Genomic DNA, 90,109 nt, shown 5'->3' with positions numbered 1-90,109 from the left:
GCGCCCCCGCCGAGCCCGCGTCCGGCCCCGCGCCCCCGGCGTCCTCCGCCTCCCGGAGCGCCCCCGGCGCCCGCGCCGCCGCCCGGCTCAGCGCCACCACGCCGCGCCCCGCGACCAGCGCCCCGGCCAGCGCGGGCAGCACCCCCGCTGCTCCGCCCTGGAGCCGTTCGCCGAGCAGGGTCAGGCCGACGACCGAGGCGGCCACCGGGTTGGCCAGCGTGACGACGGCCAGGGGTGCGCCGAGCCCGGACCGGTACGCGCTCTGCGCCAGCAGCAGCCCGGCCGTGGCGAAGGCGGCGACCAGCAGGGCGACCAGGCCGGTCTGGGCGAGGGGTGGCGTCGCCCGCCCCGGTTCGGCCAGGGCGACGGTGACCGTCTGGGTGAGCGCCGAGGCGATGCCGGAGGCGATCCCCGACGCCGTGGCGTGGCGCAGTCCCGGACCCCGGCCCGGCCTGCCGAGCGCGCCGATCAGCAGCAGGCTCGTGGCACCGACCGCCAGCGCCTCGCCCAGGGTGAGGCTGTCCTCGGGGGCGGGCCCGGAGGCGGCGAACATCAGCAGGGCGAGTCCGCCGAGGGTGAGCAGCGCGCCGCGCCATTCGAGCCGGGCCACCCGGCGGCCCGCGTACCGCGCGCCCAGCGGGACCGCAGCCACCAGGGTGAGCGCGCCGAGCGGCTGCACCAGGGTGAGCGGCCCGAACCGCAGGGCGACGACGTGCAGCAGCGCTCCGGTGGCGTTGAGGCCGACCGCGCCCCACCAGGTCCCGGTGGCCAGCAGGCGCGGCAGCCGCCGGACGCCGTCCGGCACGGTGCGCGCGGCGAGGCGTTCCTGGGCGACCGCGGCGGCGGCGTAGGCCAGCGCGGAGACCAGGGAGACGGCGACCGCGACGGCCACATCGACGGTCATCGGGGGCCGCCCGGCAGGGGGGCGCGCCCGAGCAGGTGCCCCCGCGAGGCGGCCGTCTCTGACAGCCGGACGCCGCCGAGGGCGGCGGCGAGCAGGCCGGTGGCGGCCAGGGCGTCGAGCCAGTAGTGGTTGGCGGTGCCGACCACGACGAGCAGGGTGAGGGCGGGGTGGAGCAGCCACAGGTACCGCCATCGGGAGCGGGTGGCGGCGATCAGGCCGACGGCGACCATCAGCGCCCAGCCGAAGTGCAGGGAGGGCATCGCCGCGAACTGGTTGGCCAGCGGATCGGCCTCCGGTGCCGCGCCGTACACCGTGGGGCCGTAGACCTGGCCGGTGTCGACCAGCCCGGCCGCGTCGAGCATGCGGGGTGGGGCCAGGGGCACCAGCAGGTGCAGGACGAGGGCGGCGCCGGTCACGACCGCCAGGACGCGCCGGGACCACAGGTAGTGGCGGGGCCTGCGCCAGTACAGCCAGGCGAGGAAGAGCGCGGTCGCCGGGAAGTGGACCGTGGCGTAGTACGTGTTGGCGATCCGCACCAGGGTGTCGCTGTGCAGCAGGAGGGCTTGGACGGTGCCCTCGTCGGGGAGGCCCAGGGCGCGCTCGGCGTGCCAGACGCCGTCGGCGTGGTGGAAGGCCGTGGCGGTCTCGCCGGCGGCGAGCAGGCGGCCGCACTTGTAGACGAGGAAGAGTCCGGCGACGAGGAGGAGCTCGCGGACGAGCGGTGGCCGGGACGCGAGGTCCGGCCGGTCCTCCGCGGCAGGCGCGGAACGGGCTGTCATGCCCCGGCCCCTTTGCTGAAGGTGTGGATGTGGTGCGGTCGGCGGATGCGGTCGGGTCGGCGGCCGGATCGATACGCCAGTGTACCGATACGCGAACGTATCGGTACACTGGCGTATCGATGGGTTGTGTGGCGGGAAAGGGGCCTTCTCGGTCCGTCCGGCAGCGGCCCGCCATCGCGAGGCGAGAGGGTTGGCGTATGACGTCGCAGAGTGAAGAGCGCAGCGGGCTCTCCTCCCCCCGCTCCAAGATCACCCCCGAGCGCGAGCGCGAGCTGTACGAGGCCACTCTCGACCTGCTCCGCGAGAGCGGTTACGAAGCCCTGACCATGGAGGGCGTCGCGGCCCGCACCCGCTGCGGCAAGTCCACCCTCTACCGCCAGTGGGGCAGCAAGCCCCAGCTCGTCGCCGCCGCCCTGCGCGCCCAGCGCTGCGTCCGCTTCTCCGGGATCGACACCGGCTCGCTCGCCGGGGATCTCCGCGAGGCCGCGCGCGCCGGGGCGGAGCGCGGCGACCGCGACAGCCTCCTGGTGCAGGCGCTCGCCCACGCCGTGCTCCAGGACGAGGACCTCCAGCAGGCGCTGCGCGAAGCGCTGATCCACCCCGAGGTCGGCATGATCGACACCATGCTGGACCGGGCCGAGGAGCGCGGGGAGATCCCCGCCGGTCATCCCGCCCGGGAGTTCGTCGCCGCACAGGTCTTCGGCGTCCTGCGGGTCCGGCCGGTCCTGGAGGGCCGCAGGCCCCACGCCGCCGAGGACACCGCATACCTTCAGCGCTTTGTCGACATCTGTATCCTGCCCGCGCTGGGCGTCACCGCGCCCGCCCGGGTCTCCCCCGGCGGCGCGGGAGCCGACGGGGGATGAGAGACGGGGCCGCCGTCCTCGCGGATGAGGGACGACGGCCCGAGGCGCCGCTCCGTGGGGACGGGCGCGGCGCGCCGCAGGACCGGGCGGGGACTCCTCTGAGCGGAGGGAGCCCCGCCCGGCCTCCTGCCCACCGGGCGGGGCCGGACCCGGCCGGGTGCGGAACCCCGGTCCGGGGGGCGTGGACGACCCTCACGCGGGCCGTCGTTCCGAGGGCGCCTGCCCTGCCCCTCCGGGCTCGCGTCGGCCCAGGACCAGGCGCGGCCCCGACCCGCGTCCGGAGCTGCGCCAGGCCCCCGGGGCCCTGGAGGCGAGCCCTTTCTCCCCAGCCCCTCGGGGGTGTCTTCAGAGCCCCGCACGGCGCCCACGGTGTCCGGCACGTACTCTCGCCGCACCGGGCCGAAGCCCGAGTATGTCCAGTACGAGGACTTCCGCCCGGCGCGCCGAGCGCACGCACCGGACACCGCGGACACCGCACAGGACTGTGAAGACACCCCCGAGACCCAACCCCGGGACCAGGTGGCTCAGACCTCCCGGCCGGGCCCCGACCCCAGCTCGGCCTTCTGTATCGCCCGGGGTATCTGGTCCAGCACGGTCGGCCTGGGGGCCTTCGGGTGGTCGTCCAGGCCGAAACGGACCAGCACCATCAGCTGCGGGGAGGCGGGGGAGGGGAACGCGAGGGACTGCACGTACCCGTCGACGCCCGCCTCCGTCTCCACCTTCCAGCGGACCAGGTACCCGCGTTCCCCGGCCACCGTCACCGCCTTGGCGGCCACCTCCTCGTGCGAGGTGATCTTCCCGTACGTCCGGCCGCCGTACGCCTCCTCGGCGTTGGCCTCGATGTCTGCCTCCGCCGTGGCGCGCGCCGTCCTCTCCTTCACCCCGGCCGCCTGCGCGGGCATCGAGAAGGCCCCGCTGCGCACGCAGGTCTGCTCCGGCGTCCCCGGGCACGGGTACGGAGTCGTCGTCACGCTCGCCCCCGCCTCCCCGGACGTCCCGGTCCACCCTTCCAGCACCGGCAGGCTTATCCCGCTCACCCCGTCGGTCGCCGCGTCGGCCGCGCCGTCACCGGGCCCCTTCCGCTCCTGCGGCGCGTCGTCGCGCGGCCCCTGGGAGGCCCGGTCGCCCGAGCCGCCCTGGGTCAACGCGTACACGCCGCCGCCGATCCCGGCGAGCACCACCAGGCCGACCACCGCCGCGACCGCCGTCCGCGCCGTCCGCCGGCCCTTCGGCGGCGGACCGTACGGCTGCCCGGGTCCGGGCCCGCCGGGGCCCCAGGGGGCCGGACCGCCCCAGCCGGGAGCGGTCGGCGCGCCGGCCGGCGCAGCCGGGGCCCCCGCCGGGCGGAGGCTCTCCGTCCACCGTCCGCCGTCCCACCAGCGTTCCTGGCGGGGGCCGTCACCTGCGTGGCCGGGATCGGGGTACCAGCCGGGGGGAGTCACCTGTGTCATGGGCGCCACAGTATGAGCCCGGAGTGAGGGAGTCATGAGAGGGGGCGGGGCGAAATGCGGGCACGGCCACGCCACTTCGCGGGTCAGACGCCGACCGTCCGTCCCGAATGCCGCCAATGCCCCTGATTGCCGCCCGATGCTTCACCCCCCGCACCAGTGAACGCACGGAGTGTGCACCAGGGGCGCGTGCCGTTGGCTACGCTCGGAGCCGCAGCGCAGCCAGGTCCGGGCGCCGGACCGCGATCTGACGGGGGAGGAGCGGCATGGCACGGGAGCACGCGGAGGCCGTACCGTCCGGACCGCTCTGGGAGCGGGACGCGGAACTCGCCGCCGTCACCGCCGCGGTCGACGGGCTCTGCGAGGGGCGGAGCACCGGTGGCCTCCTGGTCTTCACCGGCGAGGCGGGCATCGGCAAGACAGCCGTGCTCGGCGAGGTCCGGCGGATCGCCGCCGGCCGCTGCACGGTCTGGACGGCGCGCGCAGGCGAGACCGTCACCTCCGTCCCCTTCCACGTGGTGCGCCAGCTCCTCCAGCCGGCCCTGGTCTCCCTCGGACCCGTCGAGGCCCGCGAGTACCTCGGCGACTGGTACGACATCGTGGGCCCCGCCCTCGGCATCGCCCAGCCCGGCGGCCGCCAGGCCGACCCGCAGGGCGTGGTCGACGGGCTGGTCGCCGCCGTCAGCCGCCTCGTCACGCTCCACTGGCCGCTCATCCTCGTCATCGACGACGCCCACTGGGCCGACCAGGAGTCCCTGCGCTGGCTCGCCGCGTTCACCCAGCGCCTGGACGAGCTGCCCGTGCTGCTCGTCGTCGCCCACCGGGACGACGAGGCGACCGGCGAGAGCGCCCGCCACCTGGAGACCGTGGGCCGGGCGGCGCGCCCCGGCACCAGCCTCGCCACCCTCACCGCCTTCACCCCCGACGCCACCGCCGGGCTCACCCGCGCCACGCTCGGCCCCCGCGCGGACGACCCGTTCTGCCGCGAGGTCTGGGCCGTCACCGGCGGAAACCCGTACGAGACCGTCGAACTCCTCGCCAAGGTCCGGGGCGCCGGGATGGAACCGGTCGAGTCGACCGCCGCCGCCCTGCGCGAACTCAACGCCAAGGCGCGCGGTGACGGCCTGGTCGCCACCCTCGAAGCGCTCGGCACCGACGCCACCCGCCTCGCCTGGTCCGCCGCCGTCCTCGGCACCAGCATCACCCTGCGGCTGGCCGCCGAACTCACCGGCCTCGGCAAGGACGACGCCGCCCACTGCGCCCGCCTGCTGCGCGAGGCCCGGATCCTCACCGGCGGCGACGACGCCCTCGAATTCGTCCACCCGCTGATCGCCACCGCCGTCTACCAGTCCGTACCCCCGGCCTCCCGCACCGCCCTGCACGGCCAGGCCGCCTGGGCCGTCAGCCGCTCCGGGCGCAGCGCCGCCGAAGCCTCCCGCCACCTGCTGGAGGTGCACCCCGACGACGACCCGGAGATCGTCGACCAACTGCGCCGCGCCGCCCGCGAACACCTCGCCGTCGGTGCCCCCGAGGCCGCCTACCGCTGCCTGGAGCGGGCGCTGGCCGAGCCCCCGCTGCCCGAGACGCACGCCACCGTGCTCTACGAACTCGGCTGCGCCGCCCTGCTCACCTCGCCCCACGGAACCGTCGCCCACCTGCGCGCCGCCCTCGCCATGGACGGCCTCGCGCCGAGCACCCGCATCGACGCCGTCTGCCGCCTCTCGCAGGCGCTGGTCCACCTCGGCCACGTCAGCGACGCCGTGCACACCATCGAACGGGAGGCCGCCCGGCTGGAGCCCGGCCCCGACCGGATGCGCCTCCAGGCCGTCCACTACATGTGGGAGGGCATCCACACCGGCGAGGCCGACGCCCTCGAACGCTCCCGCGTCCTGCGCGAGATCGCCCAGCCGCTGACCGGGCGCGACAACTCCGAGCGCGCCCTGCTCATCCTCCGCGCCTTCGACGCCATGACGCGCGGCGAGAACGCCGAACTCGTCGTGGAACTCTGCGACCGCGCCCTCGTCAACGGCCGCCTCGCCCCCGGCCTCGGCTGGACCGACACCGAGTGGAGCTTCGAACTCCTCATCATGCTCGGCGGCAGCTACCTCTTCGCCGACCGCCTCGACCGCGCCGAGGCCCTCTTCGGCGAAGCCCTGCGGATCTACGAGATCTCCGGCTGGAGCGGCGGCCACCTCGCCATCGCCCACGCCTTCGTCGGCTACGTCCACCGCCGGCGCGGCCGGCTGGTCGAGGCCGAGGGCTTCCTGCGGGAGAGCCTCAGGCTCGCCGACCGGGTCGGCGAGGAGCTGCCCATGCACTGGGACGCCGCCTGCATGCTCATCGACACGCTGCTCTGCCGCGGCCACCTCGGCAAGGCCCAGGAGATCGCCGACCGCTACCACTTCGGCCCGCCCTATCCGTCGACACTGATCCTGCCCGACGCCCAGTCGGTCCGCGGCCGGCTGCTCCTCGCGCAGGGCCGCACCAAGGAGGCGATCGAGGAGCTGGAGGCGGCCTCGCACGCGGCCGCCGAGACCGACCGCTACAACACCGTCCTCGCGCCCTGGCAGCTCCACCTCGCCCAGGCGGTCGCCGCCCGCGACCCGCGCCGCGCGGCCGAACTGGCCGCCGACGCCCGCCGCCAGGCCGAGCGGTTCGGCACCGACACCGCCATAGGGGAGGCGCTGCGGTGCGCCGCCGCGCTGGAGAGCGGCCAGCGCGCCGCCAGCCTGCTGGCCCGCTCCGTGGCCTACCTGGAATCCTCCCCGTCCGCCTACGAGCACGCCCAGGCGCGGGTCGCCTACGGCATCGCCGCCCGCGACGCGACGGAGCTGACCCGCGGCCTGACCCTCGCCCGCGCCTGCGGCGCCGACACCCTCGCCGCCCGCGCCCGGGACCTCCTCCGCGAGGGGCGCGGCCTGCGCTGAGCGGGGCCGGACCGCGACGTGCCCGGGCCCGCCCGCTCGCGTGGAAACCGCCCCTCCCCAGAGCACGCACCGGACGACCCAGGACCTCCTCGGCCCCCTCGCCGAGGACGAACGGACCCCCTTCCTCGACCTGTTGCGCCGGGTCTCCGGCGCCACCGGCACCCGCCAGGGCCCCGGCCCCCGCCTCTGACCGGCACTTCTGCCGGACCGCCCCACCGCCTAGGGTGGGGTGATCATTGGTGGGAACGGGAGAGGGGACGGCGATGACGGAGGAAGCGGTTCGCGTACGCGTGGAGGGGCGGGTCGGCCGGATCACCCTGAACCGGCCCCGCGCGCTCAACGCCCTCGACCACGCCATGGTGCTCCGGATCGCGGAGGCCCTGGACGCCTGGGAGCACGACCGGGCCGTCACCACCGTCGTCATCGACGGCGCCGGGGAGCGCGGCCTGTGCGCGGGCGGCGACGTCCGGGCCATCCGGGAGGACGCCCTGCGCGGCGAAGTGGAGGCCCCCCTCGCCTTCTGGCGCGACGAGTACCGCCTCAACGCCCGCATCGCCCGCTACCCGAAGCCCTACGTCGCCCTCATGGACGGCATCGTCATGGGCGGCGGCGTCGGTGTCTCGGCCCACGGCAGCCTCCGCGTCGTCACCGAGCGCTCCCTGGTGGCCATGCCCGAGACCGGGATCGGCTTCGTCCCGGACGTCGGCGGCACCTACCTGCTCTCCCGTGCCCCCGGCGAACTCGGCACCCACCTCGCCCTCACGGGCCGGGGCGTCGGCGCGGGCGACGCCCTGCACTGCGGCCTCGCCGACCACTACCTCCCCTCCGACGGACTCCCCGCCCTGATCGAGGCGTTGTCCGACGCCCCGCCCGCCGAGGACGCCGCGGCGACCGTCGCCCGCCTGGCCCGCCCCGCCCCGGACGGCGAACTCGCCGCCCAGCGCGGCTGGATCGACGCCTGCTGGTCGGCGCCGACCGTCGAGGAGGGGCTCGAACGGCTCCTGGAGTCGGGCGAACCCGCCGCCAAGGAGACCGCCGAGGCGGTCCGCGGCCGCTCCCCGCTCGCCCTGAAGACCACCCTCGCCGCACTCCGCAGGGCCCGCGCGCTGCCCGGCCTCAAGGAGGTCCTCGACCAGGAGTACCGCGTCTCCGCGCACGCGCTGACCTGGCCCGACCTCGCCGAGGGCGTCCGCGCCCAGGTGGTCGACAAGGACCGCGCCCCCCGGTGGGTGCCCGCCACCCTGGACGCCGTCACCGACGAGGCGGTGGCCGCCGCCTTCGTCCCCCTCGGCGAGGGGGCGGAACTGGGCCTGGCCTGACGGGCCGGGTCAGCCGCGCTCGCCCAGTACGGCCGTCAGGTTGTACCGGACCGGCTCCGCGAGCTGCGCGTACGTGCAGCTCTCCGGGGTGCGGTCCGGGCGCCACCGCTTGAACTGCGTGGTGTGCCGGAACCGCGTCCCCTCCATGTGGTCGTACCCCACCTCGCAGACCCGCTCCGGGCGCAGCGGCACCCAGGACAGGTCCTTCGTCCCCGACCAGCGGCTCGGCGCCCCCGGCAGCCGCGCCTCCTCGTGGGCGGCCGCCTCGCCCCACGCCGCCCACGGATGGTCGGCCGCCGACTCCAGCCGCAGCGGCTCCAGCTCGCCGACCAGCTGGGTGCGGCGCCGCGCCGTGAACGCGGCGCAGACGCCGACGTGCTGGAGGGTGCCCGCACCGTCGTAGAGGCCGAGCAGCAGTGAGCCGACGCCGGTCCCGCCCCGGTGCGTGCGGTACCCGGCCACCACGCAGTCGGCGGTGCGCTCGTGCTTGATCTTGTACATGACCCGCTCGTTCGGCCGGTACCCGAGGTTGAGCGGTTTGGCCACCACTCCGTCCAGCCCCGCCCCCTCGAACTGCTCGAACCAGCGCTCCGCCAGCTCCGGGTCGCGGGTCGCGGGAGCGATGTGCAGCGGCGGCTCCGCCTCGCCGAGCCGTTCCTCCAGCTGTGCCCGCCGCTCGGCCAGCGGGCGCGCGGTCAGTGCCTCGTCGTCGAGGGCGAGCAGGTCGAAGGCGACGAAGGAGGCCGGGTTCCGCTCCGCCAGCATCCGCACCCGGGAGGCGGCCGGGTGGATGCGCTCGGAGAGCAGCTCGAAGTCGAGCCGCCCGCCCCGTGCCATCACGATCTCGCCGTCCACCACGCACCGCTGAGGCAGCCGTTCCAGCAGCGCCGCCACCAGCTCGGGGAAGTACCGGGTGAGCGTCTTGCCGGTCCTGCTGCCGAGCTCCAGCTCCGCCCCGTCGCGGAAGACCAGGGCCCGGAAGCCGTCCCACTTCGCCTCGTACTGCATCCCCGGCGGAATCCGCGCCACGGACTTGGCGAGCATCGGCTTCACAGGGGGCATCACCGGCAGGTCCATACCCCGAGTCTGCCCGATATGCGGCATATCTGCTGGCGGCCTACGGTGTCCGCATGGGATCGGATGCGGTGCAACTGGAGGTCGACGGCCACACCGTGCGGCTCTCCCACCCGGACAAGGTGTGGTTCCCCGAACGCGGCTTCACCAAGCTCGACGTCGCCCACTACTTCCTCGCCGTCCAAGGCGGCGTCACCCGCGCCCTGCGCCGCCGGCCCACCACCCTCCAGCGCTTCCCCGACGGCGTGGACGGCGAGTTCTTCTACCAGAAGCGCGCGCCGAAGAACAAGCCCGACTGGCTCGACACCGCCCGCATCTCCTTCCCCAGCGGCCGCCACGCCGACGAGATCTGCCCCGAGTCCCCGGCCGCCGTTCTGTGGGCCGTCAACCTGGGCTGCCTCACCTTCCATCCCTGGCCCGTCCGCGCCCCCGACACCGAGCACCCCGACGAGCTCCGCGTCGACCTCGACCCGCAACCCGGCACGGACTTCCGCGACGCCGTCGCCGCCGCGCAGACGCTGCGCGAGGTCCTGGACGAGTACGGCCTGCGCGGCTGGCCCAAGACCTCCGGCGGCCGCGGCTTGCACGTCTTCGTCCCGATCGAGCCGGTCGAGCCCTTCGTGGAGGTGCGCAGGGCCGCCATCGCGCTGGGCCGCGAGGTCGAGCGCCGCATGCCCGGCAAGGTCACCACGGCCTGGTGGAAGGAGGAGCGCGGCGAGCGGATCTTCGTCGACTACAACCAGACCGCACGGGACCGGACCATCGCCGGGGCCTACTCCGTCCGCGGGAAACCGCACGCCCCGGTCTCCGCGCCGCTGCGCTGGGACGAGCTGGACGACGCCGACCCCCGCGACTTCGACCTGCTCACCATGCAGGACCGCTACGCGGCCCTCGGCGACGTCCACGCCGACATCGACGACCACGCCTACCGCCTCGACACCCTCCTGGAACTGGCCGCCCGCGACGCCCGCGAACACGGCCTGGAGGACCTGCCCTACCCGCCCGACCACCCCAAGATGCCCGGCGAACCCCGCCGCGTGCAGCCCAGCCGCGCCCGCCACGACGACGAGGACTGACCCGGGGAACGGTGCACCTCCCCGGGCGCCGGGCGGAGCGTCGCGGAACCGGGGTCCCGTCGGGTCAGGGCGAGGACTGCGGCGCTTGCAGGACGGACAGCGGCTCCGCCGCCCGGACCAGGTACTTCGCCAGGTACGCGGGCCGGCCCGCGTGCGTGGCCGTCTGGGTGAGGACCAGCAACGGCTCGCCGATCTCCACCTCCAGCAGTTCGGCCCGGGCGGTGTCGGCCGTGCCGACCGTGATCCGGCACTCGCCGGAGTTGAAGACCGGGCCGAGTTTCCGCGTCACGGCGCCCAGCACGGTCCGCTCGGGGTCCGCGGGGGTGCGCAGCAGCTCCGCCAGCGCGGGGCTGACGGCGCGCAGGCGCCCGTCTGCCGGCAGGTGCTCATGGACGAGTGCGACGGGCTCTCCGGCGCGGGTGAGACGGCTCTCCCAGAAGAAGGAGTCGGCGTCCGTCTCCAGGCGCAGACCTTGGGCGACGAAGTCCGAGGCGCGCTGCACCTTCGCCTGGAGCCGCTCCACCTGGACCGGCAGGCCCTGCGCCGCGATGGCGTCCTCGAGGGGGCGCAGCCGCTCCAGTCCGGCGCGGGGGAGCTGAGCCGCGACGAACCGGCCGACGCCGCGCCGGGTGTGGATCAGCCCGTCCTCCTCCAGCAGCATCAGCGCCTCGCGGACGACCGTGCGGCTCACGCCCAGCCGGACACCGAGCTCGCTCTCCTTGGGCAGCGGCGAACCCAGCGGGAAGACCTGGGAGCGGATGCCGGCGGCGAGCCGCGTGTAGACGGCGACCCGCAAGGGCTGGCCGACAGGCGCCGTCATCGGCTCGGCGAAGAACTCCTCCACACTGACGGTCACGCGCCACCCCGCTGCTCTGTCATCCGCCTCCGCGGCGGTGCCCGGGCGTCCCGCCCCGGCACCGCGCCTTTTGAGGCCCCATCCAACCAGAGAGTGGACAGCTCTGGACGCATGGCAGAGCCAGAGGTATAACATCATACATCGTCTTGAACGCACGGTGATGTGGAGGGGCTTCATGGCTACACAGGGTGCCGACCTACAAGGCCACGGCGACCGAGGCCCAGCCGCCTCCCCGGCCCCGCTGCGCGGTGCGGCGGCCTTCGCGCTGGTCGCCACCCTGGTGCTCGGGGTGATCTCGTACCAGCTCAATGCCAGCATGGTCACCCCCGCGCTGCCGGACATGGCCGGCCGGCTCGGCGGGGGCATGGGCGAGATCTCCCGGGTCTCCTCCCTCTTCTTCCTCGCCGGTTCGGTCGCCGGTGTCGTCTTCACCCGCTACAGCGACTTCATCGGCCGCCGCAGGACCCTGCTGCTGGTGCTGGGGGCCGCCTGCGCGGGAACGCTGATCTGCGTCCTCGCCCCGAACATGCCGGTCCTGCTGCTGGGCCGGGTGCTCCAGGGTGCCGCGAGCGCGGCGTTCCAGATGGCGTACGTCATCCTCCACGAACGGCTCGACGCCAAGGGCTTCGCCACCTCCCTCGGGGCGGTGACCGCGATCAACGGCGGTGTCGCCGGAGTCGACGGCTACGTCGGCGGGATGCTCTCGGACGCCTTCGGGTTCCGCGCCATCTTCGGCGTCACCCTGCTGACCGGGGTGGTCGCGGCGGTCTGCGTGGCGCGCTTCGTCCCCGACAGCGACAGGGCCCCGGCGGCGGGCCGGATGGACTGGTGGGGCGCGGCGGCGCTCGCGGCCGTTCTGATCGGGGTCACCAACTTCATCTCCAACGGCTCGTCCGAGGGCTGGGGCAGCCCCGTGTCCCTCGCCTACCTGGTCGCCACCGCCGTCGCCTGCTACGGCTTCCACCGGATCGAGAGCAGGCGCGAGAGCCCCCTGATCGCCGTGCGCCACCTGAAGTCCCGCCAGGTGTGGCCGGTCGTCGCCACCACCGTCGTCACGCTGAGCGCGGTCTTCGCCGTCATGAACTTCACGATCGTGGTCATCAGCCAGGACGACGCCCTGGGGTTCGGCCTCTCGGCGGCCGACTCGGCGCTGCTCTTCCTGGTGCCGGCCGCCCTGATCGGACTGATCTCGGCACCGCTGGCGGGCTGGCTCGCGGCCAGTCAGGGATGGTTCAGGATCCTGCACGCGGGAATGGTGCTCACCCTCGGCAGCCTGGTCGTGCTCGCGGTCTTCCCCCTCGACCAATGGGTCGCCTTCGCGGCCGTCGCCATGCTCGGGGTCTCCTACAACGGCCTGTTCATGGCCGGCATCCACGGTCTGTCCGTGCTCCTCTCCCCCGAGGAGGCCCCCGCCGCCCTGCCGGGCATCAACGGCGCGGCGTACGGCATCGGGGCGAGCGTGGGCACCACCATCGTCGCCCCGTTCGTGGCGCAGGAGACGGCCGGCGGCTACGCCACGGCCCTGTGGATCGCGGTCGCGGTCGCCGCGCTGGCCCTGGCGACCAGCCTGTTCATCGCCCCGCCGCGCGGCAGGACCACCACCATGTGACGGGCCTCCGCCACCGCCCTACACAGCAGACCGGGCGACGCCCCCCGAGCGACGCCCCGTAAAAGACTGAGAAGGAACAGCCATGCGGCCCACCGAACTGCTCTACCTGGACTGCGACACCGGCATCGACGACGCGATGGCCCTGGCCTATCTGCTCGCCTCACCCGGCGTCACGCTCGCCGGAGTCGGCACGGTCAGCGGGAACGTCGACTCGGCCCAGGCCGCCCGCAACACCCTCGACCTGCTGGAGCTCGCGGGCCGTACGGACATCCCGGTCGCGGTCGGCGCCGCCGTGCCGCTCGCCGGCGCCTACCGCGGAGCGGTGCCGCACATCCACGGCACCAACGGTCTCGGCGGTGCCGAACTGGCCCGCACGGAGCGGGAGACGGCGGACGAGACCGCCGCCGAGATGATCGTCCGGCTCGCCCGCGCGCACCCGGGACGGCTGCGCCTGCTGGCCACCGGCCCGCTCACCAACCTCGCGACCGCGCTCCGGCTGGAGCCCGGCCTGCCCGCGCTGGTCGCGGACGTCACCGTGATGGGCGGCGCCGCCCGGGTGTCCGGGAACGTCACCCCCGTCGCCGAGGCGAACATCCACGGCGACCCCGAAGCCGCCGCGGCCGTGCTCGCCGCCCCCTGGGACCTCACCCTCGTCCCGCTGGACGTGACGCTCACCCACACTCTGGAGGAGGACCACCGTCAGGGCCTCCTCGACTCCGAGCGCCCGGTGGCCCGCGCCCTCGGCGAGATGCTGGACCTCTACTACGGCTTCTACACCGACACCTACGGCCGCCGTTGCTGCGCCGCCCACGACCCGCTGGCCGCCGCCGTCGCCGTCGGCGGCATCACCCCCGCGTTGGCCCCCACCGTGCACGTCACCGTCGACGCCACCGACGGCCCCGGCCGCGGCCAGACCATCTGCGACCTGCGCGGGGTCCACCGCGGCTTCCCCGCCCAGCCCGGCGCCCGCTGCCGGGTGGTGCTCAGCGCGGAGGGAGACGTGGCCGGACACCTGATGGAGCGGATATCCGCGCTGTGACCCGACGGCCGGGGCACCCGCCCCGGCCCGCTGTCACCTGCTGCCTACGCCCCCGGCCCCTGCGGCGCCGACCCGTCGGCCTGGCCGTAGCGCCGCTCGAACTGGGCGACCCGGCCCTCGCTGTCCACGGTGCGCGCCTTGCCGGTGTAGAAGGGGTGGCTCTCGGAGGAGATCTCCACGTCGATCACCGGATAGGTGTTGCCGTCGTCCCAGTCGATCGTCCGGTCGCTGGTCGCCGTCGACCGGGTCAGGAACGCGTACCCGGCCGACTTGTCACGGAAGACGACAGGACCGTACGCGGGATCGTTCTGCTTCATGCCGGCGCTCCTCGGGATTCGGCCGTACGGGCACCGGGACCCCGGCGCCCACCTCCCCAGCCTGACCGCCCGGCCCCGCCCCCGCCAGCCCACGCCGTCCTCCGGGCGAGCGGCCCACACGGCGGAGGGGGCCGTCGGCGCGAACGCCGACGGCCCCCGGTTTTCCGTGGGAGACGGGGTCACAGCTCCTTGATGCGGATGTCGCGGTACGAGATGACGTCGGTGACGCCGTGGACCTGGAGGCCGATGTAGCCGGAGGCGTAGCGCCGGCCGTCGGTGCCCGGGTCGTCGTCACGCGGCGGGTTGAAGGACTGGCCGCCGGTGTTGTCGAACTCGTTGATCAGGGTGCCGTTGCGGTAGATCTCGTAGTGCTGCCCGGTCACCTTGATCTCGTAGTCGTTCCAGGTGCCCTTCGGGGTCACCCCGGCGCCGCCGAGGCCGACCCGGTCGAAGCCGTAGACCGAACCCGACTTGTACATGTCGCCGTCGGGGCGGTCCAGGATCTGGAGCTCATGGCCGTAATTGATGGCCACCCACTCCGGACGGGACTCCTCCGGGTGGTCGTAGGGGTGCGGGAAGCGGGCGAAGACGCCCGCGTTGGCGTTGCCGCCCTCCGGCGCGTCGTCCCGCCACTGGAGCTTCAGCGAGAAGTCGTCGTACCTGCGCTCCGGGAACCACAGCATGCCCATGCCCTCGACCTCGGTGGAGCTGGTCATGGACCCGTCCTCGTTCAGGACGAAGGCACCGCCGCCCGCCTGCTCCCACTGGCCGAAGGACTTCTGGGTGCCGTCGAAGAGCTTGCGGTACCCCTCGGTCTGGCCGGGCTTGCCGATGCCGGAGGCCTTGGCGGCCTGCCGGATCTGGCGGGTCTCCCGGTTGTCGAGGACGCCTTCCTTGCCGAGCGCGGTCAGCACCGTCTCGACGTGCTTGAGGAAGAGCGCGTTCGAGGACCACTCACGCTCGTCCTCGATCCGCTCGTTGATCCGGCAGCGGTTGTTGGTGATCCGGTTGGGAACGCCGCTGTCCTGATCGCCGACGAAGACGGACTCCCGCTCGTCGAACTCCGCGCACGGCGGGGCGGGCACGTCGCCGCCGATCACCGAGAACGACACCTGCCGCGCCTCGGAGGTGTTGCCCGCCTTGTCGCTGGCCCGGTAGGCGACGGTGTGCCGCCCCACCCGGTCGACGACGACCGGGTCCTCGTAGGCGAGGTAGGGACCGCCGTCGAGCGAGTACTCGGTCTTGTCGACGCCCGACTCCTCGTCGGTCGCCTTCACCGTCACCTCGGCGCTGCCCAGGTAGGCGCCGGCGGAGTTGCGGTCACCGCTCAGGGTGGCCGACACCTCCGGCGCCGTGGTGTCCTCGGCGGGCTGCTCCACCACGGTGAACTCGGTGGTCTGCGCCTCGGAGCGGTTGCCCGCCTTGTCGGTGGCGCGGTAGCGGAACTGGTGCTCGCCGACGTCGTGCACCATCACCGGCGCGGTGTACGGCTGCCAGGCGCCGTCCGCCCCGAGCGCGTACTCGATGGTGTTGACGCCCGACCCGGTGTCGGAGGCGGTCACGGTGACCGTCGCCATGCCCACGTACGCGCCGTCCGCGTCCTGGTCCCCGGCGACGGTCGCCGAGGTCTCGGGCGGGTCGGTGTCGTCGGTCGGCGGGTTGGCCACCGTGAACTCGGCGGTCTGCTCCGCCGACTGGTTCCCGGCCTTGTCGGTGGCGCGGTAGCGGATCACGTGGTCGCCGACCTCGTTCACCACGATCGGCTCCCCGTACGGCTCCCAGGCGCCGTCGGCGCCCCGGGCGAACTCGACCGAGTCGACGCCGGAGCCCTCGTCGGTGGCGGCCAGCGCGAGGGTGGCGCTGCCGATGTAGTCGCCGTCGGCGTTCTGCTGGCCGTCGACGGAGGCGGTGACCTCGGGGGCGGTGGTGTCGTCCTCGCCGCCGCCGTCCTCGCTCACCACGAGGGTGCCCTGCATCTGCCCGTGGCCCGGGATGGTGCAGTGGTAGCGGTAGGTGCCCGGGGTGAGCACCACCTCGGCGGTGTGCTTGCCGCCGTTGGCGTCGGAGGGGTTGGCGAGGATGTTGAGCTGGACGTCGCTGTTGTAGTCGGGGTTGCCGGTGTCGAACGTCAGGGTGTGCGGCATCGACGTGGTGTTGCCGGTCGCCTCGCTGTTCTCGAAGACGATCGTGGTCGGCCCGGGGGCCGCGGTGGTGGGCGCCGACAGGTACTTGTCGATGTCGTTGCCCGCGGTCCAGGTGAGCGTCTGCTCAGCTGCCGCCTTCGGGTCGCCGCCGCCGATCTCACCGGCGGCGGCGGGGGCGGTCAGCCCCAGCAGCATCAGCAGTGCCGCGATCAGCGCGGTGCCCACGCGCGGGGGTCCGCCCCGCCGTGTCCTTCTCATCACTTCCCCTTCCCGGCCAGGTCACCGGCGGCCGGGGTGGGCCCGCCGCCGGTGTAGGTCACGCGCCACAGCGCCGACTTGTCGTCCGAGGTGAAGAAGCCGCGTCCGTAGTCGAGGACGTACAGGGCGCCGTCCGGACCGAACTTCCAGTCCATGAGGTTCCTGATGCCCTCTTCGCCGATGGGCACGATCTTCTTCAACGACTCAGCGTGCACCGGCAGTCCGCCCTTGCCGACCGTCTTCGGGTCGGTGAGCACGGCATGCCGCGGCTGGTCGGCGTCGTAGAGGTCGCCGACGAACCACTTGCCGTCCCAGTAGGCCGGCCACTTGACGTCGCTGTCGCTGTCGGCGTCGAAGCGGTAGACGGGGCCGTTCATCGCGGCCTGTCCGCCGCCCTTGAGCCACGGAAGCCGGAAGAACTGCTCGGCCTCGTCGTAGGAGGGCACCCCGTTCTCGTCGCGCGGGAAGTCGGGGCCGCCGCCGTCGGGCGAGTACCAGATGGTGTTGCCCGTCACCGGCGGCAGGTTGACCAGGCCGTCGTTGTTGGGCGACTCGTTCTTCGGGGCGTCGCAGTCGTACCAGTCGAGCGGCTTGGTCGGGTCGGGCAGGTTGCGGTCCCGGTAGGGCTGCTTGTTGCCCATGCAGTACGGCCACCCGTGGTTGCCGGGCTCGGTGATGGCGGCGAAGGTGTCGTACTTGGCCGGGCCCCAGGTGGTGGAGGGCGAACCGGCGTCCGGGCCGACCCAGCCCGCGTAGAGGGTGTCGGTCTTCTTGTCGATCGCGATCCGGGACGGATTGCGCACGCCCATCACGTAGATCTCGCCGCGCGTCTTGCCGCCGCCCTCGTCCGGCTCGTCACCGGTGAAGAGGTTGCCCTTCGGCAGGGTGTACGTGCCGTCCGGCTCGGGGTGGATGCGCAGGATCTTGCCGTTGAGGTTGTTGGTGTTGCCCGAGGTGCGGCGGGCGTCGGCGAAGGAGAGGCCCTTGTAGTTGGGCTCCGGGTTGTTGCCCGAGTAACCGTCGGTGAACTGGCTGGAGTTGGTGTCGCCGGTGGCGATGTACAGGTTGTCGTCCGAGTCCCAGGCCATGCCGCCACCCGCGTGGCAGCAGCTGTGGATCTGGACCGGCCAGTCCAGCAGCACCTTCTCGGAGGCGAGGTCCAGCTCGCCGGAGGCCTCGTCGAAGGTGAAGCGGGAGACCCGGCGCTCACCGATCTGCTTGTCCCGGTCGATCTCCGAGTGCGGGGTGTAGTGCAGGTAGACCCAGCCGTTGTCCTCGAACGCCGGGTCCAGCTCGATGCCGAGCAGTCCCTCCTCGTTCTTGACCAGTTCGTCGCCGCCACCCTTGTTGCCGAAGACGGTCAGCGAGGCGGCGAGGCTCACCTCGTTCGTCTTCGGGTCCCAGACGTGGACCTGACCCTGGCCCTTGCCGACCTCGGGGTCCTCCCAGTCGGTGACGACCGGCTGCGAGGCGTCTGCGCCGCCGCGGCCGATGTAGAAGACCCGGCCGTCCTTGGCGGTGACCAGGCCGTGCGGCTCGCCGATCTGGTCGTTCTGCCCCGGCTGGTTGGGCTTGGTGAGCCGCTCCGCCTTGTAGTTGGCGTCGATCGACGCCTTGCAGTCGGCCTGGGTGAGGCGCGCCGTCCACATCAGGGCGCCGCGCAGGTGGTCGCGGAAGTCGGCCTCGGCGAAGCTCTCCGCGGTGCCGCCCATCGCGGTGTAGAAGGAGCGGCCGCCGTCGTAGTCCCGGCACCAGGAGACGGGGTGGTCGGCACCGTTGGCACCCTCGCCCGGGGTGTAGGTGGCCTCCCGCACCCGGGCGATCGTGTGGACCTTGCCGGCCGGGTTCTCCTTCCAGTTCAGCCACTTGTCGGGGCGCTTCCACTCCAGCGGCAGGCTCTTGGTCGCCGGGTGGACGCGGTCGCCGACCTCGACGGTCGCCCGCTGCGCCTTGTCGCCGCTGCCCGCGGTGGGCCGGGCGCCGATCAGCTCGCCGAACCACGAGGAGTACGGCTCGGTGCGGGCCGCGTCGTGGATGCCGAGGAAGCCGCCGCCCGCCTCGACGTACGCCTCCAGGCCGGCCTCCTGCTCGGCGTCGAGGATGTCGCCGCCGCCGGTGAGGAAGACGATGGCGTGGTAGCGGCCGAGCTTGCGCTCGTTGGTGAAGACGGAGGCGTTGGAGCTGGCCTCGGTGGTGAAACGCTCCTCGGCGGGGCCGGAGTTGCCGATCTTCTCGATCGCCTCGATGCCCGCCTCCACGTTGGGCGCCTCGGCGCCGGTCGAGCCGTGGAAGACCAGGACCCGGGTCTCGGCGCCGCCCGGCGGGGACGGCAGAGACATCGTTGTCCTGCCCGGCTCGTCGGGGAACGGCCGCGCGCTGGCCGTCCCGCCGGAGAGCATGCCGGTCAGCAGCGCGCCCGAGACCACGGCCACGGCCGCCGTACGGCCGGCGGCGGCTCTGCCGGCTCGTGCTCCGGAGCCCCGTGGCCCCGGTGTCCCGCCTGGTGTGCCGGGTCGCCGATGCGGTAGCAACCGCATGTGTTCACCCACCCCTCGTCGGTCACAGTAAACAGCGCGGATGAAGCTAGACCTCTTTTCGCGAGCCGCCAAGGCCTATGACCGCAATCGCTCGAACTTTGTCCTGAGTGTGGATAAACGAAGGGTGCGCCGATACCGTATGGCCGTCGTCGGAGCCCCAGGAGCACCGTCGGCCCGCCCAACACCCCCACGTTTCCCTAGGAGTTCAGGCGATGAGCGAGGCGAACGGGTCCATCGGCAGGCGGGGCTTCCACCGCGGCCTCCTGGCGGGAGGAGCGGTTCTCGCCACCGGCGGTCTGACATCGATGTCGGGCTCCTCGGCGGCGGCCGACACCCCGCCCAAGACGGCCCCGGCCGGGGGCGAGGTCAAGCACCTCACCATGTACTGCGAGAAGATGGGCGACGGCCAGACCGGCTACGGCCTGGAGAAGGGCAAGCCCTCCATTCCCGGCCCGCTGATCGAACTCAACGAGGGCGACACCCTCCACATCGAGTTCCACAACCTCCTCGACGTGGACGCCAGCCTGCACGCGCACGGCGTCGACTACGAGATCAGCAGCGACGGCACCCGCGCCAGCAACAGCCACGTGGAACCGGGCGGCACCCGCACCTACACCTGGCGCACCCACACCCCCGGCCGCCGCAAGGACGGCACCTGGCGGCCCGGCAGCGCCGGTTACTGGAACTACCACGACCACGTCGTCGGCACCGACCACGGCACAGGGGGCCTCAGGCAGGGGCTCTACGGCGGGCTCATCGTCCGCCGCGAGGGCGACATCCTGCCCGACAAGACCTGCCAGATCGTCTTCAACGACATGACGGTCAACAACAAGCCCGGCCACGAGAGCCCCAACTTCGAGGCCACGGTGGGCGACCGGATCGAGGTCCTGTCGATCACGCACGGCGAGTACTACCACACCTTCCACATGCACGGGCACCGCTGGGCCGACAACCGCACCGGCCTGCTCACCGGCCCCGACGACCCCAGCCCGGTCATCGACAACAAGATCACCGGCCCCGCCGACTCCTTCGGGTTCCAGTTCATCGCCGGCGAGGGCGTCGGCGCGGGAGCCTGGATGTACCACTGCCACGTCCAGAGTCACTCCGACATGGGCATGGCCGGACTCTTCCTCATCGCCAAGGCGGACGGCACCATCCCCGGCTACGACCCGGACGCGCCCCACCACGCGGCGCCGAAGAAGTCCCCCAAGGACGCGGCCAAGGAGAAGAAGGCCGCCGAGGAGAAGGGCGAGGCCCAGTCCGGCAAGGGGAGCCAGGCGGACTCCGCGGACCACGCGCACCACTGACCCGGCCCCCCGTCGGGGCACCCGGCGTACGCTGACCGGCGAACCACGCCCGTCCGCCGTCCCGCAGGAGTGCCCGCCGTGCCCGTACCGCCCGCCACCCCCCGCCCGACGCTGGAGGCCGTCGCGGCCCGGGCGGGGGTCTCCCGGGCGACCGTCTCCCGCGTGGTCAACGGCGGGGCGGGCGTCACCGAGCAGCTCGCCGCGCGCGTCCGCCGGGCCGTGGACGAACTGGGGTACGTCCCCAACCGTGCCGCCCGCGCCCTGGTGACCCGGCGCCACGACGCCGTCGCCGTCGTCATAGCCGAGCCGGAGACGCGGGTCTTCACCGACCCGTTCTTCGCCCTCCAGCTGCGCGGCATCAGCGACGAACTGACCGCGCGCGACGCCCAGTTGGTCCTGATGCTGACCCGGGGCGACGAGGACTGCGAGCGCGTCGGCCGCTACCTGGCCGGCGGCCACGTGGACGGTGCCCTGGTCTTCTCCCTCCACCTGGACGACCCGCTGCCCGGCCTGGTCCGGCGCGCGGGGTTGCCCGCCGTCTTCGGCGGCCGTCCCGGCGACCCCGCCGCCACGCCGTACGTGGACTGCGACAACCGGGGCGGCGCGCGCACCGCCGTCCGTCACCTGGCCTCGCTCGGGCGGCGCCGGATCGCCCACATCAGCGGGCCGCTCGACCAGACCTCGGCGGTCGACCGGCTCGACGGCTGGCGGGATGTCACCGAGGCCGCCGGGTCCGGTCTGGACGCCGCCCCCGATCTGCTGGCCCCCGGCGACTTCACCCCCGAGGGCGGTGCCCGGGCGATGAGCGCTCTGCTGGAGCGCCGCCCCGACCTCGACGCCGTCTTCGCCGCCTCCGACCTGACCGCCTCCGGGGCGCTGTGGACCCTGCGCGGCGCCGGGCGCCGGGTGCCCGAGGACGTCGCCGTGGTCGGCTTCGACGACCTGCGCACCGTCGCCCGGCACACCGAGCCGCCGCTCACCACCGTCCGCCAGGACATCGAGGAGATGGGCCGCCTGATGGCCCGCAGCCTGCTGGACGGTGACGGCAACGGCGACCGTACCGTCCGCCCCGGCGACGCGGAGGAGCCGGACGGGATCGTCCTGCCCACCACCCTGGTCCGGCGCGCCAGCGCGTGAACGCCCGGACGCGGCAGCCCTGAGGAGGGCTGCCGCGTCCGGGCGCGGAAGGCCGGCAGGGTCAGGCGCCGACCCGCACGGTGAAGCGCACCGGGTTGTCGTCGTGCGCCGCACCGGAGACGTCGGGCTCTCCGTCCGGGCGCACGTCGTCGTAGGGGAAGGCGTACCCGATGGGGGAGTTGGCGTGGACCACGCGCGACCAGTGGTTGGTGACCGGGTCGAGGTAGTAGTCGTCCGCGCCGCCGCCCGGCTGGTCCGGGTGGGTCAGCAGGGTGCTGCGGTTGAAGCCGGCCGCGAGCCGCGCCAGCAGCCCCTTCTTCTCGTCCGAGTCGGAGGGGTTGTTGGTGAACGGGCCGTGGTCGCAGGTGAAGATGTCCCGCGAGACGGGGCGGGGGAACTCGTGGCCGCCGTTGAAGGTCAGCACGTCGCCCTGGACCCGGCCGGTGAACACGCCCCGGCCGCCCTGGAGGTCGATCCGCAGGTCCTCGTTGCTGTACTTCTCCCAGACCTGGTCGATGTAGGGCTCCCAGACGTCCTTGAACGGCATCCGGTCCGGCTCTCCGAACCACGGCGCCATGATGGACTGCGGCGAGACCACCCGGAGCACGTTGCCGTCGTCGCCGCGGATGACCAGCTGGTCCCAGGGCTGCCCGTCGCTCTGGGCCTGCGCCTCCAGGTCGGCGGCGATGCGGTCCACGGCGCCGTCGGGCATCGGCGCGACGTCGTGCGTGCCGTCGCCCTCCAGGGTGATGCCGATCGGAAGCGCGGTGACCAGGTCGACGTAGCTGATGTTCGAGTAGAGCTGCGTGGTGTTGAAGGTGAACTCGCAGAACGACCAGACGCGCCCGTAGTTGGGGTCGTCGGGCGAGGCGAAGGCGGGCTCCACCAGTGACGGCCCCGGGTTGAGGTAGAAGTCCAGGGTGTCGTCCCGGACGAAGTAGACCCGGGAGCCGTACATCTGGGGGAGCGTCAGCACGAGCGGGTCGGAGCCCGCGGAAGGCAGCGGGATCGCGCAGTCGTCTGGCAGCGGGGTGTTGGGCTCGGCGGGGGAGTCGGGGCGGAAGACGCTGCCGTCGGCGCGGAGGATGATCCACTGGTCCGTGGACAGTTCGCGCCCGGTCACATAGGCGTTGACCTGGCCTGACAGCGAGGTGTTCTCCAGCGCCAGCTCGCAGGTGTCGGGCGCCGCCGCCCGGGACCGGGTGGTGGCGGCGGAGAGCTGCGGAACGCCGAAAACGGTGGCGGCTCCGGCCGCGCCCGCGACACCGGTGAGGAACACTCTGCGTGAGATCACGGAAGCCTCCTGGCTCTGTACGTGTGGGGGTGGGCCGCGGGCCGTGGGGGAGTGGGGGGTGGCCGCTGCGGCTGGCCCCCACTGTTGCGGGGTGGAATGAACGCGTCAAGGGATCGGGTTGAGAGCGCTCTCAAAAACTTTCAAACGGCTGAAAACAGGGGGTGGCTGCGCCGGCTGGGCTGTCGGTTGGCTCAGCGCGGCTCAGCGCGGCTCAGCGCGGCTTGGCCGCGCCGGTCCGGGTGGTGGTGGCCTCAAGCGCCGGCCGGGCTGGGTTTGGGTGCGGCCTGGCTTGCCCGCGCCGGTCACTGATTGGCCTCAAGTGCCGGCCGGGCTGGGATTTTTTCGGTCGGCGTTGGCTTTGAGTGGCGGCCTTGCCGGGGGTTCGCGGTTGCTCCGGTGGGTGGGTGGGGTGGGGCCGCGCCGGGGTACCTCCTCACAAACTGACAGCTCAAGGGTCAGTTGGAGCATGGCGGCCGAGGTTGTCAGTTTGCTGCGGGGGCACCCCGGCACGACCCCACCCCACGGTCTCGTACGCGGCCAACCGCCGGTGGGCGGGCAGACCGTCTCCTATTGCTCGGTCCGCCACCGTGGCGGTGATGAGTGGGAGGACCACCGCACCGCTCCACGACAGTGACCACAGACGGCCGCACCTGTCGGACGAGAGATTGCTCGGTGACGGCCCCACCCGCCACCGGCGGCTGGCCGCCGACGAGACGGGAGGGCGGGGACGGGCCGGGGTGCCCCCGCAGCAGACTGACGTGAGGAGCCCGCATAACGCGACAGGCTCCCACCTCGTCAGTCTGTGAGGAGGTACACCGGTGCGGCCCCGCCCGCACCACCCCACGGACAAACCGCGAACCCCACGACAAGGCCGCACTCACGGCCAACGGCAACCGACAAAACCCCAGCCCGGCCGGCGTTTGAGGCCAATCAGTGACCGGCACGGCCGAGACGGACAGACGGCCAAACAACAGCCCGGCCGGCGCTTGAGGCCATCTTGGACCGGCACAGCCGAGCGGCGCTCAGCCAGCCCCAGCCCGGCCGGCGCTTGAGGCCATCGTGGACCGGCACAGCCGAGCGGCGCTCAGCCAACCCCAGCCCGGCCGGCGCTTGAGGCCATCGTGGACCGGCAGGGTCGGGGCGGACAGAACGCCAAAGAACAGCCCGGCCGGCGCTTGAGGCCGACAGGGGGGGGCGAGGCAGCGCCCGTAACGCCCAGCCACACCATGATGTGTCGTCATATCATGGGGAACCCAGCCCTAGTGGGTTCCCCCAGCCCTCAGGCCCCAGGCGCAGCCCACTCCCCGCGTGAGGGACAATGAAGGCTCTGTCGGGGCGGGTTGCAGAGGGGACGCATGACGGACGCGGAGCAGTCGCAGAAGGCCCGTCGGGACGACGGGTCGCAGGACGGCGGCCGGCTGCTCGCCGGGCGTTACCGGCTGGGCGGCGTACTGGGCCGGGGCGGCATGGGCACGGTGTGGCGCGCCGAGGACGAGACCCTGGGCCGGACGGTCGCGGTCAAGGAACTCCGGTTCCCCTCCTCGATCGACGAGGAGGAGAAGCGCCGCCTGATCACCCGGACCCTGCGGGAGGCCAAGGCCATCGCCCGTATCCGCAGCAGCGGAGCGGTCACGGTCTACGACGTCGTGGACGAGGACGACCGGCCGTGGATCGTGATGGAGCTGATCGAGGGCAAGTCCCTCGCCGAGGTGATCCGCGAGGACGGCACCCTCACCCCGAGGCGCGCCGCCGAGGTCGGCCTCGCCATCCTCGGCGTGCTCCGCGCGGCGCACCGCGAGGGCATCCTGCACCGTGACGTGAAGCCGTCCAACGTCCTCATCGAGGGTGACGACGGCCGCGTCGTCCTCACCGACTTCGGCATCGCCCAGGTCGAGGGCGATCCCTCGATCACCTCCACCGGCATGCTGGTCGGCGCCCCCTCGTACATCTCCCCGGAGCGCGCCCGCGGCCACAAGCCGGGACCGGCCGCCGACCTCTGGTCGCTGGGCGGGCTGCTGTACGCCTCCGTCGAGGGCATCCCGCCGTACGACAAGGGCTCGGCCATCGCGACGCTCACCGCTGTCATGACCGAGCCGCTCGACCCGCCGAAGAACGCCGGGCCGCTCTCCGAGGTCATCTACGGGCTCCTCGCCAAGGACCCCGAGCAGCGCCTCGACGAGGCCGGGGCGCGCGCTCTGCTGCGCGAGGTGATCGCCACTGAGGAGGCGGGCGCGGGCCAGGCGGCCGAGGCCACCAAGGTCGTCCCGCTGCCGAAGCCCGCCGACGGCTCCGCCCGCGAGAGCAGGCCCCGGCTGGAGAAGACGCCGAAGGCGGCCAAGGCCCCGAAGGCGGCGTCCGCCGCGGCCGCCCCCGCCAAGTCGCCCGCGCTCTGGCCGAAGATGCAGGCCTCCGACGACGCGCCCGCCGTGCCCCCGGCGGCCGTGTCACCGGCCGCCGCGCCCACCACGGCGACTGCCGCCGGGGGGCCGGGCGGGCGGGTGCCGGTCGCGCGGGCCTCGCTCACCGACGTGGTGTCGCGCCGTTCGCTGGTGGTGGCGCTGGTCGTCGCGGTCCTGCTGGTCGCGGCCGTGCTCGGTTTCGTCCTCACCCGGGGCGGCGACGACTCCGGTGGCGGAGGCGGTCCGGCCGGTGGCGGCGACAAGAACGCCTCCGCCGGGGCCACCGGCGGGGAGGGCGGCGAGAAGGCCGACGGCGGCAAGGGCGCCGCGCAGGACGGAGGCAAGGACGGTGCCGGGTCCGGCGACTCCGGCAAGGGCGAGAAGGACGACGGCGCCGGGGACGGCAAGGGCGGCGACGACGCCGGCACCGGCGAGGGCAGTGGCCATGACCCGGGCGAGCCCGGCGACGACACCCTCGCCCACACCACGTACCGCCACGCCCAGGGCTTCAAGATCGGCCTGCCCGAGGGGTGGAAGTACACCACCACCGGTGCCGCCGGGGCCCGCTTCACCGGCCCGGACGGGCAGAAGCTGCTGGTCGGCTGGACGGGGACGCCCAAGGACGACCCGGTCGCCGACTGGAAGGCGCAGGAGAGGTACATGCGCCGCGCGCAGTACGAGCGCATCCACATAGAGGCGGTCGACTACCGGGGCTGGAACACCGCCGACTGGGAGTTCACCTACGTCGACGGGGGCGTGAAGTACCGCTCCATCGACCGGGGTCTGGTCGTCGACAAGAGCCTCGGGTACGGGCTGATGTACACCGCCAAGGACGCCGAGTGGCACTCCGAGCTGCGCGAGGGCACCTGGCGGACCTTCACGGAGACGTTCCAGCCGAAGAAGTAGCGCGCGGGGCATCGGGGCGGCCCCCGCCCCGGTGCCCCGCCGGGCCCGGGTCGGGCCCGCCCGGCCGCCAGATCGCCCATCCCCTCATCTCCGCCGCCGTCGGCACGTATCGTGAGTGCTTGCGCACCGGGGTGGGGTACAACGGGCCCGAGTGCGAACGGATTTGACCACCGTGCGGCAGGGCAGAAGGCCCGGGCCAGGGCCGGGCCGCCGGGGAAGGGGGACGGGATGGACGAGTACGCGGGACGGGTCCTCGCCGACCGGTACCGCCTGCCGCTTCCCCCGGCGGGCGCCTTCGAACTCTCCGAGACCCCCGCCTTCGACTCCTACAGCGGCCAGGAGGTCCTGGTCCGGCAGGTGCTGCTGCCGGAGGTGGTCGAGGCCGAGGTCCTCGACGGGCAGGGCGGCACCCACGACTACGCGCAGGCCGCGCCGCCCGGCGCCCGTGCCACCCGCAGGCCCGCCGACCCGGCCGTCCGCCGCGCCATGGAGGCCGCCCAGGCCGCCGCCCGCATCCCCGACCATCCCCGGCTCGACCAGGTCTTCGACGTCTTCGCCGAGGACGGCTCGCTCTGGATCGTCAGCGAGGCGGTGCCCGCCCGTCCGCTCGCGGCCCTGCTCGCCGAGCGGCCGCTGACGCCGTACCGCGCGGCCGAGGTCGCCGCCGACGTGCTGACCGCACTGCGCGTGCTGCACGCCCACGGCTGGGTCCACCGCAACATCACCTCCCGCACCGTGCTGGTCTGCGACGACGGCAGGGTCATGCTCACCGGCCTGGCCGCCGGAGCCGCCGAGGAGGCGCTCTGCGGTTACGACCCGGTCCCGGCCCCCGAGCCGGAGGAGGGGCCCGGCACCGCCCCCCAACCCGAGGCGGCGCCCGCCCCGGGCCCGGGCCCCGCCGCCCCGCCGCAGCCCGAACTCCCCGCCCCCGCATCCCCGGACGCCCCCGCGCCCCGACCGCCCGGCCGCGGCGGACCGCCCCCCGGCGCCGGAGCCCGCGCCGCCCGCGCCGGAGCCATAGCGGCATACCGCGCCGGCACATCCCGCGCCGCCGCCCGCCTCAGCGAGGAGCAGCGCCGCCGCCTCGGCGAGCAGCACCCCGGGCAGGAGCCCGCCTCCGCCGAGGCCGAGGCCGGGCCCGAGGAGCGGGCGCCCGGCCGGATAGCCGACCCGTACGGGGTCGGGGCCCGCGAGGCGGCCGGTTCCTGGCACGGCGCCACCCCGCGCCCCCGCGACCCGGCGGCCGACGGGCCCGGCCGCGACGCGGACCGCCCCCGCCTGCCCTACCAGGAGCACCCCGAGCCGTACGGCGCCCCCCGCCCCGCGCCCGAGGAGCGCCCCGGCGACCCGTACGCCCTGCCGCCCGGCCTGCACCCCGAGGCGCTCGCCCCCGGCGACGCCGCGCCCTCGCCGTACGCGGACCACGTCGTGCTGCCGAGCCCGGGCAATCTGCCGATCGCCGCCGTCCCGCACGCCCCCGAGCAGCCGGCGGTGGAGCTGGAGAAGCCCGCACCGGCCAGCTGGGACGAGGTCATGGCGGCGCCGCGCGGCGCGGGCGGCGGGCCGGACACCCCGTTGGAGGCCGAGCGCGCGCGGCAGGCGCGGATGACCGTGGTCGGTGCCGTCACCGAGCGGTGGGCGCCCGAGCAGGCGGGTCCGGTGCACGACCGGTGGCAGCTGGCCGCGCCGGTCGGGCCCGCCGCCGACCTGTGGGCGCTGGGCGCGCTGCTCTTCCGTACCGTGCAGGGCCACGCCCCCTACCCGGAGGAGAGCGTCGCCGAGCTGGTCCAGATGGTCTGCGCCGAACCGCCCGCCTTCGCCGAGGAGTGCGGCCCGCTGCGGCCGGTCGTGGAGTCGCTGCTGCGCCAGGACCCCACCGAGCGGCCCGACTTCGAGGAGCTGAGCGGCTGGCTGCGCTCCATGGTCCGCTCCGCGCCCGAGCCCGACGCCGGGCGCGACATCGTCGCCGCCCCGCCGTACGAGCCGCGCAGGCTGCCCGAGAAGCGCCGCCGGGGCGAGATGGTCCGCCGCCGGGGCAGGCGCCGCCGCGCCGCCGCGCCCCGCCCGCCCGCCCGCGAGCAGCGGCCCGCGCCGCCCGCCCCGGCCCCGGCCCGGGCGGAGTTCGCCGACGGCGCCGACCTCGACAGCGCGTACAGCACGCCCCGGGTCCGGCGGCAACCCCGGCAGGGGCGGCCGCCGAAGGAGCGCGGCGAACCGAAGGCGCTCGGCCGGACCCTGCTGCTGAGCATCCTCGGCGGGGTGGCCGTGGTGGTCGTGGCGGCCGTGCTGTTCCTGCCCAAGGAGGGGGAGGGCGGGAACGGCGCGCCGGCCGCGCCCGCTCCCACCGACACCCGGCAGGCCCCGCCCGCCGCCTCCCCGCCCCCCGAGGCGGGCACCTCGCCCGACGGGGAGCAGTCCGAGCCCTCCGGCGGCGGGGAGGACGAGGAGCCGCCCGCCGACGGGAACGGCGCCGAGGTCGCCCAGGGCTTCACCCTGCGCAAGGACACCGAGGGCTTCCGGGTCGCCGTGGCCAAGGGCTGGCAGCGGCAGCCGAAGAACGGCGGGGGCCAGGTCGTGTACTCCGACGGCACCTTCGACCTGCTGGTCGTCCCGGGCCGCGACACCACCGGCCGCTACGGCGACGATCCCCTCGACTACCAGCTCCAGCACGAGCGCGAACTCGCCCCGTACCGCGCCTCCTCCTGGACCACCTCGCAGAATCTGCGGCGGATCGACGTCGGCGGCCGGGCCATGGCCGAGGGCACCTTCACCTGGGAGTCGGAGAACGGCACCGAGCTGTACGTCCGCAACCTCGCGATCCTTCTCGGCGAGCGCTACCACGTCGTCCAGGTGCGCGGCCCCGACGCCGAACGCGACGAGGTGGACCGCCTGTTCGAGCAGGCGTCCGGAAGCTACGCCGCCAAGTAAGGCGAGGAGCGCGGTCCTTGGACCTTATGGCCGCGCCTCCGGGCGCCCACCGTGGCAGAGTGGCCGCCATCACGGTGGGGGCGGCGCCCGTGTCACGGTGCTGACACCGAGTCCCCGCCACGGTGGATCCGGGCCGGTCGCTTCAAACAGGATGTGAGCATGACGAACAACGGGGGACAGCAGAACGACCCCACCAGCTACGACCTGCGCCCGCCGCAGCAGCCGCCCCCGCCCCGCCAGGGCGAGCCCTCCCCGGCCGGCCGGTACGGCTACCCGCCGGCCCCGCGCCCGCCCGAGCCCGGCGGCCCCAACCCGTACGCCACCCCGGCGGCCGACCCGGCCGACCCGGCCGGTGCGGCCGCGCCGCCTCCGCCGCCCGCGCCGCAGCCCGGCGGCCCGAACCCGGCGGTGCCCGGGGCCGGACGGGTGATCGGCGGGCGGTACCGGCTGGACGACCGACTCGGGCACGGCGGCATGGGGACCGTCTGGCGCGGGTTCGACCTGGTGGTGCACCGGGCCGTGGCGGTCAAGGAGCCCCGGCTGCCGGACCACCTGAGCGAGGCCGAGCGGGAGAACGCGTACCAGCGGATGCACCGGGAGGCGCGGGCCGCCGCCCGGATCGAGCACCCGGCCGTCGTCACCGTCCATGACGTGGTGGTGGAGGAGGGCAAGCCCTGGGTGGTCATGGAGCTGGTCACCGGCGGCTCGCTCGGCGACCGCCTCCAGGACGGCACCCTCGACCCGCGCGAGGCGGCCCGGATCGGCCTCGCCGTCCTCGGCGCGCTGGAGGCGGCCCACGAGGCCGGCGTCCTGCACCGGGACGTCAAGCCGGACAACGTGCTGCTCGGCAAGGGCGACCGCGTCGTCCTCACCGACTTCGGCATCGCCCAGGTCGAGGGGGAGCAGGGGCTCACGGAGACCGGCGCGTTCGTCGGCTCCCCGGAGTTCATCGCGCCCGAGCGGGTCCTCGGCCAGCACCCGGGCCCCGCCTCCGACCTCTGGTCGCTCGGCGTCGTGCTGTACGCGGCCGTGGAGGGCGTCTCGCCGTTCCGCCGCTCGCACACCCCCGCGACCCTCCAGGCCGTCCTGTCGGCCGAGCCGTCCACGCCCTCCCGGGCGCCCGGGCCGCTCGGCCAGGTCGTCATGCAACTCCTGCGCAAGGACCCGGCGTTCCGCCCCGGCCCGGCCGAGGTCCGCCAGGCGCTCGCCGCCGTCGCGCGGCCCGCCTCCGCCGCTCCCGGCGTGACCCGGCTGGTCGGCCAGGGCGCGAGCCAGTGGATGCCGCCGGTCATGCGGCGGAGCCCGAAGGCCCGGTACGGGGTGCTCGGCGGTGTCCTCGCGGTCGTCCTCGTGCTGGTCCTCATCGCCGTCAACCCGTTCGGCGGCGGCGGGCTGCCCGACGGCTGGGTCTCCCGGCCGGAGGCGGAGACGGTCTCGGCCGACATCGCGGTGCCCAAGGAGTACAAGCGGACCACCACCGACAGCGACGACCACAGCGTCCGCTTCAACGACCCGAGCGGCGTCTTCTTCGTCTACGTCGAGAAGGTCGACCGTAAGGAGGAGACCTCCTCCCCGGAGGAGAAGCCCCTCGCGCCGAACGCCTCCGCCTGGAAGCGCTACTACGAGCGGGGCGGCTCCGACGAGACCGAGCTGGAGGAGGCCAAGGTCGCCACCACCACCGTCGACCACCAGGGCCGCGGCAACGCCTTCGAGACGGTCGTCGACCACTACCGTTACGGCGAGTCCGATGACGAGGACGCGCTGCGCCGTCGCTACCACGAGCTGGTCGTCCCCGGCGAGAACCAGGTCTACTGGCGGCTGCGCGTCGGCATGCCGGGCGCCGGCAAGGCCCTGGACGACGGCGAGGAACTGTTCCGCACGATCGCGGACCACTTCACGGTGCAGATGTAGGACGCGGTACGGGAGCGGCGCGCGGCCTCGCGGGGCTCCGGGGGTAGCTCCGGCGCCCGGTGAGGCGGCCGGCGCCTTCGCGGCCCGGTTCGGCTGGGACCCGCGTAGCGAGGAGGCGCCGTACGTGTACGTGCGGGTGGTGCCCACTGCTGTCCGGGCCTGGCGCGGGGAGGGGGAGCCGCGGGGGCGGCTGATCCTGCGCGACGGGGTGTGGCGGGGGTGACGCGGGGCTCTCGGGGGTGCGCGAACGGCGCCTGCGGAGGCCCCCGCGCGGCCCCGCGCCGTCGCATCCCGCACACTCCCGTGATCGAGTTCGCGAGTCGTCGTGACGGTGTCGAGGCCCTGATCAGCGCATATGTGCCAGTGACCGCTGGCGCGATGTGAGGGCGGGGTGAAACGTACTTACCGGCGGGTACCCAAAAGCGCTGGGTGGCCGTACGCTCACGCTCATGACGGAGACGCAGGCCACCGGTGCGCGCACCGGCACCAACCCCCTCGCCCCGGCCCCCCAGGGGACCCGCACCGCGGCCGACGTGGTGACTCCCCAGGTGGTCGCGCAGCTCACCCGCGACGTGGTGGGCTCCGGGCGGACCGCCAACCACGCGCCGTTCACCGGTGAGAAGCTGGCCGACCTGCCGGAGTCGACGCCCGAGGAGGTCGCGGACGCCTTCGCCCGGGCGCGCGCCGCGCAGGAGGCCTGGGCCGCCACCCCGGTCGCCCGCCGCGCCGCCGTGCTGCTGCGCTTCCACGACCTGGTGCTGGCCCGCCAGGCCGAGGTGCTGGACCTCATCCAGGTCGAGACCGGCAAGGCCCGCACCCACGCCCACGAGGAGGTGCAGGCCGTCGCGATGGCCGCCCGCCACTACGGCCGCAAGGCCTCCTCGTACCTGCGCCCCAAGCGGCACACCGGTGCCGTCCCCGGCCTCACCAAGGTCACCGAACTGCGCCAGCCGCGCGGGGTCGTCGGCCAGATCGTGCCGTGGAACTACCCCTTCGAACTCTCGGCCGGCGACGCCCTGCCCGCCTTCGTCTCCGGCAACGCCGTCGTGATGAAGCCCGACACCGAGACCGCGCTCACCGCCCTGTGGGGCCGCGACCTGCTCATCGAGGCGGGACTGCCCGCCGAGGTGTTCCAGGTGGTCATCGGCGAGGGCCAGGTGGTCGGCACCGAGGTCGTGCGGCACGCCGACTACGTCTCGTTCACCGGCTCCACCACCACCGGCAAGATCGTCGCCCAGCGCGCGGCCTCCCGGCTGATCGGCTGCTCCCTGGAGCTCGGCGGCAAGAACGCCATGCTGGTCCTGGCCGACGCCGACCTCGACAAGGCCGCCGCCGGAGCCGTCCGCGCCTGCTTCTCCTCCGCCGGGCAGCTCTGCATCTCCATCGAGCGGCTGCTGGTCCACGAGTCGGTCGCCGACGCCTTCCTGGAGCGGTTCACCGCCCTCACCAAGGCGATGCGGCTCGGCAACTCCCTCGCCTACGGCGCCGACATGGGCTCGCTCGCCGGGCAGCGGCAGTTCGAGGCGGTCCGCGGCCACGTCGAGGAGGCCGTCGCCAAGGGCGCCAAGGTCCTGGCGGGCGGGCAGCCCCGGCCGGACATCGGTCCGTACTTCTTCGAGCCGACCGTCCTGGACGGCGTCGAGGAGGCCATGGCGGTCTGCAACGACGAGACCTTCGGCCCGGTCGTCTCCGTCTACCGCTTCCGCGACGAGGAGGAGGCGATCACCCGCGCCAACGCCACCTCGTTCGGCCTCAACTCCAGCGTCTGGACCAAGGACGGCCGCCGCGGCCGGGCCCTCGCCGCCCGCCTGCGCACCGGCACCGTCAACCTCAACGAGGCGTACGCCTCCGCCTACGGCTCCGTGCAGGCGCCGATGGGCGGCATGAAGGAGTCCGGGATCGGGCGCAGGCACGGCGCCGAGGGCATCCTCAAGTACACCGAGCCGCAGACCGTCGCCCACCAGCGGCTCCTCCCGATGGCCCCGTCCTTCGGCATGGACGACGCCCAGTACGCCGCGTTCATGACCCGCAGCCTCCGCGCCATGAAGGCCTTCCGCCTGCGCTGACACCCCGGCGCCGGGCCGGCCACCCCGCCGCCCGGCGCCCCGCACCACCCGCCTCGCGCGGGCGCCCGCCACCCGGCACGGGACGGCCGGACGGGCCCCCGCCGACGGCCGGCCGCACCCGTACGAACCGAGGAGTGCCCATGTCACAGGAGAGCTCTGCCCAGAGCCGGGAGACCACCCGCGAGCCCGCCGCCGCGGTGCCCCCGACCGCCGAGGACGGGTACGACTACGACGTGCTGATCGTCGGCTCCGGCTTCGGCGGGGCCGTCTCCGCGCTCCGGCTGACCGAGAAGGGGTACCGCGTCGGTGTCCTGGAGGCCGGGCGCCGCTTCACCCGCGAGACCCTGCCGCGCAACTCCTGGGACCTGAAGAACTACCTGTGGGCCCCGGCCCTCGGCCTCTTCGGCATCCAGCGCATCCACCTGCTCGGCAACGTCATGGTGCTGGCCGGGGCGGGCGTCGGCGGCGGCTCCCTCAACTACGCCAACACCCTCTACGTCCCGCCGAAGCCCTTCTTCACCGACCCCCAGTGGGGCGCCATCACCGACTGGCAGGACGAACTGAAGCCGTACTACGACCAGGCGAGCAAGATGCTCGGCGTGCGGCTCAACCCGACCACCACCCCCTCCGACGTCCACCTCAAGGCGGCCGCCGAGAAGATGGGCGTCGGGGACACCTTCCACATGGCGCCCGTCGGGGTCTTCTTCGGCGACGGCAAGGACGCGGCGGGGGAGACCCGCGCCAAGCCCGGCGAGGAGGTCCCCGACCCGTACTTCGGCGGCGCCGGGCCCTCGCGGCGGGCGTGCAGCGAGTGCGGCGAGTGCATGACGGGGTGCCGCCACGGCGCCAAGAACACCCTCAACGAGAACTACCTCCACCTCGCCGAGAAGGCCGGCGCGGTCATCCACCCGATGACCTCCGTCGTCGCCCTCACCGAGGACTCGCGCGGCGGCTTCGCCGTCCGCACCCTGCCGACCGGCGCCAGGCGCAAGGGCCGCGGCCGCACCTTCACCGCCCGCCGCGTCGTGCTGGCCGCCGGGACGTACGGCACGCAGACGCTGCTGCACCGGATGAAGGACACCGGGCTGCTCCCGCACCTCTCCGAGAAGCTCGGCACCCTCACCCGCACCAACTCCGAGGGCCTGGTGGGCGCGCAGACCACCGACCGCCGCTACCGCAAGGCGCACGGCGTCAAGAAGGTCGACTTCACCAAGGGCGTCGCCATCACCTCCTCGGTCCACCCCAACGACTCCACCCACATCGAGCCGGTCCGCTACGGCAAGAAGTCCAACGCCATGGGCGGCCTCACCGTCCTCCAGGTGCCGTACGCGGAGAACTCCTCCCGCGTCGCCGGCTTCCTCGCCAACTGCGCCAAGCACCCGCTGCTGGTGCTCCGTTCGCTCTCCAACCGCCGCTGGTCGGAGCGGACCATCATCGGCCTGGTCATGCAGACCCTCGACAACTCCCTGACCACGTACCGGAAGCCGAAGGGGCTCGGCAAGGGCCTGCTCACGGCCCGCCAGGGCCACGGCGCGCCCAACCCGACGCAGATCAAGGAGGCCGGGGAGGCCGCCACCGCGATCGCGCGGGAGATCAACGGCTTCGCCGGGTCCAACATCGGCGAGCTGATGGGCACCCCGCTCACCGCCCACTTCCTCGGCGGCTGCCCGATCGGCGCCACCGCCGACGACGGCGTCATCGACCCGTACCACCGCCTCTACGGCCACCCCGGCATCTCGGTGGTCGACGGTTCCGCGGTCTCCGCCAACCTCGGCGTCAACCCGTCGCTGACCATCACTGCGCAGGCCGAACGCGCCGCCTCCCTCTGGCCCAACAAGGGCGAGGCCGACCCGCGCCCCGCCCAGGGCCTCCCGTACGAGCGGATCGCGCCGGTCGCGCCGCTCCGCCCGGCGGTCCCGGCCAAGGCGTTCGCCGCGCTCGACCTGCCGTTCCTGGGGATGCCCGCGATGCCCCCCAAGCAGCGGGACGGGGCCGAGGTGACCGGGGCGGCCGAGGGCGCGTAGCCCCGCCGGTCCGTTCGCGGGCCCCGTCAACGGAGAAGGACCTGCACCCCCCTCCGAGTGCAGGTCCTTCTCCGTGCTCGCGCCGCTCCCGGCGGGCCCCCGGCGCCGTCTGCGGCGGCCGGGGTCCGCTCAGGGGTGGATCAGGCGGCGGTGCCGACACCGCCGCGGCGGCGGACGGCGAAGACGACGCCGGTGCCCGCGAGGACGGTCACGCCGCCGACGAGGCCGATGACCGGCAGCATCGAACCGGCGCCGGTCTCGGCCAGCTGGCCGGTCGGCTCCAGGGTCTTCTTCTCCTCGACGGGCTTGTAGCCGCCCTGCGGCTTCTTGCCCTCGTTCTCCTTGGCGTCACCCGGCTTCGGGGTGGCGCCGGAGCCGATCACGGTGAAGCCGTACTCGGCGTAGGCCGAGCTGAAGCAGTTGGCCTCCTCGTTCAGGTAGCCGGAGAAGCCGAAGGCGTAACCGGTGCCCAGCGGAGCGGACTCGGACAGGGTCATCCGGAGCTTGATGTCGAGGGTCTGACGCGGTGCGAGCGTGGTCTCACCGAAGGCGTAGCCGAAGTCGGTGAGCGACACCCACGCCTTGTCCTCCGGGTCGTAGAAGGACAGCTCGACGTTGTCGAGAAGGCTCTTCCCGCTGTCGAGATCCATGTCGGCATCGTTCAGGACGATGGCTTCCCACGAGACCTCGTTGAGCGTCTGCTCGCCGGTGTTGGCGGCGCTCAGGGTGAACTCGTGCGTGGATCCGGCGCGCACCTCACCAGGCAGTCCGGCGACGGCGAGGGTCAGATCGGTGAGCTCGTTGCCTTCCTCGTCAAGGCAGATCCCCGGGCCCTCCTCCTCCGGGTCCTCCTCGTCCTCGTCCTCGTCCTCGGACTCGGACGGCGACGGCTCGGGGTCCTCGCTCGGCTCCTCGGCGCCCTTGGTCGGCTCGCCGCTGGGGTCCTCGGTGCCGGGGGTCTCCTCCTCGGGCGCCGAGTCGGTGGCGGTCGGGGCCGGCTCGGTCTCCTCCGGGGCGGTGGTCGGCTCGGCCGACTCCTCGGGAGCCGTCGTCTCGCTCTCCGACGCGGTGGGCGCCGGGGTGGTCTCGGTGGTCCGGCCGTCCTGCTGTCCGTCCGTCGCGAAGGCGGCGGGGGCCGCGAGCAGCGCGACGGGGCTGATGACGGCGGTCGCGGCGGCGACGGCCATGGCACGGCGAAGCTTCATTCAGGCCTCTGGTGTAGGCGTACCGCCCTCGGGCGGTACGGAGGTGAAGGCGGCCGCCCGCCGCAAGGAGCACGGAAGTGGCCGGTGTTTCGCATGCATGACCGTGCGCCCACGCGAATGGTTGTACGGAACTTCACAGAATTCTTACGTCGACGGGCACATGCCCCCGGGCAGTGACCGGGTTGGGGTCTCTTGATCCCGTGATGCGCCCCGAACGGGGGCGTGAGCTTCCGGGTGCGCGAAGGGCCCCGCGGCGTCGTCTCGGACGCGGCGGGGCCCTTCGGTGCGGCACGGCGTCGTCGGGCGCCAGGGTGCCGGGCAGCGGCGCCGGGGAGGGGGCGGCGCCGTAAGTCGTGCGGAGGTTCGTGGGGCCCGCGCGGGGAGACGGGGGCCCGAGACGGCCGGTTCCGGGCGTCCCCGGAGCCGGCCGTTCAGGGAGTGACCGGACCGCTGTCCCCTGCCGTCCGGTCACGCTGGAGCGAGGTCCCACGACGTGCGGACAGGCGCCGCACGTCTCATCGCTCCAGTGAAAGCCACGCGTGGTTCTTGCAGGCCCGCCCCTGGCTGGCACGGACACCGGGACCAACGAGGCCCGGCGCCCGGCGGTCACGCGCCGTACGGGTGAGAAGCGATGCGAACTCAGGTGCGGGGGGCGATCGTAGGCCGGCCGGGTCCGCCGCGGGACCGCGGATACGCCGGTCAGACCCGGCCCCGGGACAGCTCCAGCAGCGTCATGGCCAGGGAGGTGCCGGGCGCGCCGAGGGCGTCCCGGTAGTGGCTGAGGATCTCCATCTCGCGGGAGAGGTTGACGCGGCGGCCGCCCGAGGAGATCCGCGCCTCCTGGATGACGGCGGAGACCGCGATCCGCTCCTGGACGAGCCCGATGATCCGGTCGTCCAGCGCGTCGATCCGCTCCCGCGCGCCGCCGATCAGCTCGGCCGCCCCGGGGGTGCGGGCACCGGTGCGTTCGGAAGGGGCGGCGGGTGACTGAGGGGCGGGAGTGGGCTGGGAGGGGGCGGTGGGGGTCGCGGTGGTGGTCGTCATGAGGGGCTCCTGCTCCGTCGTCGGCCGGTCCGTGGTGGGCCGGTGCCGTGGGTGGCGCGGTCGGGGGAGCCCCGGGTGCGAAGGGTCCGGGGAGAACGGAAGGCGCCCCGGGCCGTTCGGCCCGGGGCGCCTTCGCACGCTTGTCAGTGGATCAAGCAGCACGACCGTGGCAGCCGGCGGGCCGGGTGCCATAGGTAAAGAGGAAGCTCAGGTGCTGGATCACGGGGCCAGTATGCACCCGCCGGGCGAGAGGGGCGCAAACCGCTTCCGGATCGTGAGACGCCCCACACGGCGCCCGCCATACCCGCCCGGGCTTCCCGGCGCCGCCTCCGCGAGCGGGCGCGGTGCCGGGACGGAGCGGGTTCATCCGTGGGACGAGACGGAATGAAGCGGACCCGGGCCCCGTTAGAATCGATGGACACACACCTCTGTGATCAGCCCATGAATCACCCGCTCACCCGCCGGAAGGCCGCCGCAGTGCCCTCAGCGTCCCCCGCGTCGCCCGCCACCGCCGAGACCGTCCTGGTCGTCGACTTCGGCGCGCAGTACGCCCAGCTCATCGCCCGCCGCGTCCGTGAGGCCCGCGTCTACAGCGAGGTCGTGCCCAGCACGATGCCCGTCGCGGAGATTCTCGCCAAGAACCCGGCGGCCATCATCCTCTCCGGCGGCCCGTCCTCGGTGTACGCGGAGCACGCCCCCACCCTCGACCGCGCGCTCTTCGAGGCCGGCGTCCCGGTCTTCGGCATGTGCTACGGCTTCCAGCTCATGGCGCAGACCCTCGGCGGCACCGTCGACAACAGCGGCGCCCGCGAGTACGGCCGTACCGAGCTGACCGTCTCCAAGTCCGGCTCGACCCTCTTCGAGGGCACCCCCGACGAGCAGCCGGTGTGGATGTCGCACGGCGACGCCTGCTCGGCGGCGCCCGAGGGCTTCACCGTCACCGCCTCCACCGCCGTGGTGCCGGTCGCCGCCTTCGAGAACGACGAGAAGAAGCTCTACGGCGTGCAGTACCACCCCGAGGTGATGCACTCCACCCACGGCCAGCAGGTGCTGGAGCACTTCCTGTACCGCGGCGCGGGCCTCTCCCCGACCTGGACCATGGGCAACGTCATCGAGGAGCAGGTCGCCGAGATCCGCGAGCGGGTCGGCACCAAGCGCGCCATCTGCGGCCTCTCCGGCGGCGTGGACTCCGCGGTTGCAGCGGCCCTCGTCCAGAAGGCCATCGGCACCCAGCTGACCTGCGTCTACGTCGACCACGGCCTGATGCGCAAGGGTGAGACCGAGCAGGTCGAGAAGGACTTCGTCGCCGCCACCGGCGTGCAGCTCAAGGTGGTCGACGCCGAGGAGCGCTTCCTCAGCGCCCTCGCCGGGGTCAGCGACCCCGAGGAGAAGCGCAAGATCATCGGCCGGGAGTTCATCCGCGTCTTCGAGCAGGCGCAGGCCGAGATCGTCGCCGAGGCGGCCGGTGAGGGCGAGGACGTCGCCTTCCTGGTCCAGGGCACCCTCTACCCGGACGTGGTGGAGTCCGGCGGCGGCACCGGCACCGCCAACATCAAGTCCCACCACAACGTGGGCGGCCTCCCGGACGACATCGAGTTCGAGCTGGTCGAGCCGCTGCGCATGCTGTTCAAGGACGAGGTCCGGATGGTCGGCCAGGAGCTGGGCCTGCCCGAGGAGATCGTCCAGCGCCAGCCGTTCCCCGGTCCCGGCCTCGGCATCCGCATCGTCGGCGAGGTCACCAAGGAGCGCCTGGACCTGCTCCGCGACGCCGACGCCATCGCCCGCGAGGAGCTGACCACGGCCGGGCTCGACCGGGACATCTGGCAGTGTCCGGTCGTGCTCCTCGCCGACGTGCGCTCGGTCGGCGTCCAGGGTGACGGCCGTACGTACGGCCACCCGATCGTGCTGCGCCCCGTCTCCTCCGAGGACGCGATGACCGCAGACTGGACCCGGATGCCGTACGACGTGCTGGGCCGGATCTCGACCCGGATCACCAACGAGGTCGCCGAGGTCAACCGCGTGGTGCTCGATGTGACGAGCAAGCCGCCGGGGACCATCGAGTGGGAGTGAGCCTGGCGGCTCAGCCCCAGTGATGCCGGACGCCGCCGTGCCCCCTGTGGGTGCGGCGGCGTCCGGCGTTCTGGCCCCGGTGGGGCCGTGGCTTCCTTGCGCGCCGGTGGGGCGCGCCTCACTGATGGCCTCAAGCGCCGGCCGGGCTGGTTTTTGTGGCTGGGGTGGGGGCTGTGGTGCGGCTGCAAGGTGGCCTCAAGCGCCGGCCGGGCTGGTTTTTGTGGCTGGGGTGGGGGCTGTGGTGCGGCTGCAAGGTGGCCTCAAGCGCCGGCCGGGCTGGAGTTGGCCGGCTCACCGTCTGCGCGTCACCCGCAGCCCCGCCCCCGGGCGCCAGAGGGTGAGCACCATTTCCTCGCCGCTCAGGGCGGTCCACACGACCTCCGACAACTCGGTGCGGAAGAGGTGGAAGGGGCCCGGGGGTGGGGCCTCGGCCGTGCGAAAGGTGTCGAGGACGGCCGGGTCGGTGACCTCGATGGCGCGTCCGGCGACGCGGACGTCGCCGTTGGCCAGGTCGGCGCCGCTGCCCGGGTTGGCCTGGAGGGCGAAGCGGGAGTCGCGGTGGAGGTCGTGGGCCTTCAGGGAGGCGGGCATCATGCCGAGCCACAGCTCGCCCTGACTGAAGCTGACCTCCAGGCCGGAAGTGCGGGGTGAGCCGTCCTTGCGCAGGGTGGCGAGGACCTGGTGCTGGTACTGGCGGAACCGCGTGGCCACGCGCTCGGCGAAGGCGGGTTCGGCGGCGGCCAGGGCGGACCAGGGGACGCCCGTAGAGGTCGGGGCGGGGGAGGGCTGTGCGGATTCCATGCCGGGAGTCTTGCCGGGATACCCGTCACCTTCTGTCGGCTTTTCCGTCGTCCCTCCGTATGCCCCGGCGTGCGCCTCGCCCCGGCGGGACGCCCCGCACGCCCCCGCCTCCCCTTCCGTCGCAGGTCAGCGGCGTCTCCCCGGCCGCCCCGGCCCGCCAGCGACCCCCGCGCGCCCCTGATGTGCCCCGGACCCCACCCATACGGCACAATTTGCAGTCACCGCGCGCCAGTTGGCGGACCCCTGTGGCGGGCCCGGGGCGGGCGCGCGCGGAGGGTGCCGCAGCGGCACCGGAACCGGCGGGACGACGGGGAAGGCGGGCATGGACCGTGGCGGGGCGAGAGGCCGGTAACACGGCGGACGACACCAGCGGGACCGGCGGCGCGCCGACCACCCCCGACCACCGCACGGGCGAAGCCCCGCTGCCCGTACCGGGCCAGGCGGGCGCCCCCGACGACCGGCCCGCGGCCGACACCGCCGACAAGGCCGCAGGGGCCGGCGAGGCCGTCGAGGGCGAGAAGGCCGCCGCCCCGCACCCGCACACCTGCGACTGCCCCGCCTGCCCGCTCGGCGCCCGCGCCGCCCACCGCGAGGCGCAGGCCGCCTTCCGTACCCGGCGGGACGCGCTGGCGGCGGGCGAAGGACTGCCCGCCGCCGTCTCGTACTCGGCGGGGGCCTCCCGCCAGTGGATCTCCGACGAGCTGACGCAGGCCGCCCGCGAGGTCGGCGTGCGGGCCCGGGCGGAGGCCGAGGGCTGGTACACGCTGCTGTGGCGGCGCACCCTGTACGTCGTCTGGAGCGCCGTCGCCGTGCTCTTCGTCGGCCAGGCCGTCACCGCCTTCGCCGCCGGGTGGACCGCCGCCCGTACCGCCGGACTGCTCGCCGCCCTCCTCGGCGCCGGACTGCTCACCGGGGCGGCCCGGGTGCACGGGCGGCGCGGCGGCGTCCTCGCCCCCGTGATCGGCGAGGACAACCGGCTCTCCACCTCCCGCGCGGTCGCCGCCCTGTGGGTCCTGCTCACCGTCTACGCCGTCCTCGTCCTGGCCGGACGGCTCGCCTTCGCCTCCGGTGCCGACCAGCGGGACACGCTCATCGCCGGCCTCGACCTCGCCCGGGGCGCCGGACTGGTCACCGTGCTGGCCGTGACCTGCGCGGTGGCCGTCCTGGTCCGCCGCGTCGTCGCCGTCCGCGTCCAGGGCCAGCGGCTCCAGAAGGCCGAGGCGCACCGCCCGCGCGCCGCCGACCTGCTCACCGACGACAGCGGCCGCGCCCACTTCGCCGACACCCAGTACGTCCTGGTCAGCGCGGTCGCCGTGGTCTACGCGCTGGTCCGCCTGGCCCGCCGCCCCGACCAGCTGCCCGACCTGCCATGGGGCCTGGCCCTGCTCGTCCTCGTCTCGGCCGCCACCTACCTGGCCGGCAAGTACGCCGAGGGGTCCCGGCCCGTCATCCACGCCGTGGTGCGCGCCCGCGAGGCCGGAGACCTGGACGGGCCGATCCGTACCGGTGACGACATCGAGATCCGCGGCGCCGGGTTCCTGCCGCCGAGCGCCCGCACCCCGGACCGGCTCGCGCGGATGGTGGTCCGGATAGGGACCGTCCACGTCCACGTGCCGCTGGTGCCCGTGCCCGGCGGCTTCACCAACCCGTCCGACACCACCCTGATCGTCCCGGTGCCGGTCGAGGTCGAGCCCGGCCGGGCCGAGGTGCAGCTGGTCTCGGCGGCGGGCGTCGAGACCAACAAGGTGATCATCGACGTCGGCGACTGACCCGGCGCCGGGCGCCGATACGGTGACACCCGGTCCTCCGCGCCCGGCGGGGGAGGCGCGCGCACGGAGGCACTCCATGACGACCGGTACGACGAGGCAGCCCCTGACCGTGGTGACCGGCGGCGGCCGGGGCATCGGCGCAGCCGTCTGCGCCCGGCTCGCCGCCGACGGCCACGACGTCGTCGTCGGCTACCGCTCCGACAGGGCCGCCGCCGAGGCCGTCGCCGAGCGGGTCCGCGCCGCGGGCCGCCACGCCCTGGCCGTCGCCGTCGACACCGCCGACGCCGCCGCGGTCGACGCCCTCTTCGACGAGGCCGCCACCCTCGGCACCGTCACGGGCCTGGTCAACAACGCCGGGATGAGCGGCCCCGTCGGCCGCCTCGCCGACGCCGACCCGGCCGGACTCTCCCGCGCCCTGGACGTCAACGTCCTCGGCTACCTGCTCTGCGCCCGCCGCGCCGTCCGCGACCTGGCCGCCTCCGGCGGCGGCGCCCTCGTCAACATCTCCTCCGCCGCCGCCACCCTCGGCAGCCCCGGCGAGTACGTCCACTACGCCGCCGCCAAGGCCGCCGTCGACACCCTCACCGTCGGCCTCGCCAAGGAGGCCGCCGCCGACGGCATCCGCGTCAACTGCGTGGCCCCCGGCACCATCTGGACCGAGTTCCACGCCGACCCCGAACGCCCCGCCAAGCAGGCCCCGGGCATCCCGCTGGGCCGCGCAGGACAGCCCGAGGAGATCGCCGGAGCCGTCTCCTGGCTCCTCTCCGCCGACGCCTCGTACACCACGGGCGCCATCCTCCGCGTCGCCGGAGGCCGCTGACACCCCCTCGGCCCCGCCCGCCACGTATGGCCGAAACCTGGGCGGGCAGGGTCGCCGACGACCCCCGCACCCCCCACCTGAGAGGCGGCGATCCAGCCATGGCACACGGCACCCTGCTCGAACAGCCGGGCGACCTCGGCCCCCGGCGCGGCGTCCGCGCCACCCTGCGGCGGTACGCGCTGCTGCCGCTCCGCGTCTTCCTCGGCGTCACCTTCGTCTACGCCGGGCTCGACAAGCTGACCGACCCCACCTTCCTCTCCGCCGACGGCCCCGGCTCCCTCGGCGAACTCCTGGACGCCGTCCACTCCACAGCGGGCGCCCCTTTCCTGGTCGACCTCGCCCAGAACAGCCCGGCCGGCTTCGGCTACGCCCTGGCGATCGGCGAGCTCCTGGTCGGCCTCGGCACCCTGCTGGGCCTCTGGGCCCGCCTCGCCGCGACCGGCGGCGCCCTCATCTCCCTCACCCTCTGGCTCACCGTGAGCTGGTCGTCCACCCCGTACTACTACGGCAACGACCTCGCCTACCTGATGGCCTGGCTCCCGCTGGTCCTCGCCGGGGCCGAGCACTTCTCCGTCGACCGGGCGCTGCACCAGCGGCGCAGGCGGGGAAGGGACATGGGGCTGGGGGCCGGGGACTAGGGGGTGGCCGTAAAGTCCCGCGCGGGGTTCGTCAGGCACCACCTGGAGGGGCTCCGCCACGCCGTACCTCCGTGAGGTGGGCGAAGACCACCACGTTGGCGCTGTATCCGGTCTTGGGATCGAAACTGCCGCCACACGTCAGGAGCCGCAGCTCGGGGCGGCTGGTCCTGCCGTACACCTTGTCGTCCGGGAACTCCTCCTTCGTGTAGGTATGGACCTCGTCGACGGCGAAGACGGCGGTGCGCCCGTCCGCCCGCCCGACGTGCACGGCGTCGCCCCGTTCGAGCGCGTTGAGGTTGAGGAAGATGGCCGGGCCCGTGCGGGTGTCCCGGTGGCCGGCGATCAGGGCCGCGCCGGGCTCGCCGGGGCTCGGCCCGTGCCGGTACCAGGAGACCTCGTCGGGCTTGCTGAGGGGCGGGGTGCCGAGCCGCCCCTGCTGGTCCAGCCCCATCGCCACGACCGGCGCCTCGATCGTGATGCCGGGGACGGCCAGACGGGTCGGCGGCGAGTGAGGGAGTGCGGGAGGGGCCTGCGCGGGCCCCTCCCGTTGTGTCCGGTTGTCCGAGGCCGCACCGGTGAGCGCGGTGCCCGCTGCGCGCGAGTCCGCGTCGATGTCGGTGCAGCCTCGGACGACGCCCGTCGTGAGGAGCAGAGTCGCGCTCAGCGTGATGGTGAGACGGCTCGCGCGACTCGGCCCGCGACGGCGGGCGCGGCCTCGGTGGTGGGTGTTACGCGGCGCCATCGGCGCGACGACGAGCCCGGCGGACGAGGATCAGCCCGGCCGTTCCGGCTGCGGCCGCCACCAGGAGGGGGCCGCCTGCGAAGGCGGACTGCTCGGCACTTGCCAGGGCGGCACCGCCGCCGCCCGCGGGCACGGCGCCGGAGGGACTCACCTCGTCGGCCCCCAGCGGGCAGTTCACGGTGAACAGCTTCTGCTTGGGGACACCTCCGGGGAAGGTCCAGGAGAGCCGGTACTGGCCCTCGGGGAGGGTGTGGTCGGAGGTGCCGCCCTTGCCGCTGGTGAGGGCGAGAGTGCCCGTCAGCGTCGGCTTGGTGGGCAGCGGGGGCTGCGGCGCGACGGTCCAGGACACGGAGGTCACCGTCTCGAAGTTGTCGGCGGCGAGACGGAACTTGCAGACCTTCGTCTCGTCGCGGCTGTCGGCGGCGGGGGTCCCGGCCTTGTGGATCCTGATATCCCCGCTGTCACCGGGGGCGGCGACGGCCGCTGAGGCTCCGGCGAGCGAGACGCCGCCGAGAGCGAGGACGGCGGCAGCGGCGGACGCGCGGACCAGGGATGCCGAGGTGGGCATGGGAGACTCCTTCGTCAGTACGATTGTCGTACTTATGGGGAGGTTTTTGGATATCCCATGCGCGTCCGGCAGCACGGTCGGCGCGAGCAGATGTGCGTCAGTTGTACCCGCTTGGCCCACAGCGGCGGACCTGGTGCCGGGCCGGGGAAAGGGCCCGCCGCGACCTGCCCGCCTCACCCGCGCCGCCGACGCCTCCGCAGCAGATGCCCGAACAGCCCCACCGCCGCCGCCAGCCACAGCCCCCCGCAGACCAGCGGGAACAGCGCCCACCAGGGGACGGACCAGGCGGAGACGGCGTCGCCCGTGAAGAGGACGGCGGCGGTGATCAGGACGGCTCCGGCGAGCAGGCGGCCGGGCTGGGGTTCATGGCGTAGCACGGATGACCTCCGTCAGGCCGAAGCCCGTTTCGACGTGGACGGTGAGGAGGCCGCCTTCCTTCGCGGCGTAGGTGGCCTTCCGGGTGACGTCGTTGCCGACCGCCACCCCGTCGTTCCGGTCGCCGGGGAGCTGGACGGTGCCGACGCCGGACTCGGCGGTCAGTTCGACGGTGGTCGTCCGGGGGAGGAGTACGCGCAGGTGCCCGGTGGCGACGCGGGCCGTGACCGAGGCGCGTTCGCCCGCGGGGACGGAGACCTCCTGGAGATCGAGGGTGGCGTCGCCGGTGCCGATCCGGTAGTCGGGGCGCAGCGCGGCCGTGTCGGCGGGCCGCCAGGTCGGTGAGGCCCAGTCGGTGGTGGCGTCGGCGGGGAGATTGGCGGCGCCGGCCAGCGCGACCGCGGTCAGCACGGCGAGGAAGATCGTGCCGAGCCCGGTCCGGCCGAGGAAGGCGCTCACCGCGATCCCCAGGCCGAAGACGCCGAGGGCGACGGCCATCGCCGTCTGGAGCGTGGTCCCCAGCGGCTGCGCCTCCCAGTCGGCGAGTGCGGTGAAGGTGCCCGCGGCACCGGCCAGCAGGAAGGTGAGGAAGCCCAGCGAACGGGGTCTGCGCGGCCGTTCGGCCAGCGCGTCGGCGGGCCTGAGGCCGCAGCCGGACTTGCGGAGCCGGGTGCTGGTGGCGCCGCCCGTCCCGTCGGCGAGGGCGGCCGGGCCCCAGAGGTAGCCGGTGGAGCCGGAGTGGGTGCCGTCCTTGACGATCGGGCCGCGCCACCACGACTCGGGTCCGTCGGGCACGGGCGGTGCCTGCGGCTCGGGTGGCATCCCCTCCTGGACGCTCTCGCTCTGCTCGGGCCGGGTCCTGGACCAGTGCGCGGCACCGGCGAGGAGCAGCCCCAGCAGCACGGCGAACCAGAGGAGCTGGCCGTTGTTGATGACCGAGAGCAGCAGTCCACAGCCGACCATGGCGAAGAGGACGGCGGTCAGCGCGGGCCCGTCGACGCGGCCGGAGAGCAGCCGCCGCGCCTCGTTCTCCTCCTCACCCTCGTACGGCACCAGCAGCCAGGCGAAGCCGTAGAAGAGGAGGCCGACGCCGCCGGTCGCGGAGAGCACGGCGAGGCAGATGCGGAAGATCAGCGGGTCCAGGCCGTAGTGCAGGCCGAGGCCCGCGCAGACGCCGCCGATCCTGCGGTGGCGCCGGTCGCGGCGGAAGCCGGGGGGCCGCTCCTCGACGGGCGGCTCGGGGGCTGGCGGGGCACCGGTGGCTCCGGTGGGCGGCGGGGTCATGGCTCCATGGTGACGGGGCGGTTGCCGCCCGGGCAGCCGGTACGACCCTGGACGGACCCTGAAATCAACCCCGAGAGCCCACCGGGACACACCGTCGGGCCCACCGTCCGGAACCCTGGCTTCCACCCCCGGCGGCCCGCCGAATCGGGGCCGGGCTCCGGGAGAACCCTGATGCCGCCCGCCGCGCCGGCGTGTGACGATCGGTCCATGCCGGACGCCGCAGCAGGGACCACCGAGCAGGAGCGGGAGCCGCGCAAGCTCTACCGCAGCAGCGACGGCCGCTGGCTGGGCGGGGTGGCGCGCGGCCTCGCCGGCCACCTCGGCCTGCCCGTCTTCTGGGTCCGGCTCGCCTTCATCGCCCTCTTCGTCGCCAACGGCCTGGGCGCCCTGCTCTACGCCGCGTTCTGGTCCTTCGTCCCCCTCGGCGTCGGCGGCATCTCCCCGCAGCCGCCGCGCGCCCCCGCCAAGGCCGACCGGGGCCAGCTCGTCGCCCTGCTGGCGCTGCTGATCGCCTCGATGGTCTTCGTCGCCTCGGTCGACCTCAGCGGCACCGCCCGCGCCTACCTCTTCCCCGCCCTGCTGGTCGGTGCCGGTGTCGCCGTGGTGTGGCGGCAGGCCGACAACGCCCGGCGCGCCCGCTGGGCCGAGGCCGGGCGCAGGCGGCGGAACCTGACGCTGGCCCGGTCGGCGGCGGGCGTGCTGCTGGTCGGCGCCGGGGTCTCCGGGATGTTCGTCCTGCAGGGGTCGGCCGAGCACCTGGGGGCGATCCTCCAGGCCTCCCTCGCCGTGCTGGTCGGGGTGGCGTTGCTGGCCGGGCCGTGGCTGGTGCGGATGGCGCAGGACCTCGGGCAGGAGCGGCTGATGCGCATCCGCGCCCAGGAGCGCGCCGAGGTCGCCGCCCACGTCCACGACTCGGTGCTGCACACCCTCACCCTGATCCAGCGCAACGCCGACCGCCCCGCCGAGGTCCGCCGCCTCGCCCGCTCCCAGGAGCGCGAACTGCGGAACTGGCTGCACCGCCCCGAGGGGTCGGGCCGCGCCGCCGAGGACGAGCCGGCGACGCTGGCCGAGGCGGTCAAGCGCACCGCCGCCGAGGTCGAGGACAAGCACGGCGTACCGCTGGAGGTCGTCCTGGTCGGCGACTGCCCGCTGGACGAACCGCTGCCCGCGCTGATCCAGGCCGCGCGGGAAGCCATGGTGAACGCGGCCAAGTACGGTGGCGAGGGCGGGCCCGTCCAGGTGTTCGCGGAAGTCGCGGGGCCGGACGTCTTCGTCTCGGTCCGGGACCGCGGCCCCGGCTTCGACCTGGACGCCGTGCCCGCCGACCGGATGGGCGTCCGCGAGTCGATCATCGGCCGCATGGAGCGCCACGGCGGCACCGCCCGGCTGCGCTCCGCGCCCGACGGCGGCACCGAGGTGGAGCTGGAGATGAAGCGGGCGGCGCCTTGACGACCGGGGACGGTCCCCGGGTCGCGGGTGAGGCACCCTGTCGAGACGACGAGGGTGCGGGCAGTGTCGAGGGTGGCGAGGCGGGCGCAGAGGGCGGCCGGGCCGAGAGAGAGGGCGACGACATGAGCGAGACCACGGCCGGTGGCGCGGGCGGTACCGAGGCGACGGGCACCGACGGCGGACGGCGCGTACGGGTCGTCCTCGTCGACGACCACCGGATGTTCCGCACCGGGGTCCAGGCCGAGATCGGGCAGACCGAGGAGACCGGGGTCGAGGTGGTCGGTGAGGCCGACGACGTGGACCAGGCGGTCACCGTCATCACCGCGACCCGCCCCGAGGTCGTCCTGCTCGACGTGCACCTGCCGGGCGGCGGCGGCGTCGAGGTGCTGCGCCGCTGCGCCCCGCTGATGGCCGCCGCGGAGCGCCCGGTGCGCTTCCTCGCGCTCTCTGTCTCGGACGCCGCCGAGGACGTCATCGGTGTCATCCGGGGCGGCGCCCGCGGCTACGTCACCAAGAACATCACCGGCGCCGACCTGGTCGACTCGGTCTTCCGCGTGCAGGACGGCGACGCGGTCTTCTCGCCCCGGCTGGCCGGGTTCGTGCTGGACGCCTTCGCCTCCACCGACGCCCCGCCGGTCGACGAGGACCTGGACCGGCTCACCCAGCGGGAGCGCGAGGTGCTGCGGCTGATCGCCCGGGGCTACGCCTACAAGGAGGTCGCCAAGCAGCTCTTCATCTCCGTGAAGACGGTCGAGTCGCACGTCTCGGCGGTGCTCCGCAAGCTCCAGCTCTCCAACCGCCACGAGCTGACCCGCTGGGCGACCGCCCGCCGCCTGGTCTGACCCCGTCCGGAGGGGGCCGGTCGGCCGGGGGAGGCCAGGCCGCGCCGTTCGGTCCCGTTCCGGCGTGGGATGTGACGCTACGTCCGGTGTGCGGACCATAGTGGGCAGCTATGAGCGCCACCGACACCGCCGACATGCCCCCGGACAGCCCCGACGGCTCCAGCTCCGCCGAACCGCCCGGCAGCGACTCCCGCCCGGACGGCGTGGTCGTCGCCATCGGCGTGGCCGGCATCCTCGGCGTCGTCCTGTGGGCCAGCCTCGGCAAGTCCTCGTTCAAGAACTTCTCCGCCTCCGCCCTGCCCTGGGTGCTGGAGAACTTCGAGTGGCTCTTCGTGGTCGCCGCCGACGTCTTCCTGGTCCTCTGCGTGATCCTCGCCTTCAGCCGCTTCGGCCGCATCAAGCTGGCCCGCGTCGACCGGGACGAGAAACCGGAGTTCACCGACTTCGCCTGGGTCGCGATGATGTTCGCCGCGGGCATGGGGATCGGCCTGATCTTCTACGGCGTCGGCGAACCCGTCACCCACTACCTCTCCCCGCCGCCCTCCACCGACGCCACGGCCGGCACCCCCGAGGCGGCCGGACGGGCCCTGGAGTACTCGTTCTTCCACTGGACGCTGACCCCGTGGGCGATCTACGGCGTGGTCGGCCTCTCCCTCGCGTACACGACGTTCCGGCTGGGGCGCGGCAACCGGATCAGCGCGGTCTTCATCCCGCTCATCGGGGAGCGGCTGGCCAACGGTGTCGTCGGCCGCCTGCTCGACCTGCTCGCCGTCTTCGCCACCGTCTTCGGCACCGCCACCAGCCTCGGCATCGGCGCCCTCCAGATCGCCACCGGGCTCCACCTGACGGCGGGCGTCGACAACACCACCGGGCTGCAGCTGCTGATCATCGTGGTGCTCGGCGCGGCCTTCGTCGTCTCGGCCTTCACCGGCCTGCACGGCGGTGTGAAGTGGCTCAGCTCGGTCAACCTGGTGATGGCCGCCCTGCTGATGCTCTTCATCTTCCTGGTCGGCCCGACCGTGTACATCCTCGACGCCATCCCCTCCAGCGTCGGCGGGTACTTCAACGAGCTGATCTCCATGGCCACCCGCACCGGCGCCTTCACCGACAGCGAGTGGCTCGGCCAGTGGACGATCTTCTACTGGGCGTGGTGGCTCTCCTGGGCGCCGTTCGTCGGGACCTTCATCGCCCGCATCTCCAAGGGCCGCACCATCCGCGAGTTCCTCCTCGCCGTGCTGCTCATCCCGTCCGGCGCCTCCGCCGTCTGGTTCTGCGTGCTGGGCGGGACCGGCATCCGGCTGGATGAGTCCGGTGCGGTCGACATGGCCGAGAAGGAGGCGCAGGGCACCGAGGCGACACTCTTCTCGATGCTGGACGCCCTGCCGATCTCCCAGGTCACCTCGTGGTTCGCGATGGTCCTCATCATGATGTACTTCATCACCAGCGCTGACTCGGCCTCCCTGGTGATGGGTTCGCTCACCAGCCGGGGCGCCCTGCACCCGCGCGCCTGGCTCAACGTCACCTGGGGGGTGCTGATGGCGGCCGTCGCCGCCGCCCTGCTCATCGCCGGCGGCCTCGACTCCCTCCGGTCGGCCACCATCCTCGTCGCCCTCCCCTTCGTCGTCGTCATGCTGGGCCTGTGCTGGGCCACCGTCCGCGAACTCCGCGAGGACCCCGGCGCCGGACCCCGCCGCAGCCAGGCCATGCACGGCCTGCGCGACGCGGTCCGCAAGATGGTCGGCGAGGCCATGTCCGAGGGCCGCAACGACCCCACCGCCCACCCCCGCCTGCGCCGCGCGGCCCGCAGCCGCACCCAGGGCGACGGCGACCGCGTCGAGAGCGACGACCAGGGCCCGGGCAGGGGCCAGGACCAGGACCGCGGCCTGAACGAGTAGGCCCCGGCCCGCCGGGTGACGGGGCGCCCGGCCGGGAAGGACCCGGGCCGACAGCCACCGCGCTTCGGCTTCCGGCCCCGCTACGCGGGCAGCGCGTACAGCTTCTTGCCGTGCAGGGCGAACACCCGCTCGCCGTCGGTCGCCACCAGCCATGCGTGGTGGTCGCCCGAGCCGTCGTTGAAGGTCCAGCGCAGCTCGCCGGAGTCCGCGTCGAGGGCGGCCACGCCGCCGTCCTTGTCCAGATCGGTGGCGGCGTAGACGACGTTCCCCGCCTTGACGTACTGCCGGGGCACCTGGAACCCCGCTTCGGAGAGGGCCTCGGACTGCCAGATCTCCTTGCCGGTGGCCGGCTCCAGGGCGCGTACCGTGCGGCCGCTGTCGGCGATGTGGATCACGCCGTCCACCACGGCCGGCTCCTTGAAGACGGTGAGGCGCGTCGACTTCACCGACCACTTCCGGGCACCGTCGGCCAGGGTGAACGCCTGGAGCCGGTCGCCCTGCGGGACGATCACCAGGTCCTCGTGGACGGTGAAGAAGCCGTAGTTCGTCTTGTCCGTCTTCTGCGTCCACACCTGCCGCCCGGTGGCGGTGTCGCGCACGGTGAGGTTCTTCTTGAAGTCGGTGTAGACGAGATGGCGCCCCTGGACGGCGGCGTGGATGCCGTTCTGCTCGGTGCCGAGGTCGCGCTGCTCGCTCCAGACGAGCTTGCCCGAGCCGGCGTCGAGGGCGGCGATCACGTTGGTGTGGGAGGAGTTGTCCTCCTCCAGGATCTCGGCGACGACGTACACCTGCCGCCCGTCGACCGCGACCGGCCTCGGCTGGCGGTAGCCCTTGCCGAGGCGGCCCTGCCAGGTCTCCTCGCCGGTCGCCGGGTCGTAGCCGGACACCGTGCCGTCGTACCTGCCGCTGGCCAGGTAGAGGGTTCCGTCGCCGACCAGCAGCGGGGCGCCGGGGGCCGCACCGTCCGGCAGCGACCAGCGCTCCTTGCCGGTGGCGGCGTCCCGGGCGGACAGGGGGGAGCCGCTGGCGATCACCAGGCCCGCCACGGCGACGAGTTCGTCGTTGTCCCCGTAGGTCTCGGCCGGCACCGACTCCGTCCACAACGCCTTCGGCGCCTTCCCGTCCTCGCCGCCGCCCGCCGAGGGCTTCCCGGTCCCGGCGGGCTTGTCGCCGCCGGTGCCCCCGGATCCCGCGTCGTCCACCGCGTCCTCGCGGCAGCCAGCCGCCCCGGCCCCCAGCACCGCCAGTGCGAGCCCGCCCCCGGCAAGCCGCAGTACCCGTCGTCTGGAAGCTCCGCCAACCGTCGTCCCGGCCATGTCGCCGTACCCCCGTGCGTTCGAAAGAGTGGAATCGGGCGCCTGAGCGCCCCTGTGCCGAGAAAGGTAGGCGCGGCCGGGACGCCGCGTAAGGTGGCGCGTCCCCATCGGGACGACATCGTGAACCGGCCGGGACATATGCCGACGGCGCCGGTCCGGAGCGGCGGGGCGTGCGACGGCGCGCGCCGCCCGAGGGAGGGGTGGAGGGTGCGGTCGTACGGGGTGGCGCTGTGGAGGAGCCCGGCCGTGGGCCCGGCGGCCGCGTCCACCGGGGTGGCCGCGGCGCTGGTCGCGGCGGCCGGGGCCGACGGGGGGATGGCGGTGACCGCGCTCTGCGCGCTGATGGCCGGGGCGGCGCCGGGCCGGGCCCGTACCTCGCTGCTGGTGTGGTCGGCCGGGGTCGTGCTGGCCCTGCTGGCGGTGACGGCCCGGCCGGAGTGGGGTACGTACGGGGGCCGGTTCGTCGCCGCGATGGCGCTGGCCTGGACGGTGCCGTGGTTCGCCGGGCGGTTCGTCCGGCAGTACCGGGAGCTGGTGCGGGCCGGCTGGGAACGCGCCCGCCGGCTCGAACGCGAACGCGCCCTCGTCGCCGAACAGGCCCGCCTGCGCGAACGGGCCCGCATCGCCCAGGACATGCACGACCTGCTCGGCCACGACCTCAACCTCCTCGCCCTGGGCGCGGGCGCCTTCCAGCTGCGGCCCGGCCTCGACGCGGAGAGCCGACAGGCCGCCGCCGGCCTCCGCGCCTGCGCAGGGGAGGCGGTGGAACGCCTCGGCACCGTCGTCGGGCTCCTCCGTGCCGACGCCCCCGGCCCGCCGGAGGACCCGGCCACCCTCGCCGAGCGGGCCGCCGCCACCGGGATGCCGGTGACCCTCGACGCGAGCGGCGACCCCGCGCCCGTACCGGACGCCGTCCGCACCACCACGGCCCGAGTCGTCCAGGAGGCCCTGACCAACGCCGCCAAGCACGCGCCGGGCGCCGCCACCGAGGTGACGATCCGCCACAAGCCCGCCCGCACCCGGGTACGGGTCCACAGCGCGGCCCCGCCCGCCCCGCCGCCCGCCCAAGGCGGCGGGCTCGGCCTCACCGGGCTGGCCGAGCGGGTGCGGGTGGCAGGCGGGGAGTTCACGGCCGGGCCCGACGGCGGCGGCTTCACCGTCGAGGCGACCTTGCCGCACACCCCGGCCGCGCCCGCGCCCGCCCCACCGGCCGCCCCGGCGCCGGAGGCCGCCCGTCCGCGCCCCGCCCGGACCCTGCTCGGCGCGCTCCTCGTCCCGCTCTGCGCCGTCGCCCTGCTCACGGTCGGCCTGCGCGGCTGGGAGCTGTACCAGAACCGGGCCGCCGTCCTCACCCCGCAGCAACGCGCCCAGCTCCACGTCGGGCAGGATCAGAGGCAGGCCGAGCGGCTGCTGCCCGCCCGGCAGACCGTGTCACCGCCTCGTGACAGGCCCGCACCCCAGGAGGACGGCACCGCATGCCGGTACTACGCGCTCACCGCCGACCCCTTCGACGACCGCTCCGGGGACGCCTACCAGGTCTGCTTCCGCGAGGGCGAGGTCAGCGCCCTGGACAGGGTGGCGGGCGGGTGACCGGCCGGTGATCCGCGTCCTGGTCGCCGACGACGAACCCCTGGTACGCGCCGGGGTACGCGCGGTCCTCGCCACCGATCCCGGCATCGAGACCGTCGCCGAGGCCGCTGACGGCCACGAGGCGGTCGAAGCGGTCCGCCGCCACCGCCCCGACGTGGCCGTCCTCGACATCCGCATGCCCCGCGCCGACGGCATCGAGGCCGCCGCCACCCTGCGCCGCCTCGCCCCCGCCACCGGCGTCGTCATGCTCACCACCTTCGGTGAGGACCCGTACATCCTGCGCGCCCTGGACGCCGGAGCCACCGGCTTCCTCGTCAAGTCCGGCCCGCCCGAGGAGCTGATCGCCGCCGTCCACGCCGTCGCGGGGCAGGCCGCGTACCTCTCCCCGAAGGTCGCGGCCCGCGTCGTCGCCCACCTCACCGCGGGCCAGGCCGCCACCGGCCGCGCCTCGGTCGCCCGCGCCCGGGTCGACGCGCTGACCCCGCGCGAGCGGCAGGTCCTCGTCCTGGTCGCCGAGGGGCTGACCAACAGCCAGATCGGCAGCCGCCTCGGCATGACCGAGGGCACCGTCAAGGGCCACGTCAGCTCGGTCCTACGCCGCCTCGGCGTCGACAACCGGGCGGCCGCGGCCGTCCTGGCTCATCAGGCGGAGATGCGGTGAGGGGAGAGGCCTTCTACAGGTCTCGTCCGGATCATCGGGCGGACCGAAGGAAGATGCCGCCGCGGCCGTACCGGCCGGGGCTCTCCGCGCGTGTCCGGCCGACGCCCGGTCGAGTCCTGCTGGACCCGCAGGCCGTCTGTTCCGCGTCCGCGTGCCGATCTGAGTGCGGCGGCCGGGCGGAACTCGGTGAGTGCGGCCTCTTCTCCTCATCCCGACCGGTCAGTATGTTTCGGTGGTGGTCGGGCCGCGCCGAGCCGATGGAGGGATCCGTATGACACCACCGTCCGTGCCGCAGATCGAAGGCCACTGCGACGAGCGGTTCGCCGGAGTGCGGGCCGCTTTCGCGGCGAACTTCCGGGAGCGCGGCGAACTGGGCGCGGCCGTCACCGTGCAGGTCGGCGGAGAGACCGTGGTGGACCTGTGGGGCGGCTGGGCGGACCCCGGCCGTACGCGTCCCTGGCAGCGGGACACGCTGGTCAACGTCTGGTCGACGACCAAGGGCCCGACCGCACTGTGCGCCCACGTCCTGGCCGATCGGGGCCTGCTCGACCTGGATGCCCCGGTGGCCAGGTACTGGCCGGAGTTCGCGGCGGCCGGCAAGTCCTCCATCCCCGTACGGCATTTGCTCTCGCACCGGGCCGGCCTCGCCGGACTGCGCGAGCCGCACTCCCTGGCCGCGCTGTACGACTGGGACGTGACCACGGCACGGCTGGCCGCGACGGAGCCGTGGTGGGAGCCGGGCGCGCAGTCCGGTTACCACGCGCTGACGTACGGCTTCCTGGTGGGCGAGGTGATCCGGCGGATCACCGGCCTGCTGCCGGGGGAGTTCCTGCACCAGGAGATCACCGGCCCGCTGGACATGGACTTCACCATCGGTCTCCCGGAGAAGGACGCCGGTCGGGTGGCCGAACTGGCCCGTCAGCCGATCCCGGACAGGAAGGAACCGGCCGCCGCCCTCACCCAGTTCACGCCGGCCGCGCTGGCCGCCCTGGCCAACCCGCTCGTCGGGGTCGCCGAGGCCAACTCCCCGGAGTGGCGGGCCGCCCACCTCCCGGCGGCCAACGGTCACGGCACGGCCCGCGCGGTCGCCGGGCTGTACGGCATCTTCGCTCGCCGGGGACTCTCCGGCGACCACCGCGTCCTCTCCCCGGAGGCCGTGGAACGCGCCCGCCAGGGCCAGGGCCCCTGCCGCGACCTGGTCCTGGGCGCGGGCTTCGCCCACGACACGGAGCTCGCCCTCGGCCTCTGGCTGAGCGGCCCCAACGCCTCCTACGGGCCCAACCCCCGCGCCCTCGGCCACGACGGACTCGGCGGCTCCTGCGGTCTGGCGGACCCGGAGGCCGAGGTCAGCCTCGGTTACGTCATGAACCGCATGGGCTCGAACATCGCGGACGACCCCCGGAAGATGACCTTGATCGACGCGGTCTACACGGCACTGTGACGCCCACTCGGAAGGCCGCCACCCAGCGACTGAAGGGCTCGCACCGAACGGCCGGACTGTCCCGCCCTCGGACGGGTCCGCGGCTTGCCGACGCGCAGATCCGCCTTGCCGCCGTCTTCCTCCGGTCAGCGAGCTGATCCGTAAGAAGCGTCTCAGGCGTCAGAGGCGTCTCAGCCGTCGAGGCGGGTCCGCACCGGCGTCCGGCCGCCCTCGCCCGTGCGGCGGGCCGGCACGGAGGCGACCAGCCGCGCCACCGCGCCCACCGCCACCAGCAGCACCGCTGCCGTCACCGACGCCGCCAGTACCGCGCCCGCCGCCACGTCGTGCGGGTAGTGCACCCCGACCGCCACCCGCACCACCGCGCCCGCCGCCCCCAGGGGCAGCACCACCCACGCCAGCCGGGGCCGCGTCAGCGCCAGCCCGACCGCCAGCGCCACCGCGAGCGTCGCGTGGTTGCTGGGGAACGACCAGTCACCCACCGCCGGACACCCGGCGACCACCCGCCCCGCCATCGCCCGGCACGGCCGCTCCTCGTCCACCACCAGCTTCAACGCCTCACTCCCGGCGTACGCGACGACCGTCCCCACCCCGGTGAGCACCGCCCCCGCGACCCCCACCGCGTCCCGCCCCCGCCAGGCCCGCCACACCACCCACACCAGCAACGCACCGAGCACCAGCAGGACCCCCTCGGACACCACCTCCAGCACGCCCCCGAGCCAGCCGGGCCCGTCCGCGACAGCACCGGAGATCCCCCGGTGGAGCCGGGCCGACAACCCGCCGGTGACGAGCACCGGTTCGTCGCTGCCGAGCCCCGCCGACGGGGGCGAGCCGACCGGCCCCGGCGCGAGCACGGCGACCCCGAGGGCGCCGGCGAGGAGGACGGCAGCGCCGGTGAGCGGCCGGGAACTGGGGGTGTGGATCGCTGTTCTGGGTCTCATGGCGGGGACGCTAGGCCGCGCCGGGACCTTGGAGCCTCTCCCGATCGACGGGGGCGGGGGTGACGTTCGTCAGGGCTCGGGCCCCTTCCGGCGCTGGTGGCAGCCCCTCACTTCGCCCCGGACGGCCACGGCGGCACCCTGACGCGCGACGAGATCCGCTTCGAGGCGGCCCTCGGCCCACTGGGCTCCCTCGCCGAACGGGCGGCGCTCGACCGGTCCATGCCCCGTCTGATCCGGGAGCGGAACGAGCACGTGCGGGTGGAGGCGGAGAAGGGGGCCGAGAGGCGGAGGCTTCGGAGCCCCGCCCGACGCCCCCACGGCCGCCCTCCTGACCTGCGGCGCGCCCCACTCCGCTCCGATTGCGGCCCGCCACGGCTCGCCCAAAACTGGACAGAGTGCCCACGTGCGCCGGGGCGGCCCCCTGCCCGGCGCCCCCCAGCCCGCCGCTTCCGGAGGCCCGCATGTCCGAGCTCCCCCCGCCGCCCACTCCCTACCTCGAAACGGCCGCCAAGGAGCTGGCCGAGGCGACCGACCCGCACCCCCGGATCTACGAGGTGCCGCCAGAGCAGGGGCGCGACATCCTCGCCGGGCTGCAGAGCGGGGAGGGCGTGGAGCGGCCGGAAGTCGACGAGGAGTGGGTGACGGTCGACGCCGGGCAGTTCGGCCAGGTGCGTACCCGGATCATCCGGCCGAAGGGCGCCTCGGGGCCGCTCCCCGTGGTCCTCTTCCTCCACGGCGCCGGGTGGGTCTTCGGCGACGACCGGACCCACGACCGGCTTGTGCGCGAACTGGCCGTCGGCGCGGGCGCCGCGGGGGTCTTCCCCGTCTACGAGCGCGCGCCCGAGGCCCGGTACCCGACCCAGGTCGAGCAGAACTACGCCGTCGGCCAGTGGATCCTGGAACACGGCGCCGAGCACGGCCTGGACGCCTCGCGGACCGCGGTCGCCGGGGACTCCGTCGGCGGCGCCATGTCGGCCGTCTTCGCGATCATGTGCAAGGAGCGCGGCGGCATCGACCTGAGGGCCCAAGTGCTGCTGTACCCGGTCACCGACGCCGACTTCGGCACCCCGTCCTACCTGCAGTTCGCCGAGGGGTACTACCTCACCCGTGACGGCATGAAGTGGTTCTGGGACCAGTACGCCCCCAACTCGGCCCAGCGCACCGAGGTCTACGCCGCCCCCCTCCAGGCCACCACCGAGCAGCTGCGCGGGCTGCCTCCGGCGCTGGTCATCACCGACGAGGCCGACGTCCTGCGCGACGAGGGCGAGGCGTACGCGGCGAGGCTGCGGGAGGCCGGGGTCGACGTGACGGCGGTGCGCGTCACCGGGATGGTCCACGACTTCCTGCTCCTCGACAGCCTGCGCGACACCCGCGCCGCCCACGTCGCCCGCCACCTCGCGATCGACGCTCTCACCAAGGCCCTGCACGACTGAGACCCCCGCACGCCCCCACGCGCGCCGTCGCCCCCCGGCCGGGCGGCGGCGCCTGGTGCAGTGGCACGGCCCGGCGGGTAACCGCATCAGCATGAGCCATACACACAAGGGCGAGGGACGGACTCTGCGGGGCAAAGGGGAAGAGGGGCGGACGGGGGCGCGTCAGCGGCTACGGGCCCGGCCGGGCTGGGGCGCCCTCGTGGCGGTCGCCTGCGCGGCCTCGCTGACCGCGTGCGGCGGCAGCGGCGGCGCGGAAGCGGCCGCCGACGGGACGGGGAGCGCGGCGGGGGCCTCACCCGCCACCACCGCCCCGGCCGAGTCCGCCGCCCCCTCCGAGCCGACGGGTACGCCTCCGACGAGTGGGGCCCCGCCCAGCCAGGACCCCGGCGGCGACGCGCCCCAGAGCCCCACGCCCCCCACCGAGCGGCCAGGCGCCGTCGGCAGGTGCGAGGCGTCGGGGCTGGCGCTCGCGCTGGAGGCCGACGGGCAGGAGATGAACAGCAAGTACTTCGATCTGCGTCTGACCAACACCGGCGCCGAGCCCTGCGACCTCGTCGGCCACCCCGGGGTCTCCCTGCTGGACGCCGACGGGAAGCGCGTCGGCGAGCCCGCCACCCGGAGCAACGACGGGGCGGGCGGCGGGGGCCCGGTCCGCCTGAAGCCCGGGCAGGCGGCCCACGCGACGGTGAAGACGGCGGGCGAGGGCGTCACCGACGGTGCCTGCTGGCCCGAGGCCGCGGCCCTGCTCGTCTACCCGCCCGGCTCGAAGCAGACGGTCACCACGCGGAGCCTGGGCGGCCTGCGGGTCTGCGGCGACAGCTTCCAGGTGGGGCCGGTGGGCGACCGGGCGCCCTGACCCGCCGCCCGCACACGCGGCAGGCGGCCACGAGGAGTCTCCTCGTAGCCGCCTGTGGCCGTCGGCAGCAGCCTGCCGGGAGCGGGTCAGCGCGCTCGGTTCCCGGTGATGAGGCGGTAGATCAGCAGCACGATCACCGAGCCGACGATGGCGGCGATCCAGGTCGACAGGTGGAAGAACCCGTTGATCGAGTCGACGCCGAAGATGACCTTGCCGAGCCAGCCGCCCAGCAGACCTCCCACGATGCCGATCACCATCGTGATCAGGCAGCCCCCGGGGTCCCTGCCGGGAGTCAGTGCTTTGGCGATGGCGCCGGCGATGAGGCCGATCAGGATCCAGGCGATGATGCCCATGAGCGCGTCCTTTGCTTTCTCTCGGTCTGCCCTGTAGCCGCTACTACACGAGTGTCGTACGTGAGCCCTCATGCCCCACGCGCGCCGACCCATGTCCACCCGAGCGGGCTCCGGCTCGGCTTCGGCGACACCGCCACCGTGCGTGACGACCGGCGGTGGTGCGGGCGAGGCGCGCCCGGGCGTCACCCGTGCGACGCGCGCCCGGGCGTCACCCGTGCGAGGCGCGCCGCCCCCACTGCCGCCAAATCCGACATAGCGGACATTAGACTCTGTCGCCGCGGTGATCCACGGGACCGCGAGCCGCCTCTCCCCGGGAGCGCACGTGCCGAGGAAGAACCTGACCGCCAACCGGAGGACGCTGGCCCATCGCGTCCGTTACGCCGTCCGCCACCCGGACCGGGTGCCCCGCTTCCTCGCCCGCGCCGGGCGGGACACGTGGCTGCGGCTGCGGCACCGGAGCCACGTCGACTACTACCGGGCCGTGATGCGCCACGACACGGCGGCCAGCCCCGAGGCCGCGGTGGGCAGCAAGTCCCATGACCGCTGGCTGGCCCTCGGCGCCCTCCAGTTCGACTACCTGACCGGCCACGGCCTGCGGCCCGAGGACCGGATGCTGGAGATCGGCTGCGGCAACCTGCGCGGCGGCTGGCGCTTCATCGAGTACCTGGAGACGGGCCACTACTACGGCCTCGACATCTCGCCGGACATCCTCTTCGCCGCCCAGCAGACCCTGGTCGACCGGCGCCTCCAGGAGAAGCTTCCCCGGCTCACCCCCGTCCGCGACCTGACCTTCGCCTTCCTGCCCGAGGCGCACTTCCGCGTCGTGCACGCGCACAGCGTCTTCTCGCACTCGCCGATCGAGGTCATCGACGAGTGCCTGGCACACGTCGGCCGCGTCCTGCGCCCCGACGGTTGGTTCGACTTCACCTTCGACCGTACGGAGAAGGAGGAGCACCACGTGCTGCGCGAGGACTTCTACTACCGCACCGAGACGCTGACGGCTTTGGCGGAGAAGCACGGCTTCACGGCCGAGTTCATGGAGGACTGGGAGGCGCTGCCGCACGGCCAGTCGAAGCTGCGCGTCCGGCCCCGTGCGGCCCGTCCGGCTGCCACGCCCGGAGCCGTCGACCCGGCCGGCCCGGGCGCGGTGGCGGGGGCACCGGCCTCGTAGGGCCGCCCTTCAGCCGCCGTCGGGTGAGCCGGCGGCCCAGGGCGTTCGGGCCGCTTGCGGATCTCCCGGCCCTCATGATGAAGCAGGGTCCGGGAGCGGGTCAGAGCCGCGGGATCCGGGCGCGCAGGAGGCAGAACTCGTTGCCCTCGGGGTCGGCCAGGACGTGCCAGTTCTCGTCACCGGTCTGGCCGACGTCGGCGGGCCGGGCACCGAGCGAGAGCAGGCGCTCCACCTCGGCGTCCTGGTCGCGGTCGGTCGGGCTGACGTCGAGGTGCAGGCGGAGCCGCTCGGGGCGCGGGTCGCTGCTCGGGCTGAGGACGAGGGTGGGCTGCGGGCCGCCGAAACCGGTGCCGGGCGGCCCGATCTCGATGCTTCCGTCGGCCTCCCGGCCGAGTTCGACGTAGCCGAGGACCCCGCTCCAGAAGACGGCGAGCCGTTCGGCGTCGGCGGCGTCGATGACCAGCTCACTGATGCGGCATGCCATGCCCGTCAGTGTACGGATCACGACGGTCCCGGACGGGCACCCTGGCCCGGCGGCAGGTTCTGTGCCACTCTCCCCAACGGGCGTACGGACGCCCGGAGTTCGGCGGAGAGGGGAACTCGGTGCGGGCACGTCGTACGTTCACGGGCTGGTGCGCGGCCTCGGCCGTGGCCATGGCCCTGGCGCTGACCACCCTCACCGGCCAGGCGTCCGCCGCCGGGCGCGAGCCGATGCCCGCCGACCCGACCCTCGCCGACCTGACCTTCCTCACCGCGCACAACGCCATGCACAACACCGAGGACCAGCGGAAGCCCACCCTCGCCGCCCCCAATCAGCCGCACCGCGTCAGCACCCAGCTGGCCGACGGCGTACGGGCGCTGATGCTGGACGCGCACCACGCGGGCGGCCGGGTGCGGATGTGCCACGACATCCCCGTCCTCAACCCTTGCGGCGGCAACGTCGAGGCGGCCGCGGTCTTCGAGGACATCGCCGCCTTCCTGGAGCGCGACACGGAGGCCGTGGTCACCGTCTTCCTGGAGGACTACACCACCGCCGACCAGCTCACCCAGGAGCTGGGCGACCTCCTCGGCCCCGACGGCCGACTCGGCGGCACGGTCTTCCGCCCGGACGCCGCCGGGGTGCGCGAGAACGGCTGGCCCACGGTCAGCTCCCTGCGCGCCTCCGGGCAGCGCCTCCTCCTCTTCACCGACGACACCGCCGCCTCCAGCCGCGACCACGGCAAGAACCGCCTCGGCTTCATGAGCCAGAAGGAGTGGACGGTGGAGAACTACTGGTCGATGGGCGGCGGCATCGGCGACGCCGACTGGTCCTGCTACAGCCGCTGGGACGACCTCCCCCTCACCCAGGAGGAACCCGGCTTCCGCCGCCTCTTCGTGATGAACCACTTCCGCGACATCCCGATGTACCCGACCTACGCCAACGACAACGCCAAACTCCGGGACCGCGCCGAGAACCACTGCCTCCCCGCCGCCGGGAAGAAGCCCAACTTCCTCGCCGTCGACCAGTACCGCGACGGCACCCCCATGGCGGCCGTGGACGCGCTCAACACCTACACCTACAGGTAGGACGCCCCCGGGCGACGTGAGTACGTCTACTCAGGCGGCAGCACCTCCACCCTGAAAACGTGGGAGCCGGCACCACCAGTCGACACCACCCACGGATTTCCGGAGGCCCTGACATGGCTGCCGCACAGCGTCCCGCCGGTACGCCCTTCCGCCGCTCCCTGCTCAACCCGGCCGCCCTCGGCTACCTGGCCGTCGTCGCCGCCGTCTGGGTCTGGATCGGCGTGGACACCCTGCTGGTCGACCACGCGGACGCCAGCCTGGCCGGCGTCTGGGGCTTCCTCGTCACGGCCCCGACCTCCTTCCTCTTCGCCGCCCTGCCCGGCCCGCTGCCACTCATCGGCGTGGCCGTCGGCGCCCTCGTACAGGCGCTGGCACTGGGAGCGGCGTACCGCCGGCTGGCGGGACGGACGCGGGGGGAGGGGGACGCGGGGGCCAGGCATGCCTGAGCCCGCCCGCCCTCACCCCACCCGCGCCGCCCCCGCGAACGGCATCTCGGTGATCGGGGCGATCCGTACCGGGGCGTTCGGGTTGGGGGCGTGGATCATCTGGCCGTTACCGATGTAGAGGCCGACGTGGCTGAGGGAGGAGTAGAAGAAGACCAGGTCGCCGGGGGCGAGCTGGGAGCGGGAGACGCGTTGGCCGGCGTTGATCTGGGTGTAGGTGGTGCGGGGGAGCGAGACGCCGGCGGCGCGCCAGGCGGCCTGGGTCAGGCCCGAGCAGTCGAAGGCGTTCGGGCCGGTGGCGCCCCAGACGTACGGCTTGCCGAGGGCGGTGTGCGCGAAGGCGACGGCCTGGGCGGCGCGGGCGTTGGGGGCCTTGACCGAGGCGGCGGGCCGGGCCTGGCCGCGGGAGGCGCGCGGGTCCTCGCCGGTGACCTCGGCGCGCTCGGCGGCGGTGAGGCGGGCGAGGAGGGCACGGGACTCGGCGAGCTTGCCGGTGACCGTCTTCTTGTGCGCCCGCAGCTCGCCGCGACGTTTCTCCAGCCCCGCCAGGACGGTGTCGGCCTCGGTGCGGAGCTGGTCGACGGCGCGCATCCGCTGGCGTACCCCGGCGATCTCGGCGGACTGGCGCCCGGCGGCGCGGTCGGCGCGGGCGGCCCGGTCGAGGTAGCCGTCGGGGTCCGAGGTGAGGAAGAGCTCGACGGCCGGGTCCACGGCGCCGGCGCGGTACTGCGCGGCGGCGGTGGCGCCCAGCGAGGTGCGGGCCTGGCTGAGCTGGGCGGTGCGGCGGGCGGCCTCGTCCTGGAGCTGGTCGAGTCGGCGCTCGGCCTTGTCGGCCTTCTCCTTGGCCCCGTTGTACTTCTCGGTGGCGATCTCGGCCTCCCGGTGCAGCCGGTCGACCTTCGCCTTGACCTGCGCGGGCGTCGGGTCGGGCGCGGCCTGGGCCGCGGGCGACCCCGCGACGACCGTCCCGGCCGCTCCGGCGAGGGCCAGCGCGGTGGCGGTGGCGGTGCGCAGTGTGGCTCCCGGAGTGAGGCGCCCGGGGGCGGGGAGAGTCACCGCCATCTTGCGGAATCGAGGCTTCCGGTGCGAGGCCACAGCGCACGCGTCCTTCCGGTCGGGGTCAGGGGGCGAGCCGGGTTCCGGCGGAGCCCGCACAGGGGGGCGGGTGCCGCCGGGCCGTCTCGGTGGCGCGGCCGGTGCCGTTGGACTATGCCGGGTGCCGGATGCGCCACGGAGGAGCTAAGCCCGGATGTCACGGCCCGGTGACGGATTGTGCGCAAACGTCCGAACGGAAGCGGACCCCGACCGCTTGCGACTACTTCCATCCCGCCCCTGTACCGCCTCCAGGGACCCCATGATCGAACGCCTTCCGAGACCACACGGCCGAACGCCTTCCGACACCACATGGCCGAACGCCCCACGGGCCGGGAACGCCCGCCAGGCTCGGAACGCCCTCCGGCCTGGAACGCCCCCCAAGTCGGAGCGACCTGCCAAGCCCGGCCGGCGCTTGAGGCCAGTCAGTGACCGCGACCAAGGACCTCACGCGAGCCCGCCCCCCGAGCCTCACCCGAACTGCCCGGCGCCGGTGCCGATACGGCTGAGGCGCTGAGAACGCCGCCCTCCGCGCCGTGGCCCTGGTGGGCCGGGGGTGTCAGGGGCCCCGTTAAGGTGCGGGCCATGGACGTCCTCATCAATGTGTTTGTCGGCCTGCACATCATCGGTATCGCCTCCCTCCTGGGAGGCTTCCTCACCCAGATGAAGGCGATCGGCGCGGGCACGGCCCGCTTCGTGCCCGCCATGCTCCACGGCGCCCTCACCATGCTGGTCACCGGCATCGTCCTGGTCGGCCTCAACGAGATGGACGGCGGCACCCTCAACCACATGAAGGTCGGCATCAAGCTGCTGGTCCTCATAGTGATCCTCGGCCTGGTCTACGTGAAACGCGACGACGAGAAGGTCGACAAGGGCGTCTTCGCCGCCGTCGGCGGCCTCACCGTCCTCAACATCTTCATCGCCACCCTCTGGACCTGACCCCCGCGCCCACCGGGCCCGCCACGCAGGCCGCGACACACGGCGAAGGCCGGGTTCCCACCGTCGACCCACGGTGCGGAACCCGGCCTTCGCCGTGCGGGGCGGTCCGGGTCAGGCCGGCCGCACCACGCTGTGGATCGGCATGTAGTAGATCGACTCCACCCGGACGTCGGCGCCGGGCTTCGGCGCGTGGATCATCTCGCCGCCGCCGATGTAGACGCCGACGTGGCTGATGTCGTCGTAGAAGAAGACCAGGTCGCCGGGTTGCGCGGAGTCGACGGAGACCTGCTGGCCGACGCCGACCTGGTCCCAGGTGGTGCGGGGCAGCGAGATCCCGGCGGTCTTCCAGGCGGCCTGGGTGAGGCCCGAGCAGTCGAACGAGTCGGGTCCGGCCGCGCCCCACACGTACGGCTTGCCCATCTGGGCGCGGGCGAAGGCGATCGCCTTCTCGGCCTTGGCCGCGTACGAGGAGTCGGGGGCCGTGGAGCCGCCGCCGGAGCCGGACCCCGTTCCGGAGCCGGAACCCGACCCGGACCCCGAGCCCGACCCGGCCTCCTCGCGCTCCTTCTCCTCGGCCTCCTCCCGGGCCTTGCGCTCGGCCTCCTCCTTCTCGGCCCGCTCCTTCGCCTTGCGTTCGGCCTCCGCCTGCTTCTTCCGCTCGATCTCGGCGAGCCGCGCCTTCTCCTCGGCGGTCAGCTCGGAGAGCAGGGTGCGGGCCTCGGCGAGCTTGCCCTGCACCTCGCGCTTGGTGTCCTTGAGGGTGCGCTGCGACTCGGTGAGGCTCTCCAGCTGGCGGGCGGCCTTGGCGCGCTCGCGGCCCGCCTCGGCCTGCTGGGCCTGGTAGTCGTCGATGACCGCCTTCTGCCGCTGGGTGAGGCGGTTCATCAGCTGGCTCTGGTCGAACCAGCTCTGCGGGTCGTCGGCGAGCAGCAGGGTGGCGGTCCCGGACATGCCGCCGCTGCGGTACTGGGCGGCGGCGAAGGAGCCCAGCTCCCCGCGGGCCGCGTTCAGCTTGTCGGCCCGCTTGGCGACGCTGTCCAGCAGCTTGTCGACCTTGGCGCGCTGGGTCCTGGTCCGCTCCTCGGCCGCGTTGTACTTCTGGGTGGCCGTGCCGGCCTCGCGGTAGAGGCGGTCCACCTTCTTCTGCACCTCCTCCAGGGAGGGCTTCGCCACCGGACGCTGCGGGGCGGCCTGTGCGGTCTGCGACAGCAGGGCCACCGAGGTGAGGGCGGCGGTGGTGAGGCCGAGGGCACCGGCGGTGCGGTTGCGCGGGGCGCGGGGCTTGCGATGCGACGCCAAGGCGGCAACTCCTTCCGTGGACCGCCTGCCGGGTCAGGGACGCCCTCGCAGTCCCGCGCGGCGCCCGCGGCGCCCGGCACGCACTCCCGCCGCACCGGGCGAAGGCACGAGTACGTCCGGTACGAGCGCCTTCGCCCGGCACGCCGAGAGCACGCACCGGACACCGCGGACACCGCACAGGACTGCGAAGACACCCCTGGCTGTCGGGTTCGGGCGTACGGAAGGCTGCCCTACGGTTCGACGGCCGGGCCCGGCTGCGAGCCCGGCTCCGTGTCGGGTACCGATTCACCCCGGTGGTGCGCGGTGGGTCCCCGGCTCCGGGGCCCGTGGAGGCGTACCGGATTCGGCAGGGGGCGGTTCGCTCCGGCGCGAGTCGCCGGCGGGGGACGTACCGACCCGGCCAGCACGCTAGCCAACTCGTGTGGTGCCTGTGAAGGTTGATGTGCGATATGCCCGATACGTTTTCGTTATCTTGTCGGTGGACGGACGGAAAGCGGGGCCGGAGCGGTGCGGGGCGATCGGTGAGCGGTCGCCGGGCAGGTCGGCGAGGGCGGCTTCCGGGAGTGACCTGGCGCACGCCGTCGGCTCCCTTTCGTGTCCGGTACGTCACGTTCCCCCTGCCCGTCGGCGCCCGTCCTGCGAAGTCCGGGCCGGTTGTCGGCGGGGCGCCCTAGACTCGGTAGGCGATGAGCAGCCTCTTTGACGACAGCTTCCTGGCCGACCTCCACTCCTCGGCGCCCTCCGCCCGGCTCGGGGACGAGCCGCCGCCCCCGCCCGAGGAGGAGGCACCGGAGGAGATCCCGGCCGACCTGTTCGGCGGGAAGTTCGACGCGCCCGCGGACCGGGACGCGTACTACCGGGACGGCGCCCCGCGTCCGGCCGTCGACCCGGCCACCCTGCTCCACGGGCTCAACGACGAGCAGCGCGCCGCCGTCGTCCACAGCGGGTCGCCGCTGCTCATCGTCGCCGGAGCCGGTTCCGGCAAGACCCGCGTGCTCACCCACCGCATCGCCCACCTGCTCGGCGAGCGCGGCGTGCACCCCGGCCAGATCCTCGCGATCACCTTCACCAACAAGGCCGCGGGCGAGATGAAGGAGCGCGTCGAGGAGCTGGTCGGCCCGCGCGCCAACGCCATGTGGGTCTCCACCTTCCACAGCGCCTGCGTGCGCATCCTGCGCCGCGAGTCGAAGCACCTCGGCTTCACCTCGTCGTTCTCGATCTACGACGCGGCCGACTCCAAGCGGCTGATGGCCCTGGTCTGCCGCGACCTCGACCTCGACCCGAAGCGCTTCCCGCCGAAGTCCTTCACGGCCAAGGTCTCGAACCTCAAGAACGAGCTGGTCGACCCGGAGGACTTCGCGGCCCAGGCGGCTGGGGGCACCTCCCAGACGGAGTCTGGGGGAGGCTTCGAGCAGACGCTGGCGCAGGCGTACACGATGTACCAGTCCCGGCTGCGTGAGGCGAACGCGCTGGACTTCGACGACATCATCATGACGACGGTGCACCTGCTCCAGGCGTTCCCCGACGTCGCCGACCACTACCGGCGCCGCTTCCGGCACGTCCTCGTCGACGAGTACCAGGACACCAACCACGCCCAGTACTCGCTGGTCAGGGAATTGGTCGGCACCCCGGCCGACCGCCCGGTGGACGTCCCCGAGGGCGCCGAGTCCGACCACGACCCGCTCCACCCGGCGCCCGAGCCGGCCGAGCTGTGCGTGGTGGGCGACGCCGACCAGTCGATCTACGCCTTCCGCGGCGCCACCATCCGCAACATCCTCCAGTTCGAGGAGGACTACCCGAACGCCACCACGATCCTTCTGGAGCGGAACTACCGCTCCACCCAGACGATCCTCACCGCGGCCAACGCCGTCATCGAGCGGAACGAGAACCGCCGCCCGAAGAACCTCTGGACCGACGCCGGAGCGGGCGCCGGGATCACCGGATACGTCGCGGACACCGAGCACGACGAGGCCCAGTTCGTCGCCGAGGAGATCGACCGGCTGACCGACGCGGGCGACGCCAAGGCAGGCGACATCGCCGTCTTCTACCGCACCAACGCCCAGTCCCGTGTCTTCGAGGAGATCTTCATCCGGGTCGGCCTGCCCTACAAGGTCGTCGGCGGCGTCCGCTTCTACGAGCGCAAGGAGGTCCGCGACGTCCTCGCCTACCTGCGCGTCCTTGCCAACCCGGAGGACAGCGTCTCCCTGCGCCGCATCCTCAACACCCCCAAGCGCGGCATCGGCGACCGCGCCGAGGCGATGATCGACGCCCTCGCGCAGCGCGAGCGGGCCAGCTTCCCGCAGGCCCTGCGCCGGGTCGACGAGGCGTACGGCATGGCGGCCCGCTCGGCCAACGCCGTCAAGCGGTTCAACACGCTGATGGAGGAGCTGCGCACGGTGGTCGAGTCCGGCGCCGGGCCCGCCACCGTCCTGGAAGCGGTCATGGAGCGCACCGGCTACCTCGCCGAACTCCAGGCATCCACCGACCCGCAGGACGAGACCCGCATCGAGAACCTCCAGGAGCTGGCCGCCGTCGCCCTGGAGTTCGAGCAGGACCGCAGCGAGGAGGAGGGTACCGGGACGCTCCCCGAGTTCCTGGAGCAGGTCGCCCTGGTCGCCGACTCCGATCAGATCCCCGACGAGGACGAGGACGGCTCCGGCGTCATCACCCTGATGACCCTGCACACCGCCAAGGGCCTGGAGTTCCCCGTCGTCTTCCTCACCGGCATGGAGGACGGCGTCTTCCCGCACATGCGCGCCCTCGGCCAGACCAAGGAGCTGGAGGAGGAGCGCCGCCTCGCCTACGTCGGCATCACCCGCGCCCGCGAGCGGCTCTACCTCACCCGCGCCGCCATGCGCAGCGCCTGGGGCCAGCCCTCGTACAACCCGCCCTCCCGTTTCCTGGAGGAGATCCCCGAGCAGCACCTGAAGTGGAAGCGGACCGGCGCCATGGGCGCGCCGGCCGCCGCGAGCCCCCGCGGCCCGGCCGGTTCGATCGCCTCCTCGCTCTCCTCCTCCACCCGCGCCAAGGGCGCCCCGGCCTTCGCCACCCGCCGCGCCTCCGAGCAGCCGGTCGCCTCGCTCGCCGTCGGCGACCGCGTCAGCCACGACCAGTTCGGCCTGGGCACGGTCGTCGGCGTCAAGGGCGCCGGGTCGGCCGCCGAGGCCACCGTCGACTTCGGCGGGGAGAAGCCGAAGCGGCTGCTGCTGCGGTACGCGCCGGTCGAGAAGCTGTAGCCCGGGCAGGGCCGGGACCGGGGCGGCGGCGTGCCCCGGTCCCGCCCGGGGCCTGGACGACGCCGTCGAGACTGATGAACTCGATGATGACGATGCGCATGGCGGGTGCTCCTCGGGTCGGTCCGTCCGGCGGTCCGGTCAGCGGACGGGGTAAGCGTTACAGCAGTACAGACCCGTGCGGCGCCCGGAAATCATCGCGTCGCGGCGCCTTTTCCGCCGGGTCCTCGCCCACACTGGGCGGGCGCGGTCCCGAGGCGGCCGGAGGGGCACGCCGGGCAGGCCGCCGGGAGGAGCGAGGCGTGCGGTCACCGATTCCGGAGTACCTGGACGAGGTCCTCCAGAACTGCGCGGGCGACCGGGCGGGGGCCGTCGCCGACTACGTACCGGAGCTGGCCGCCGCCGACACCGAGCAGCTCGCCGTCGCCGTCTCGGCGGTCGACGGCACGGTCTACGAGGCGGGTGACAGCCGGACCCCGTTCACCGTCCAGTCGATCTCGAAGCCGTTCGTCTACGCCCTCGCCCTCGCCGACCGGGGCTGCGAGGCGGTCCTCGCCAAGATCGGCGTGGAGCCCTCCGGCGAGGCCTTCAACGAGCTCTCGCTGGAACAGGGCTCCGCCCGTCCCCGCAACCCCATGATCAACGTCGGCGCCCTCACCGCCCACACCCTCGCCGGACCCCGCGGCGCCCCGCGCGAGGAGCGGTTCGAGCGGATCGTCTCCGGCATCTCCGCCTTCGCCGGGCGTCGCCTGGAGATCGACGAGGCGGTCTGCCGCTCCGAGATGGACACCGCCCACCGCAACCTCGCCATCGCCCACATGTTGCGCGGCTACGACGTCATCCAGGAGGACGCCCCGCAGGTCGTCCGCGACTACATCCGCCAGTGCTCCCTGCTGGTCACCACCCGCGACCTGGCTTTGATGGCCGCCACCCTCGCCAACGGCGGCGTCCAGCCCGTCACCGGCGAACGCGTGGTGAGCCGCGAGGTGGTCCGGCAGGTCCTCAGCGTCATGACCACCTGCGGCATGTACGACGCGGCGGGGGACTGGGTCTCCACCGTCGGCATCCCCGCCAAGAGCGGCGTCTCCGGCGGCGTCCTCGGCGCGCTCTCCGGCCAGGTCGGCATCGGCGCCTTCTCCCCGCGCCTGGACCGGCACGGCAACAGCGTGCGCGGCGTCCGCGTCTGCGAACGGCTCTCCGCCGACATGGGCCTGCACATGATGGACGCCCCCGCCCCCGCCCGCTCCGTGCTGCGAGGCGGCCGCGTCCTGCACGGCCCGGGCAGCAGGACGGCGCTGATCTACGAGTTGCAGGGCACCATCCAGTTCGCGGGCGCCGAACGCCTGGTGCACGGCATCGCCCACACCCCGCCAGGACACAACGAGGTCGGCCTCGACCTCACCCGGGTCTACTCCGTCAACGCGGTCGCCCGCCGCATGATCCTGGAGACCGTCCGCCGCCTCACCCGCGACGGCCACGCCGTCACCCTGATCGACCCGGACGGTGTCCTGCCCGACCCCGACGCGGGCGACGGGATCCGGCCACGCGTGGTCAGCGTCTGGGAGTGGGGGCAGGCGCCCGGCGCCGACAGCTGACGGGCTGGACGAACGGCGGCCCCGGCGCCGGAGCGCCTACTGCGGGTCGAGGCCGTGGCTGCGGAACCAGGCGAGCGGGTCGATGGAGGCGCCACCGCCCGGGCGGACCTCGAAGTGCAGGTGCGGGCCGGTCGACTTGCCGGAGGTGCCGGCGTGGCCGATCGTCGTTCCGGCCTTGACCTCGCCGCTCTGCATCGTCGTGCTCGACAGGTGGCAGTACCAGGTCTCCGTGCCGTCCTTGGCGGTGACGATGGCCATGTTGCCGTAGGCGTCGTTCCACTGCGTGCGGACCGTGCCGTCGGTCGCCGCCATCACCGGCGTGCCGTGCGAGACGGGGAAGTCGATGCCGGTGTGCACGGAGAGCCAGTTGATACCGGCCTGCCCGTAGTAGGCGCTCAGGCCGTGCTGCGCCACCGGGAGGGCGAATTTCGGCCGCAGTCGTTCGGCGCGGGCCGCCTCCTCGGCGGCCTTCTTCCGGGCGACCTCCTGGCGTTCCTTGAGGTCGATGCGTTCCTGCGTCCGGCTGGCCCGGTCCGCGAAACTGCTGACGTCCGCCTGGAGGTTGGAGAGCTGCGTGTCGAGCGTCCGGTTGGCGACGGCGGGCTTCACCGCGTTCGCGTCCGGCGCGGCCTGCGTCGTCGTCCGGTCCTGCTCGTCACCGCCGAGGTCGCCGACGGAGGCCGCGGCGATCCCGGTCACGCCCATGACGCAGACCGAGGGCACCGCCACGGTCAGCAGCGCCGACCGCTTGGCGGGCTGCCGCCGCCGGGAACGTCCGCCCCGGGCCGCCTGCCGCCCGACGACCACCGCTCGCCCGTCGCCCGCGCCCTCGCCGTCCTCGTACGGGTCGTAGTACGCGGCCGGCCCGTCGTCGTCCACGCCGTCGGCCGCGTGCTCACGCGGATTGTCGGCCTCCGCGCCGTCGGCGTGCCCGGCCTCGGGGGCCTCGTCGGCGGCGGCGTCGTGCGCGGCCGTCTGCCAGGCGCCGGTGTCGAACTGGCCGGTGTCGAACTGGCCGGTGTCGAACTGGCCGGTGTCGAATGGAGTCTGCTCGAACGAGGCCGTCTCGAACTGGCCGGTTTCGTACGAGGCCGTCTCGAAGGAGTGCTGCTCCGGATCGGGCGTGGCGGCGGGCTGCCCGGTGGCGGGGTCCCAGCTCTGCGTGGTGTCCCACTGGCCGGTGTTCCACTGGCCCGTCGTGTCCCACTGGCCGGTGTCGAACTGGCCGGTGGCGTCGTACGTGCCGGGCGGGGACCACGTGCCGGTCGTCTGGGCCACGCCGCCGGCGTCCGCCTGCTCGTAACCGGGGGTCGCCCACATGGCGGTCGTGTCGTACGTGCCGGTGCCGTACGCGAGGCCGCTGCCGGAGGTGTCGTACGCGCCCGTGTCGTACGGCGACGGCTGCGCCTGCTGGGCCGCGTACGGGTCGAAAGTCTGGGTGTGCTGCTCGGTGAGCGTGGCCGCCTGTCCGGCGTCCGTCCACTGGGTGGAGTCGTACTGGCCGGTGTCGTAGGCCCCGGTCGCGTAACCCGCGTTGCCGTAGAGCCCGCTCATCCCGGTGCCGTACGTGGCGTCGGCGGTGTAGGGGGCGGACTCCGGGGCAGACGCGCCGTAGCTCTCGTACCCGGTGTAGCCGAACTGCGCGTTCTGCTGGTCGTACGTGGCGTACTGCGGGTAGTCGGCGTCTGGAGCCGGGTCGGGGGTGTGCGTGCTCCCCGACGGGTGACGGTCGTTCACCAACTTCTCTTTCGCCTCGACAGCAGGGCTGGGGGTCTGGCGTGGGGCACCCCCAGAGGCAGAGCAGTGCGGCGACTGTACCCGCCGGTTCGTGGGCCCGACAATCTTCGGCAGGTTTCCTGCCGTTGAGAAAGGGGCATTCGGTCGCCTTTCGGGGGACGGCGGGCGCAGGCTTGGCCGGAGATTCGATTGCTGTTCGAATGCGGCGGGGTGTTCGGCGGTCCGGGTGAGGCGCCGGACGGTTGCGGCCGTTGCCGTTTCGAGTCCTGCTCGACGCGGGAGCGAGATGGCGAAGCGGGGTGAACGGGGCCAATCGGGCGCGTCGGGGCGACTCCACCGCAAGGTGATGGCCAAGGCATTGCGGGGGATGGGCGGGAGCCGGGGCTGCCGGTGGGGGCACGTGTGCGGGGCCGTACAGCCCGTCCGGCCGGGGTTCCGAGGGCTCAGGCGACCGTGCTGCCGGCGTCGTCCGGCTGTCCCGGGGTGGCGTGCGGAGTGGCGTGCGGAGCCGGTGCGGCCGCCTGGCGGGCGGGGGCTGCCAGGGCCTCACGCACCAGGCCGGTCACCGTGGGGTGGACCGGGAGGGTGAGGTGGCCGATGCCGGTGACCAGGACGTTCTCGCCGCTCAGGTCGGGGTGGTCGAGGCGGGCCGTGCTCGTCGGGACCATGACCTGGTCGAGATCGCTCCAGACGGAGACGAACCGGGTACGGCACCCCGGCGCCGGTCGCCGCAACTCCTCGATGACCGGCGACTCCGGACGCATCTGCCGCACGATCGGGTGCACGTCGGCGGGGCGTGCGACACGCGTACCGCTGTGCGGGGTGCCCAGGGTCACCAGGGTGCGGACCGTCGCGTCGCCGCCGAGTCGCTGCACGTAGTAGCGGGCGATCAGGCCGCCCAGGCTGTGCCCCACCACGTCGACTCGGGCCGCGCCCGTCCGCTTCCGCACCTCGGCGACGTGGCGCCCGAACAGTTCGGCCGCCGCCCTGAGGTCGCAGGTCAGCGGGGAGTGGTTGAGGGAGACCACCGCCCGGCGGGGATGCGCCGCGTGCCCGTCGCGCAGCAGGGCGCGGCGGAGCAGCACGAAGACGGACCGGTTGTCGGCGAAGCCGTGGAGGAGGACGGCCGGGGGGAGGGGGGCGTGGGGAGGGCGCGGGAGCTCGGTGGGAGGTGCCTGCGGTGGTGCGGGGCGGGGAGTCGGGGTGCGTGTGCGGCCGGGTGCCCGCGCGGGCGGTGAGGTGGAGAGGCGCTCCGCCGCCAATCCGGTCGGGTAGAGCGCGAGATGGGCCATCAGCACGGTGAACTCCAGGGCGGCCGCCCGGAGTAACGCCCTGGGGGCGTGTGGGGCGGGCGGAGCCTCGGGAGAGCCGTCAGCCTCTTCCGGGCCGGAGTGCGTGCCGGGGAGCTGGCCGTCCGGGCCCGGACTGAGGAGGGGGAGCGCGCGGAGGGCTCCGGCCGCCGCGGCTTCGGCGGTGGTGGTGAGCGAGGCGAGCCAGGTGGTGGGGCGGGAGACGGGGGAGTCAGCGGAGGCGGAGGAGTTGGGTGTGGCGGGGGTGGCGGGTGAGGCGGGGGCCGGGAGGAAGGGGAGAGCGGGAAGAGAGGGGAGAGAGGAGAGAGGCAGGGGGAGAAGGAAGGGCAGCGGCAGTGCTGGCATAGGCCGACCTCCGGCCGGAGTGCGGGAGCGGGGCGCGCTCGGCCGCGTGGACTCCTGGTCGGCCGCTTGCCGGCCACAGGTCCGGCGCCCGTCCGGCCCGCTGGTCAACCGTCGGTCCTGCGACGGCGATACGGCGGGCGGGGTACGGCGGGCGCCCGCGCCTCGCGCCGTACGACGGTCGGGGTGCGAGGGCCACGCGCCCTGCCGGGGTGGCTCGATTGTGGGGTCGGGCCTGGTTGTCGGGCGGGGCTGGGCGTGGCGGTCGGGAACGGGCCCGGTCCGCCGCATCACCGAGTGGGCCTTTCGGCGCCGGGCCATGGCGGCTGACAGTGGAGGTGAGGTGATGGTGTCACTGCGGCTACCCCCCGCTCCCCGCGCCGGTCCTGGGCCGGCCGAGCAGCGAGGCGAACGCGTCCCACGTGTGATTTCCCCCTCCCGCCTCACCCCGAAACTGCCGGTTGGGCGATGCTGGGGATAACGTTCGTTCACATTCCCGGCCCGTGAGGGTGCGCGAACATCTCGCTAATGGAGGCAGTGATGGGTGTGGCAGCCGGACCGATCCGCGTGGTGGTGGCCAAGCCTGGGCTCGACGGCCACGACCGTGGCGCCAAGGTCATCGCCAGGGCGCTGCGCGACGCGGGCATGGAGGTCATCTACACCGGGCTGCACCAGACGCCCGAGCAGATCGTGGACACCGCCATCCAGGAGGACGCCGACGCGATCGGCCTCTCCGTCCTCTCCGGCGCCCACAACACGCTCTTCGCCAAGGTCATCGAACTCCTCGCGGAGCGCGAGGCCTCCGACATCCGCCTCTTCGGCGGGGGGATCATTCCCGAGGAGGACATCCCGCTGCTCAAGGAGAAGGGCGTGGCCGAGATCTTCACCCCCGGCGCGACGACCGGGGCCATCGTGGAGTGGGTACGGGCCAACATCGGGGTGGAGCGGTAGGGAGTCGTCCTGCGGCGGCTCCGGGCAGCTCCGGGAGGCATCGGCCGAGGCGTCGGCACCCGGCACTGGCCTCGGCTGGGCGTGGCCCGGCTCGGGGACGGCGCCCGGCTCGGGGACGGCGCCCGGCTCGGGAACGGCTCGGGCGTGGCGCCCGGCTCGGGCACTGGCCCGGGCTTCAGTACTCGTCTCCGCCTGGCCCGGTTTCGGCACTGGCCCCGGTGCCGAGCGCGGGAGCTTGCCGGGAGCGGCGGCTGCGCGGTGGGGAGTTGGCCTTGGGCCTCCCCTCTCCCCGAGGCTTCCGGCCCTGCGGTCCCTTGCTCCTCCTCCTGTCCCCTTCTTTCTTCTTCTCTGTCCCCTTCTTTCTCTGTCCCCCTTTCTTCAGGGGAGTCCGGCGGCGGGGCAGGCCGCTCAAGCCGGGGGCTGGGTCAGCTCCGTGTGCATGGCCTCGCGGAGGCGGAGGGTGCCGGCGAGGCGTTCGAAGGCGTCCGCCCAGTAGGCCGTGGTGGAGTTGGCCGGTGTGTCGGGTGCGGGCGGGCCGGCCTGGGTGAGCGTTGCGAGCCGGGGCGCCTCCGCCGGGTCGAGGCACCGCTCGGCCAGGCCCATGATGCCGCTGTAGCTCCAGGGGTACCCGCCCGCCCGCCGCGCGGAGGTGAGGGCGTCGACCACAGCTCTGCCGAGCGAACCGGCCCACGGAGCCGGGCAGGTGGCGAGGAGCTGGAACGACTCGGAGAGCCCGTGGGCGGAGATGAATCCCGCCACCCAGTCGGCCCGTTCGTCGGCGGGAAGGGCGCCGAGCAGCCGGGCGCGCTCGGCGAGGGAGACCGCGCCGGGTCCGTCCGCGACCGGGGAGCCGGGGGCGCCGAGCAGGGCGCGTGACCAGGCCGCGTCCTGCTGGCGGACCGCCGCCCGGCACCAGGCGCCGTGCAACTCGCTCTGCCAGCCCTCCTCCACCGGCAGGGCCACCACCTCCTCGGGGGTACGCCCGCCGAGCCGCCCGCCCCAGGTCGCGAGCGGCGTCGCCTCCACCAACTGCCCGAACCACCAGGAGCGTTCGCCGCGATTGGCCGGGGGCTTGGCGGTCACCCCGTCGCGCTCCATCCCCGCGTCGCACTCGTGCGGGGCCTCCACCGCGATCCGCGGCGCGCCGGTCAGGGCGAGGCTGACGCAGGAGGCGGCCCGCTCGGCCATCCGCGCGCCCAGCGCCGACCCCGGCAGCGACGACAGCAACTCGGCTGCCGCCGAACGGACGTTGCGGCTGCGGTCCGCCAGCGACTCGTCGAGGAACGGCTCGTCCGCCTCGCTGAGCCCCGCCCGCAGAGAGTCCAGGAAGAGCAGGCGGTCCTCGGCACGCTCGGTACGCCAGGTCGTGGCGAGCAACTCCCTGGCCCGGTCCGGCTCCCGCTCCCGCAACGCGCCCAGCAGCGTCACCCGCTCAGCGAACAGGCCCTCCTCCCACAACCGCGCCACGCCCTCGGCGTCCTCCGGCGACGGCTGGCCCGCCGCTCCGCCCGGCACTCCCCGCAGCGCGAACCGCCAGGCCGGATTGTGCTGGGCCAGCCACAGCGCCCGCGGCCCGGCGAAGGCCAGCGCGGCGGGCCGCAGGTCGGTACGGGCCCGCGCGGCGTCCAGCAGGGCGGGGAGCAGATCGTGCGGCGGGGCGTACCCCTGCTGGAGCGCGGTCGCCAGCCACTGCGGCAGCAACTCGGTGAGGTCCGGCGCCGCACCCCGACGATCGCCGCCACCGGCGGCCCGTACGGCGAGCAACTGGGCCAGCCGGTTACGCGCCGCCCGTGGGAGGGGAGGCCGGGCGTCGGGCTTGGCCGGGGCCGGGAAGGGGGCGGCCGGAGTCGCCGGGCGCAGCCCGGCGCGGTACCGCACGGTGCGCACGGCCGCTGCCGCGAGCAGCGCCCCCGGGGCGCTCCCGCCGGAATGCCCGGGCACGGGGCTCGCCCGGCGGTCGGTGCCCAGCAGGGCGGTCCTCACCAGCTCCTCCCAGGGGAGGGCGGTCGCTCCGCTCACGGGGCGGAGGGCGTCGGCGGGCGAGGGGGCGGGCTTGCCGGGCGGCCGCACCACTTCACGGGGCGCCTGGCTTGACTGGCCGGGAGGACGCGTCGATTCGCCGGACTCCTGCCCCGACCGGCTGGGAGGTGGGGCCGATTCGCCGGGAGTCTCCTTCGAACCCCCGAGCGCCTGCCCCGGTTCGCCAGGCGTTCGCGCCGAGGTGCCGCCTTGCTGGATGGGGCCGGTGATCTCCGGCATGGTTGCCGCGCTTTCCCGGGCCGCGCCCGTCGTCTCGTTCCGCATGTCCGCCGTCCTTCGCACCGGTCTGCCTCCTCTTCCTTCCGCCCTGCTCGCCACCTGACATGCCTTGCCTGTGTCGCTGCCCTGCTGTCCTGCTGTCCGCCGTCCGGCTGCTTCCGTCGAGGCCGGTCGACGCCGGCCGGCGTCGACACCTTCGGTCCGGGTGGGCGGCGTACGAGCTCGGACGTGCCCGGGCACGTCGCAGGCCGTGCCCGTCGCCCCCTGCACCGCCCGCCCGGGCGGTCCCGCTCAGCTCAGCGACACCACCGCGTCATCCCCCTCCGCCCACGCCGACAGCGGCGTGAACCCCCGGTGGCCGCACTCGCCGAAGACCGTGACCGGGGCGCCGCCGGAGAGGGACACCAGGCGCCACAGGCCCTGGCCGGCGAGGGCGGAGGTGCTCAGGGGGAGGGCGGCGGAGCCGTCCGGGTCGGCCAGCTGCCAGCCCCGGCCGTCGGGGAGCGGCGCCGGTATGACCGGGCCGACCGTGACCGGGCAGTGCGGGGCCCACGGGTCCTCCCGCACCGCCCGCCCGTACCGGCTGAGCGCCTCCGTCACGTCCACCCCCGTGGGACGTGACGCGGGGGCGGCCGGAGCGCCGAACCGCTCGCCCAGCTCGGCCCGCCCCCCGGCGCCCCGCGGGAACCAGGTCAGCTCCGCGTCGGTGGCGAGGCCGACCGGAAGGGTCAGCTCCGGGGCTCTGCCGGCGGCCCCGTAAGACAGGAGCAGCGCGGTGTGGCCCGAGGCGGTGCCGTGGAGCCAGGCGCGGCGGGTGGTCAGGCGGGCGTCGGCCGTGTCGTACTGCGCGAGGACCAGCCAGGTGTCGCGGAGCGGCGGCCCCTCCGCCTTCGTCGGCAGGCCCAGGCGCCCGGAGACCACCGAGGAGAGCGCCTCGGGCAACTCGCCCTGCCGCCCGCGGGCCCGCACCAGCAGGTACAGCAAGGAGCTCTCCTCCAGGAGCCGCACCGGCCAGCCCGGCCCCGACCCCGGGATGGCCCCCAGTTCCCGGACGCGCGCCGCCAGTCCTGGTGCCTGGGCGTCGACCATGCGGGCCGCCGTCTCCTCCCAGAGGGCGTACCCGGACAGCTCCGCCGAGGCGAGGCCGCCGCGGAGCAGGTCCTCAAGCCGCTGCTCCAGTTCGGTGGCGCCCGCCGTGACCCGCTCGCCGCGCTGCTCCGCCCGCTTGCGCGCCGCCTCGGAGTCGGCGGGCACGGCCGGGGCGTCCTTCTTCTTCGCGGTGCGCTCCGCCCGGCCCGCCAGCCAGGCGCGGACCCACTCGGGCGCCTGCTCGCCGTCGGCGAGAGAGACGGGCCCCTGGGGATCACTCCAGAGGAGGAGCAGCCCCAGCGCGTGCTTGCAGGGGAACTTCCGGCTCGGGCAACTGCACTGGTACGCCGGACCGGACGTGTCGACCACCGTCCGGTACGGCTTGCTGCCGCTTCCCTTGCACAGGCCCCATACCGCCCCCTCATTCGAACATCCGGCTTCGGACCACGGTCCAGAAGCGCCGAGTTTGCTTCCCGCTTTGCGCGACGCCGCGTCAGGAGCAAGTGCCAGCACCTGCTCCGCCGCCCAGCGCACCCCCTGCTGAGTCATGTCCTCGAAGGTAGGACCCGCCACTGACAAGCCGTCATCAATGCAGGTCAGAGTGATTGTCAGTGGCGGGGTGCACGGTGGGGACCAGCAACCGAGCCGAAGGGGGACCATGGGAATGAGCGTGTCGGTGGGGACCGGGAAGGCCGCGGGCGACGTGGCGGGTGTGACGGTGGAGCAGAGTGAGCAGCGGGGGACGGGCGACGTGAAGAATTCGAACAAGCGGCAGGCGGAGAGCACCACCCAGGGGGCGCTGCGGCCGCACGCCGAAGTGGCGTTCGCCGCCGAACTGGCCGCCCTCGCCGCGCAGGACGACCGGCCCCGCCCGGCCCGGTGGAACCTCTCCCCGTGGGCGGTCGCGACCTACCTCCTCGGCGGCACCCTGCCGGACGGCACGGTGATCACCCCGAAGTACGTGGGCCCGCGCCGCATCGTCGAGGTCGCCGTCACCACCCTCGCCACCGACCGCGCCCTGCTCCTGCTCGGCGTCCCGGGCACCGCCAAGACCTGGGTCTCCGAGCACCTGGCGGCCGCCGTCAGCGGCGACTCCACCCTGCTGGTCCAGGGCACCGCCGGCACCCCTGAGGAAGCCATCCGGTACGGGTGGAACTACGCCCAGCTCCTCGCCCACGGCCCCAGCCGGGACGCCCTGGTGCCCAGCCCCGTGATGCGGGCGATGGCCGACGGCATGACCGCCCGGGTGGAGGAGCTGACCCGCATCCCCGCCGACGTGCAGGACACCCTGATCACCATCCTCTCGGAGAAGACCCTTCCCATCCCCGAGTTGGGCGCCGAGGTCCAGGCCGTCCCCGGCTTCAACCTCATCGCCACCGCCAACGACCGCGACCGGGGGGTCAACGAACTCTCCAGCGCCCTGCGCCGACGCTTCAACACGGTGGTCCTGCCGCTGCCCGAGAGCGTCCAGGCGGAGGTGGACATCGTCTCCCGGCGGGTCGAGCAGCTCGGCCGCTCCCTGGACCTGCCCCGGCTGCCCGACGGCACCGAGGAGATCCTGCGGGTCGTCACCGTCTTCCGGGAGCTGCGCGGCGGCGTCACGGACGACGGCCGGACCAAGGTCAAGTCCCCCAGCGGCACCCTCTCCACCGCCGAGGCCATCTCCGTGGTCACCAACGGCCTGGCGCTCGCCGCCCACTTCGGCGACGGAGTCCTGCGCCCCGGCGACGTGGCCGCCGGCATCCTCGGCGCCGTCGTCCGCGACCCGGCCGCCGACCGGGTCGTCTGGCAGGAGTACCTGGAGACCGTCGTGCGCGAGCGGGACGGCTGGAAGGACTTCTACCGCGCCTGCCGCGAGGTCAGCGCGTGAGCCGCCCCACCGCCCGGGAGGCCGGGCCCACGACTGACGGCACGAAGAGCGAGGAAAGGGGGACAGCCATGCGGCGGCCGACGGCAGGAGAGGGCCCCTGGCTGCTCGGGGTGCGGCATCACGGGCCCGGGTCGGCCCGTTCGGTGCGGGCCGCGCTGGACGCGGTCTCACCCAGCGCCGTCCTCATCGAAGGGCCGCCCGAGGCCGACGAACTGGCCCACCTCGCGGCCGACATGGACATGCGGCCACCGGTCGCCCTGCTCGCCCACGCCACAGACGATCCCGGCCGCTCGGCGTTCTGGCCGTTCGCGGAGTTCTCCCCGGAGTGGGTCGCGCTGCGCTGGGCCCTGGACCACGGCGTCCCGGTCCACTTCATCGACCTGCCCGCCACCCACACCCTCGCGCTCCGCCCGGCGGACGGGGAGCGCGAGGGGGATGGGCAGGGCGAGAAGGGCGGTGCGGAGGAGCAGCAGCCGCCGCTCACCGCCGAGCCCGACGGGACCGCCGGGCCCGAGGCCGACGGCCGCCCGCACCCCGAAGCCCTGCGGGTGGACCCGCTGGCCGTCCTCGCCGACGCCGCCGGGTACGACGACCCGGAGCGCTGGTGGGAGGACGTGGTCGAGCACCGTGGCACCCGCGGCGCGGGGCCGGGCCCGGAGGACGACGCGGGCGAGGCCGCGCTCGCCTCGTTCCACGCGCTCGGCGAGGCGATGGGGGCGCTGCGCGAGGAGTTCGGGGACGGTGGCCACCCACGGGACCTCGTCCGCGAGGCCCACATGCGGGTCCGGCTCAAGGCCGCGCGCAAGGAGCACGGGGACTCGGTCGCCGTGGTCTGCGGCGCCTGGCACGTCCCGGCGCTTGCCCGACGCACCACGCTCACCGCCGACCGCGCGCTGCTCAAGGGAGTGCCCAAGGTCAGAACCGCCCTCACCTGGGTGCCGTGGACCCACCGCCGGCTCGCCAGGGCCGGGGGGTACGGCGCGGGAATCGCCTCGCCCGGCTGGTACGGCCACCTCTTCTCGGCCCCCGACCGGCCGGTGGAGCGCTGGCTCACCAAGGTCGCCGGGCTGCTCCGGGAGGAGGGGCAGCAGGTCTCCTCCGCCCATGTCATCGAGGCCGTCCGGCTCGCCTCGGCCCTCGCCACCCTGCGCGGCCGCCCGCTGGCCGGGCTCACCGAGACCACCGACGCGATCCGCTCCGTCCTCTGCGAGGGCTCCGACGTGCCCCTGGCGCTGATCGAGGACCGGCTGACGGTCGGCGACGTCCTCGGCGAGGTACCGGCCGCCGCCCCGGCCGTCCCGCTCCAGCGCGACCTGGACCGGCTCCAGCGGAGTCTGCGGTTCAAGCCCGAGGCCGCTGACCGTGACGTCGACCTGGACCTGCGCAAGGAGAACGACGCCGCCCGCAGCCGTCTCCTCCACCGCCTGACCCTCCTGCGCGTCGACTGGGGCACACCGACCGCCTCCCGCTCCGGCACCGGCACCTTCCGGGAGAGCTGGCGCCTCTCCTGGCAGCCGGAGCTGGCGGTGCGGGTCGCCGAGGCCGGGGTCTGGGGCACCACCGTCGCCTCCGCCGCCACGGCCAAGGCACGGTCCGACGCCTCCTCGGCCGAGCAGCTCGCCGACATCACCGCGCTCGCCGAACTCTGCCTGCGGGCCGAACTCTCCGACGCGCTCCCCGTCGTCATGCGCGCCCTCGCCGACCGGGCGGCGCTCGACTCCGACGTGGGCCACCTGGCGCAGGCGCTGCCCGCGCTGGTGCGCTCGGTGCGGTACGGCGACGTGCGGGGCACGGACACCGCCTCCCTCACGGAGGTCGCCGCCGGGCTGGCCGAGCGGATCTTCGTCGGCCTCCCCCCGGCCTGCACCGGCCTCGACACCGACGGCGCCCAGGAACTCCGGCGCCAGATCGAGGCGGTGCACACCGCGGTGGGGCTGCTCGCCGACACCGGGGCCGCCCGGGTCGACGGGCCCGGACTGCGCGAGCGGTGGCGCGCGGTGCTGCGGGCGATCGCCGACCGGGAGACCGCGCCGGGCGTGGTCCGCGGGCGCGCGGTGCGCCTGCTGCTCGACGAAGGCACCCTCGACGAGGACGCGGTGGCCCGCCGCATGGGCCTCGCCCTCTCGCCGGGGACCCCGCCGCCGGACGCGGCCGCCTGGATCGAGGGGTTCCTCGGCGGCGCGGCGGGCGGCGGCATGCTCCTCGTCCACGACGAGCGGCTCCGGCTGCTGCTGGACACCTGGCTGGCGTCGGTCCCGGCCGCCGCCTTCACCGACGTCCTGCCCCTGCTGCGCCGCACCTTCTCCGCCTACGAGACAGGGGTACGCCGCACCCTCGGCGAACTGGTCCGGCGCGGCCGCCCCTCGGAAGGCGACGCCGCCGAAGGGGCGGCCCTTCCCGGAGCCCCGGCCGACGGCTTCGGCCCCGGGCTCGACCGCGAGCGCGCCGACGCGGTCACCGAGGTGCTGCGCCGGCTGCTGGGCGACCTCGGGCGGTTCGAGCAGGTGGGGGCGAGGTGAGCCCCACGCCGGGACGGGAGGCGGAGGGGCTCTGACCCGGGAATGAGCAGGACGGGCGGGCACCGGCCGACGGCCGAGGCCCATGACGGGCGCACACAGGGGGAGCGACCAGAGATGACCAAGGACAGGACGGCGGACATGGCGGAGGGGACGGCGGACGGCATGGAGGCGAGCGGGGTGCTGGAGGCCGACAGGGCGAACGGGGCGGCCGAGGGGCGCGGGGACGAGGAGCGGCTGCGGCGCTGGCGGATGGTGCTCGGGGGCGGGCCCGCCGACGGCACCGGGTACGTGCCGGCGGGGAACGACGCCGCGATGGACAAGGCGCTGGCCGCGCTGTACGGCCGGGCCGAGGACCGAAACGGGCGGCTCAAGCCGGGGTCGGAGCGGGCGGGCGGGCTCGGCGGGTCGGCGCCGTCGGTGGCGCGCTGGCTGGGGGACATCCGGACGTACTTCCCCAGTTCGGTGGTGCAGGTGATGCAGCGGGACGCCATCGACCGGCTCGGGCTGTCGGCGTTGCTGCTGGAGCCGGAGATGCTGGAGGCGGTCGAGGCCGATGTGCACCTGGTCGGGACGCTGCTGTCGCTGAACAAGGCGATGCCCGAGGAGACCAAGGAGACGGCGCGGGCCGTGGTCCGCAAGGTCGTGGAGGAGCTGGAGAAGCGGCTCGCCTCCCGGACGCGTACCGCGCTGACCGGGGCGCTCGACCGCAGCGCGCGGATCAGCCGGCCGCGCCACCACGACATCGACTGGAACCGCACCATCGCCGCCAACCTGCGGCACTACCTCCCGGAGTACCGCACGATCGTGCCGGAGCGGCTGATCGGGTACGGCCGTGCCTCGCAAGCGGTGAAGAAGGAGGTGGTGCTCTGCATCGACCAGTCGGGATCGATGGCGGCCTCGGTGGTGTACGCCTCGGTGTTCGGTGCCGTGCTGGCCTCGATGCGGTCGATCGCGACCCGGCTCGTCGTCTTCGACACGGCGGTGGTCGACCTGACCGACAAGCTGGACGACCCGGTCGACGTCCTCTTCGGCACCCAGCTCGGCGGCGGCACCGACATCAACCGCGCCCTCGCCTACTGCCAGAGCAAGATCACCCGCCCCGCCGACACCGTCGTCGTCCTCATCAGCGATCTCTACGAGGGCGGTATCAAGGACGAGATGCTGAAGCGGGTCGCCGCGATGAAGGCGGCCGGGGTCCAGTTCGTCACCCTCCTCGCCCTCTCCGACGAGGGCGCCCCCTCCTACGACCGCGAGCACGCCGCCGCCCTCGCGGCACTGGGTGCCCCCGCCTTCGCCTGCACCCCCGACCTCTTCCCGGACGTCATGGCGGCGGCTCTGGAGAAGGGGACGATTCCGATACCGGACAGGGCCTAGGCGCGCCCGACCTGCCCGTTCGCCTCTGGCGAAGTCGATCACCGGGTGCCGCGTGCGCCGACCCGCCCCGGCGACTCCGCCACCCGCCCCCGGCCCCCCGCCAGGCACCCCGGGAAGGCGCCCCAGCCGCTCGGCTCCCCGAGCCCCCGACCGGCGAAAAGCCCCGTGCCGGAGGCGCCCGCTCTACCACAGCACTCCCCGCCAGGTAGACGGGTGAGCGGTCCCCTCGGGCAGGCTCACTGCCTGAAGGAGCCCAGCCCGCGCACGGGTTGCGCATGCCGCACGACCGGGCCGGACGGCGCGCGGGGTCTGCCGTCGGCAGCGCGGACCGCCCGCGGGCCGCGCGCCCGCCCCCGGCTCCCGAGGCGGCCCCCGGCGCCGGGGCGCGGCTCCGCCCCGGCACGGCGGGGCGTCCCGGGTGCGGGGCCGGGGCGGGCCGGACGGGTGGGCGCGGACGGCACGCTGTGACAGGTATCACCGCCCAGGTGTGATCTGCGATTTAGGGGCGCCGCGCCAGCGGCGTTAACCTGCCAGACGGACATGCCGCGTACCGGTGACCGAGTACGCCTCCCCTGTGACAGTGCGCAGTCACGTTGCCCGCCGCGGCACGCCCATGCAGACCATTGACCGCACAGCGGCGAGACCACTGAAAAGGGACGGACGCGCGTGGACCTGTTCGAGTACCAGGCGAGGGACCTCTTCGCCAAGCACGGTGTACCGGTGCTGGCCGGTGAAGTCATCGACACGCCTGAGGCGGCCCGCGAGGCGACCGAGCGACTGGGCGGCAAGTCCGTCGTCAAGGCGCAGGTCAAGGTCGGCGGCCGCGGCAAGGCCGGTGGCGTCAAGCTGGCCGCAACCCCCGACGAGGCGGTCGCCCGGGCGACCGACATCCTCGGCATGGACATCAAGGGCCACACGGTCCACAAGGTGATGATCGCCGAGACCGCGCCGGAGATCCTTGAGGAGTACTACGTCTCGTACCTCCTCGACCGCACCAACCGCACCTTCCTGGCCATGGCCTCGGTGCAGGGCGGCATGGACATCGAGGAGGTCGCGGAGAAGACCCCCGAGGCCCTCGCGAAGGTCCCGGTCGACTCCAACACCGGCGTGACCATCGAGAAGGCCCGCGAGATCGTCGCGCAGGCGAAGTTCCCGGCCGAGGTGGCCGAGAAGGTCGCCGAGGTCATGGTGACGCTGTGGGACACCTTCGTCGCCGAGGACGCGCTCCTCGTGGAGGTCAACCCGCTCGCCAAGGTCGCCTCCGGTGACGTCCTGGCGCTGGACGGCAAGGTCTCGCTCGACGAGAACGCCGACTTCCGCCAGCCCGACCACGAGGCTCTTGAGGACAAGGCCGCGGCCAACCCGCTCGAGGCCGCCGCCAAGGCCAAGAACCTCAACTACGTCAAGCTCGACGGCGAGGTCGGCATCATCGGCAACGGCGCGGGTCTCGTCATGAGCACCCTGGACGTCGTCGCGTACGCCGGTGAGAAGCACGGCAACGTGAAGCCCGCCAACTTCCTCGACATCGGTGGCGGCGCCTCCGCCGAGGTCATGGCGAACGGCCTGGAGATCATCCTCGGCGACTCGGACGTCAAGTCCGTCTTCGTCAACGTGTTCGGCGGCATCACCGCCTGCGACGAGGTCGCCAACGGCATCGTCCAGGCCCTGGAGCTGCTCAAGACCAAGGGCGAGGACGTCACCAAGCCGCTGGTCGTGCGCCTCGACGGCAACAACGCGGAGCTGGGTCGCAAGATCCTGTCGGACGCGAACCACCCGCTGGTGCAGCGCGTGGACACCATGGACGGTGCGGCCGACAAGGCCGCCGAGCTCGCGGCTGCGAAGTAAGGACGAGGGACTTCCACACCATGGCTATCTTCCTCACCAAGGACAGCAAGGTCATCGTCCAGGGCATGACCGGTGCCACGGGCATGAAGCACACCAAGCTCATGCTCGGTGACGGCACCAACATCGTCGGCGGCGTGAACCCGCGCAAGGCCGGCACCAGCGTCGACTTCGACGTCCCCCAAGGCCCGAATGGCCAGGGAGGGGCCCCCACGGACGTCCCGGTCTTCGGCTCGGTCGCCGAGGCGATCGAGAAGACCGGCGCCGACGTCAGCGTCATCTTCGTCCCGCCGAAGTTCGCGAAGGCCGCCGTCGTCGAGGCGATCGACGCCGAGATCGGCCTGGCCGTCGTGATCACCGAGGGCATCGCCGTGCACGACTCGGCCGCCTTCTGGGCGTACGCGACGAGCAAGGGCAACAAGACCCGGATCATCGGTCCGAACTGCCCCGGCCTGATCACCCCCGGCCAGTCCAACGCCGGCATCATCCCGGGCGACATCACCAAGCCCGGCCGCATCGGTCTGGTGTCCAAGTCGGGCACGCTGACCTACCAGATGATGTACGAGCTGCGTGACATCGGCTTCTCCTCCGCCGTCGGCATCGGTGGCGACCCGGTCATCGGCACCACGCACATCGACGCCCTCGCGGCGTTCGAGGCGGACCCCGAGACCGACCTGATCGTCATGATCGGCGAGATCGGCGGCGACGCCGAGGAGCGTGCGGCCGACTACATCAAGGCCAACGTCACCAAGCCGGTCGTCGGCTACGTCGCGGGCTTCACCGCGCCCGAGGGCAAGACCATGGGCCACGCCGGCGCCATCGTCTCCGGCTCCTCCGGCACCGCCCAGGCGAAGAAGGAGGCCCTTGAGGCCGCCGGTGTCAAGGTCGGCAAGACCCCGACCGAGACCGCCGAGCTGGCCCGCGAGATCCTCGCCGGCTGACGCCGACCGGTCCGCGCCGTCCGGCGCGACCAGCCACGCCTGAGGGCCCGCACCTCCCTGACGGGGGTGCGGGCCCTCAGGCGTTCGGTCGCCCGGGCGTACCGTCAGCCCGGCAGCGGCTTGATCCTTTCCGGCCCGGCCGCCGGGTGCTCGCGCAGGGTCGTGCGCAGCGAGCGCTCCGCCTCCGAGAGCGGGCCGGGGCCCAGGTGCGGCGGGACACCGCGAACCGCCTCGCCGGCGGCGGGAGGCCGGACGTAATGGTCGGAGGCGACGCTGAGCGAGAAGCCCGTCGCCCCGGCGACCACCGCGGTGAGCACCACGGCGGACCGCGTCCACCGGCGTACGCGCCGTTCACCCACCGTACGGATGACCGCACCCTGCTCCGTGGTGACCGGTTCCATGGGGGACAGGGCGTCGAGCCGCCGGTGCAGGGCGGCCGGGTCGGCGAGGGCCGGTACGCGCGCGGCGACGGCGGCGCGGGCCGAGAGGAGCCGGTTGCCCGCGGCCCGGGTGGTCGCCTCGGTCTCAGCCGCGGTCTCGGGCAGGTCCAGGCCCACACCGTCGTAGAGGAGCAGGGTGCGGCGGTGGCGGGGTGGCAGCGACAGCAGCGCGTTCATCAGGTCGTGGTCGGCCCGGCCGCGCGGCGGAGGCAGGACGGCGCCGGGCCGGGCCGGACGGCGGCGGGCCGCGCGCATCCGGTGCCACGGGGAGACGGCGTACTCGTGCGCGGCCGCCCGCACCCAGCCCGCAGGGTCCGGGTCCACGGCCACCTCCGGCCATCGCGCCCAGGCCAGTTGGAAGGCGCGCTCCACCGACTCCACCGCCAGGGCGTGCCGCCCCGTCAGCAGGTAGGCCTGCCGGACGAGGACCCCGGCACAGGCGGCGTAGAGCGCGTCGAAGGCTTCGCGGGGGGTCTGCCCGGCCGGCCTCGGGGGGCTGGAGGCCGCCGGGAGGATGGCATCCGCCGCGGGTGGGTCGTCCTCCGTGGCGGGGCTCTCGGCGGCGGGCCGCCCGCCCGCCTCGGCCGGTCCGTCCTGCGCGGGCTCCGGGCGGGCCGCCTCCGGACGGGCGAGCTCCGGGGGCGCGGCCTGCGTCCCGGGGCTCGGCGCGGCCTCCGGCCCTCCGCCGCGGGCCCCCACCCCGACCAGCCGCTCCGCCCCGACGGGCTGTCCGGCCCGCCGGGCGGCTGGGCGCGAGCGGGCGGCGGTGGTGAGGAAGCGGGCGTACGCCTCCAGGGCGCGGCCCCGAGGAGTGGTGCGGTCGGTCTCCCAGGAGTGGATGGTCGTGCTGGTGACGCTCATCAGCTCGGCCAGTGCCGCCCGGCTGAGGGAGGCCGCCTCGCGGAGTCTCCGGCGTTCCGCGGGGGTCGGGAGCGGCGGGGCGGGACGGTTCGTCATGTCGCGTTCTCCACAGCAGGGGCCGGGGCCGCCGGGACCGGAACGGGGAGCGGACACACCCCACCTGTCCATACGGAAAAGTACATAACCGTATCTTCGGCGACACATCCGTTCTTCGCCTGTTGCGCGCATCCCGTCCGTGGCATTGGGAGCATGACCGGTGTGACCCGAATGACCGATGACTCCCTTTCACCCGCCGCCCGGCTCAGGGCCCTTGCCGAACGCGTCCGCGACCGGTCCCCGGCCCTGGCGGGGTGTCTGTTCGGCGGCGCCGTCGCCGCCGGTCTCGGACTCGGCGCCTACGCGGTGGTGGTCATGGCCCTGTGGATCGGCTCCCCTTACCCGGACAGCGGCCCCTCAGGCGCCACCGGAACCGCCGTCAGCCTCTGGCTCCTCGGCCACGGCGTCGGCCTCACCCGCGCCGACACGCTCACCGGCACCCCCGCCCCGCTCGGCCTCACCCCGCTGCTGCTCGCCGCCGTCCCCTTCTGGCTGGTCCGCCGCGCCGCCCGGGAGGCCGCCGAGCCCGAGACCTCCGAGGCCCCCGCGATCGCCGGCCGGACCGTCGTCTGGGGCGTCACCGGCGGCTACACGGCCGTCGGCGCCGTCGCCACCCTTTACGCCGCGGGCGGCGCGCTGAGCCCTTCCCTCCGGGAGGCCGCCTGGCACCTGCCGTTGTTCGCGCTGGCCGCCGCCCTCACCGGACTCCGCTCCGTACGCACCGGCTGGTCCGCCGACGCACCGTCACCCGCGCGCGACGAAGGGCGCTTCGGGCGGGTGCGCGCGGCGCTCGCCGGAGGGCGTGGCCCCGCCGCCTGCCGGGCCGGTCTCGCCGCCGCCCTCGCGCTGGCGGGCGGCGGCGCCGTCCTCGTCGGCACCTCGCTCGTCCTCCACCGGGACCCGGCCCGCGCCTCCTACCTGCTGCTCACCGACGTCTGGTCGGGGCGGCTCGCCGTCCTCCTGCTCGCCCTCGCTCTCCTCCCCAACGCCGTGATCTGGGCCGCCGCCTACGCGCTCGGTCCCGGCTTCCAGGTCGGCGCCGACACCCTCGTGACCCCGCTCGCCGTCACCTCGGGGCCCGCGCTGCCGCCCTTCCCGCTGCTGGCCGCGCTGCCTTCGGACGGGCTCGGTACGCCGCTGACCTGGGCGATCGCCGCGGTCCCGGTGGCCGCGGGGATCACCGCGGGGTGGTTCGCCGGACGCGCGGCCACCCCGGCGGGACGACCCGGCGACCCGGCCGACGAGCCGGAGCCCGCCGACACGGCGGCCCCCTGGTCGGCCACGGCCACCGCGGGTGTCGCCGTGCTGACCGCCCTCGTCACCGGCCTCGTCTGCGCGGGTGCGGCCCTGGCGGCGGGCGGGCCGCTCGGGGTCGGGCGGCTGGCGGAGCTGGGCCCGGCCTGGTGGGCGGTGGGCGGGGCCGCCCTCGCCTGGACGCTGCTGCTCGGCCTCCCCACCGCGCTCGCCCTGCGCGCCTGGCGGCTGCGGACCCGCAGGCCCCGAGACGCGGACGCGGCGGGCGGCCGGTGGGCCGGGGCCGGGCTCTTCGGCATCGCGATGACCGGGACGGGGCTGGCCGTGCCGGGAGCGGGCGCACCGGACGCGGCGGCTCCGGCAGCGGGGAGCGATCCCCCGGCAGCCGCCGCCGAGGACGAGCCCGGCGCGGACGAGCCCGAGGACGACGGCGAACACGAGGACGCGCTGGACTGGTGGGAGCGGGTCTCGCGTCCCGACCCGGTGGCCGCGCTCGGCGGCTCCCTCGGCACCCCGTACGACCTGTACGACCAGCTCCCCGCCCACGGCCCCGAGGACTGGCGGGCCCTGCCCGCGGAATCGGAGAGCCCGCCGGGAGGACTCGCGCCGGGGCGGGAGTGAGGCGGCGGCCACACAGCAGTGCGGCGGCCCCCCCCCCCCCCGGGCGCCGGCGC

The 90,109-nt window shown here is 74.1% G+C and carries 66 protein-coding genes; 39 read left to right on the top strand and 27 right to left on the bottom strand.

All coding sequences use genetic code 11. From position 1 onward, the window contains the following. Both ACFWMZ_RS16575 and ACFWMZ_RS16570 read right to left on the bottom strand, forming a co-directional pair. On the bottom strand, positions 1–904 hold a 904-nt coding region (locus ACFWMZ_RS16575; protein ID WP_383202207.1), incomplete at its 3' end, for a DMT family transporter. Further along, positions 901–1,683, bottom strand: coding sequence for a phosphatase PAP2 family protein (locus ACFWMZ_RS16570; protein ID WP_383183644.1), 783 nt, complete (start codon positions 1,681–1,683; stop codon positions 901–903). The genes ACFWMZ_RS16575 and ACFWMZ_RS16570, both read right to left, overlap by 4 nt. A gap of 197 nt (positions 1,684–1,880) precedes the next feature. Between ACFWMZ_RS16570 and ACFWMZ_RS16565 the strand changes: the two genes are divergently transcribed. Continuing rightward, complete coding sequence (locus ACFWMZ_RS16565) at positions 1,881–2,546, top strand: TetR/AcrR family transcriptional regulator (protein ID WP_383183646.1); 666 nt, start codon at positions 1,881–1,883, stop codon at positions 2,544–2,546. 524 nt (positions 2,547–3,070) lie between these two features. Here the strand turns inward: ACFWMZ_RS16565 and ACFWMZ_RS16560 are convergent. Further along, positions 3,071–3,997 (bottom strand): DUF2510 domain-containing protein, encoded by a 927-nt coding sequence (locus ACFWMZ_RS16560; protein ID WP_383202204.1) that lies wholly within the window; start codon positions 3,995–3,997, stop codon positions 3,071–3,073. A gap of 263 nt (positions 3,998–4,260) precedes the next feature. Between ACFWMZ_RS16560 and ACFWMZ_RS16555 the strand changes: the two genes are divergently transcribed. The 3 genes from ACFWMZ_RS16555 to ACFWMZ_RS16545 all read left to right on the top strand — a co-directional run bounded on the left by ACFWMZ_RS16555 (position 4,261) and on the right by ACFWMZ_RS16545 (position 8,240). Next, the gene (locus ACFWMZ_RS16555) at positions 4,261–6,921 is read left to right on the top strand and encodes an ATP-binding protein (protein ID WP_383202200.1); all 2,661 of its coding nucleotides are present in this window, start codon (positions 4,261–4,263) and stop codon (positions 6,919–6,921) included. A 40-nt stretch (positions 6,922–6,961) separates the two neighbouring features. Beyond that, positions 6,962–7,111 (top strand): hypothetical protein, encoded by a 150-nt coding sequence (locus ACFWMZ_RS16550; RefSeq protein ID WP_383183652.1) that lies wholly within the window; start codon positions 6,962–6,964, stop codon positions 7,109–7,111. A gap of 73 nt (positions 7,112–7,184) precedes the next feature. Beyond that, a complete protein-coding gene (locus tag ACFWMZ_RS16545) occupies positions 7,185–8,240 on the top strand; it encodes an enoyl-CoA hydratase/isomerase family protein (RefSeq protein WP_383183654.1) in 1,056 nt (351 codons plus the stop codon). A 9-nt stretch (positions 8,241–8,249) separates the two neighbouring features. Here the strand turns inward: ACFWMZ_RS16545 and ACFWMZ_RS16540 are convergent, their stop codons facing one another. Beyond that, positions 8,250–9,317, bottom strand: coding sequence for an ATP-dependent DNA ligase (locus tag ACFWMZ_RS16540; RefSeq protein ID WP_383202197.1), 1,068 nt, complete (start codon positions 9,315–9,317; stop codon positions 8,250–8,252). Positions 9,318–9,370: 53 nt separating this feature from the next. Here ACFWMZ_RS16540 and ligD point away from each other — a divergent pair, with 53 nt between their 5' ends. Next, the gene (gene ligD / locus ACFWMZ_RS16535) at positions 9,371–10,390 is read left to right on the top strand and encodes a non-homologous end-joining DNA ligase (protein WP_383202195.1); all 1,020 of its coding nucleotides are present in this window, start codon (positions 9,371–9,373) and stop codon (positions 10,388–10,390) included. A gap of 64 nt (positions 10,391–10,454) precedes the next feature. Here ligD and ACFWMZ_RS16530 read toward each other — a convergent pair whose 3' ends face one another. Continuing rightward, the gene (locus ACFWMZ_RS16530; RefSeq protein WP_383202192.1) at positions 10,455–11,246 is read right to left on the bottom strand and encodes a GntR family transcriptional regulator; all 792 of its coding nucleotides are present in this window, start codon (positions 11,244–11,246) and stop codon (positions 10,455–10,457) included. A 175-nt stretch (positions 11,247–11,421) separates the two neighbouring features. Here ACFWMZ_RS16530 and ACFWMZ_RS16525 point away from each other — a divergent pair, with 175 nt between their 5' ends. Both ACFWMZ_RS16525 and ACFWMZ_RS16520 read left to right on the top strand, forming a co-directional pair. Further along, positions 11,422–12,855: an MFS transporter gene (locus ACFWMZ_RS16525; RefSeq protein ID WP_383202190.1), complete on the top strand. Its 1,434-nt coding sequence runs from the start codon at positions 11,422–11,424 to the stop codon at positions 12,853–12,855. A gap of 82 nt (positions 12,856–12,937) precedes the next feature. After that, on the top strand, positions 12,938–13,894 hold the full coding sequence (locus tag ACFWMZ_RS16520; RefSeq protein WP_383202187.1) for a nucleoside hydrolase: 957 nt from the start codon (positions 12,938–12,940) through the stop codon (positions 13,892–13,894). 44 nt (positions 13,895–13,938) lie between these two features. Here the strand turns inward: ACFWMZ_RS16520 and ACFWMZ_RS16515 are convergent, their stop codons facing one another. The 3 genes from ACFWMZ_RS16515 to ACFWMZ_RS16505 form a co-directional block, all read right to left on the bottom strand. Then, the gene (locus ACFWMZ_RS16515) at positions 13,939–14,211 is read right to left on the bottom strand and encodes a type B 50S ribosomal protein L31 (protein ID WP_383183666.1); all 273 of its coding nucleotides are present in this window, start codon (positions 14,209–14,211) and stop codon (positions 13,939–13,941) included. Positions 14,212–14,390: 179 nt separating this feature from the next. Beyond that, complete coding sequence (locus ACFWMZ_RS16510) at positions 14,391–16,613, bottom strand: OmpL47-type beta-barrel domain-containing protein (protein WP_383183668.1); 2,223 nt, start codon at positions 16,611–16,613, stop codon at positions 14,391–14,393. Continuing rightward, positions 16,613–19,045: a ThuA domain-containing protein gene (locus ACFWMZ_RS16505; RefSeq protein ID WP_383183670.1), complete on the bottom strand. Its 2,433-nt coding sequence runs from the start codon at positions 19,043–19,045 to the stop codon at positions 16,613–16,615. Before ACFWMZ_RS16505 ends, ACFWMZ_RS16510 begins: the two co-directional genes overlap by 1 nt. 317 nt (positions 19,046–19,362) lie before the next feature. Here ACFWMZ_RS16505 and ACFWMZ_RS16500 point away from each other — a divergent pair, with 317 nt between their 5' ends. Together ACFWMZ_RS16500 and ACFWMZ_RS16495 are read left to right on the top strand one after the other, a co-directional pair. Beyond that, positions 19,363–20,457 (top strand): multicopper oxidase domain-containing protein, encoded by a 1,095-nt coding sequence (locus ACFWMZ_RS16500; protein WP_383202184.1) that lies wholly within the window; start codon positions 19,363–19,365, stop codon positions 20,455–20,457. A 78-nt stretch (positions 20,458–20,535) separates the two neighbouring features. Beyond that, a complete protein-coding gene (locus ACFWMZ_RS16495) occupies positions 20,536–21,594 on the top strand; it encodes a LacI family DNA-binding transcriptional regulator (protein ID WP_383183674.1) in 1,059 nt (352 codons plus the stop codon). Between the two features lie 61 nt (positions 21,595–21,655). On the opposite strand, the gene ACFWMZ_RS16490 is transcribed toward ACFWMZ_RS16495, so the two are convergent. Beyond that, positions 21,656–22,888, bottom strand: coding sequence for a glycoside hydrolase family 64 protein (locus ACFWMZ_RS16490; RefSeq protein WP_383184250.1), 1,233 nt, complete (start codon positions 22,886–22,888; stop codon positions 21,656–21,658). A 1,355-nt stretch (positions 22,889–24,243) separates the two neighbouring features. On the opposite strand from ACFWMZ_RS16490, the gene ACFWMZ_RS16485 reads away from it, so the two are divergent. The 5 genes from ACFWMZ_RS16485 (at position 24,244) to ACFWMZ_RS16465 (ending at position 35,122) form a co-directional block, all read left to right on the top strand. After that, complete coding sequence (locus ACFWMZ_RS16485) at positions 24,244–26,193, top strand: serine/threonine-protein kinase (protein ID WP_383202181.1); 1,950 nt, start codon at positions 24,244–24,246, stop codon at positions 26,191–26,193. A 228-nt stretch (positions 26,194–26,421) separates the two neighbouring features. Next, positions 26,422–29,121: a protein kinase gene (locus ACFWMZ_RS16480; RefSeq protein WP_383202178.1), complete on the top strand. Its 2,700-nt coding sequence runs from the start codon at positions 26,422–26,424 to the stop codon at positions 29,119–29,121. A gap of 159 nt (positions 29,122–29,280) precedes the next feature. After that, positions 29,281–31,032: a serine/threonine-protein kinase gene (locus tag ACFWMZ_RS16475; RefSeq protein ID WP_383202175.1), complete on the top strand. Its 1,752-nt coding sequence runs from the start codon at positions 29,281–29,283 to the stop codon at positions 31,030–31,032. Between the two features lie 449 nt (positions 31,033–31,481). Then, a complete protein-coding gene (locus tag ACFWMZ_RS16470) occupies positions 31,482–33,098 on the top strand; it encodes a succinic semialdehyde dehydrogenase (protein WP_383202172.1) in 1,617 nt (538 codons plus the stop codon). A gap of 140 nt (positions 33,099–33,238) precedes the next feature. Next, entirely contained in the window at positions 33,239–35,122 is a 1,884-nt protein-coding gene (locus ACFWMZ_RS16465; protein ID WP_383180728.1) for a GMC oxidoreductase, read from the top strand. A gap of 140 nt (positions 35,123–35,262) precedes the next feature. Here the strand turns inward: ACFWMZ_RS16465 and ACFWMZ_RS16460 are convergent, their stop codons facing one another. Together ACFWMZ_RS16460 and ACFWMZ_RS16455 are read right to left on the bottom strand one after the other, a co-directional pair. Next, the gene (locus tag ACFWMZ_RS16460) at positions 35,263–36,327 is read right to left on the bottom strand and encodes a hypothetical protein (protein ID WP_383202169.1); all 1,065 of its coding nucleotides are present in this window, start codon (positions 36,325–36,327) and stop codon (positions 35,263–35,265) included. Between the two features lie 699 nt (positions 36,328–37,026). Further along, complete coding sequence (locus ACFWMZ_RS16455; protein ID WP_383180722.1) at positions 37,027–37,371, bottom strand: chorismate mutase; 345 nt, start codon at positions 37,369–37,371, stop codon at positions 37,027–37,029. Between the two features lie 441 nt (positions 37,372–37,812). On the opposite strand from ACFWMZ_RS16455, the gene guaA reads away from it, so the two are divergent. After that, positions 37,813–39,441 (top strand): glutamine-hydrolyzing GMP synthase, encoded by a 1,629-nt coding sequence (guaA, locus tag ACFWMZ_RS16450; RefSeq protein WP_383180719.1) that lies wholly within the window; start codon positions 37,813–37,815, stop codon positions 39,439–39,441. Positions 39,442–39,732: 291 nt separating this feature from the next. On the opposite strand, the gene ACFWMZ_RS16445 is transcribed toward guaA, so the two are convergent. Further along, a complete protein-coding gene (locus ACFWMZ_RS16445) occupies positions 39,733–40,242 on the bottom strand; it encodes a pyridoxamine 5'-phosphate oxidase family protein (RefSeq protein ID WP_383202166.1) in 510 nt (169 codons plus the stop codon). Positions 40,243–40,571: 329 nt separating this feature from the next. On the opposite strand from ACFWMZ_RS16445, the gene ACFWMZ_RS16440 reads away from it, so the two are divergent. The 3 genes from ACFWMZ_RS16440 to ACFWMZ_RS16430 all read left to right on the top strand — a co-directional run bounded on the left by ACFWMZ_RS16440 (position 40,572) and on the right by ACFWMZ_RS16430 (position 43,469). Further along, positions 40,572–42,011: a hypothetical protein gene (locus ACFWMZ_RS16440; protein ID WP_383180713.1), complete on the top strand. Its 1,440-nt coding sequence runs from the start codon at positions 40,572–40,574 to the stop codon at positions 42,009–42,011. Positions 42,012–42,087: 76 nt separating this feature from the next. Beyond that, positions 42,088–42,831, top strand: a complete 744-nt coding sequence (locus tag ACFWMZ_RS16435) for an SDR family oxidoreductase (RefSeq protein WP_383180710.1) — start codon at positions 42,088–42,090, stop codon at positions 42,829–42,831. 98 nt (positions 42,832–42,929) lie between these two features. After that, complete coding sequence (locus tag ACFWMZ_RS16430; RefSeq protein ID WP_383180706.1) at positions 42,930–43,469, top strand: DoxX family membrane protein; 540 nt, start codon at positions 42,930–42,932, stop codon at positions 43,467–43,469. Positions 43,470–43,500: 31 nt separating this feature from the next. On the opposite strand, the gene ACFWMZ_RS16425 is transcribed toward ACFWMZ_RS16430, so the two are convergent. The 4 genes from ACFWMZ_RS16425 to ACFWMZ_RS16410 form a co-directional block, all read right to left on the bottom strand. Beyond that, positions 43,501–44,139, bottom strand: a complete 639-nt coding sequence (locus tag ACFWMZ_RS16425; RefSeq protein ID WP_383202213.1) for a class F sortase — start codon at positions 44,137–44,139, stop codon at positions 43,501–43,503. A 58-nt stretch (positions 44,140–44,197) separates the two neighbouring features. Then, the gene (locus ACFWMZ_RS16420) at positions 44,198–44,779 is read right to left on the bottom strand and encodes a hypothetical protein (RefSeq protein WP_383180703.1); all 582 of its coding nucleotides are present in this window, start codon (positions 44,777–44,779) and stop codon (positions 44,198–44,200) included. A gap of 173 nt (positions 44,780–44,952) precedes the next feature. Continuing rightward, positions 44,953–45,156, bottom strand: a complete 204-nt coding sequence (locus ACFWMZ_RS16415) for a hypothetical protein (protein WP_383202163.1) — start codon at positions 45,154–45,156, stop codon at positions 44,953–44,955. Next, positions 45,143–46,438: a PspC domain-containing protein gene (locus tag ACFWMZ_RS16410; RefSeq protein WP_383202160.1), complete on the bottom strand. Its 1,296-nt coding sequence runs from the start codon at positions 46,436–46,438 to the stop codon at positions 45,143–45,145. The genes ACFWMZ_RS16415 and ACFWMZ_RS16410 overlap by 14 nt, the downstream gene beginning before the upstream one ends. A 207-nt stretch (positions 46,439–46,645) precedes the next feature. Here ACFWMZ_RS16410 and ACFWMZ_RS16405 point away from each other — a divergent pair, with 207 nt between their 5' ends. From ACFWMZ_RS16405 to ACFWMZ_RS16395, 3 genes are all read left to right on the top strand, one after another. Further along, on the top strand, positions 46,646–47,887 hold the full coding sequence (locus tag ACFWMZ_RS16405) for a PspC domain-containing protein (protein WP_383202158.1): 1,242 nt from the start codon (positions 46,646–46,648) through the stop codon (positions 47,885–47,887). A 122-nt stretch (positions 47,888–48,009) separates the two neighbouring features. Next, positions 48,010–48,729: a LuxR C-terminal-related transcriptional regulator gene (locus ACFWMZ_RS16400; protein WP_383180691.1), complete on the top strand. Its 720-nt coding sequence runs from the start codon at positions 48,010–48,012 to the stop codon at positions 48,727–48,729. Between the two features lie 110 nt (positions 48,730–48,839). Continuing rightward, positions 48,840–50,624 (top strand): BCCT family transporter, encoded by a 1,785-nt coding sequence (locus tag ACFWMZ_RS16395; protein ID WP_383180689.1) that lies wholly within the window; start codon positions 48,840–48,842, stop codon positions 50,622–50,624. Positions 50,625–50,704: 80 nt separating this feature from the next. Here ACFWMZ_RS16395 and ACFWMZ_RS16390 read toward each other — a convergent pair whose 3' ends face one another. Next, complete coding sequence (locus tag ACFWMZ_RS16390; protein WP_383202155.1) at positions 50,705–51,940, bottom strand: PQQ-binding-like beta-propeller repeat protein; 1,236 nt, start codon at positions 51,938–51,940, stop codon at positions 50,705–50,707. Positions 51,941–52,186: 246 nt separating this feature from the next. Here ACFWMZ_RS16390 and ACFWMZ_RS16385 point away from each other — a divergent pair, with 246 nt between their 5' ends. The 3 genes from ACFWMZ_RS16385 to ACFWMZ_RS16375 all read left to right on the top strand — a co-directional run bounded on the left by ACFWMZ_RS16385 (position 52,187) and on the right by ACFWMZ_RS16375 (position 55,632). After that, positions 52,187–53,530: a sensor histidine kinase gene (locus tag ACFWMZ_RS16385; RefSeq protein ID WP_383202152.1), complete on the top strand. Its 1,344-nt coding sequence runs from the start codon at positions 52,187–52,189 to the stop codon at positions 53,528–53,530. 7 nt (positions 53,531–53,537) lie between these two features. Continuing rightward, on the top strand, positions 53,538–54,191 hold the full coding sequence (locus ACFWMZ_RS16380; RefSeq protein WP_383180680.1) for a response regulator: 654 nt from the start codon (positions 53,538–53,540) through the stop codon (positions 54,189–54,191). A gap of 271 nt (positions 54,192–54,462) precedes the next feature. Further along, the gene (locus ACFWMZ_RS16375; RefSeq protein ID WP_383180677.1) at positions 54,463–55,632 is read left to right on the top strand and encodes a serine hydrolase domain-containing protein; all 1,170 of its coding nucleotides are present in this window, start codon (positions 54,463–54,465) and stop codon (positions 55,630–55,632) included. A 170-nt stretch (positions 55,633–55,802) separates the two neighbouring features. Here the strand turns inward: ACFWMZ_RS16375 and ACFWMZ_RS16370 are convergent, their stop codons facing one another. Continuing rightward, positions 55,803–56,570 carry a phosphatase PAP2 family protein gene (locus ACFWMZ_RS16370; protein ID WP_383202149.1) on the bottom strand — a complete coding sequence of 256 codons (768 nt, stop codon included), beginning with the start codon at positions 56,568–56,570 and terminating at the stop codon, positions 55,803–55,805. Positions 56,571–57,031: 461 nt separating this feature from the next. Here ACFWMZ_RS16370 and ACFWMZ_RS16365 point away from each other — a divergent pair, with 461 nt between their 5' ends. After that, on the top strand, positions 57,032–58,003 hold the full coding sequence (locus ACFWMZ_RS16365; RefSeq protein WP_383180671.1) for an alpha/beta hydrolase: 972 nt from the start codon (positions 57,032–57,034) through the stop codon (positions 58,001–58,003). A 91-nt stretch (positions 58,004–58,094) separates the two neighbouring features. Continuing rightward, entirely contained in the window at positions 58,095–58,859 is a 765-nt protein-coding gene (locus ACFWMZ_RS16360) for a DUF4232 domain-containing protein (protein WP_383180668.1), read from the top strand. A gap of 86 nt (positions 58,860–58,945) precedes the next feature. On the opposite strand, the gene ACFWMZ_RS16355 is transcribed toward ACFWMZ_RS16360, so the two are convergent. Then, positions 58,946–59,212 carry a GlsB/YeaQ/YmgE family stress response membrane protein gene (locus tag ACFWMZ_RS16355; RefSeq protein WP_383180665.1) on the bottom strand — a complete coding sequence of 89 codons (267 nt, stop codon included), beginning with the start codon at positions 59,210–59,212 and terminating at the stop codon, positions 58,946–58,948. Between the two features lie 322 nt (positions 59,213–59,534). Here ACFWMZ_RS16355 and ACFWMZ_RS16350 point away from each other — a divergent pair, with 322 nt between their 5' ends. Continuing rightward, complete coding sequence (locus ACFWMZ_RS16350; RefSeq protein ID WP_383202146.1) at positions 59,535–60,383, top strand: class I SAM-dependent methyltransferase; 849 nt, start codon at positions 59,535–59,537, stop codon at positions 60,381–60,383. Between the two features lie 100 nt (positions 60,384–60,483). Here ACFWMZ_RS16350 and ACFWMZ_RS16345 read toward each other — a convergent pair whose 3' ends face one another. Beyond that, on the bottom strand, positions 60,484–60,867 hold the full coding sequence (locus tag ACFWMZ_RS16345) for a VOC family protein (protein ID WP_383180660.1): 384 nt from the start codon (positions 60,865–60,867) through the stop codon (positions 60,484–60,486). A 119-nt stretch (positions 60,868–60,986) separates the two neighbouring features. Here ACFWMZ_RS16345 and ACFWMZ_RS16340 point away from each other — a divergent pair, with 119 nt between their 5' ends. Further along, positions 60,987–61,949 (top strand): PI-PLC domain-containing protein, encoded by a 963-nt coding sequence (locus ACFWMZ_RS16340; protein WP_383180657.1) that lies wholly within the window; start codon positions 60,987–60,989, stop codon positions 61,947–61,949. Positions 61,950–62,062: 113 nt separating this feature from the next. Then, complete coding sequence (locus tag ACFWMZ_RS16335; protein WP_383180653.1) at positions 62,063–62,395, top strand: SCO4225 family membrane protein; 333 nt, start codon at positions 62,063–62,065, stop codon at positions 62,393–62,395. Positions 62,396–62,407: 12 nt separating this feature from the next. On the opposite strand, the gene ACFWMZ_RS16330 is transcribed toward ACFWMZ_RS16335, so the two are convergent. Beyond that, a complete protein-coding gene (locus ACFWMZ_RS16330) occupies positions 62,408–63,487 on the bottom strand; it encodes an NlpC/P60 family protein (protein ID WP_383180650.1) in 1,080 nt (359 codons plus the stop codon). Positions 63,488–64,069: 582 nt separating this feature from the next. On the opposite strand from ACFWMZ_RS16330, the gene ACFWMZ_RS16325 reads away from it, so the two are divergent. Continuing rightward, complete coding sequence (locus ACFWMZ_RS16325; protein ID WP_383180647.1) at positions 64,070–64,423, top strand: hypothetical protein; 354 nt, start codon at positions 64,070–64,072, stop codon at positions 64,421–64,423. A gap of 111 nt (positions 64,424–64,534) precedes the next feature. On the opposite strand, the gene ACFWMZ_RS16320 is transcribed toward ACFWMZ_RS16325, so the two are convergent. After that, entirely contained in the window at positions 64,535–65,722 is a 1,188-nt protein-coding gene (locus tag ACFWMZ_RS16320; RefSeq protein WP_383202142.1) for an NlpC/P60 family protein, read from the bottom strand. Positions 65,723–66,408: 686 nt separating this feature from the next. On the opposite strand from ACFWMZ_RS16320, the gene pcrA reads away from it, so the two are divergent. Both pcrA and ACFWMZ_RS16310 read left to right on the top strand, forming a co-directional pair. Then, positions 66,409–68,958, top strand: coding sequence for a DNA helicase PcrA (gene pcrA, locus ACFWMZ_RS16315; protein WP_383202140.1), 2,550 nt, complete (start codon positions 66,409–66,411; stop codon positions 68,956–68,958). Positions 68,959–69,257: 299 nt separating this feature from the next. Further along, complete coding sequence (locus ACFWMZ_RS16310; protein ID WP_383180638.1) at positions 69,258–70,550, top strand: glutaminase; 1,293 nt, start codon at positions 69,258–69,260, stop codon at positions 70,548–70,550. Positions 70,551–70,586: 36 nt separating this feature from the next. Here the strand turns inward: ACFWMZ_RS16310 and ACFWMZ_RS16305 are convergent, their stop codons facing one another. Further along, the gene (locus tag ACFWMZ_RS16305; protein ID WP_383202137.1) at positions 70,587–72,287 is read right to left on the bottom strand and encodes a M23 family metallopeptidase; all 1,701 of its coding nucleotides are present in this window, start codon (positions 72,285–72,287) and stop codon (positions 70,587–70,589) included. A 443-nt stretch (positions 72,288–72,730) separates the two neighbouring features. Further along, positions 72,731–73,579, bottom strand: a complete 849-nt coding sequence (locus ACFWMZ_RS16300; RefSeq protein WP_383202210.1) for an esterase/lipase family protein — start codon at positions 73,577–73,579, stop codon at positions 72,731–72,733. A gap of 900 nt (positions 73,580–74,479) precedes the next feature. Here ACFWMZ_RS16300 and ACFWMZ_RS16295 point away from each other — a divergent pair. Further along, on the top strand, positions 74,480–74,890 hold the full coding sequence (locus ACFWMZ_RS16295; protein ID WP_383180633.1) for a cobalamin B12-binding domain-containing protein: 411 nt from the start codon (positions 74,480–74,482) through the stop codon (positions 74,888–74,890). A gap of 408 nt (positions 74,891–75,298) precedes the next feature. Here the strand turns inward: ACFWMZ_RS16295 and ACFWMZ_RS16290 are convergent, their stop codons facing one another. Continuing rightward, entirely contained in the window at positions 75,299–77,194 is a 1,896-nt protein-coding gene (locus ACFWMZ_RS16290; protein WP_383202134.1) for a DUF5691 domain-containing protein, read from the bottom strand. Between the two features lie 246 nt (positions 77,195–77,440). After that, the gene (locus tag ACFWMZ_RS16285) at positions 77,441–78,787 is read right to left on the bottom strand and encodes an SWIM zinc finger domain-containing protein (protein ID WP_383202131.1); all 1,347 of its coding nucleotides are present in this window, start codon (positions 78,785–78,787) and stop codon (positions 77,441–77,443) included. Between the two features lie 115 nt (positions 78,788–78,902). Here ACFWMZ_RS16285 and ACFWMZ_RS16280 point away from each other — a divergent pair, with 115 nt between their 5' ends. From ACFWMZ_RS16280 to sucD, 5 genes are all read left to right on the top strand, one after another. After that, on the top strand, positions 78,903–80,108 hold the full coding sequence (locus ACFWMZ_RS16280) for an AAA family ATPase (protein ID WP_383202128.1): 1,206 nt from the start codon (positions 78,903–78,905) through the stop codon (positions 80,106–80,108). Positions 80,109–80,176: 68 nt separating this feature from the next. Beyond that, entirely contained in the window at positions 80,177–82,627 is a 2,451-nt protein-coding gene (locus ACFWMZ_RS16275; RefSeq protein WP_383202125.1) for a DUF5682 family protein, read from the top strand. 114 nt (positions 82,628–82,741) lie between these two features. Beyond that, complete coding sequence (locus ACFWMZ_RS16270; protein WP_383202122.1) at positions 82,742–84,001, top strand: VWA domain-containing protein; 1,260 nt, start codon at positions 82,742–82,744, stop codon at positions 83,999–84,001. A 666-nt stretch (positions 84,002–84,667) separates the two neighbouring features. Further along, positions 84,668–85,846, top strand: coding sequence for an ADP-forming succinate--CoA ligase subunit beta (sucC, locus tag ACFWMZ_RS16265; RefSeq protein WP_383180615.1), 1,179 nt, complete (start codon positions 84,668–84,670; stop codon positions 85,844–85,846). A gap of 20 nt (positions 85,847–85,866) precedes the next feature. Continuing rightward, complete coding sequence (sucD, locus tag ACFWMZ_RS16260; protein ID WP_383180612.1) at positions 85,867–86,784, top strand: succinate--CoA ligase subunit alpha; 918 nt, start codon at positions 85,867–85,869, stop codon at positions 86,782–86,784. Between the two features lie 104 nt (positions 86,785–86,888). Here the strand turns inward: sucD and ACFWMZ_RS16255 are convergent, their stop codons facing one another. Continuing rightward, positions 86,889–88,181 carry a helix-turn-helix domain-containing protein gene (locus ACFWMZ_RS16255; RefSeq protein WP_383202119.1) on the bottom strand — a complete coding sequence of 431 codons (1,293 nt, stop codon included), beginning with the start codon at positions 88,179–88,181 and terminating at the stop codon, positions 86,889–86,891. 171 nt (positions 88,182–88,352) lie between these two features. Here ACFWMZ_RS16255 and ACFWMZ_RS16250 point away from each other — a divergent pair, with 171 nt between their 5' ends. Further along, positions 88,353–90,056: a DUF6350 family protein gene (locus ACFWMZ_RS16250; protein WP_383202116.1), complete on the top strand. Its 1,704-nt coding sequence runs from the start codon at positions 88,353–88,355 to the stop codon at positions 90,054–90,056. Positions 90,057–90,109: the final 53 nt, after the last annotated feature.

The sequence above is a fragment of the Streptomyces sp. NPDC058373 genome, from assembly GCF_042723275.1.
Lineage (GTDB): Bacteria > Actinomycetota > Actinomycetes > Streptomycetales > Streptomycetaceae > Streptomyces.
Note: the sequence above shows the minus strand (reverse complement) of the source record. Positions and strands in the feature narration are given on the sequence as shown.

Excerpts from the sequence above, each read along its gene's own strand:
- ACFWMZ_RS16570 (WP_383183644.1), bottom strand. The coding sequence starts at position 1,683 with ATGACAGCCCGTTCCGCGCCTGCCGCGGAGGACCGGCCGGACCTCGCG.
- ACFWMZ_RS16405 (WP_383202158.1), top strand. The coding sequence starts at position 46,646 with ATGCCGGACGCCGCAGCAGGGACCACCGAGCAGGAGCGGGAGCCGCGC.
- ACFWMZ_RS16250 (WP_383202116.1), top strand. The coding sequence starts at position 88,353 with ATGACCGATGACTCCCTTTCACCCGCCGCCCGGCTCAGGGCCCTTGCC.
- ACFWMZ_RS16400 (WP_383180691.1), top strand. The coding sequence starts at position 48,010 with ATGAGCGAGACCACGGCCGGTGGCGCGGGCGGTACCGAGGCGACGGGC.
- ACFWMZ_RS16390 (WP_383202155.1), bottom strand. The coding sequence starts at position 51,940 with ATGGCCGGGACGACGGTTGGCGGAGCTTCCAGACGACGGGTACTGCGG.
- ACFWMZ_RS16545 (WP_383183654.1), top strand. The coding sequence starts at position 7,185 with ATGACGGAGGAAGCGGTTCGCGTACGCGTGGAGGGGCGGGTCGGCCGG.
- ACFWMZ_RS16300 (WP_383202210.1), bottom strand. The coding sequence starts at position 73,579 with ATGGCCCATCTCGCGCTCTACCCGACCGGATTGGCGGCGGAGCGCCTC.
- ACFWMZ_RS16470 (WP_383202172.1), top strand. The coding sequence starts at position 31,482 with ATGACGGAGACGCAGGCCACCGGTGCGCGCACCGGCACCAACCCCCTC.
- ACFWMZ_RS16335 (WP_383180653.1), top strand. The coding sequence starts at position 62,063 with ATGGCTGCCGCACAGCGTCCCGCCGGTACGCCCTTCCGCCGCTCCCTG.
- ACFWMZ_RS16255 (WP_383202119.1), bottom strand. The coding sequence starts at position 88,181 with ATGACGAACCGTCCCGCCCCGCCGCTCCCGACCCCCGCGGAACGCCGG.
- ACFWMZ_RS16435 (WP_383180710.1), top strand. The coding sequence starts at position 42,088 with ATGACGACCGGTACGACGAGGCAGCCCCTGACCGTGGTGACCGGCGGC.
- ACFWMZ_RS16290 (WP_383202134.1), bottom strand. The coding sequence starts at position 77,194 with ATGCGGAACGAGACGACGGGCGCGGCCCGGGAAAGCGCGGCAACCATG.
- ACFWMZ_RS16480 (WP_383202178.1), top strand. The coding sequence starts at position 26,422 with ATGGACGAGTACGCGGGACGGGTCCTCGCCGACCGGTACCGCCTGCCG.
- ACFWMZ_RS16555 (WP_383202200.1), top strand. The coding sequence starts at position 4,261 with ATGGCACGGGAGCACGCGGAGGCCGTACCGTCCGGACCGCTCTGGGAG.
- ACFWMZ_RS16475 (WP_383202175.1), top strand. The coding sequence starts at position 29,281 with ATGACGAACAACGGGGGACAGCAGAACGACCCCACCAGCTACGACCTG.
- ACFWMZ_RS16275 (WP_383202125.1), top strand. The coding sequence starts at position 80,177 with ATGCGGCGGCCGACGGCAGGAGAGGGCCCCTGGCTGCTCGGGGTGCGG.
- ACFWMZ_RS16270 (WP_383202122.1), top strand. The coding sequence starts at position 82,742 with ATGACCAAGGACAGGACGGCGGACATGGCGGAGGGGACGGCGGACGGC.
- ACFWMZ_RS16395 (WP_383180689.1), top strand. The coding sequence starts at position 48,840 with ATGAGCGCCACCGACACCGCCGACATGCCCCCGGACAGCCCCGACGGC.
- ACFWMZ_RS16465 (WP_383180728.1), top strand. The coding sequence starts at position 33,239 with ATGTCACAGGAGAGCTCTGCCCAGAGCCGGGAGACCACCCGCGAGCCC.
- ACFWMZ_RS16510 (WP_383183668.1), bottom strand. The coding sequence starts at position 16,613 with ATGAGAAGGACACGGCGGGGCGGACCCCCGCGCGTGGGCACCGCGCTG.
- ACFWMZ_RS16525 (WP_383202190.1), top strand. The coding sequence starts at position 11,422 with ATGGCTACACAGGGTGCCGACCTACAAGGCCACGGCGACCGAGGCCCA.
- sucD (WP_383180612.1), top strand. The coding sequence starts at position 85,867 with ATGGCTATCTTCCTCACCAAGGACAGCAAGGTCATCGTCCAGGGCATG.
- ACFWMZ_RS16365 (WP_383180671.1), top strand. The coding sequence starts at position 57,032 with ATGTCCGAGCTCCCCCCGCCGCCCACTCCCTACCTCGAAACGGCCGCC.
- ACFWMZ_RS16285 (WP_383202131.1), bottom strand. The coding sequence starts at position 78,787 with ATGACTCAGCAGGGGGTGCGCTGGGCGGCGGAGCAGGTGCTGGCACTT.
- ACFWMZ_RS16485 (WP_383202181.1), top strand. The coding sequence starts at position 24,244 with ATGACGGACGCGGAGCAGTCGCAGAAGGCCCGTCGGGACGACGGGTCG.
- ACFWMZ_RS16560 (WP_383202204.1), bottom strand. The coding sequence starts at position 3,997 with ATGACACAGGTGACTCCCCCCGGCTGGTACCCCGATCCCGGCCACGCA.
- ACFWMZ_RS16455 (WP_383180722.1), bottom strand. The coding sequence starts at position 37,371 with ATGACGACCACCACCGCGACCCCCACCGCCCCCTCCCAGCCCACTCCC.
- ligD (WP_383202195.1), top strand. The coding sequence starts at position 9,371 with ATGGGATCGGATGCGGTGCAACTGGAGGTCGACGGCCACACCGTGCGG.
- ACFWMZ_RS16430 (WP_383180706.1), top strand. The coding sequence starts at position 42,930 with ATGGCACACGGCACCCTGCTCGAACAGCCGGGCGACCTCGGCCCCCGG.
- ACFWMZ_RS16420 (WP_383180703.1), bottom strand. The coding sequence starts at position 44,779 with ATGCCCACCTCGGCATCCCTGGTCCGCGCGTCCGCCGCTGCCGCCGTC.
- ACFWMZ_RS16445 (WP_383202166.1), bottom strand. The coding sequence starts at position 40,242 with ATGGAATCCGCACAGCCCTCCCCCGCCCCGACCTCTACGGGCGTCCCC.
- ACFWMZ_RS16345 (WP_383180660.1), bottom strand. The coding sequence starts at position 60,867 with ATGGCATGCCGCATCAGTGAGCTGGTCATCGACGCCGCCGACGCCGAA.
- ACFWMZ_RS16295 (WP_383180633.1), top strand. The coding sequence starts at position 74,480 with ATGGGTGTGGCAGCCGGACCGATCCGCGTGGTGGTGGCCAAGCCTGGG.
- ACFWMZ_RS16515 (WP_383183666.1), bottom strand. The coding sequence starts at position 14,211 with ATGAAGCAGAACGATCCCGCGTACGGTCCTGTCGTCTTCCGTGACAAG.
- pcrA (WP_383202140.1), top strand. The coding sequence starts at position 66,409 with ATGAGCAGCCTCTTTGACGACAGCTTCCTGGCCGACCTCCACTCCTCG.
- ACFWMZ_RS16370 (WP_383202149.1), bottom strand. The coding sequence starts at position 56,570 with ATGAGACCCAGAACAGCGATCCACACCCCCAGTTCCCGGCCGCTCACC.
- ACFWMZ_RS16520 (WP_383202187.1), top strand. The coding sequence starts at position 12,938 with ATGCGGCCCACCGAACTGCTCTACCTGGACTGCGACACCGGCATCGAC.
- ACFWMZ_RS16355 (WP_383180665.1), bottom strand. The coding sequence starts at position 59,212 with ATGGGCATCATCGCCTGGATCCTGATCGGCCTCATCGCCGGCGCCATC.
- ACFWMZ_RS16410 (WP_383202160.1), bottom strand. The coding sequence starts at position 46,438 with ATGACCCCGCCGCCCACCGGAGCCACCGGTGCCCCGCCAGCCCCCGAG.
- ACFWMZ_RS16280 (WP_383202128.1), top strand. The coding sequence starts at position 78,903 with ATGAGCGTGTCGGTGGGGACCGGGAAGGCCGCGGGCGACGTGGCGGGT.
- ACFWMZ_RS16360 (WP_383180668.1), top strand. The coding sequence starts at position 58,095 with ATGAGCCATACACACAAGGGCGAGGGACGGACTCTGCGGGGCAAAGGG.
- ACFWMZ_RS16500 (WP_383202184.1), top strand. The coding sequence starts at position 19,363 with ATGAGCGAGGCGAACGGGTCCATCGGCAGGCGGGGCTTCCACCGCGGC.
- ACFWMZ_RS16325 (WP_383180647.1), top strand. The coding sequence starts at position 64,070 with ATGGACGTCCTCATCAATGTGTTTGTCGGCCTGCACATCATCGGTATC.
- ACFWMZ_RS16565 (WP_383183646.1), top strand. The coding sequence starts at position 1,881 with ATGACGTCGCAGAGTGAAGAGCGCAGCGGGCTCTCCTCCCCCCGCTCC.
- ACFWMZ_RS16540 (WP_383202197.1), bottom strand. The coding sequence starts at position 9,317 with ATGGACCTGCCGGTGATGCCCCCTGTGAAGCCGATGCTCGCCAAGTCC.
- ACFWMZ_RS16460 (WP_383202169.1), bottom strand. The coding sequence starts at position 36,327 with ATGAAGCTTCGCCGTGCCATGGCCGTCGCCGCCGCGACCGCCGTCATC.
- ACFWMZ_RS16375 (WP_383180677.1), top strand. The coding sequence starts at position 54,463 with ATGACACCACCGTCCGTGCCGCAGATCGAAGGCCACTGCGACGAGCGG.
- guaA (WP_383180719.1), top strand. The coding sequence starts at position 37,813 with ATGAATCACCCGCTCACCCGCCGGAAGGCCGCCGCAGTGCCCTCAGCG.